Origin of the sequence: Spirosoma liriopis (assembly GCF_023196085.1) — a bacterium.
GTDB classification, from domain to species: domain Bacteria; phylum Bacteroidota; class Bacteroidia; order Cytophagales; family Spirosomataceae; genus Spirosoma; species Spirosoma oryzicola.
Window position 1 is genome coordinate 1 of the sequence record NZ_JALPRF010000009.1, and the last position, 115,343, is coordinate 115,343.

A 115,343-nucleotide genomic window follows, 5' to 3' on the forward strand; every position below is an offset into this window, starting at 1 on the left:
ATTTTCTGGCTGCAATCGGTCAGCATCTGGTCTAAGGTCATGTAAAACTGGCGATAGGTTGGCTCGGTTTCTGGGACCGCATTGATCCGTAAGCTCACCAGATACCTGTCTGTTTTAATGGGATCCAATTGCGCTCACACCAGGTTACTTCGTTGAAGCAAACAGGATAATTTGCAGATCCGTCAGCCTGAGGGGTTTTGCGAGCAGAAACGACTAAAGACTAAACTGAGGAATCAGGTCTTGCCGCTTGGCCGCCTGCTCAGTCGTTAAATACAGTACCGTACGGGCTAGACCTTGTACCAGATACGGTTTCTTACTCGCTTCGAGGATTTGACGGGCGGCTTGCTGCCGTTCTTTCGCCGTCAATTTTGGGGCATCTTTCATGCACTTTGGGAGGATAAGTATGCTTGATTTTTTACTGGCTTCTGAGCGAATTCAGCAAAATTCATCAGCTAACCAAGCTAATAAATCACAGGTACTGATACACGAGCGGGAAACACTCCCCGTCCAGGTAACGGAAGGGATAACAATTCGGATAGAAAAGAGAACGGCTATCGGTAAGAGTTTTTATGGGAAGCAGATATGGGGCAGAAGAGAAGCTTCTAAACCAATAGGCAACCAGGGAGTCAATCATGAGCAGGGCCTTTGACCGCCGGTTAGCACATACGCAACAACGTAGTAAGCTATAAACGCGCCAGCAACTAAAAAGATTACAATTTTGAATAATATTTCAACAAACCAAAAAAAGGACTACTGGTTATTGAAACTCATTAACAATCAACAAGATAACGTTCTCACCAAATGTAAGCCTATTAAACGTTGACAAACAGAAGAACACGACTAGGAACTGTTAACTTTTTAATGAACGTAAAGCATTTGAGTATATCAGTTCTGACTGACCAACCCAACATCTTCGTTCATGCAACCGTTTTGCTTGATCCGATTCAGTAAAATGATGAACTCAAGTTTGATGGGGTTGACGCTACGAAAGGCCGCAATGCGGTCGAACCGTACCGTTAGGTTCGACCAGCCCGGCTTGCCCATTTAGCTATTCGTTATCTCAGTTGAGTCCATGTACTGCCATAGACAAGCTCTATTTCGGCGGATTTAGGTGTGCCGCTTATAGGAGCCACTTTCCTGAGCGGTTACCACTTCGTCGCACTCGGTCAGGACTGCCGGTTTGAGCCGTAGCCAATGGAGTGATAACAACCGGGCCGATCGTACGGACAGCGGCTCTGATATATGAGCCAATTATGAGATTGGACTTGCTAGCTTTTATCTAGTAATAGTTCAATAATCTATTACTAGATAAAAGCTAGCAAGTTCATAAATGTTTACGTGTTTTCAATCAGGCCACGGCCAAGCCTCGTATGTAATATTCTTTGCCCTGACTACCCGTCCGTATATCTACCAGTAAATCCTTACCCTGCCAGCTAACCGGGTCAACACCATTGATAGTCCAGGTGCCTCTTTCTAAGCGTAATTCCGGACCACCCCGGATGATACTCATGATATTAATCAGGACTTTTGGTATGACAACGGCATCGGTCACCGTGAAGAGTTCATTGAAATTGATTCGCATGATTTTATGAATGTAAAGATGAATTGAAAGAGCGGGTTTTATCATGATTCGATAATCAGCAATAGGACCGTGGAAGGCAGCGGCAAAGCATTTGTCAGTAGCGTAAATTCAGCGTGAGAACATCAGATTACGGTGTCTACCTAATCTCTCATGAATAGAGATGGTACCGACTGAATAGGACAGTTCAACTCGAGCGATTAGTGCTCTTCACTGGATGAGCCGAATGAGCTGACTGATAGAATTGATTGCCTAAGCATCCTGGCTGATTGGGAAGTCGAGCATGATGCGCTCAGGAAGTACATTAAAATACGGAGTCAAAACGTGACTGAGCGGAGTAGCGTATTCGTGACGCTTGCTATGCTACGTCGACGAATGAATCAGTAAGGCAGGCTGGACTAATCCCGTAATGCCATCAACAGTTAAACACCTATATGCGGGCAATGTTCAGCCTTCAATGTACTAAAGGTCCCATTATGCCCATTCGATAACGAAGCTCTATCAGCCTACAGCCCTTCCCGCTTTACGGATGATCAATCCATGGGCAGGCTTAGGCTAACTCCGTAAGTAAAACAGGTGATTTCCGGCCTCCAGATAAGCGCGCATGGGATGCCGGTAGAAGTAAACTCGGTCCCGACCAAAAAAAAGCTCGTTCGTTTGGATGAGGACAGGCGAAGAATAAACCATTGGCAAAATGGCCCCAGCCAATTCCGTTGACCTGATTTAAAGCGGGCGTAATGAACGTTAAGTGCTGTTGAGCCGGTGAGAGCGGTCCTACGACATGGGCAGACTGCCGCGTTGCATCTAGCAGATCGGTGATGTCCCGGTGGTGATCCTGATGGCTCACCTCATCGGTGAAACAAATGCGCTTGCCAGCCAGGGCTGACTGTCGAACCATATCACTGACTCGTCTGATGAGCTCGATCCAGCAGAGCTAGCTCTGGAGCGTGAAGGGCATGGAAGGCAGGAAAATCTTGGATTAGAACAGGAAGGCTACCTGCTCCAGATGCTCCATTAATTGCGGCTTTGGCCAAACCTTGTCTGAGGAGTCAATCATATTCAGTGACGACATTTGACTGCCGGTAAGCACGCACGCAGCAACGCTGTTACGTTGTCAACAGCGCGATTCGACAAATGATTGCAAGTCGAGGGTGTTATTTAGAAGTAGCTCTATTCTTATTTGTCAAGACAAGCGGCCTATGAATAATTAGTTTGCCAGTGCTTCTGCTACGTTGATGACTAGCGATTGAAAATAAATAAAGCGATTTATTATCAATCGTGTTCTACCCTAAACTCGATCTCATGGCACATCAGGACAAGAAGAACAAAAACACTAAAAAAATGGCTACCAAGCCCGCTAAAGTAGCTGGTCAGCCTGTGCTGCCTAAATACGCTCGTAACGAAACGGTGATGACGACGCCAACTGTATCGCCCAAAGTGAAAAAGGGTTAACGAAGCCACTTTGATACGTTACCTATGGTCTGCTGGCAATCTTCGCGTTTGAATGGCTGCTCATAACTCCATCCAGGTCGCAGGTTGTTGTCTTCGCTTATACATGCTGAACAGCGTTTGTGAGTGGTTTTTGCAATCAAGAGTATACTCCTTTACCCAATCGTTTTTGTATGGTCACCAACACGCTGGTCATTATTATGGGCTATAGCTCGATCTCACCGAAGCCTGTTCCAAAGGTGTATCTAAACAATCAGTGAGGAAACGGCTAGGCTCCGATTCAGTCAGCAAAACCCAGGGGTTCGTTATGTTAGTGTGGTGCTCGTTTCCTTTGACGATGAATTTACCATCCGTCCTAACGGAGAGATACTGGGGTATTGACAGCTGAGGGCTAGTTCGCTTTTTTTTGTCACAAAAAGCCTGAATTTGATTGGACCATTTACTGAAATCCCTTTCCTGCTGTAAGAAGCACTTAAGGCTCTACTACGCTAATCAGCCATGACGATTATCTTCCAATACCTGTTTACGCAGACCAATAATGGGTTTATTTGCCGGGTTCCGCTTCGCATTTTAGAGGGGCCAGTGCTGGGTAAAGGCACCAGTCCAACTACGGCTGAAGCTGGGGAAGTCGATCTACAGGACTGGGTTGGAAAGAGTCTGCATGTGACCATTCAGTCGGGTATCCATATCATCTTGGGGGTGGCAGGCTGATACCGTATTGATTCTACTTGCTAATCGACGTAATCAGGAAACAGCCTCTGCATGCTGACGCCTGCGAGAAGCCTTGTTTAAAACATTCCCTGGTTTTCCCTTGTATGAAAAAATGGTTTAAGATAACGCTATATGTTCTTGGCAGTTTGGCGGTGTTGGGCTGAATTTGGCGAGTCGGCCAGGCCGATGATCTCGACAAGAATTTAGTTCGACAGTCTCAGCAAAAAGCAGTCGAGGATCTAGCTGCCAGGCCCAATGCCAAGCGCGATTTAGTGATCAATTCATTCAGGTGGCAAAAAAACGACGTGGGTACAGTCGCCTATCATTGGTTCACTGTTTTTAACACCTCCAAGCGGCATACCTATACAAAGTTACCCATACGATTTATCTATTATTCAGAGATCGGAAATGAGGTAGGCTGCATAAATAAGGTGATTGATAGGACCATACGAACTGGGGAATCCATTCGAATGGAAAACGTGGAAACAGAAATACGCTATCAATATGCGGATGGCGCAGATATGGAAATCACAGAGTAAAAACCTTGAGGATGACTCACCTATTTATTGGTTAAGCCGTTTTTCGCAAACCAATCTGGCATCGCCCTGCAAGCGTTATAATAAGCTGACCCAGTTGGCCGTGATAGAACTTTCGGCAACTACCGATTTAGCAAGGGTAGATGGCTTTGCCTTACAGCAGAAAATTTATGTCGATGCGCAACTTAAATTAAAATGTATACCCAATCTGTTTTTTTCCACCGGCGTCGATCAACGAATGGTCATTGATGCCTACAGTTTGTCAGTACAAAGCTTTTTTATCAAACCAGCTACCATCCCAGAACTGGAAAAAATGATCACCGTAATCATCGAGTATTGGTAGCGATGTGCCGCGCCGAATAATTTTTAAATACCGTTTTCCTGATCTATATGGAATAGATCATCAGGCTCCAGAGTCGCACCTGCCCATCAAATACCAACCCCTATGATTCGTTCTGTTATTACAGCTACTGGTAGTCATATTCCGGATACTATCATCCCTAATGAGGCTTTTTTAAGCACCCAATTCTTTACTCCGGAAAGCGTAGCTATACCTAAAGAGCAAGTGGCGCTGTTAACTCAGTTTAAAGCCATTACCGGCATTCAGCAACGGCGCTACGCCCACGCTGACCAGCTAGCCTCAGATCTGGGTTTGTTGGTCGCCAGCCAGGCCCTAACCAGCGCAGGCGTCGATCCGGAAACCTTGGATTACCTGATCGTGGCGCACAATTTTGGCGATGTGGCTCAGGGCAGTAACCGTGTCGACTTGGTTCCTTCCCTAGCCTCTCGAATTAAAGCCCGCTTAGCTATAAAAACCCCCAATTGTGTGGCCTATGATTTGGCCTTTGGGTGCCCAGGTTGGCTGGAAGGGCTTATCCAGGCCAACTACTATATTCGTTCAGGCGACGCCAGGCGCTGTCTGGTCATTGGTACCGAAACCTTGTCGCGGGTTATTGATCCAGCGGATCGGGATTCGTTACTGTTTAGTGATGGGAGTGGCGCGGTTATCTTAGAAGCTCAATCCAATGGGTCAATAGGTTTGTTAGCCCATCATACCCAGACCCATGCCCATCAGCACGTTGACTTTCTGAAGATGGGTAAATCCTATGGGCCTGTTGGTGCCGATAGTGCCGATCTGTTTCTGAAAATGAATGGACGTAAAGTGTATGAATTTGCCTTACAGCATGTACCCCTGGTGATCAAGCAGGCACTGGATAAAGCCGGGATGACGCTAGGGGATGTGAAGCAGGTTCTGATGCATCAAGCCAATGAAAAAATGAACATAGCTATTTTAGAGCGTCTTTTCCAGTTATACGGCCAAGCGGAGCCTCGGCTGAGCCTGATGCCCATGACCATTTCCTGGCTGGGCAATAGTTCGGTAGCCACCCTACCTACGTTGCTGGACTTACTCCAGCGGGGGCAGCTGGTAAATCACCGGCTGGCAGCCGGTGACACGATTGTATTGGCCTCGGTGGGAGCTGGCATGAACATTAACGCGGTGGTCTATCAGTACTAACTAAGCGATCAGCGTTTAGGTGTAGTATAGGGTTAATCTACAGCTATTCTCCTAGCCTAGGTTGCGCCTACCAAAGTGGGCCATCGTGGTGCGGCGAACTGTCAAATAGCCTGCCATAAGTTAATCGAAAAGGTTTACATCAAACTTAAATCGGAGCGCCGAAGCGATAGCCTTTTATACGAATCACGGAGAGTTACTAAGTACTTTATTTTATTGGGCAAGGTTGCGATTGACGCAATCTGTTAGAATACATCTTGTATGGCTCCTTATATAGCTGGAGTTTTTGAGAAGAAGTAAATAATAATTAATCCTTTTCGGTCTAGATCAGTTGTAGAAAGTGATGCCTGGATGCGCAAAGACGCTCGGCTGCCAACTTCCCCTATCAGGGTTAACTGCTCTCGAGCACTTCAAACCTAAACAGGATTGGTTTTACTGGTCCAGATTTTTGTAGTCTTCATGAGCCAACAGCCTGCCTTATGGCTGCTACACATTTAGTCCCGTTTTGTAGATCAGCCGTTTTTGACTTTTTCATAAATTCTGATCGTCTTGCTCCTTTACAGACTAGTTATGCGAATTAATTTTGATGCCCTTTTCCGGGTTATAGATCAGGTCATGATTCCCAAAGTACGGATTAACATCATGAGTGTTATCCGGGGTGGCCCTGAAATGCGGCTGGCGAAAGACAGCTTAACGATTAATGGTGTAGTTCCGGTTAGCTGGCAAGGGAAAGATCTGCTGGTGGATTTACGCTAATTCGGTGAAGTCCAGGAATATAATATTCGAGGTTTAGCAGTTGCCTAAATAGACTACCTACCTGCCTATTGCTGCTCACTATTAAACCCCCAAATAAATTATCAGCTATGGCTACTAATTGGTTAGTTATTATTACTGGTTACGCATCGATCAAACCAAAGCCTCATAAACGGGCTTATCTAAATACGAGTGTTGAGCAGGCTAATCAACGATTTAAACAGCAGTATCCACAAGCCAGAGACATTACGGCGGTAAGTGTTTCCTTTGAGGACGAATTCATCATCAGCGCCAGTGGCGATATTTCAGCCGACTACTAGTCATGCGATTCCTGAAAGGCCGACCTATCCAAGCTGATATGGTAGTTACACAGTTAACATCTTCTCGCCACTTTTCTTAATGGCTATTTGGGTCCAACTTACTCACCAGACGCTTTATCAGTATGAGCGAATGGTCTATCTATCAACTCAACTGATTCGTTTGAAGCCCACGGCTTATTGCCAGGCAGTTATCGAGGACTATTCCTTAACGATTCAACCAGCTAATCATGTGCTGCACTGGCAGCAAGACCCATTTGGTAATTTTATCGCCCGCGTTGATTTTTTGGAAAAAGTAACTCGCCTGTCGATTCAGGTTCAGTTGACAGCTAACCTTCAATCGATAAACTCCTTCGATTTCTTAATTGATGAATATGCTTTGTTTTTCCCATTCGAGTACACTGATTCACTCCAACATGATTTAGCGCCCTACCGAGGGGCTACTGAACATGGAGCTTATCTAACCCAATGGATTGGGCAAATTAGCCATCAATCTCGTCAAGAGACGGTTTCCTTTCTCATCAACCTTACTCAACAGGTTTGTCAGGCCATCATCTACCAGGTACGGCTACAACCTGGGGTACAGGCTGCTGACGAAACGCTCCGACGTTCTACAGGTAGTTGCCGGGATTGCGCCTGGTTATTGGTGCAACTCGTCCGTAAGTTAGGCCTGGCAGCCCGCTTTGTCTCAGGTTATTTAGTGGAGTTGTCCGATTCATTGAGCGACACCTCAACTGATGCTACTAGGGATTCGCTGGCCTTACACGCCTGGACAGAGGTATACCTACCAGGGGCGGGTTGGCTAGGGCTTGACCCCACTTCGGGAATGGTGGTTACCGAAGCCTATATTCCACTGGCGAGTTCGCCTGATCCAGTAGGTGCCGCTGTGATTAGCGGCACAACAGATAGCGCACAAGCTACCCTTTCCTATTCAAGTACTGTTGTTCATTTACCCTGACCTGACTGTCTACGTTGGATCAGGGATTATTTCATAGGGAGTAATAGCGTTCAGGAACTAGTAGCTCAGGAATTATTGTATACCCCGTCATACTTTTAAGACTAATTTCAATCGAGCGCGCGATGGTGGTGACCGGTGTATCAGTGGGTTGGTTCTCAAAGGGGTCTTGTAATTGAATCGCGCTTTTTTCGATTAAAATAAACGCAGCTGATATGAGCGTCACTAGTGGCACATCTAAATAATAATATTGATCATCAAAACAAAAAGGAAGTATACTCGCGAATAGGTAGATGAACACCTGCATATTGAAGGTATAGGTCCGAGGGAAAACTGTATTTTTAATCCGTTCACAGCGCCCCATAGAATCTGTCAAGTTAGTGAGCGTAGCGTTTAGCTGCACCAGCTGATAATCCGTAATTAATGCCTCATCATACAGCCGTCGAATTGCCAACGCATGCTTTACCAGCAGCATATTCGGTGGGTTGTGCGCATCAGCAACCTGCTTAGCTTCTTGTGAAGGAAGAAACTCCTCTAGTCGCTGAGACACTGGCTGTCTGCGTAAGGTATCCCCTAATACGTAACACCAAGCACATTGACGCTCAACAAATGGATGGAGATAGGTTTTGTGGTTAGTATCCACGGGCAGGAAGGTTTGCAATTGCCGAATAAAACTACGGCTATCATTGACAATAGCTCCCCAGGCTATTCTTGCCTCCCACCAACGATCATAAGCTTGATTGGTCCGAAAAGCTAGTAAGAGAGCGATACAGGTTCCCAGAATTGCCGCAATGGAGATAGGGATCTGGAAGGACCAAGGAATAAACCATTTACTGATAACAACCAGATTGGCAAACAAAAAAATCAAAAAGGCCTGTTTTAGTATATGCCGGATGTAGAAACGGATGGAAATCTTATTGTTTAGTAGCATTGAGCTTCTTTATGGTAGTAGCTATTGAGGAGGCACAAACAACCTTGAAGTGACTTTGCTATAGTATATACAAAGCTTCGTTGTTTCAGGTCAAATTGTTTTAGTCACGACTTTACCTAACAATTAACCTGTTAAATACGGATTAGTTCACAGTTTCTTTAAATGCCCAATTGTTGAAGCATATATATGAAAACTCCATCGTCTCATCTAGGAGCGTAATGGTGAGACTGTTAGCCATAACCAAACAAAGAGGTGGCTGGCCTCTATCGCCGGACCGACGCTCGGCAAATTTCCGAGCGCTTCTCCGACCCATCCGGGTACGCTCACCACGGCAGGCATCGCAACGGGCAAACGTGCCGGAGCGGGACCGTTACGAATTTCAATAAGAAAAATCAATATGCATACCTATTGATTTTCAGTTATTTCCAGAACAAACCGAGCCAGATGCTAGCTGACGATGAAGCGCCACTTAAGTGCCGTATAAATGCCGTCCGATCAGTTAATAGGAAACGCTTGATTTGACCTACATTGCCGAAAAAACTCGCTATGTCAACTGGACAAAAAATTAAAGAAATTAGGCTTAAACAGGGAATGACACAACAAGAACTGGCCCTGGAAGCAAACATTAACCTGAGAACTGTTCAACGAATCGAGAATGAAGAGGTAATTCCTCGTAGCTATACACTCAAAATAATTGCAAAAGCATTACATATTGAGGAGTCAGAGCTAATCGATTCGAACCCATCGGGAAATGATCAGCAAAATCCCCGTCAGGGTAAGGCTATGTTAGTATGGCTGCATTTAAGTGGCTTATTTTTATTGCCGGCTTTTCTGACCTGGTTTTTCGAAAAAGAGCATGATCGGGACATTAAGTACCATGGAGCCGATGTGATCAATTTTCAGCTAAGCATGTTGGCCCTTTTACTGCCCTGCTTATTTTTAGCCGGATTGCCTCAGCTAGTAGCTTTATTTACTGTGTTGGTCGTCTTAATCAATACAGTTAGGGTGATCAGGGGTAAATCCTACTACTATCCCTTAACGATCAGAATAATAAAGACCTCATTTGAACCTGTATAATAGGCCGATCCAACCCATTACTTTATGCCAAGTGATTGATATAGTTCGCTACCGTTGAAGAGGAAGTAGGCTAAAGAGGGGCAAATATGACTTATGCTGACAGAAACAGTTTCATCGTAGGGGCGACCCCGCCTGTTTTATAGAAACTCAGCCTAGTCTCATCGCCCTACGGTAGCAGCCAACGGCTATACTGGTGCCTACAGTAGCTTTGCTCCTCTAAACGGGGTTGCATACAGCTAATTTTTATACCTGTTTCATCTCAGACTGAGAGCGTTTTACGATACATAATAAACTCCTGGAACATCAACAATAGCGAATCGCAGCCCCCTTTTAGGCTACTAGTAACTGAATTTTACGGAGTGTGTTCAACCGCTTGAATAGGAAAATCACCCCTGCGACCGTAGGCCTCAAAGCGTAAATACTCACCCCATATTAGGGCTCGGCCTTTCGCCGATTTATGCCAGTCGGCCTGACTAACTCCATACCCCTCTACCTCAGATGGTAGCACCAATGGCCAACCCGTGATCTCGCCTTGTGCATGAAACAGATAGGACCGCATGGTAGCGTAGGAATGGGCTATGAATAACATTTGCTTGGATACTTGAAAATTATACGCTTTCCGGGCTTCTACTACATTTTCTAAGGTATTAGTCGATATGGTTTCTAAGATGAAGCGCAGATCGGTCCGATCTCTATACTTGATGGCGGCTAAGATACGTTCGGACTCGGCTACTGAATCAATTCGCAGATCGTTGTAGCGAGCCACACCACCGGTGATCAGAATGAGCTTGACCCCAGTCGTCTCAATTGCCTGGTTAATGAGTTGTGCTAACTGGTGCTGGAAGACGTTGGAACCAAAGACGAACAGGAAGTCCACGGGCTCTACTAGGTCTTGTCGATAAAAACAGAGACTGGTTAATTCATCAATCAGGGTCTGACTCATCGAAGGTGGCTGAGGAAGTCTTGGAACCTCTCGATTAGGATTCACGGGTTGGCAGGGGCTAGTTTTCGGAGGTAGACCGCTCAATTTTGGCAAAAGACTAAGGTAGGTAAACTATTGGCCTACTTTTTCTAAACACTAGCATTTTATAAAAATGTAGTCGCCGATCAGCGATTCTAGACAAGAATTATTGTCCCATAACGGAGCATTTTATGAGATGTCATTATTGAATACCTGGCAACGCCAGTTGGCCGTATGCAATCATTACTGCTCTAAAAATAATTGTCACCTGATTTATATAAAATAAATCAGGTGACAATAGTATCTGACTTAGAATCGCTAAACAAGGTTCAGCCGTGCCCATTCTTCCATCGTCAAACCAGGGCGACCTACGACCGTTAAAACGTCGTCTTTGACAATTGTCTGCGCTTCCATTTGTCCACTTTTTGCTAATTGCATCGTTATGTAAGCGCTTTCCATATACGCTTTTACCAATACAGATGGAATTTGCTCAATTATCGCTTTCTGGTCGTCTGGATTGAGAACATTGCAGGTAATTTCTTTTCCAGATGCTTTTGACAGGATAGCCGCTACTTGAGGTCCGGTCAATACTTCAGTACTTAAATAGTAGTTGGCTCCGCCGTGTTTTTTGGGGCCTTCACGCAACACTGTAGCGGCTACAGCGGCAATATCTGACGCAAAGACCCATCCTTGTGGCGCATCACCCCAATAGACTGTGAACGAACCTATTTCGGTGATAGGTGGATCTACCGCTAATGAAGTATCTGCAATCACGTTCGGATGAAGATGCGTCCAGGCCATTCCACTGGCTTCGATGTATGTTTCAACCATATCGTGCCACATGAAGTGAGGGATTAGGTCGTGACGGGAAGTAAATACGCCCAGATGAACGATATGACTCACGCCCGCTTTTGAGGCAGCATCGACTAGCAGTTTGCTTTGACGAAGCATGTCTACGGTATAACCAGTCAACAGAAATATTCTGTCAATACCATCCAGCGCATCGGCAAAAGTTTCCGGTTTGTCCAAGTCCAGAACTACTGAATCCCAACCTTGCTGCTGCCATTGATTGGCTTTTTTCTGATCAGTTGTAGAAAGACGGACGGTAATCGAATCACTATTCCTGTCGAGTTCTTCAACAACCTGTGACCCTACTCGCCCCGTAGCACCAATAATCAATACGTTGGCTTTTTCACTTCCGCTACCAGTTGAGGCAGGATTATTTTTCATAACAGTAAAGGTTGACTTATAGGACAAAACTAGCGAGCCAATACTATACATTTGCAACCTGTTACACAAAGGATAGTAGTTACATAAAGGATACTAGGGTGAGAGGGGCTTCAGAAAATCAGACGGAAACGCCGTACAAAAAGGCAAGATTATCCATACAGGATACCTTGGATGTAGTCGGAGGTAAATGGAAATTAGTCTTGATATTTGTTCTTATCGATGGGAAAAAGAGGTTCAATCAACTCTCGAGAGAGGTTGGTATTAGTCCTCGAATTTTGTCGAAAGAGCTACAAGAACTAGAAATGAATGGACTGATCAGCCGCACGGTTTGCCATACCAAACCTGTTACGGTTGATTATGCGCTTACTGACTATAGTAAGACCCTGTCGGATGTAGTTACAACCATGTGTAAGTGGGGGGAAAGACACCGGGAGAAAATTGTTGGTAGCGATTAACGTTCGGCGTAGCGCTGTTTAATTTCATGAGCGCTTTACACTCGGGCTGATGTTGCGATACGTAGCAAAGCAGTAATAAATGTAGGTTGCAGGCACTTCTTTCCCATTTCCAGATCAGTCACATGAACGCTTCGTTGCCTCTATCAGGAGCGTTTAAATGAGAATTGAGAACTTTGAAAGGAAAATGGACAGCCGCTTCTTACCACTGCCGTATAACTGATCAGCTCAAAGCCAGTATGGATTTCCTGACAACCCTTGTCCGCCAGAGCCAGTAAGCAGCCAACAATAGATTAACTAGACCAAACCAGTTCCCAGTCTTGGTATAGAAACTGCTTATTGGAGAAGCGGGTATGCTGCCGATCAAAACCGCTTTGTTACCGGCTGAGGTATTGGCTTCGTATAAAACATGACCTAACCCATCGCTAACCAACAGACGGCCTTGCCGGGCGGTTCTTACCAGGGAGAAGCCATTTTCAACTCCCCGTACTAACGCCATGCGGGAATGCAGCCAAGCGTCAACGACAAAATCATTGGCGGGTACAAATAAGCTAGTAATCGGCTCGTTGCCGTACCGGCGCATCGTGCCAGGAAAATCAAGGTCTTTACAAATAGCAACACCCGCTTTCTGACCAGCCAGCTTAAACAGGCCTACTTGGTCACCGGCGGTGAAGTGACCCTCAAAGCCTCTCACCAGATGGTTTTTAGTATAGTCAGCGACGATTTCCCCCTTCCCATTAATAACCAATGCCGAATTGCGGGCCTGGGGTTGACTGAAATCAGCGAGTCCATCCACCAGATCGACCTCATAACGGTGGGCAGTCCGCTTGAGGGAAGCTATGACTGGTTGATACGTGTCTAGGCTTAATCGGATAGCCGTTTCTGGAAGCACAACAACGGTTGCGCCTTGTGCGACAGCTGACGAAATAGCTTGTGAATAATCATCAAGAAGACGCTTAAGTTGGCCAGCAGTAGCCTGCTGGGCTTTGTGATGTCTACTCTCTTCCAAGGCCACTAATCCCACTTTGAAGCCCGATAAAGGCTTTTGGCCACTGATACGATACCAACTATAGAGAAACGACAGGCCATACACCAAGAAGGCACTACTCACTAAGTAGGAAATCCAGTGCCGGTTTCGTTGATAAGCCCAACAACCCAGGGCGACTAGGGCGGGGAAAAAGCTGACCAAAAACGTAATGCCCAAACTACCTGTTACCGATGCAATCTGAATCAGCGGTACCATATCCGCTTGGGTATAGGCTATGCTGGTCGCCGTTCCGTCGGGTGAAAACGTCCCGACCAAGTATTCGAAGCTAGTCATTAAGACCGGGTAGGTGAAAACAGTGTACCAGGAATCAAGATGGTGGGTGATGGTAGTTGACCAAACAATGATGCGGGCAAATACATAGGCCAGTGCCAGAGTAAGCAGCAGGGCCGGAATGATCGAAACGACGGTTTGTAAATAAGTTAGCCAACTCAGTCTTCCCAGTAAACAGGCTGCGAAAGCCAACCAAAAACTGGTTCTTGGGGAGCGGTAGTATGCCAGACCTAAAAGAGGAGTCGGCGCTAGCCAGACCAGATACCAATAGTTTCCGGTCAGGGCGTTACCAAAGTACCATGCCAAAGCAGAAGTTGCCAGAAGCAGAGCGGCACAAATAGTTTGTTTATTGAGCTTTATCCAAAGGTGTCCCAAGGCACGTTTATTATTCGTTTGTATAATTCACTGGGCATTTATGAGTTTACCTATACCTGGACCTGACGTAAATTAATTTTATAACGCGTCCAGGGGTAACTAGTCGGTTCAACGCTGAGTTAGCGCTACAAACGGGAACCAACTCAGCGCTGAACCGGTTGAGAATACATAAGCCAATGCGCATGTATTAAATCTTTGACCGATAATGGATACCAAATCCCTCGTTAAAATGGCTAAATCCCTCAGCGATCCGCACCGCCTGCAGCTCCTCAAGGAAATTGCCAAAGGGACAAACCGGGGGTGTGCCGATTTGTTTGAGGCCGTTCCGATCAGCCAACCGTCTATGTCCCAACATTTGAAAGCGCTTTCGGATGCCGGTTTGATCGAGTCGCATAAGGAAGGCCGTAATAAATTTATATCGATTAATCCAGCTAAGCTGCAGGAGTTGGAAAGTTTCCTACAGTCCTTAAAAATAACCTAGGCTATGCTGACCGGAAGACGATAATGGTTTTCTGTTACTAAATACATAAACACTTAATTATATGTGTATGTATTTATTGACTCATTCATTAAGCACACGTTAAGAAGGCCTTTTAGCGAATACAGTCCGTTGCGAGCCAATCCAAGCTTCTTTGTTCAATTACATAAGTGTATAATTATCTATTAATGTGTTTAATTTACTAACACCGTCACCGGTTCACCCCGGCAAATCCGGACAACCACATTTGCCAAGCCAACTGCGTGAGCCCTGGCTTATGAAACTAGGCACATTGCTGGCTGGCTGCTGTTTGCTAGCCAGTTGCGCCGAGCAGCCAACTTCCGAGCAGGCAGCGCCCCCGGCTTTACCCGTAGCCACCGTGCAAACCAGCACCCAAACTACCTATCAGGACTATCCTGTGGCCATTGAAGGGATCGTTAATGTCGAAATCAGGCCTCAGATCGCCGGAATACTCGACCGTATTCTGGTCGACGAAGGAGCCGCCGTGCGGCAGGGACAGCCCCTGTTCAAGATCAACGATGCCCCCTACCGAGAGCGGTTGAATACGGCGCTGGCCGCCCAATATGCAGCAGAAGGCGCTCTGGTTAGTGCCCAATTGGAGGTCGATAAATTTGCGCCCCTGGTGCAGAATAAAGTCGTCTCCGATATTCAGCTAAAAACGGCACAGGCGGCCCTGACGGTGGCAAAGGCCAACCTGCAGCGCGCCGAAGCCGAGGTCAGTAGCGCCCGCATCAACCTGGGTTATACACTCATTAAAGCCCCCGTTAGCGGCTACCTGGGGCGCTTGCTAATCAAGCAGGGCAGCCTGATAGGACCTACTGATGCCCAAGCCCTAACCCAGCTCTCTGACGTACACCAAATACACACCTACTTCTCGCTGGGAGAAGATGATTTTCTCTCCTTTCGCAAACAATACGCCGGGCAAACACTTCCCCAAAAGCTGGCCCACGTGCCCCCGGTGGCCCTGGTACTGGCTGACCAAAGCATGTTCCCGGTACGGGGGAAAGTAGATATGGTGGACGGGCAGTTTGATAAGACGACGGGGGCCGTGACGCTGCGCGCCACCTTCCCCAACGCCAATGGACTGCTGCGCTCGGGCAACACGGGCACCATTCGGCTGGCCCTGGCGCACCCCAACGTGCTGCTGGTACCCACTGCCGCCACCGTAGAGCTGCAGGACCGCGTATTTGTGTACGCGGTGGGCGACAGCAACCGCGTCAGCCGCCAAGCCATCACCATTCAGGGCAAGAGCGGGGCCAACTACCTGGTGAGCGAGGGCGTAAAAGACGGCGACCGCATCGTGCTGCAAGGCATTGACCACTTGCAGGAAGGTCAACTCATCCAACCGACTCAGGGGCCTAAACCCAATGCCGCCGTGGCGGGCAGGGTAGCCGTCCAATCTGTTCAGAATTAATCGTTTCCCCTCATGTTTACCGTATTCATTGAACGGCCCGTGCTGGCCACCGTCATCTCCATCTTGCTGGTGATTGTGGGAGCGCTGGCCTTGTGGAAGCTGCCGATTCAGCAGTTCCCCGACATTGCGCCCCCCACGGTGCAGGTCACGGCGCTCTACCCCGGCGCCAACGCCGAAACGCTGCTGCGCTCGGTGGCGCCCTCGCTGGAAGAAGCCATTAACGGCGTCGAGAACATGATGTACCTGAAGTCGACGGCCAGCAACGATGGCACGCTTGTCATTCAGGTGAGCTTCACCCTAGGTACCGATCCCGACCAGGCTGCCGTGAACGTGCAGAACCGGGTGGCCCAGGCCACCAGCCAGCTGCCCAGTGAGGTGGTGCAGCAGGGCGTAACGGTGGCCAAGCAGCAGAATAGCCTGGCGATGATTGTGGAGCTCTACTCGGATGACCCCAAGAAGTACGATCAGACCTTCCTGGACAACTACGCGCAAATCAACCTGATACCAGAGCTCAAACGCATTCCGGGCGTGGGCTCAGCCGCCGTATTCGGGGGCAACAAGGCCTACGCCATGCGCGTCTGGCTGAACCCGGCCCAGCTGGCTAGCTACGGTCTCACGCCGGCCGAGGTGATGGCCGCCATTCAGGACAAAAACCTGGAGGCCGCCCCCGGCCGCCTGGGCGAGAGCAGCCAAGAATCATTTGAGTACGTCATCAAATACAAGGGCAAGCGCAACAAGCCCACGGACTACGAAAACATGATTATTCGGGCCAACGCCGACGGCTCAATGCTGCGCCTTAAGGACGTGGCGCGGGTAGAATTTGGCTCGACGACCTACAACACCTCCGTGCGGATTTCGGGCAAGCCCGGTATGAACGTGGCCATCTTCCAGTCGGCGGGCTCCAACGCCAACGAGGTGCAAATTGCCGCGGGCAAGGTCATGAAGAAGCTGGAAAAGGACCTGCCGAAAGGGGTCAGGCAGCTAACCCTGCTCAGTACCAAGGAAGCGCTGGACTTGTCCATCGAGCAGGTTGAGCACACGCTCCTGGAGGCCTTTGTCCTGGTGTTTATCGTCGTGTTCCTCTTCTTACAGGATTTTCGCTCGACGCTCATTCCCGCCATTGCCGTGCCGGTGGCCATCGTGGGCACGTTCTTCTTCATGCAGCTGGTGGGCTTTACCATCAACCTGCTGACGCTCTTTGCCCTGGTGCTGGCCATCGGCATCGTGGTCGATGACGCCATTGTGGTGGTGGAGGCCGTGCACAGTAAGCTGGAGGAAGGCACCCACTCGGTAAAAACAGCTACCAGGAAGGCCATGCAGGAGATTACCGGGGCCATTATTTCTATTACCCTGGTCATGGCAGCCGTGTTTCTGCCGGTGGGCTTGCTGGATGGCCCGACGGGGGTATTCTACCGCCAGTTTGCCTTCACAATGGCCATTGCCATCCTTATTTCGGCCGTCAACGCCTTAACGTTGAGCCCCGCGCTGGCAGCCCTGTTCCTCAGGCACACCCCGCACGAGCACGCGGCACCGAGCACGGTTAAAACCCGCTTTTTTGCGGGCTTCAACCGTAGCTTCGAGCGGCTGACTGCCCGCTACGTGGGCAGCATTAAGTTTCTGGTGCGCCACAAGTGGGTGGGCCTCAGCGGCCTGGTGCTGGTTATAGCCCTCACCGGCTGGCTGGCCAAGCGCACGCCTTCCGGCTTTATTCCGAATGAAGACCAGAGCTTCGTGGCCGTGGCCGTGACCCTGCCGGCTGGTGCATCGCTGCACCGCACCGAGCAGATTGCCCAGCAAATCGAAGCGCAGTTAATCCCTCTGCCGGCTATTGAGGTCATCAACATGATGGCCGGCTTCAACATCCTGGCGTCGGCCAACAGCCCCTCGTCCATCACGCTATTTGCGCGCCTGCGGCCCATTAAAGACCGCGGGGCGGAAAAGGACATTGAGGGCATCATGGCCATTATACGCGAGAAAATGACCACCATTAAGGGGGCGGACATCTTTGTATTTACTACGCCTACCGTGCCGGGCTTCGGCAACGTAGAAGGCCTGGAAGTGGTGTTGCAGGACCGCACCGGCGGTGAGTTGCCCAAGCTGGGCCAGGTCGGGCAGGCCTTTATCGGCGAGCTGATGAAGCAGCCGGCTATTGGCGTGGCCTTTACCTCGTTCCGGGCTGACTACCCGCAACTGGAAGCAGAAGTAGACGAAGTAAAAGCCGCCCAGCTGGGCGTAGGCGTGAAAGATGCGCTGCAAACCATGCAGGCTTACTTCGGCAGCGCCCAGGCCACCGACTTCAACCGCTTTGGCAAGTACTACCGGGTGGTGGTGCAGGCCGACAAGGCCAGTCGCGCCGACCTGACGGCCCTCAACGGCGCGTTCGTGAAAAACAACCGGGGCGAGATGGTGCCCCTGGCTACGCTGGTGCGTTTCAAGCGGGTGTTCGGCCCAGAAACGGCCTCGCGCTACAACCTCTTCAACGCGCTGACCATCAACGCGACCCCAAAGCCGGGCTACAGCTCCGGCGATGCCATTAAGGCCGTGGAACGGGTGGCCGAGACGTACTTACCCGCGGGCTACACCTACGAGTTTTCGGGCCTGACCCGCGAGGAAATCTCCTCGGGCAACCAGTCAACCGTCGTCTTTTTGATGTGTATTGTGTTTGTGTACTTCCTGCTGGCGGCCCAGTACGAGAGCTACATTCTGCCCTTTGCGGTGCTACTCTCGCTGCCGACGGGCATTTTGGGGGTGTTCGCGGCCATTGGTCTTGCGGGCATTACCAACAACATCTACGTGCAGGTGGCCCTGATTATGCTCATTGGCCTGCTGGCCAAGAACGCCATCCTGATTGTGGAATTTGCCTTGCAGCGTCGCCACGCGGGCGAACCGTTGGTGCAGGCCGCGCTCAATGCCTCGGCCTCGCGCCTGCGGCCCATCCTGATGACCTCGCTGGCCTTCGTGGCGGGGATGCTGCCCATGATGAACGTACAAGGCCCATCGGCGCAGGGCAACCATTCGATCAGCATCGGCGCGGCCGGGGGCATGGTCACGGGCGTTTTGCTTGGCCTGTTTCTCATCCCGGTGCTATTCGTGATTTTTCAACGCCTGCATGAGCGAATTAGCGGTACTTCTCACCCGGTCACGGCTCACCCGACCCCGGTACCCGAACCCGAACCGATTAACTAATCCATGACGACTACCCAAAAAACGCGCTGGCACCGCCCCACCCTAGGGCTCCTAGGGCTGGCTTGCCTGCTACTGGTTTCGGCCTGCAAAGTGTCGAAAGACGTGCCGATGCCGACGCTGGGGCTACCCGCTACCTACCGCACGGCTCCCAACGCCGATACGAGTTCCGTGGCAGGCTTGCCGTGGCGGAGCTTCTTCACCGAGCCAGCCCTGCAACAACTGCTGGATAGCGCTACGGTGCGCAACAACGACCTACAGCTAGCCATCCAAAACATTACGTCTGCGCAGGTTGCTCTCCGGCAAGCGCGGTTGGGCAATGTGCCGGCCGTGACCCTGCAGGCTGGCGTGACCACCAACCGGCCCTCAGCCAACAGTCTGAACGGCATTTCTTACCGTCAGTTCCTGGGGGTCAATCACCTCGAAGACTACAATCTGGCCGCGGTCGTGAGCTGGGAAGCCGACATTTGGGGCAAAATACGCAGCCGCAAGGCAGAGGCCCTGGCGGCTTACCTGCAAAGCCAGGAGGCCCGCAAAGCGGTGCAAACCCAGGTAGTGGCCCAGGTAGCAGAAGGGTATTATAACCTGCTGATGCTGGACACCCAACTAGCCGTAGCCCGGCGTAATGCGGCGCTTACGGACAGTACATTAGCGATTACTCAACTTCAATTTACCGCCGGCCAGGTGACGTCCCTGGCCGTCCAGCAGATCGAGGCCCAGCGGCTGACCGCGGCTGGTTTGATTCCGGCTTATGAGCAGGCCATTACCGTGCAGGAACATGCCCTGAGCACACTGGTGGGACGGTTGCCGGGCGATGTCCGGCGCTCGGGTAACCTGCTGGCGATGGAGGTGCCGATGATAGCCGCGGCTGGGGTACCCTCGGCGCTCTTGAGCCAGCGGCCCGATGTACGCAGTGCCGAACTGGCGCTGGAACGAGCCAATGCAGCTGTGGGGTATACCAAAGCGCAGCTTTACCCGACGCTGGCCATCACGACCCAGGGGGGGCTTAACGCCTTCCAAGCCAGTAACTGGTTCAGCATCCCGGCCTCCCTGTTCGGGCTGGCGACCGGGGGGATCACCCAACCGCTGCTCCAGCGCCGGGCGCTGCGCACCCAGTATGAGCTCAGCCGGATTGACCGGGAGCGGACGGTCATTCAATTTCGTCAGCAGGTACTGGTTGCCGTGGGCGAAGTATCCAATGCGTTGAGTCAAATCACCAAAACGCAGACCCAGCAAGCTTTAGCGTCGGACCGTGTCCGCGCCCTGCGCCAGGCCACCAGCAATGCCAATCTCTTATTCCGTAGTGGCCTGGCTACCTACCTGGAAGTCTTGACGGCTCAAAGTAATGCGCTGCAAAGTGAACTGGAACTGGCTTCGCTGAAACGTACCCAGTTGGAAGCGAACGTGGAGCTGTACCGAGCCGTGGGTGGCGGCTGGCAGTAGCTAAACGGCCTCGCGTCAAGCAGACCGGAATATCCTTACACGAATGGGTTGTATGGCGTAGCCGACCTAAGCAGGGCCATCGGTAGTTGCCCGAAAAGTCAAATGCGCCTACCTTAAAACCAACGACAATGGAAACCCAGTCACTCGTCAAACTGGCCAAGTCCCTCAGTGACCCGCACCGCCTGCGTATTCTACAGGAAATGGCTCGGGTGCAGTGGTTGGCATGCGCCGATTTATACGCGTTTGTGCCCATCAGCCAGCCTACTATGTCGCAGCATGTGAAAGCGCTGGTGGATGCGGGCTTTGTTGATTCCCAAAGAGAAGGCCGCCATATATACCTATCCATTAATCCAGTCAAGCTACAAGAACTGAATGAGTTTCCACACTTGCTCAACGTCAGCCAACTACCCCGAATCAGTAACTAGTATGAAACATACGTACGTAATGGTTTATGAAAACGTGTCGTTGCACCCCATCGCGCAAACAACGTCTACAACCAGATAAATGAGTAACTACCATGGCTATACCTAAGCAGATGCACCTAATTGCACAGCTGGCCAGTGGCCAGGGCATCGAACAGGGTGGGTGGCGGTGGCCCACCGAAGCTGCCGGGGCCTTTATCAACGAGGACATCTACCTCAAAGCAGCCCAATTAGCCGAAAAGGCGAAGCTCGACGGTTTATTTATGACGGATGTACCCAGTGTCAACGTCGACCTGCGCAACCAGCCCCCACAAGCCAGCCTCGACCCGGTGGTGCTGATGGCTCTGATGGCCAAGGCCACCGAGCGCCTGGGCCTGGTAGCCACCATGTCCACCTCCCTTAGCGAGCCCTACACCATTGCCCGGGTCATGCGCTCGCTGGATCTGGTGAGCAAGGGCCGCGTAGGCTGGAACGTGGTGACTACGGGCACCCAGGAAGTGCTGCTTAACTACTTCCCCGGTGTTCTCGATCATAGTCACAAGCACGCCCGTGCCCTGGAGGTGTGGGAAGCCGTGCTACGCCTGTGGGGCAGTTGGCCGGAGGGGGCCCTGAAACTGGACAAGGCGGGTATTTTTGCCGATGCCGCCCAGATTCAACCCATCAACTTCGAAGGCAAGTATGTTACCACGCGAGGCCCGATTCTGCTACCGCCCTCGCCCCAGGGCCAGCCGGTGATATTCACGGCCGGCGGGGGGCAGTACGGCTATGCGTTTGCAGCCACCAAAGCCGATGCCATGTACAGCAACCCGCCCACGCTCGATTACGCCAAGGCCTTCTGGCGGGAGCTATCAGCCAGCATCCGCCAGGCCGGCCGCAACCCGAATCAGTTTACCATCTACAATGGCATCGGGGTATCGATTGCTTCCTCGGAACAGGAAGCGCTTCAACGCCGGGCCAGACTCGACGAGATGGGCGACCCGGCCTCCCGCCGGCAGTACCTGAGCCACATGTTGGGCATTCCGGTAGCCGAGCTGCCCCTGGACGCGCCCATTCCGGCCGCCTTGCTCCAGCGGGCTCGCCCTAATGCCCGCGACCAACGCTCGCCCTACGCCTACGACCTGGCCATGAAGGGTTTCACCATTCGGCAAGTGTTGGCCCACGGCCCCATCAACTACCACCCCATTTTTTTAGGCACGCCTGAGCAGGTGGCCGACAAGTTCCAACTCTGGTTTGAGGCTGGTGTGGGAAAAGGCTTCTGCGTAGTGCCCGATTCGGGTCTGGAATCGCTAACCGATTTTGTGGAGCAGGTCGTGCCGATTCTGCAAAAGCGTGGTCTGTTGCGTACGGAGTACAGCGGCACCACACTACGGCAGCATTTAGGCTTGCCCTACCAGAATGGCTTTCCTGATAAAGACTGAAACGTTTCACAATCAATTAACCAGTAAAGTAACGACTATGAAGATTGGAATCATTGGCACCGGCCCTGTTGGTGGCTCTCTCACCAAAAACCTGGCTGCTCTCGGCCACCAGGTGAAAGTGACCAACACCCGCCAGCCGGCCGAGTTGGCTCAAAAAGCAAAGGAGCTGGGCGCTAGCCCTGCCACCCTGCAAGACGTGGTACGAGACGTGGACCTGGTTTTTATCGCCGTGCCCTTCAAGGTACTTGACGAGTTTCCCAAGGACCTATTCCGGTCGTTGCCCCCCGAGGTAATTGTGGTAGACACCGGCAACTACTACCCCTTCCGGGACGAGAAGATCGACGCGCTGGAGCAGGGCACGCCCGAGAGTGTACTGGCGGCCGAGCAATTGGGTCGATCCATCATCAAAGCCTTCAACAACCTGCTGGCCGAAACAATTGCCAGTGGTGGTACCGCCCCCGGCACGCCCGGCCGCATCGCCCTTTCCATTGCGGGCGAGGACGAGCAGGCCAAGCAAGTCCTGGCCGACCTCTGCAACGATCTTGGCTTTGACGTAGTAGACGGGGGCACCCTGGCCGACTCCTGGCGGCAGCAGCCCGGCACCCCGGCCTACTGCACCGAGCTCACGGCCCCGGAGCTAACCCAGGCCCTGGCCAACGCCGTGCCCGGCAAGGCTCCGCAGATACGCGACGAAATTATCTCGGCGCTGATGCAACGCGAAGCCTGGCCTACCCGCCAGGAAGTGGTAGCTGGCAACCGCGCCAAGCAGCAGGGTAAAATGTAGGTGGTCCCAGTGCCCCGCGTAGTTACTTTGTGTTCACGCTGGGCAGTGCTACTGCCTTTACAATCAGACTATTATTCTGACATGTCAACCTATTAAAACGTATGAGCGAGCAACCGCTGCTGACCCCTTATCACTCCGATAAGCTCATCCTGAAAAACCGCGTGGTGCTGGCGCCCATGACCCGCGCCCGCGCCGACAACGAAGGCAACGTGCCTACCGACCTGATGGTGACCTACTACACACAGCGGGCCTCGGCGGGCCTGCTCATCTCGGAGGGCGCATTTGTGAGCCCCCAGGCCGTGGGCTACATCAACGTGCCGGGTATCTACTCGCAAGCGCAGGTGGCGGGCTGGAAAAAAATAACCGACGCGGTACACGCGCAGGGCAATCTGTTTTTTGCGCAGCTCTGGCACGTGGGTCGGCTGTCGCACCCCGACATGCTGAACGGCAACCTGCCGCTGGCCCCGTCGGCCATTAACGCCCACGACAACGTGTATACGCCTAGCGGCTTTCTACCCACGGTGACGCCGGCCGCCATGACGGTCGCGCAAATCAAGCAAACGGTGGCCGACTTCGCGCAGGCCGCGCAAAACGCGCTGGCCGCCGGCTTCGATGGGGTGGAGTTGCATGCCGCCAACGCCTACCTGTTTCACCAGTTTTTTGCGCAATGCGCCAACACCCGCGCCGACGAGTACGGCGGTTCGCGGGAAAACCGGGCCCGGTTTCTCTTCGAGGTGCTGGAGGCAATGCAGACAGCGGACGTGGACCTGAGCAAGGTAGGCGTGCGACTCAACCCCTCGCTCGACGGCTTGGGCGGTATCACGGTTGACGCTGAAACCCTGCCCACGTTTGATTACATCGTGCAGCGCCTTAATGACTACGGCTTGGCTTACCTGCACCTGCTGGAGCCGTTCACCGACGTGAGCCAGAATGCGCTTGCCGAATCCCACATTGCCCGGCGCTACCGCCCCCTCTACCAGGGCACGCTCATCATTAACAACGGCTTTGACCAGGAGAAAGGCAATACGATCCTGGCCGATGGGGAGGCTGACCTGGTGGCGTTTGGCAAACCCTTTATCGCTAACCCCGATCTGGTCGCGCGCTTTGCACAACACACGCCCCTGGCCAAACCAGACAAGGAGACCTTGTACACGCCCGGCCCTAAAGGTTACACGGACTACCCGGCCTTAGCTGAACCGGTACCTCATTAAGGCTGATTGTCAACTTTTACGCAAAACATCTTATTTCCAATAGAATGGCAACGAACATCATGCACTCGGCGCAGGCCAAATCGATCGGCGGGCGCGACGGCCGTATTGAATCAACTGACAACGTACTCAACCTGGAGCTGACCATGCCCCGCGCCCTGGGTGGCCGCGCCCGAGAAGGCGCGACGAATCCCGAGCAACTGTTTGCGGCTGGCTATGCGGCTTGTTTCGGCAATGCCGTCATTCATACGGCCCGACAGGCGAAAGTAAGCGTGGGCAACATTTCCGTCGACGCTCGGGTAGAACTCTTCATGAACGAGGATAATCTGCCAACGCTTGGCGTGGCTCTGCACGTGAACCTGCCCGACGTAGTCCAAGCCCAGGCCCAGGAAATCGTGGCCCAGGCTCACCAGACGTGCCCGTACTCGCGCGCCACGCGCGGCAACATCGACGTCAATCTCATCGTCACCACCGATGCCGTAGTAGCCGCCTAGGCCGCCACGTTTGCAGAGCGAGCCTTGCGCCCTGCTCGAGAGCGACCCTAGACCGGGCGTAAGGTTCTTAGTTCATCTGGGCCCGCCTGTTTAGCGAGCTGATGTTACCCATTTTTTTCACTCTTGCTCATTCTCTTTATGAATATTGGCATTATCGGTACCGGTTCAATCGGGGCTACCCTCGCGCAAAAGCTGATGGCTGCCGGCCACCAGGTGAAAGTGACCAACACCCGCCAGCCGGCCGAGTTGGCTCAAAAAGCAAAGGAGCTGGGCGCTAGCCCCGCCACCCTGCAAGACGTAGTACAGGACGTGGACCTGGTGTTCGTCAGCATCCCCTTGCATGTCATTCCAAAGCTGCCCGCTGGCCTGCTGCGCGACCTGCCCACGGAGGTAGTGGTGGCGGATACCAGCAACTACTACCCGCAACGGGACGGGAAAATCGACGCCTTAGAAAACGGGCAAGTCGAAAGCGTGTGGGTGGCCGAGCAGCTGGGTCGCCCCATCATCAAAGCTTACAACAATATTCTGTCCCAGACGCTGGTTGCGGGCAGCACTGCCCCCGGCACGTCCGGCCGCATCGCCATTTCGGTAGCTGGCGACGATGCGCAGGCCAAACAGCGCGTGGCCGAGCTCATCAGCGCTACAGGCTTTGACGTGGTAGACGCGGGCTCATTGGCCGATTCGTGGCGGCAGCAGCCCGGTACGCCGGCCTACTGCACCGAGCTCACGGCCCCGGAGCTGACCCAGGCGCTGGCCGCCGCCGTGCCGGGCAAGGGCCCACAGGTGCGCGATCAGATTATGGCCCAGCTCACGCAGCGCAACATGCCCCCCACGCGCGATGACCTCCTGGTCTTGAACCGCTCGCTGGGCATGGGCGTTTAGGGCCAGGAGCCGGCCGCCATGACGGGAGCGCAAACCAAGCAAACAGTGGCCGACTCGGCCCTAGCGCCTTAGTAGCCGCGCACGGCCCCACCGACCTATTATAAATTCATAGTGACCTGACATGTTATAAATTCATAGTAACCTCACATGGGAAATAACCAAAACCCAACCGTCTTAGTCTTGGGCGCCAGCGGCACTATCGGCCGTCGAGTTATTAAAGACCTGGAAGGTCAAGCGGTTAACGTGCGCATCACCTCGCGCAAACAGGTGGTAGTAGACCAGCTTACCCGCGAAGGCAAAGACTGCACCTACCTGGACCTGGACGACCCTAGAACCTTCGCCCTGGCGCTGGCCGGGGTGGACCGGGTGTTTCTGCTAACCGGCTACACGGTGGCCATGCTCACCCAGAGCAAAACACTGGTAGATGCGGCCAAGAAAGCAGGCGTCCAGCATATTGTGCACGTAGGCGTGTTTGCGGAGTGGGATACGACCGATGCGCACTTTGCGTGGCACCAGATGATCGAAAAATACATCGAGGCCAGTGGCATTGCCTGGACTCACCTCCACCCGAATATGTTTATGGAAGTATTTACGGGCCTGTACATCCCCAAAAACTTCACCTACACCGGCTATTGGGACGACCGTCGCATCGGCTACATTGCCTCTAGCGACATTGCGGCAATGGCCACCAAAGCGCTTGTCGAAGGGCCTCAGCGTCACGGTGGTCAACATTATTGGTTGAGCGTAGAAAGCTTTAACGGACAGGAAATTGCGGAGCTGTTGAGCGATGTTACCGGCCTCGACATCACGTATGAAAACAAAGGGCTCGAAGGCTTTAAAGGGGTAATTGAGCAGGTGGTGGCCAACGGCGGGGAGAGCTGGTACGCGAACGCCAACATTGAGTTTGTGACGCAGATGCTCGATGGCAGAATGTCGTATATGTCGATGGTGCAGAACGATATTCCGTACGTGCTGGGAAGACCGGCTAAAACACTTCGGGAATTTTTGGAGGAGCATAAGGCTGCCATAGTGGAGTCCGCCACCAAAAAATCGTAGTATTTTGTCCTGATATAAGTTATCCATTTTAAGCGAAAATTAGTGACCTATATCAGGACAAGTTATTCTTTTGGGGGCGCCCACTATTAATCGTAGAGTAACTGTTAGTATATCGTCTCTTATAACGCCCAATTTATGATGCTGACCCATTAAAGCTTATTCGTCTCACGGGGGAGCGTTTAAGGAGACGATTTTTTTTAATAACTGTAAACTCTAGTTAGTCGCATACGTACTACGATGGTACTATGCCTCCTTTACACCACTGACCTAATGATTTGCCAGCACGAAACGATTGAGTTGATACCAAATCGACAGTCGTTAAGAAGTTTACTTATAACTCAATTATTTCCCATTCGGGAATTGGGTAGAAAATTTGCTTAACGGACCTAAATAGAAGCGCTTTTTGCCGTATCAAATCGCTTTGCCTGTATTCGATCATACTCGTCCACATAATCCGGGTACTCCGTCTTCAATAGCCGATCCCAAAAACGAAAATACAAACCATAGTTACCCTTGAATTTACTGTGATGCAGATTGTGGTGTACCGACGTGTTGAGAATGTCAAAAAGGAATGAATGCCGAAACCAGCGTGGAGCTATCTCATAGCCTAGGTGACCATACACGTTGATCACAAATCCAACGACCGCAAACAACACGATTGTTAGAGCATGCATGGGTATCAGGCAAGCAATGACCACCAGGACCGCTCCTTCCGCCAAGGATTCAAGAAAGCTAAATGAATAGGAAGTCCAGGGCGACGGATTAGTTGATCGGTGATGCAACAGATGGGTCAACCGAAAGAGCTGTTTGTGGTGTAACAACCGGTGCAGCCAATAAAAATATGTATCGTGAATAACTAAACTGAGCACCAGACTCGTCACCACCCACCAGCCTGGATAGTCGGCTAAATGATCGTAGACCAGCGTGTAGCTCCTGAAGGGGGTACGCAGGACTAAATACGAAACCAGGGCGAAGACGGCTGTGGATTGCAGGGAATGCAGGATTTCACGAATAAAGTCCTTATTGATGGCATTTTTAGGCTGAATTTTCGACTTGGCAAAGTAGGGGGTAAAGACTAAATAGAAAATAAGAAATGGGATGCCGGCTAAAACGAAATATCGCAGGGTTAACAGGGTAAATGTACCCCCTATGATTTTCAATGAATGCTCCATGACAGACGGGTTCTAATGAGGCTATAAATCTACTGCCTCTGGCCTACCCGGCTCGTTAACTTAAGATAATTACCGCTCATGCCGGCTAGCCATTCGTCTTCTTAGCCGACTTAATGACACGGGCGTGATGCCCAGAAAGGTGGCAATATATTTATTGGGGACCCGATTGATAATATTGGGTTTTTGCTCAACCAGTTGGCGATAGCGCTCTTCGGGTGAAAGCAATACGAACGATTCGATCCGATCCATTGATTGAGCGAGCATAGTCATCAAAAAGTACTTGCGTGTGCTTTCTAACTTAGGCGTGCTTTCCAGCAGGGCTTGAAGGGCATCATATTCAATCTCCAGTAAGTCGGTATCCTCCATGGCCTGATAGGTAAACCGGGATGGTTTATCGAGGAAAATGGCATCTTGGGAAGCCACAAGCTGATCTTCCCAGTTTAACTCGGTTGTGATTTCATCCCCGTTCTGCTTGACCGTATACACGCGGATCAATCCCTTTAAGATAAGCGCGATTTTGCGATGGGTACTGTTTTGCTGCATATACACCTCTGAAGCCGCCAGGTGCCGGGGTTTGGCTAGCTGTAACAGAGTGGCTAACTCCTCATACGTCAGGTTTTTAAAGCGCTGCAAGTAAAACAGTATTCGTTCGGAGTGGGGATCAAAAGCTAGGGGTGGTGTTGGGTTTTCCATGTACACGAATGCCGATCGATTGAAGAGATGAAGCAAATATAAGTATCAGCACCGGGCCCGTTCGCTCTATCCACGGGTATAGTCTAGGGCACTGACTTAGATCTGCAACAACCGCCCGGTACTCATCTCACTTGGGAGCGTTTATGTGAGATTAGACTACCGATCTAGTGACTAGGGTGATAAACCGGGTTAGGACGGTACAACCAGTTTACCCGCGCCCTGGTCACTTCCCATAAAGTGATGCGCTACCACGATCTGCTCTAAGGTAAATGTTCCGCTGCCCCTAATCAGATTTGACCCGCTTCAACTTGCCGGATGTAGTGTTGAAACGCCATCGCCGGATTCGTAACCTGACCGCTATTGTAAGTGGTCAGCCGCCCCATAGCCGGAATAAAGTCCATTGGTACAAACTGAGGACTCGACCAGCTTTCGGCCAGCATCCCACTCATAGACCCGGTACTGCCGAGTTTGAGACAACGTAGCGAGGCCTGTAAGGTAGAGCTGCCAACCAATTCCACCACTTTATCGACGCCTTCCGGATAAATAGACCGCACGGCCTCCGTCAATTGACCGTTGTCGACCAATACGTGTGCCGCCCTTTAAGTTTGTAGTAACCCGTCCGTCAGCTTTAAACTATATACACCGGTTGCGGTTCATAGTACGTTGATTGGCGCAAACTTAAGATTGACTGACCATTACGTATGTCCCTGAACTATATCCGGCGGGGTGCCGGTAAACCACTGTTATTACTCCATGGCCTAGGTAGCTCTCTGAAGGCCTGGGATCTGGTTATCGATGAGTTGGCTACTCAGCGGGATGTGATTGCCGTGGACTTACCCGGTTTCGGTCAATCACCGGCCCTACTAGGCGAAGTATCTATTTCTACGCTGGCTGATGTGGTGACCGATTTTTTAAGCCAGCACCAGCTCCTGGGCATTGATGCTGTCGGCAACTCTATGGGGGGCCGATTGGTGCTCGAATTAGCCCGGCGGGGCCAGGTTGTCGGTTCGGTCGTATCCTTGGATCCGGGTGGTTTCTGGCAAGGCTGGCAGGTGGCCTATTTCTATCATTCGGTTCGGCTATCAGCTCAATTATCCAGCCTCATTCAACCGATTTTACCACCCCTGGTAAGCAATCCGGTGAGCCGAACACTGTTGTTCGCGCAATTTTCGGCTCATCCCTGGACGATCCCGGCTCCAGTGGCCCTGAATGAATTTCGGGAGTTTTTGCCCACCCCCAGCTTTACTAAACTTCTGGATAGTCTGGCCCATGGCCCCCCGCAGCAGGGAGCGCCCCTTGGCTCTATCCCCAACTTGGTCATTGGCTGGGGTCGCCAGGACCGGATTTGTCCGCCCAGTCAGGCGAAACGGGCCCTGGCGTTGTTTCCTGACGCGCAGCTTCATTGGTTTTCGAATTGTGGACATGTTCCGCAACTAGATGTGCCGGCTGAAACCGTGGCGCTGATTCTGGCCGTTACGGAGGGTCGCTACGAGCCTCAAACCCCAGTTTCTACGGAAACAAAGGAGTCTGAAGTTACCGAAAACGTCTTTATTGGTGTAGGTGTTGCGGTGCTGTTGGTAGGACTATTTCTCACGTTTGGCTTGAAACGATAAGGTCACATTGATCCGGAAGGCATCTACGATGTCTACTACGATTTAGGGGCTGTTTCTCTAGGTTAGTGGTGATAAACTAGCTAAAGTCATAGTCTAAATGTACTAGTTTTGGGTATTCAATTCTGAAGTACAAATTATTAGTTACTTCTCTAATAATTACAATTTATAGTTTAGGCGATCTCGTCCACGAAAAGGCTCCTATTCGAGATCGTCTAAAAGCCAGAAAAACTAATTTGAATACCTAAATATCCAATAAGCCCCGTTCATTATAGCCATTCTCTTCTTTTATCAACGCATCAACTTGCTTATCGAGTTTGGGCAAGTACATAGCCTGAATATAAACGAGATCCATCGAATTAAAGCAGACACCTCCGACTAGCTCGTAGCCACTGGACAATCGATCAACCACTTGCGACTCGAGCAATTCCAGGGTCTCGGCGGCTTCCACTACATATAACTTCATAGTAATACGAATTTGGTCAATGTACTGGCCAAGATACAAGCTGACCGCTATTTACTACTATCCGCTGGACTTATTAGTTTGCAATGATATCGTAGTTGCATCTTTTTAACCCGTTATTCCTCACTTATTAGCACCTGATCGTCTACTTCAAGATCTCAATTAAACGCTCCAAAGGCAATACAGTGCATGAGGTCTTTAACAGAGTTTCGTTAGCTGGTAAACAGAGTTACAAACGATGATCCTAAAGGCAATCTAAATCGGGCTTATAAATAGTATTTTACCGCTAAAATAGGGGTCAGCATAGCCTGTCCTGTCTTTTTCAAGCTTTGTATTTTTCCTGGCAGTCATTTAGGAAAAGCGGTCTTTCCATGAACAGTTTTGGCAGAAGATGGTATGAATCAAGTAATAACGATAAGTATAGGTCAGCGTCCAGTTGAGTAAGCGTTATATAGGACGATTATTTTTTGATACCTGTGAAGTGGCCACAGCGGCTGACCGTCGTCACCCCGGTTTAGTTCATAGCCTATGTTCCTTTGCAATTTATAACCATATAACTTAATCTTTATGAGACCATTACCTCATTTCGGCTGTCGTAGTGGTATACTAAACAGGTTTAAATTAGTTAGAATCGTTGGAAATATTTAACTATTTTAAGCTATGGCTGGCAAAGGATACTCAACTCAACAGCAGCTCCTGTCGAATAAACACCTCAAAGAGTGGAACGACACGACCACTGCCGAAACGGAAGCTTTCTACCAATTACAGTGTAAACACAAAATCGAGCGTGATCAGTTAGCCTTTGATAAAATCACGGATACCCATCAACGTAGTCTCTTAATCACTCAGCAATCAAAAGAAGTTGGTGAATTAAAACAACAGCATAGCCAGAAGCGGGACCTTATTCGAGAATGCCATCTTAAGGAGGAAAGCGCTCTTAAACGAAAATTGGTGGAGTTTACGACGCATAATTAATGATTGGGTTTCACGTCTCTATTTCACGAAACGCCCGTTTTAAGCGACCGTCGCTGAACTTCTACCAATGGGGTCAGTTCTAGCTATGTCCAGTCTCAAATTGTTATCTCAAGAATCAAATTCAAAATCTCACATTTTAGCTGAGTTTTTGAGACTGATTTACTCTCAAATGACCGCAGTCTGAATCATCCGCCGTTGAAGTAGCATCTCTTTCTGCGAAATCATTTAGTAACGAGCTACCCTATGTTACGGAAATTTTTGGCTTGATTTTTAAAGCAGCATTGATCGTAACAGAGTTCCATAATTATTTGTAAGAACTGCCAGCGGTCGCCAGCGCGATGGTAGCTACCAAGAGACCTTTTTTAAATGTGATCAAAACAGTTTCCCCCTTAAAAACAATACTGTCGTTAGGCTAACCCGAGAAGTCCAACCCCTTATCAAAAGTTAAAATAAACTCAGGATGCTCAGCAGCATGAAAGCCTAGCTCCTGATCAAGGAGTCGGAGTGCCTGCTCAAGAATTAGTCTTTGAGTAGCTGTAGGTACATAATTAGGCGTAGCCAGATCACGGGATAGTTGGTGTAAAGAGGCTATAGTAAATAAATAAGTCGATTCAGAAATTAACATAGTTCGCACTACGATTGTAGCTCCATTTTCAAGTTTTCCTGCCAGCACATGGCTACAAACGAACAGCAATTTTACAGACAAATAAATTTATCAATCGGCAATCGTGCCAACTCGGCTTAAATTCAGGACGAACAGTATATTCTACAGGACAAACCCTAATTGATCATTTAGATGGCATCTAAGATCGTCGGCCATGTGAAACCATTACTCTACTATTTGACTATATTTAATAGTAAATCATCTTTCATTCATTGTGACGTCAACCTATTTTGCACCTTCTGAACCAACAATGCTTTATCGCAACGCCGACTTAACACTACTCGTCTCGGCCCATGCCGATGAGCAGGCAATAGCGTTGCTCCAGCAAACAACTTATGGTACCGAAGGTATTCGTTATCAGCAAACGGGTCAGGAGGCTAAACTAAACCGGCTAAATAATCCCTTCTTTTTTCACCTTTACCAACATCAAACGTTGATTGGATTATATTGTCTGGATCAACGGGCCGTTGGTTTTCCTGACGCTTCCATCTCGGGCTACTACGGCCGCTACCTGGCCGTTCATCAAAACGTGCAGGGACGCGGGTACGGCCAACTATTGAAAACAACGGCTGTCAACTACGTTAATCAGCATGTGTCGACTCCCCACCTGTTCTATTCCTACATCGAATCTAGGAACACCCGCTCCATGGCCGCGTCGATCAAGGAAAACTTTACATCGATAGCCAGGCTGAAAACCTTTATGTTCAGACGCTTTTCGCCCCATAAAGATACCCGCTTTATCCAGGCCTCATTAACCGACTCAAGTCGAAACTTGCAGCTAGTTCAACGTCAGTATACCGACTATGGCTTTCAGAACTTCTTGAACATCAATTATAAAAACAACTACTTTGCCCTTGAAGAAGATGGTCATCTACTCGTAGGGGTTCAGGCCAATCTAATCATCTGGAAGTTAGTCCACATCCCAGGGAAGTTCGGCTCATTCATTCACTATGTAGCTCCCTTTTTACCTGGCTTGCGTCGTTTCTTCAATCCAGCAAGACAGTCGTTTGTCGCGCTTGAAGGCGTTTATATTGCGGAAGGCCAGACACAGCTGCTACCTGTTTTGCTGGAAAGTGTACTGGCTCACTTTGATGTTTATACCGCCATGTGGCAGATTGACGAGAAGGACCCTTTAATCAATTTATTAAATAGTCCAAAGATGGGTCGCTTTAGCCAGTTTCAGCCGGGTGTTACGACGCACCTCATGGTAAAAGATCTTGACCGACCTTCCCATATTCAATTAGGTAAGGAACCGGCCTATGTATCCTGCTTTGACTATTCCTAAATGACGCTATATCCTACTGCATCTCCTTTATCCAACAAGTTCTAAGATAGGTAGTCCGGTTTCCAATGAACCAAGCCGAAACGCAATTAAAACAGTTACTCGAACGATCCCGCCAGCAGCTGACACGGCCTTTTTCTAACGTTCAACGTCGATTATTGTACGTCATTAATATTACGTACCTGATTTTAACACCCCTCTTTTTAGCGAGCGAAAAGCTGGCCACCGGCACTTACGTACCTGACAATCGGCTTTGGTTCATATACGGGCTTGTTTGGTTAGCTAACCTTATTTCGGGGATTTATGCTTTCTTCACGTTGGCTGAAAATCAACTTACTTTTTTTGGTAGACCCTTGAATCTATCAACGCTGAAACACAGCAAACGCACCGAAAATGCTCTACGCTGGATCAGTGTGGTATCCGTCATGTTCATGAGTGTAGCCAATATGCTTGGCATTGGTAATCCATCCAATGATTCGTTGTTGACCGATTTTGCCCTTGCTCACTCACTCATTGTGTTAGCGGCCATGATATTAGGACGACCGGCGATGTTCACCTGGGCAGCTGTTGTGATCGGGCTATTGGTATGGGTAACGTTTGGGAAGTTAGAGGGCTACTCCTATCGTTATAACTACCTGACACCCGATGAATCCGTTCGTTATCAAACAGCATTAACTCAACGAAAAGCTTGGGCGCTGGACCGTCAGGCCATCCTGAAGGCTAACCACCTTAATCCGCCACAAGCTTCGCGATACTTTAATACATGGTTGATTTTCATCGTCGTCGCTACGGCCACTGCCTACTATTTCGCCGGTGTTGCGCTTGATTTGTTTAAAATTATACCAGAAGTAACCGAAGATATAAAGGATGCCATTGAGGCCACTAAAGTAGCCGAAGAACGGCGTCTATTGCAACAGCAGGAAACATTGACTACTGAATTGAAAGCACTTAAGGCGCAAGTCAATCCGCACTTCCTGTACAACACGCTAAATTATTTTTATATCAGATCTCAGGAGGTGGACCCTGAACTAGCTGACTCAATCATTAAACTGTCTGGAATTATGCGCTACAGCATGCGCGAAGACTTTAATACGGCCAGACTATCCGAGGAAATAAACTACATGCAACAGTTCATTAGTCTGCACCAGGTACGGTATCCTCTGCAAATACGATTTAACGTGACCGGTGATGTAGAGTCAAAGAACATACTTCCTTTTTTGCTCATTGGCCTGGTAGAAAATGCGTTTAAACACGGCAATATGACTGACCCTAACTATCCATTTGTGGTTGACATCAAGGCCACCGATGATCGAATTGAGTTCTTTACCTCAAATCTGAAAAATAAAAAGCAGCGGTTTGAGAGCAACCATATTGGTCTCACCAACACCCGGCAACGGCTCGAGCGTGCTTATGAGCAATACTCATTCGATATTAATGAGACGGATGATACCTTTTCCTGTAACCTACTTTTACTTAATCAACGGCTATGACCTGTATAATACTCGATGACGAAGAAATTTGCGTGAATCAGCTCCGGAAGTTCATTGAAAAAGTACCCACCTTGCACCTAAAAGCTTGTTTTACAAATCCGAGTGATGCTATTGTGTACCTTGAGCGGGAAAAGGTTGACCTTGTTTTTGTAGATATGGAGATGCCCAACTTATCACTTGACGGGCTGGACTTCGTTCGAATTCTAGGCGATTCTCAGAATTACATATTTACTACGGCACACCCAAAGTATGCGTCACCAAGTTATGAACATAAAGCCATTGACTTCCTTGAAAAACCATTTTCATTTGAGCGGTTTTCAATAGCTGTTCAGCGAGCAAAACAGCTACTAGAAGGAATTAAACGAGACGATTCTCCAGCTCCAGACAACTACACATTTGTCCGGGTAGATGGCAATTTACAACGGGTTGATTTTAGCGATTTATGCTGGGTTGAAAGTGAGCGGAATGGTATCTGGTTCTATACGGAAACAAACCGCTTTCATTCCGCCTTAACTATTAGTGATATTGGGATGCGTCTACCGCAACATCAATTCTTTCGCATTCACAAATCCTATATCATTCCTGTCAATAAGGCAGAGGTGATTAATAAGTATTCGATTTGCATTCTTAGGCAGGGGAAGCTTCAGGAGATACCGATTGGAGATACATACCGAAAAGAGTTTATTACATTTATTGAAAATAAGGTGATGAAAAAGTAGAACATAATCATTGACAATTCGAACACCGTCCCATACTATCCCAGTAAATGACACTGTAACCCGACAGATCACCTACCTCAGCACTAATTTCTGCTAATACATAATCAATGTCGTTCGTGACGCTCCTGTTACCAAGATCGAGATTAATGATTGCAATGATGTTTCATGTTTCCTTCAACGGTATACGTATAATCAGCCGAAAATGGCCTATTTGGGGTTTTACGATTCATTCCATGGCTATTTACAGTTGATACGAATGTCGAAGTAAGCGAGTTGGGTGCGGAACTGTTCACAGTTCATTTTTCGCTGACGCAGAATAGCTTGACGAAGATGTTGACGTGTGTAACGACTACCTAGCATCAGACCATTAGCCTCACAAAAAGCATCCAACTGCTGCTGAGTAAATCGACTGGATGAGCCAAGTTTGAGCGTTATTTCAACTTGTTCGACGTTTGTCCGAGCGGCCAGCTTTCCGCGCAAATCAGTTATGGCTGCATGAACCGTCACCCCAAATCCCAGCTCTCCCCGGAAGCTTACACAATAATCCCAAAATTCGTTTTTTAACGCACGTTGATACAGAATGGCTCCTCCGATGCGGTGCTTTATCTGTACGGTCAGATACCCATTCCTCTGTATGGATGCAATAACCTTATCGTCGGTTAATTGGTAATTAAGCCGAAAGAATCGACCGATGGTTCTGATTAACCAGTCTCCCGACCATTTTTCAATCGGTACGCTTCTGACTAATCTTCCCCACTCTCCTCTTCCTTCATAAAAATGAACAACAGCCTGTGCGCTATCCACCAAAATTCGGTAGTCCTCTACCACCGCAAAGGCATTGGCAGATTGGTTAGTCTGTAAGTTGTTTAAAGAAGTCTCCTGCTCCATAAATCGGTGATTCCAGCCAGGCATAATATAGGCTCGGCCTAAAGCGGCCTTGCCAAATATACGCCATTTGGTGAAAGAGACCGACGGATAACGGGCGTATGAACGGAGTAGGGATAGTCGTTTTCTGTTTTATCCGCCCTTGGATGTACCAATCATCGGTATCCGATCATGGTCAAAATGGGAAGCCAAAATAGAAAACAGGCAGTTGGTTTCATGCGAACTTAATTTGTCCAGCAACTTAGTAATCATTCTACGTGCCCGGTGTAACATGGCATCGGCCATCCGACCCGGAGCTGGACAGTTAAACAATCGGCGGTTTATTCCTGACACATTTGCAGTAATCCGATGAGCAGCAAAAATGCGATCACCAATCCGCCAATAACATAATTGGAGGCAAGCAAATAAGTTCTTTTTATGATCCGGCCATACAAGTCAGCAAGCTGATAATTGATTAAGAAGTAAGGACGACTAATGAACTCTGCTAGAATAATCTTCATCGGGTTTATTCAACTGGTTGCAGTACACTAACCACCATTTCATGTTTAAGCCAAGCTTCTCACACCAACCTGATCGGCAACGGCTCGTGCTTTAGCAAAAGCCTGATTAAAATAGCCGTCCCGAAAATCTTTCATGAGTCGACTTGGGCTACTGTAAGCATATGCAATGTCCACATGAGCCAACCACGTTAGACTTTCTGTCTGCTCTGCTTGATTGAAGCTGCCAATGTCATGCCCGTTTATCAATAAGATGCTGACTATTTCAGACGCAGGCACCCCGTTATCAGGATATGTTTCGTAAACAATACCTATACTGCCTGCGGGATTAGGGCCGAATGATTCAGTTGTCCGAACTATATCACCAACTTGGTTAGCCTGGACTGTTTTTTCGTCTGATTTCATGTTTTTCATATTGAGGATAACGACTAATTAATTTTCAAAAATATGTATTTCACATTAAACTTAACACCAAAATATAAAATACATATTACATAAGCCAAAATCTGTACCTGTCGGTTAGTCCTCATCAGGTTCCTCTAAAGGCAAGCTTTCATCATCAAGCATAGACCGATTAGTCTGCGCAGATGCAAGAGAAGTAAATCCTATAAATTCCACCTGGTCAGTTAATTCCGATTGGGTCCAGGCCGGTGCCTGCAGCCTCCCCTCCTGCGTTACCCGATGCCAGAGGGCACACCCATATATAATGTGGCCAGTCGTCCGTAGGCGAAAGGCAGGTGGTAGTGGTTCCGTGTAAAGCGCTTCATCATCGCAATAGGCAGCATCAGGACAATCGTCTATACTGATTGGTTGTTGTCCGGCAATGGTAAGCCGACGAGCCCCAATTTGTCGGCAAACATCGACCAGTGAATCGTTTATGTCAACGGGATATACCTTTTCTAGATAAGGGTCAATTTTCAACAGCTCAGTCATCGTTGATAAGGAGTTAAAATTGCGGCCGTCTTCTTGCAAAGACGGCCGTGTTCATTTACCATGAAAACACATAAATTGGCGCAGGCTTATAGGCTATTGGGCCTAGAAACTCAATTTCGCCAGTTACCTCCACGAGAGTTGCTTCGGGAGTTACTGTATCACCCTCCCCATTACTACCCGTCCATACGCCATTACCGTAAATAATCTGCCCAGTAGAACGCAGCCTGAACGCTACTAGGTAAGGATCATCAGGGAGAAGGTCATTGCAGAAAACTCCGTCGCCATCAGGTTGGCGGGCCATATAATCTATGGTGTCACAATCAATCCACTCATACAACTGCTCCAATGAGCCATCATGTAAAACCGAACGTACCTGCTTATTTGTAGCGTCGATCAGAAATACCGGTACAGATTGCTGAGGAGAGGGAACAGGTTTCGTTGCCATTAGTAGCGCCCGCAATAACATGACGGAGCCGCACAAAAAAATACAGAGTAAAGAGGAGCTGGACACAGTTGTCCAGCTCAAATCGCATTAGGCCAATATAGTCTGTTCATTTACCCCTTCCTGAAACTCTCCTGGCTCGGGTTCGGGAAGCATATCCACAAACGGGTTGAATACGTTTTTAGCTACCTGCGTTTTCCCCGTCTCGGTGAGCGTCTCACGACGGTACAGGTTGATTGTCTGCACGTAATTGGTCATTTCCAGGGTAATATCTTTATCAGCGGGTTTGTAGGTAAATGACGCTATGTAGTATATGCCTTTGGGCTGTATTTTGTTATTCTCCCGCTTATCCGCATTCACCGTCAGTACCACTTCATTGAGTTTGATACGGTTATAGACCAAGGGGGTTATAAGTCGCTTCAGGTTAGCCACACTGTAACCGTGAAACAAAATTTCCGAAACGCAATCGGCCTCGTCAATGAAGAATAATTCAGCCCATATTTTCAGCCCCTGACCCAAAATGTCATCCGAAAAGATACGCCAGGCGATGGGCTGAAACGACAGCGATGAACCCAACTTTTCAATATTGTTCTCATCATAATGAATGGAGAACTTGCCCTCTTTGGCATCGAAACGGTACTGTTTGGGGTTACCTGGAATGTACAGGTACTTGTCTACAACTTCACCCGTTTCAGTATCTACAATCTGAAAGGGACCGACCGGCGACCCGACAACAGAGAGATTCGCTAACGCTTGCATTGTCTTTGCCCGAAGTAACACGTCGGTGCCGCGCAATAGGAACATTATAAAGATACAGTTAAATAGGCATAAGACAAAGCTATCTACCTGTTAAACAGCAATATACATAAACCCTCCGCTCCCCTTCGTTCACCGTTCGTTTGAGGATTATTCATGCGATAAATCAACATTCTTTGCCAGCTCTGACCGTAAAAGCTTCAGGCCATAGCTAACGGTCAGTTTGTCAAGCTTAGATAGGCTCACTTCTTCCGAAGAAACGTTGATGCGCTTAATGAGGTCATTTACTAATCGCTCACACTGTTCGTGCTCAACGTATTTAATCTGTATGTCCATTTGTTGCTCAGCATCCATGTTTCATTTATTCTAGCATTGACATTGTGTTTGGCTGGTTCTCACGTAACTACATTAATTTTTGTGGCGTAGCTTTAGAAGGTGTGTTCCTCAAAGTGGGTTGAGGCCGCTCGACATTTGCTTTTTGCGTTTGAAGCTCTTCGTTCCAATCCTTTGCAAAGGGACGTTTGACAACCAGTTTGTCGGTTAGACCCCGCCATTTGATGGACAGTTTTTCAATTCGGGTCAGCATAGGGCGGTGGTTGGGCAAATGAATAGTCAGTAAGCTATGGTTTCCCTGATGCATAATAGCATCCGCCGTCGCTCGATTCATGTCCGGTGTGTACCCTTTGTTTAAGGTTGTCAACACTTTTTCTTGTAATGATTCAAGGTGCAACTTACGTTCTGCTTCTTCAACCGGTAACCCATATACGTCAATTGATAAAATGTTACTGTGTTTGTTGTGATTGATGCTCAACTGGTGATTCGCCTGCTCAATGGATTGGCCGGGAAGTTGGAGTCGACCTGACCAGCCAATATTGAAGCGAATACCGCTGTTATCATTATCGTGTCCGAGAATAACTTGCTCCGGCTTCACCCGGTCAATTAACCGTTGTACGGTAAGGGGCTGAAGTGAAGAAGGTTGCCCACCAGTAGACACATAGACCCGGTCGTAAGGTTCCTCCGGTGGGTGAAGCTGGTGATAGGACAAGGCGTCAATCGGACTCTCACAAATCAGCATTTCTTTGGGTTGATGGCCTTTGGGCAGATTCGACACCCAGATACTCTCCAGGCGTTCGCCCCAAGTATGTCCATTAACTAAACCCGTTGGACTGTCGTTTTTCAGTAAAATGGCCGTGATGCCCTGTTCACTCTCCATTGGGAATACTGTGTTGATAACCGTTTCCCCTGTCTTCTTACTAACAAACGTCTTGTTGAAAATTTTGCCAATAAACGCCCGGTGGCCAATTGTATCGATCGTTAATCCTCGCTTTTCCATGAGATAATCCGTGTTCGTTAACGGATCAAGCCTGAAGTAATGAGATATGGCCTTACTTCGGGTCGCTTCAGCGGGCGGCTGACTTTCAACCGTACCAGTGGAACGGCTATTAGCAAGGTGTGATAAATCACCCGTGTACCGGCCAATAAACTCGTGAAGCTGCTGCCAGCCCTCCCGTGTTGCCGTGTCGATGTGTAGTTTATCAATTACATAATCAACAATCGTCCCCCGATCACGGCGGTCCTCTGGGTTATAATAAAAGTATTCGTTTGTTTTTTGATTGTTGCCGATGATGAGCTTTCGACCTTCAGCGTTTTCAAGCACTGGCCAGCGCCGGGTCGATTTTCGCCGGTCCTTCGTGAAACCTTCTGTCTCCAGAAACTGCACCAGGTCAATCTTCTGCTTGTAGTCGGATAACTGCGGCTTTGTAGTCAGCATACGTGTATGTTAGTTGGTGATAACGTTGAGAGAAGTTGCTTAGGGATTTGCTTTAGGTGCCCGCTTTGTCCGAGGAGCGGTGGCCGTTTTGCCCTGATTTGTATCGTGGTTGCCTATGCTGTCAGATGCGGTAGCCGAACCGTTGTTCTCGGACGTACCGTTTGGGATGTGGTCGAAACGTAGGCCTCGGCTTGCCGCTGATACGCGCACATAAGCCGAAAAAGCTGTGCCGGCTTTACTGGTCATGTTATCGAGCCGAATGGCCTTTCCCTGAATCAGCCGCTGTTTTTGCAAACCATTAAGCGTTACTCCTTTCAAGTGGGACATCCGCTCAATTTTCGGTCGAATTACATCTGCACGAAGTACCGTAAGTGTCTTCGTGTCTTTGTCAACGCCAATGAAGCCGGTGAACTTTTGGCCACTCTGCTTGTCGATCAGTTCAGCTACCCGGCCCATGTCGCCGTACTTATGAAGATTAGCTTTATCCTTTTCAGAGAAGATATGCCCCAGGTAACTTTCTTTGAGAGTCAACTTCTGCTGAACGTCCTGAAGTACAAGTTGTGGGCCGTCGTCTGGTGTATTTAACACATACAGCTTACCAGTATTGCCATCACTCGTTGTGACGACATCCGTTTTTTGGCCATTGAGCAATCGCTTTGCGTTCTCCTCGGTTAGCTCGACCGCAAACTGACGGTTTGCCTCTTCGAGTAGTGAATCAGGGTATCGAGTTTCTACTACCACTGGTTGAAGTTGATCGTTTACTACAGGCTTTTCAGTTACAGGTGACCCACCCGAAACAAGCCTTGCCTGACGCAGATTGACAAACTGACCTGTACCCGGTAAAGTACCGGCGATAGACACAACCTTAGGTGACTCCCCCTGGTTGAAAACCGTCATATGAAATTGACGATTAGCATACCCGTAACCAATGAGTGGCATGCTCGGGTCATAGTGACTATAAAGTATGGTTTCAATGGTGCGTATCGCTTCCCGATAACCCAACCGGTAAAGATTCATTTCTGTAGGACAATCGGGATCACCAACTAAGAGCAAAGGCTGTTTCCAGCTTATGGCCCTGAGCACAGGGAAAAAAAGCGGTTCGTCTCGACGGTACTTCTCCTCAATCAATTCGACGGCCGATTGGTCATTAAAAATGTATACCTCTACCTCCCGTTCCTTTCGTATGTCAGAAGGTTTGTACTGATTTATCGTGTAGCGAATTGACGCGGATAAAGCACAATACACATTGATCTGCGGATCAATTGGTAAACGCTGATACAGATCCTGGATGTGAGATGTATTCTCAAATCTCAATTCGATTGAAGGTGGTTGACTAGTTGAATCAATTTCAGATACATACCGGATCGGCTCCTCCACAGGGTTGTCGCCGATTAGTAATTGGCGAATCTCATTAAGAATGGCCTTCCCTACCAGATCAAGCACCTGCTGTGCCATTGAAGCCCTCGCTTGCGCTGTGACTTTCGGTCCTACATGCATACAACTATATTGTTAGTTTACCCTATTTTTGGACTTTTCTGCTTTTTCACTTTCTTGGGTTTAGCCTCCTCCCCTAGTGGCTTCGGCGCGTCCTGTTTTTTCTGTTTGGCTGGCTTGGGTGCTTCGATCCGTTGCGCGGCTGCCTGCTTTAGTTCTTCCTTTGGCTGAATCGTTTTCTTCCCACCAGCCCCATCTCCTTTGAGTTGGTGTACGGGTTTGGTTAGGTCTTGGGCTGTCTTCTGATCGACCGTCTGTTTGACCAAGTTATCTGGAATTTTCGCGAATGTGAGCGAGCGTTTGGCCGCCGAAACCTGCACATAAGCGTTGAAGGTTTGATCATTATTACTAGTCATTCCTTCCAGCTTGATGGCCCTTCCCTGCTCTAAGTTTTTTTGCTGAGGTTTAGTCAGTGTTATCCCTTTGATCGTCTGCGGGATGTGTAGGCGCTCGGCTCGGAGGACCGTCAGGCTTTTGGTGTCTTTATCAACTCCAATGTATCCAACGAACGGCTTGCCAGTCATTTTATCGGTCAGGTCTACCCGCTTTCCCATCTCCCCGTTTTTTTCTAGATTTTGCTTGTCACGGGCTGTCAACTCATAGCCGAGAAATTCTTTCGGTAGCAGCAATTGCTTACGCTCGGGCTGTATACCGACAATTGGCCCATTATCTGGCGTATTGACGATGTACAGTTTCCCGGATATTTGAAAGGGTTTACCTTCCTCATCCGCCTGCGTCAGCTTCATCAACCCGGTCTTTCTACCATTGAGCAAATCATCAAGGTGGCCAGCTTTTTCTAAATCCTGTCGGGTCACCCCAACCTTTTCGAATTGAGTGGCAACTTCCGCCCACTGGTAGCGAGTTGGCCGACTCATTACGGGAACATCTACGCCCGGTGTGTTTGTCTCGTTCATGGATATAACTTGAGTTTGATTATTTACGATTGATTGAGTAGTCGATTGAAGCGATATACCGGCAGTTGTGGTCGCTCCATCGGTCGCGGGCTTACGTTCCATCGCCGTATTGACCGATTGGCTCTCAGCAGACAGATGCCTCTCGGTTATAGCTGGTGCCTCAGCAAATGAACTGATATGACCTTGGAAAGTCTGGGCGATTGTAGATTGGGGAACTTGTGCATCTGCCTGGTTGACAGTTCCCAACCGTTCCCCTACCTGAGACGGTTTTGTGGAAGAGTCCAGTTGGCGTACTATGTCATACGGTTCCCGATTGTCAGACGTCGCTTTTGCTGGCGCAATCCAGTCACTTATGGACTGCCGCAGACGTTGCCAGGCGGTTAAAGAGGGGCCAGATTCCTGGAGTAACTGAAATGATGGAGTCTCGACAGGCTTAACTTTTTCAGAACCTACTTCCTGGATTGGCTGAAGACGGTCATTGCTCTGGAGCTGGCCTTTCAGTTCTTTATGTTGACGTTCCAGATCGGTAATAAATCGGCTCATCTGCTCATGGTTAAGCTGAGCATTGTGCAGGAAGTTGGCTAGAAACCCACCATTAATGTCTAGGTGTAATGTCACAGGACTTACCTGAGTACGCATTAATGGCGTACCCAACTCCCCTACTTGTTCATTACGAGATTGGGTTTCAGCTATACGCCCGGGCGTATTGACTACATCAATGCGGTACGTCTCTTTTGGATCAATGAACGAAAGAGGCAAACCCTTTGCCGTTTCATGGATCTCCCACAGGTAATCAGTGAGTTTAGCACGGTCGGTTTCAGGTGCTGTTTGGGTACGTTCTTCAACGCGTTTAGCCAGGTCCGCTTTTTTTAGCGTCTCGTCATACAGGCATCGGGTGATCTCCTCGTCCGAAAGCAAGCCATCGTTAACCAAGTATCCCCTCAACTGTTCATACTGTGCGGGTAGCACCAGTTGGTATTGTTGCGTTTCTAATCGCTCAAATTCCTGTAGTTGCGCTGCTTCCAGGCGTGTGCGCTCAATGTGTTTAGGCTCTACCGTGCTTTCGGTAATAGGCATCGGCTCCATATATATTATGTGTTGCTTCAGGCAAAATTAATGTTTTTATATATTTTTCATATAATTTTATTATAAATAATTTATTATATATATTAAATATGAAAGTAAAGATCATGGCGGCAACCACCGCGCTTTTACTAATGTCTATAAATTCCGTTCACGCACAGGTCCTTTTCGCTGCTCCTGCTTTACCCCTGGATACATCAACAACCCGGCAGGGCCGGGCCAGCTTTCGAGTTAGCTGCTTCGAATCAACAATAAACTTTCAACATGAAGGTTCTCCCGAAAGGCTGCTAATCAATCCGGATATAGACTCACTGCTGGCCTGTTTCACAGATAGTATTTTTAAGGGGTTTAATGCGGTTAAACATTCCGTTGGAAATCCTACCCACCAGTTACAGTTTATACCAGCTATACCCCCCCTACGATTAGTATCCTGGCGGGAATACCGCGTTACGAGTAAGTTTGGCTGGCGGACTCATCCAATTGGCGGGAATACTAGCCATCACAACGGACTCGATATAGCTCAACCAAGCGGCACACCCGTTTATGCAACCGCCTTTGGCGTTGTAAAATGGGTAAAGCGGGAAATGGATGGATTGGGACTAGCCGTTTGTGTTGAGCACCCAACGGGTTATGAGTCCATCTATGGACATCTTTCCACTCATGCGGTCCGTGAGCGGGATGTCGTCCAACGAGGTGCGTTAGTTGGACAGGTAGGTAGTACGGGTCGCTCTACAGGACCGCACTTACACTATGCAATACTATTTCAGGGCAAGCCTGTTGACCCCGAACGGTATTGTTTTTTATGGATCAAGCTGGCCCGCGCCGAACTAACCCAAATACAACAGCATCGGTCGGACGGGCAAGGTTTCATTCCAAAGAGTACCAAAGGAACGATTAAACGAGATTGAGCAACCAATTTTTCATGGCTTTTGCTCGACCTTATTTATTTCTTCCATAAACTGATGGAGCAGGGCAAGTCGTTGGGCTTCGCGCTGATCATTAATACGCTGCCGCTTGACTACTTCATTAGTGAACATAGGTACGTTCGGCTCATCCTCCTGTTCGGGATTGAACAGCCACTCGTGACTCACCTTGTGGCGTTTTACGTAGTAGAGAGCAATAAGCGTGAACATTTCACGCGAGACTTTCAGCCCGTTCTCCAGACGATAGGTCAGATTCTGTGTGGTACCAAACTCATCGGCTAGCTCCTGCTGACTCATCTTCAGGAATTCACGTACTTTAGCCATACGCCGGGCTATAAGTGCTGCATAGGCTTCATTTTCCTTTTCTAATTGCTCCATTACTGGTGATATACGGTCATTACTCATCTTTAGGTTGCAGGTTTTCGACCAAGTGCTTCAATGCTGGATCATTGGTCAGCCGCTCAATTTCGGATTGAATTAACGCAGAAATTTCCTTTTTTACCCCGTTGTAATTTGTCTCCAACATATAACTTAGTTGATGGTCAGAGATTTGAGCAAATTCAGCACCAGGCGGAATGGGCTTTACCCGCTCTAATTCAGCAATCATCGCCGGTTCTACCAGTAGCCTGGCATGAAATATTTTCTGCTTAATAGCCTCATCGAAGTTGTCAGCAACCGCTCCGACAAAATGTCCCTGCGACAAATTTGAGATTTTTGATTCGGGTATCACCGAATCCAGATTCTCGGAAATAGACAAGTTAGTATCCCGTTCCGTGAACGAGAGTGAGTGTCTAACCTGTTTATTTTTCCCAAACCGACTGGACATGGTCTTAGCCGTTTCACCTAGTACCTGACCCGAAAACACATTTCCGATCGTATTGAAGATGGTAGTAGCCTCCTTGTCGCCGTAATCACGTTTTAACTGGCTCAGGTCCTGCAAGCCCAAACAGGTGGACACCTTGTTACTCCGTGCGGTCGCAATCAGGTTGTCTAACCCCCGGAAATAAATAGTGGGTAACTCGTCGATGATCAGTGACGATTTTAACCTGCCTTTCTTGTTGACGAGCTTGATCAGCCTGGCGTTGAAGAGACCCAGTGCAGCTCCATACACTTCCTGACGTTCCGGGTTATTGCCTACACATAGCACTTTGGGGTCGTCCGGATTGTTAATGTCCAGGCTAAAATCATTACCCGTCATAACCCAGTAAAGCGCCGGGCTGGAGAGTCGAGAAAGTGGTATCCGCGCAGAAGCAATCTGACCCTCTAATTGCTCATAAGCCTCATTTCTGAGGGCACTCGCGAAGGGCTTAAGTAGGTTTTCAATTTCGGGTTCCGATTGTAGGATTGGGAAGAGCTCGCGGTATTCAGCCCCGGCAAATTCAATGACATGGGGAAACGTGCAGTAGCGTTGACCGTCGTCTGTCAACCCCTGCTGAGCCAAACCTCGCAATCGACGCTCATCGTATTTTTTGAGGTACCAGATAACGGCCGTTAGAAAGTTCATTGGCGACTCCACGAAGAAGTCGCCTTGTTTCTGAATCCACGATTTATTGAGGTTCAAAAGAATGGTTCGAGCTGCTTCCTGTGCGTCAATAATATCAGACATCAGCTCTGGCAGCAATGGGTTACACCGGTTCGAGCGCCGAGGATCATCAAAGTTGATGACGTAAAATGTCGGCATCCGTTTGAACGCCCGACGATTTTTCTGTAAATAATGGTAGGCGATATTTGACAGATCGGGAAATTTGTAATCGTAGATGTACATGGTAAACCCCTTTTCAAGATGTTGCCGTATGAAGTTATTTACTACAGCAAACGACTTTCCTGACCCAGGCGTACCCATGACTAACGTTGCCCGAAACGGATTGACTACGTTTACCCACCCCTTCCGAAACTTCTTCTTCACATGGTATTCTGTTGGAATATTGACCGAGTATTCATTCTGTTTCAACTCTGCCTCCTGCTCGAACGACTCGTTTTCGTCATTGAACGCATCTTCTCCAATCTTCACACCTAGAATCTGATTTGCGTAACTGCCTGCCTTGATCAGCAGCAAATAGCCGATCAGCGTTGTTACTAAGTAAGCTCCGTTACGGGCCTCAGCTGACAGCCACGCCACCCGAAGAAGTTTTCCATTCAACAATAACAATGCCCCGCCAATAATACTGGCCCAGGTAACATGTGCCCAGGTTACGTTTAGCTGCTTACGCGTTTTGTTACCAAACGTCCATATTCCGAGTAGCAATAAGGCGGCTAGCTTGGAATAAATGGGGTGTGAAAAAAGGTGGGTTGCCCGGTCAATACTCAATATGAATCGGTCCAGTAGGGCAAAGCTGAACCCTATTGATTGTAGCGTGTCGTAGCAGAAGAAATACAGATGAAACCCAATCAGTGCTAGCGACATGAATAGGAGCATGTTAAGAATGCCCCTATACTCTTTGTCCTGCGTTCCCATTTGACGTTGACTTAGCGATTAATATTGAACAAACTTGTTTCTATCGCTAATATATGATTTATATTATTTTCATCAACACTATGTCTCCAAGTGCTAAATTTGGCTCATACAGGTACACAACAAGCCTCGCTCCATATAAATAATATATTATTTGTTCACATACGGCGAATCTTTTTTGTCAGATTTTTTTTCTGCTTTTTCTTCACTTTACCCTGAACTTGCTCCTCTCCCGCTGGTTTTTCTGGCAGCCCTGCAGTCTGATCCAATACTACTGAGATTTTCGTTTGCTTCTCGCTTTTCTCCTCAACCACCTTGTTCTTACTTTGGACGGTCGTTGATTCCGTGAACCTTGTAGCTTCTCGTTTATGTGCCCTTGTCTCACTCGTAGCAACTAGGTTTTGTTTTCGAACGATAGAATCTTGAGGACTTTGGCTTACTGGTTTCGACTTTTCAACAGGTTTGCGCTCTGTCTGCTCTGAAAAGTTTTTCACCAACACTTCTCTGCTGAATTGCTTTTCTAACTCAGTTTCGTGTATAACAGCTCTGGTCTGGTTGCGTATGTAGAGGTAAGCTCCATCCGTTTCTCGTATTTCGATGCTGAGTTGGCGTAACGTCTGTTTAAACTCGGTCTCTGTCAAGCTTCGGTAAAGGGCTAATCGCTTTTCAATCAGGCTTTCTACTACTCTACACTCTTTTTTGTGTTGATCTTCTCGATTTGAGAATAGCTCTGTTAACCTAGCATATGTTGGTCGACTTGGCAGATTGCTTGCTTTTATGGGTCGATTATCAGCACCCCCAGAGTTAACATGTTGGTAAGTGATTCCTGATTGGCTACGCCCAGCTTTCGTATTCATTACAATCCCTTCACAACTCAAGTATTGCTTGAAGCTGTTCACCGATCCGAATGAGTACGTCTCCAATGTCCTTTTTACCTTCTCGTCAACTGTCAGCCTGGTCGAATGTTGTTCAGCACCTAACTCCTCCCCAACCCTACCTGGCTCTCTAGTCACGAATGGGCGTTCGGCCTGCACCAAACCGTATTTCGTTTCGAGTCGACGACGTACTTTTTGCAAACGGTTTTTGATGAATGTATCCGTGATTTTACGCCCTTCTGCATCCACCGCAACGCTCACCACGTGAATATGCGGGTGTTTCGTATCATAATGCTGGTACATCAGATAAGGCTGTTTACCAAACCCTATTTCCCTCATTACCTCACCCCCTATGGCTTGCAGTTGATCGACTGCTACCACTTCTTTGGGATGAAAAGCAACGGCTAAATGCACCGATGGTTTTTGAATGCTAGGATTGAGACGTGCATACTGTTCGAGCAGTTGAAGCCTGAACCGCGCATATTTTTGGGCCTTCTCATTATCGGGGTAGTTGGCGATTTGAATACGCTCAGCCTCTCCCTGCTCCACTTTCTGCTCATTGTACCGGAACGCTCCTGCTACATCTTTTCCAGTCAAGATTCGTATAACCATGCTGTGATCTGTTCAATGGTTTCCTGAATCCTAAGAAGCTCTTCGCTTAGCTTATTGCCAACAATAGACTGGGCTTCCTCCTTCCGATCTTCTTCGATTATCTCAGAGATCAGCTGCAATTGGCGTCCCCTTTCCTGTAAATTGATGATGATTGTCAGTAGCAATTCATCTGGTTTCGGTCCCCTGCTTTGCTTGTCTGACAACAATATTTGCTTGAGAAATTGAGCAAACGCGAGCTTACTGCCTGCTTTCATTTGCACATATTTTGCCTGTATTTGACTATTCTCAATAGGAGTTACCCAGCAGTTAAGTTTGATAGTTGATCTCTCTGAGTCGATTTTAGGAGGTCTTCCCTCTCTACGTTGGCCTGTTTTTCTGTTTTCCACCTTTGCGTTGTACGCTGCGTACAGTTGATTTTCAACTTATTTTCCATTCTGTTCTGAGTGAGAATGAAAGCAGGGCAGTTTCGCGGGTAGCAAAACACATCTTGCAAATACGTCCTAGTGAGGTGTTATGTATTCAGATGGCCGGTACAAATATGCTTCTGTTCTATCTTTTATCAAAGTGACGTTGTTGTGCTTAATACAATATATCATTTAAGATAGAACTTACTAGCCTTGTCCTTTCTTATCTTTTCATGTTCGAAGAGATGTAACGTGTTTCAAGCGAAATAGACTGTAAGCATTTAATAACCAGCATTATAAACTAAAATCTTATAATAATATGGCATTGTCACAATATCATACACCAAATTCTCTACTCAACGATCTTATCTTATCATAAACTCACAATATAATATTATAAATTTGCTACAATATCATATTATTAATCAATAATAATATAACAGTACTATAATGTTTGTTTAATATTTTACCATTCTATTGCAAATTTACATTATAATAATATAATTTTACATAAATAAAATATTACTTTAAATAGTATATAAATTACCCTTTTATTGATTTATTATTTTTTGTACTTATTAATTATTAATTGCACTTAATAAAGAACTTAACTAATAATTACATAAGCATTTATATATTTCTCTTAAAATTGCACTAAATCATAAAAGCGCTTCCAAGATGGCAAAACTGATTTCCGTGTGTACCCAGAAGGGGGGTGTCGGTAAAACGACACTGACTATGCTGTTGGCCACCTACTACCATACCACCGTAGGGAAACCGGTAACGGTAATTGATGCTGACTTCCCTCAGCACTCTTTTGATGCAACGCGCCGATCTGAATTGGCAAGCATCCAGAACGACGAGGAGATTCAAAGTCTATATGTAACGCTGTACCCGGAGATGAACCGTGAGTTGTATAAGGTCTACAAGGGTTCACTCGAAGAGTTGGCTATGTTCCTGACCGACCTTAAGGGTAGGGGGGAAGATGAACTGGTCTTCATCGATATGCCTGGTACCATGAACGTCAAAGGTTTCGACCGGGTAGCATCGCAGTTGGATTACGTGATACTACCAATGGAAGCAGATAAAATGAGCTTCACAGCCGGACTGCAAACGTTGGACCTCTTCGACCGCTTCCGGGAAGCAAAGGGAGCCGACTACCAGTTGTTCATGCTCTGGAACAAATACAAGAAATCAGAAAATCCGAGCTTGATGCAGGGCATAGAAAACATTGTGCGGGAACGAGGGAATGTGCAGATACTTGAACAGCGGGTAAGTGACTCAGTTACCTGGAAACGGGAACGTTCCACGCTGTTTCCAAGCGAAAAGGTTAAAAACCTGGTGGGCGAATTAAATCTGTTACTCAACATCACTCAACCAGTAGGATAAGCCATGGCTAAAAATAAGAAAACCTTAGACGACGCATCCCTTCGGGCGATGGCTAACCTGGCAACGGCTTCATCTGACCTCAGCAAGCTACAGGAGAATTATGGGTGGAATGCGGATGAATCAGCGCAAGTCGAACAGCAACCGGAAGTGACCGCAACGGAGGTGTCTGCAGCACCAGTACAACCGTTGGTGAATGAACCAGTTATTAAATCACCGGTAGTCCCAACAGGGGAGGAGTCAATCCAATCACAAACTGAGGTTTTAAACAAAGTACCAAAGGAGCCAGCAACGTCAGGTAAAAAGGTTGATAAGTACACAAACACGTACCTGCAACCTATTAAAGGATTTGAGCGACCCACAAAGGTGGCATACATATCTAAACGCTCACATTCATATATCGCATTTCTACAGCGATATGCTGACCTGACTGGCAGCAAGGTATCCATGCAGGAAATCATGGAGAATATATTCCGACAGCACTTTAGCGACAATAAGGCTGAGATAGAGATGATGCGGACAACAGTACAACAAAAAGAAGCCGAACTACACGAATGATAACACTATGGATTAGTGCATCCCTGCTAGCTCTGACGGGCTGGCAGGGTTACCGGTTAGGAAAAGAATATGGATGGTGGGGGAGAAGCGTAATCGCATCTAAAAAGGGGGAGGTGAACGAGATGCCTTCATTAGAAAACACCAAATCAACTGAGAATGGCTTGGGCCTTTCAAGAACCAACTTTGGGAAGTTACTGGGTGGATTTACACCAGCAAGCCAACAAGCCTTTGAAACTGACGATAGCAGCATTGATGAAGAGACAGAGCGACCAATTATTGAGCCAGCCACAACCTTGATGCTGAAAGAGGGACCTATAGACGAAATTGAATATCCAGCTGAAACGGATCAGATACCCGAAACGTGCAACTGGATGGATGAGGAATCTATTTCATTAGTCGACTTTGAAAACGATGAGGAACTAGAAAATGACCAGTCATTTGTGACACTGAACGAGTATATAAAGCGAGTAAGTACAGTTCAACGAAAGATGACGCAGCTGAAAAAACGACGCAACGCAGATACAAGCTTTGTGAAACAAGAACTAGGACTATTAATCGATACGTATCAGCTTGAAAATGACCAGGCATTAGATTGGCTATTCCAACAGCATGAGCAAACGTCTAAAACTGATTACGGCTCGCTCTTCGATCGAATCGAAAGCTTAACAAGCTAAAAAATTTTGTCTCAATTAAAATACTATATATATTAGCATAAAATTTTTAATATGTATATTATTTAATGAAGGCAATTTTGTGCAGTTTGGGTATTGTAGGGCTGCTTCTACTGAGTCAACAGATTCTCGCCCAAGATGAATTAAAACAGGCAGTTGAGGGCGCGACGACGCAAATAACGAACGCTAAAGCGGGAGCTATCCGACTTGGACAAGCAGCTGCAGCGATAGTGGGAATTGTGGGAGCCATTGCGGTATACAGTAAATGGTCAAATGGAGAGAGTGACGTACGGAAGGCCAGTGCTTCCTGGTTGGGTGGCTTGCTGTTCATAGCCATTGCATTTATGATTTTAGAGTCCATTTAAAAATAAAAACAACTCAACAATGCAAAATCGCCTTAACCAATCGAAGGGTTCTAACGCGGCCCAACTCATCGCGTTAATCGTGGCAGGCATATTGGTAGCTCATATCGCACCGGGCCAAGGATTAAGTACACAAGGGTTAAGTACAGCAGCAACTCAAGTAAAAGGTGCCTTCACGGTAGTAACCAATTTGATGTACGCTGTATGTGCCATAATTGGGATTGTTGGTGCCATTTCTGTGTATAGCAAGTGGTCAAACGGAGATCCTGATACGCGGAAAGCAGCAGCATCCTGGTTTGGTGCGCTAATTTTTGCGGGTTTGGTCGTAGTGACGCTGTCGGCCGTTTTCGGAGCCTAGTATGTTTCGAGTCAACAAAGGAGTGGATAGGCCCCCTCAGGTGTTAGGTATCAGAGGAATGAATTTCCTGCTGGTCTTAGGAGGAGCAGCTGTTGGACTGCTGGCTGTAAGTACGTTCATTATGATTGTCACAGGATGGTCAGGAATGATCTGTTATGGGACATACCTGGTTGGACTAATTGTTCTCTATGGACAACTGGTACGGATTTCCAGAGTGCATGGGGAACGGGGAATGGCCCGTACACAAGGACGGGGCAGACAGCCTAAATTGATCATGGTTAGAAGTTCGGGGGTATATAAACAACTGAGGCATGAACCTAAAAAGTAAAGCTATTCATGATGTGTTTCCCATAAGAGCCATTGAGCAGGATTGCCTCATATCGGTTCACGGCGATTTGACCGTTTGTTTCGCCGTTAGCTTACCAGAAATATTTACCCTGAATGCAAGTTTCGATGGGGTAGGGGAGGGGCGCATTGAGCAGGGAGATTACATCACTCTGTGCAACGTATGGACAAAAGCGTTAGGTGTACTACCAAGCTATACGATCCTGCACAAACAGGATTGGTTCGTAGAAGAAAACTATCAAACTTCAGGCGAAGGAGCAGGCTCAACGCAACGCACATTCCTTGATCGGGCCAGTGATCGCCATTTCAATGAGCGTCCTTACCTCCATCACGAGTGCTACCTGTATTTAACCAAAACCCATCAAGAAAGACGGGACGTGAGTGCGGTTAAAACATCGCTGGCGCGTGGTCGACTGGTACCAAAGGAAGTAGGGGATAAGCACAAAGTTGAGGAGTTCTTTAACAGCGTTGAACAGTTCACTTCGATTCTGGAAAGTAGCCGGTTAATTGGCCTGCGTCGGCTCCGATCAGCCGAATTGGCCGGTACGAGCGAAAAAGCGGGCTTGTTAGAGCGATATATGAGTTTATCGCTCCGCGATGAGGTAGTAACGCTGGCGGATTTAGAGATGGATGAGGAGTTACGGGTTGGGGGGAAATATGCCAAATTCTACACAATCTCGGATATTGACGATCTGCCCGAGTGGGTGCACACCAATAACCGGGTTGAGGCACTCTCCACAGAACGGTCGAATGTGTCGGTAAGTTATGCAGCTCCGATTTCGCTGATGCTTCCGTGTAATCACATCTATAACCAGTACATCTTCATCGAAGATAAGCAGGCGGCATTCCCTAAATTAGAGCAACGGGCCACACAAATGCGATCGCTGGCCAACTTTGGTAAGGATAATGAAGTAAACGCCATGCTGCTGAACCAGTATCTCAGCTATGCAGTCGAGACAGGTTTTACGCCGGTACGTTCGCATTTCAACATTCAGGTCTGGACCGAAGACAGGAGCCGCTTACCCGTTCTGCGCAATCTGGTTTCCTCAGCTATCGCCAAGCTAGGCGTCCGGCCTCGTGAAAACACGAAAGACGCATTAGGGTTGTTCTGGGCAGGCATACCCGGTAACGCGGCCGATCTGCCCAGTGAAGACAAATACTGGTCATTTGTACCGCAATCAGTATGCCTCCTCAATCAGGAAACAAACTACTATGATTCTGTCTCGCACTACGGCGTGAAACTGGTTGAGCGGATGAGCGGAAAGCCGTTACTGGTCGACTTATCCGATCACCCGATGAACAAAGGGTGGGTGACTAACCGGAACAAGTTCATACTGGGTCCATCGGGCAGCGGCAAATCGTTCTTTACCAACCATGCACTGCGGAGTTTTCACGTTCAGGGTAGCCATGCCGTCATTGTTGATGTTGGCCACTCTTATCGCGGCCTATGCGACATGCTGGGTGGTCTGTATCTTACTTATTCAGAAGAAGAACCGATCAACTTTAATCCGTTCTTTATCGAAAACCGCCTGCTCCCCGACGTCGAGAAGAAAGAAGCCATCAAGGTACTGCTACAGACGCTCTGGAAACGAAGTGACGAGCGCCAAACGATGTCAGAATACACCGCGCTTTCGGATGCAGTAACGCAATATTTTGAAAGTTGCCTGCCCAATAATCCGGACACTTTCCCCTGTTTTAACTCGTTTTACGAGTTTATGCAGTCAGATTTCCCTCGGTACCTGGAGGAACACAAAGTACAAATCGGCTATTTCGATTATGATAACTTCATCTATGTACTGCGGCCCTTTTACAAGGGTGGCGAATACGAGGAGCTACTCAATAGCCGGGCTAATCTGGATCTGTTGAACATACCATTTATCGTCTTCGAGTTGGATAACATCAAGGATCACCCGATCCTGTTCCCAGTGGTGACCATAATCATCATGGACACCTTCATTTCGAAAATGAGAAAGCTGAATGGGGTTCGGAAGATCATTCTCATTGAAGAGGCTTGGAAAGCCATCATGAAAGATGGGATGGCCGAGTACATCAAATACCTCTACAAAACGGTACGTAAGTTTTTCGGGGAAGCCTGGATCGTAACGCAGGAAGTAGACGACATTATTGGTAATAAGATCGTTAAAGACTCGATCATCAACAATGCCGACACCAAAATACTGCTCGACCAGCGCAAGTACCGCAACAAGTTTTCCCACGTAAAGGATTTGCTGGCCCTAACAGATAAGGAGAAAGATCTTTGTCTGTCATTGAACCGGGACCTCGACCCAAAGCGGAAATATAAAGAGGTCTTTATCTCCTGGGGAGGACAAGAATCAAAAGTATATGGCGTCGAAGTATCGACCGAGGAGTACCTGGCCTATTCAACTGAGCAAACCGAAAAAATACGGCTCGAAGAAAAGGTGGCATCCTACGGCGGTAATTACGACTTAGCCCTGCGCGACTACGCCGACGAAGTGAAGACCGGCACCCTCGTTAGTCGCTAAATCTGCGAATCTATTTCTATACTGAAGTGAAGCAGTCTGTTAACAAACTGCTCTTGACCAGCCTTTGCCTTTTTGGGGGAATTTTCCCCATTCAGGCTGGTGCCAAGGGCGTACCAAATGACTTACACGTTAACCCGGCATTGGCTGAAGTGGACACCACAAATCCGGGGCAGCCTCCACAACAAGGACCACCGGGCCAGACGTTGCTTGGTGGTTTAGGCGATGATTTATCCGGAGAAATCGAGAGTATCATCGGCGAAACGGAGAATTCCATTATGAAGGGCATTCAGGATGAACTTACCGGATTGCTTGGTAATGCTCTGGGCCAACTATTTGACGTCTCGCCGATCTCGGCGGTTAAATCGCTCCAGTCGATGGTGAAGGACGGTTTATCCAAGCAGCAAAAGATCGAGTATCAAAACTACAAGGTAGACTACGCCTGGAAAAAAGCACACATGGAGCTCTCGCCTGCCTTTGCTACCTACTATCGAGAACTAAATCTGAACCAGCTTACCGGCGCCATTGGCGCCAGTAAGAAAGCGGCCGACAAATTTCTGAATACGTCAGCATTTACGGCTAAAGAAGCGGCAGCAATGCGACAGGTGTTACAGGGGGTTGCTGAGACGAGCGATTTGGAAGCTGAGGTTAAAACGATCATTAACCTCGGCGGTAAACCGGTGTGGATGTCAGAAGGGGAACGATTATCAGCCCTGAATGCGGTTCGAACTGACCTTTATGACCGCATCAAGCGAACCAATCAGACATTAGCCCTAATCAGAGCGACCTATCAATTCCGATCTCGAGAAATAGCTAAAAACGCTTACAGGCAGGGATTGTATAAACAAAATTCAACGCTCAACCGGATAGTAAGCACCCGCTCTACTACCTATCAAAGCAAATGAAAAAGCGAATACTCTACTGGGTTTGGCTCGGCTGCTTAGCTGGGACTGCCAACGCACAGATGCCCCCTGCCAATGCGATACCAACTGGAAACAGGGGTAGCAGCATCATTCAATCCGAGATAGACCAACTATTACGCGTATCAGAAAGCGATATAATGGCGGGTTTAAAAGATGCTGGACTCGACTATGGTGAGCTTATAAAAGAAAAGGTTATGGACGAGGTAATCAAAGGGATTGCTGATGCTACCGTATTAGCTCCTTTTGCTACCGAGATCATGGAGCAATACCAGAAACAGAAGAATAAGGACCTGGCCAAAGCCATCGAGAAGCTGAAGAGAACGTGGAAAGATGGCCAGGAACGGATCAACAAAGTTCGTTATCAGGACTTTAAAGTCAAATACGCCTATCAGCAGGCGATGAACAAAGCTCCGATGGACGTGATGCAAGGCACCCGTCGCCAGGCCATTGACGAGTCAGTAAAGGCATTGTGGACAGATGGGCTGCCCGTCGCCATAACAATCACAGATCCCACCAATGCTCGGCTCATGAAAGAGGACATTGATGCGCGCTATCCAAACGAGGACATTGGCTGGACAGTGTTAGCCTCAGCTCGCTCGTCGTTGCTAGCCGATGACAAAACATTGAAAGCAAAAATGGCTCTCGTTGAGAAGCAGGGTCAAACGGCGTACCTATCACCAGCGGACCGGCTTCGGCTACTGCGCGAAATTGATAAGGAAAGCAAAGCCCGTCGCACAACGCTACTAGCAATGGACAAAATCACGTCACAGGGGCTAGACTATTACAAGTACCAACGTAATCGGAAAGCGTATCAGACCAAATACCTACGTACCCAATCATACCGCTAACCCTCAACCGTATGCAGGCAATTCTGTTAGTTTCGCCCGTACTGGAAACATCGATTGACGAGGTGTTCACCCAGTTCTCAGATGGATTTGGGGCATTGGTAGCCTTTGGGCAGGCTATTGGCTTCATCGGCGCACTATGCTACGTCTTTTATCGGATCTGGGGGCACATGTCCCGTGCCGAACCCATCGACGTGTATCCGTTGCTCCGCCCCTTTGCGCTGGCCCTTTGCCTGCTCAGCTACCCGCTATTGGTCAAAGGTATGGTGGGCATCGGGCGATTGCTTGATAAAGGAACCGGCTCCATGGTGGCCAGTCAAAAAGCGGAAGTAGAGCGCTTAAATCAGGTCAAAAAAGCAAAGGTCAAAGAGAATTGGGATAAGATTCTGATTCCGCCGGGCGAAGATGGGGAAATTGGTACCTGGGATGTTGTCAAGACCGTATTCGGCCCCACAGGTAGCGGTAACAGTTTGGTAGGAAATGCTGTGAGCGGGGTCATGCAGTATTACTTTGACCAGTTTCTGAGTTGGCTTGGGGAGATCTTCTACGATCTGGCGGCTATTTACATCAAACTGATCAGCACGTTCTTTCTAATCGTACTCGCACTCACCGGCCCGATCACCTTTGGCCTGGCCACCTTCGAATGGTTTTACTCCGGTCTAGCGGCCTGGTTCTCGCGCCTGATCCATATACTGCTGTACATTCCGCTGGTCAATATTCTGGGTTCGATTCTGGAGACAATCCATATCTCCATGCTGAATCAGGATCTGGCCGTTTTCGATGAGCAGCTGCTATCGGGAAATACCGGCATGGGTTCGTCCGATTGGGGCTTAATCATTTTCTATTTCATTGGCGCTGGAGCGTACCTGTCAATACCCAAAGTAGCCTCTTACATCATTGAATCTACCGGGGTAGGCGATGCAATCAGTTCAGCCACCCAACCAACGGCAATGGTAGCCGGGGCCAGCACAGGCCAGGCAGCCGGGGCTGGAGCAGCCTCACTAAGTCGAACCGTTGCCAGTGCTTTCTCATCGTCAAAATCGCAGCCGACCTCAAACAGCATCTAACATGAACGGACAATTTCGTTACCTGACCAATTTAGAAACATCCTTCAAAATGGTGCGCTGGATGGCCATCATTGCAGTAGTTGGAAGCCTCTCGTTCGCGCTGGGTGTAGCCTACTGGGCTTTCGCCGAGGTGTCGGCCAGCCGCCAAAAAGTGTACGTACTCGACAATGGAAAGTCCGTTATGGTAGCCCTCGCTCAGGAGCAGAATATCAACCGGCCAGCTGAAGCAAAAGACCACATCAAGACATTTCATCGACTCTTTTTCACGCTTGAGCCCGACGAGAAACAGGTAGAAGGTAATATCCGAGAGGCTACGTACCTGGGCGATCGCTCAGTCGTCAGGTTATATCAGGACCTGCAGGAAGCGGGATATTATGGACAGTTGATTCAGGGTAACGTACACCAGAAGGTAGAGATTGATAAAGTCGAGGTCAATTTCAGTCAATCGCCCTATCGTGTAGTGACCAGCGGACGGCAGCTGCTGATCCGGGCGAACAATATCACCATCCGAAAATTAGTGACGGAGTGCTACCTCATTGATGTGGCCAGGACGGACAATAATCCGCATGGCTTCATGATTGAGCGGTTCAAGGTGGTCCAGAATCAGGACATTGAAACGGTTCAGCGATCCAACCAGACTACAAATCTATGAACAGGCCACATCACGCGTATTGGCGGTTAGGACGCAGAAACATTGTCCGAAGACTAAGAGGGTGGGAAAGTCGACCTGTATCTCAGCGAAAATGGCACGTGCTGGCCGCTTTTTTTACCCTTTTGCTACTGGGTGGGTGGTCAGTGAGTATGAATCTTTCGCAAGAGCCGCCTGTCCTGCCTTACTCTTTCTCCAAGGGTCAACCATCAAATCCGAATGTATCTAATCATTCAGAAACCCAACGTGAAACTCATGAACCTTACCGATCCGACTCAACCAGAAAATCACATCGATAATCCTTTACCTGAGGATACGCCTGATGCGACAGAAGCACCAACGGCTCGCAAATCGTTTCAGGACGTTTTAAAAGACAAACGGTTTTGGATGACAGCACCCGTGTTGTTACTCGCGTTGGGCTCAACCGGGTACTTCCTAATTGTAGGGTCCGAGGGGAAACAAAAGCCCTTAATTAATAATGTGAACGCAACGATTCCTAACGCCCAAACCGACAGCGTACCTAAGTCTAAGTTGGAGTTACAGGCAGCGGAACAGCGACAAGGCTTAAACAGTCAGGCTACCGTCAACGGTATGCAAACAGGTGTTGTAGCTGCACTGCCTGAAGCATTGCCCTCAACGGGTTTGCCGACTACCCTTGACCCCTACGTATACAAGCAAAAACGGATGCCCGATGCAATCGATCCGGAATTTGCCGCGATGGACTCGTTGTATAACCCTTCGCCCCCTTCACGGCAAAACAGGGTAGGAGGTAGGCCCCGTTCAACAAATCGGATTCGGCCGGTATCTACAGGCTACCCAGAAACAGGACTCCCAGAAGAATTTGACGAGGAGGCATTGCCCAGACGGGATATGCAGAAACAAGTAGAAGATAGACAGCGACTACTGGCATTATTGACAGAGTACAAGCGGGACAAAGAAGCCAAGGCGGCTATTGCCCGCGAAGGGGAGCGGCCGCGTAAGGCAGAATCAGGAGCTGTCGTCTCTACGTTGGGGGAAACCACCAATCGACGATTGAATGGTTTCTATGGGCTATACACACAGGACCAGAAAGGGGGTCAGGAATCAGCTTTAATGGAAGATCTGGGCACCATCCGGGCAGTCATTCATCAAGATCAGCAAATTACTGATGGAGGACGGGTACAGCTTCGCCTACTGGAGCCAGTGACTGTACGTGGTACTCTCATTCCGGCCAATACACTGGTTTTCGGTACTGGCAGTTTTGGAACGGAACGCGTGGGTATCACGCTGAGTAATCTTCAGTACGAAGGACACATATTTCCAATCAAACTCACAGTGCATGATATGGACGGTATGCCTGGCGTGTTCGTACCGAACGTACTGGCTGCCCAGGAAGGAAAGCAACTTCTGGGACAGACGATTAGCGGGGCTAACTACAATCTGAATGGTACCTCAGCCAGTAGTGCCAAAGCAGCCGCAACAATGGCCGGCATATCAGCTGCGCAGTCAGGCCTGTCTGGTGCTCGAAGCATTCTTCAACGAAAGATTGTCCAACAGAAGGCAACGCTGAAAGGAAACTATTATGTACTGCTCAAATGAGCTTAGCCAGTTAATTACTGAACAATATGAAACGACTTATTTTTTCTGTAAGCGCGCTCCTCATCCTATCGGGTCCGGGTATGGCGCAGCGTAAACCAACGTATAATAAGCGTACGTACGCAAAATTGATAAACAAACAGGACGTGCCAGCCCGGTCTCCCGTCCCTGATAACCTTGTGCTACTGGTTCAGCAAAAAACGGTTGGTAAGCCAGACAGCACGCTTCGAGCTGAACGTAAGTTTGCCGTGAACGTACCCGAGAATAAGCTGGTATCGGCATCAGGGGCTCAGCGCACTTCCCCAGAAGCCCTTATTCAACCCCAGCACATAATCCGCTCGTACTACGTCGATTTGGCGTACAACAAAACGGTATCAATCATTTTCCCAACGGCCGTGCGGTCGGTAGACCTGGGAAGCCGCAGCATCATGGCCGACAAAGCGGCTGATGTAGAAAACGTACTGAAAGTAAAAGCGTCGCAAATCGGCTTCAACGAAACTAACTTTTCGGTAATGACTACCGACGGCAAGTTCTACAGCTTCGTGGTCAACTACAATGAAACGCCAGCGGTCCTAGCTCTCAACCTGGCAGGGTCTGGAAATACAAAGCTGGGAAGCCAGGGCAGTCAGATTAACTTAAACGATCGCACCCAATCTGTAAATGGTCTCGATGGCCAGGAAGGAAACATTCAGTTCGCGGGCGTGAAAGCAACGCAGTCTGACATCGTTTATGCAAGTGATCGGATACTACACAATCGAAGTCGGGGTAAACGGGGAACCGAATCCAACAAGATGGAAGCACGTTTACGGGGCCTATATGTGAAAGATAACGTACTTTACTACCGGCTAGCCATCGAGAACGAATCGAATCTAAACTACGACATCGATTACGTGCGGTACTTCGTCGTTGATGGCAAAACGGCAAAACTGACCTCCCGGCAGGAAATTGAATTACGGCCAATCTATGTGCATAATGAAGCAATTACGACGGTGCGTGGGCATCAGAAGATAGAGCGCGTATATGCCTTTCAGCGGTTTACAATTCCGGGCAACAAGCAGTTACTGATTGTGATTGGTGAACAGAACGGTGGTCGTGAACTGGCGTTTCAGGTACAGAACAAGGACATCATGAAGGCCCGCCCATTATAAGCGCACTCTCTTTCAAACAGAAAAGCTCCGTCACAAGCGGAGCTTTCTGCATTTTCAGGATTCTTTACCGACGTTCTTGCTGGCGTAACCGACGGCTCATCTGATCAATATCATGTTGCAGCTTGTCAACACGCTGTCGTTGACGTTGCTGCACAAAGCCACGAATGAAGAAAAACAGGAAGAAAACTACGAATCCAATTACCATCGCTCACACTCCTTTCTACCCGTTGAACAGTTTTAAGTCTATTTAACCGAAAAGTATGATAAAATGTAATTGTTGTCAAGTGTTACCAGCGTCAGATTCTATTTAAAGAGTAGATCCTGCTCCCTGCTGTACGTGCTTTTACCTGATGTCTGGTATGTTCCGTTGATCGTAAGGGTTGGGTGAATTGGTTGTGATTTTATGAGTTGTGAATTTACGATAGACTTTTAAAATTATGTGGCCGGGCTTTCACCCGGCCACGTTCGTGTTAGGCCTCTACAGTATCCGGCTCGACTTCTTCAGTTACGTTATTTAACACATAATTGACCGCTTTCTGAGCCTGGCCCGATGCCCGGAAAATTAGCGTTTTGTCGCCTTTCAAAGCCAACAGCCAATTTTGCAGGTACGCGGCTGCATTGGTCAAAAGCCGGTGATCTGTCAGGTTAAGGCCGCAACTGCTGGCCAGATAACAGGCTCCAATTTCGGCTGTTAATTCTTCTTTGGCGTATAACTCCCCACCAAACCCGTCAGAATGAACCAACTCCTCCCGGTTCAAGCGGTCGCGGTGGCCAGTCGAGTGAATCAGTTCATGAAACAAAACGCAGTAATAAGCTTCCAGGCAATCGAAAGCAGTAGGGCGGGGCATATTGACAATATCGAGCAACGGGCTGTAATAGGCACGGGCGGGATCAACATGCACAATTTCGGGCGCATTTGAATAACCTGCATGTACGGCATCACAGGCATTGTAGCTATACACTTCGTCAAGGGCATCAGGTGTTTTCAACTCTGGCAAATCAATAGTTACCCCTTCGACGTCGGCTACATTGAAAACAAAATAGTGCTTAAGGAGCGGAACACCAACCTTTTTAGTTTTTGTCTCGCCTTTGCTGTTTGTTACCTCCTTTTCTTTCTCCAGCACACTCCAGAAAACGACAAGATTACCTCGCGCACCTTTGCGAATGTTACCTCCTAATTCTGTTGCCTGTTTGAATGTCAGAAAATACGGGCGTTCATAGCTAGCGCATCCCAAAAGGACACTATTGATACCCGTATAGGGGCGTTTGCTGATGTAATTTTGAGCCACCTCAACCTGCCCACCTTTCAGGATACCCCACCGTTTGCGCCATGGGATACGGCCTTTTTCAAGCTCGTCGACGATGAGATCAGTAACACGGGCGTATAGATCCACACTGCCCCGCTGTGCGGAAGCCTTTGCATTCTGCATTATAATCGCCCGAAGTAACACGTCGGTGCCGCGCAATAGGAACACTATAAAGATACGAAAACAGCGCCACCCCTACAAGATATATAGCTGCTATACAGAACTTTACACCTAACCCTTCGCCCCCTTTCGTCTTTAAGCTTTGTGTAAAAGAAGTGTATCTCCAGTGGCAAAAGTTGTGCGTGCTTTAGTGATAGCGTTCATCGTGAATGGAGGGCCACTCTTCAGTGGCTATCCGGGATGTAGAATTAGGTCATACGGCTCCGCAGTTGCAAGGAGTGGTATGACCCGTGAAACGCGTGTGCAGCCCGCAGAAAGTTAAAACGCCTGAGTCAGAGGCTTCCTGGCTCAGGCGTTTTTTGATGCCTATATTTTTTCGAGATACTCGACACTAACTTCTGCTTCGCGTTGCTCCTGGTCAATACTGACCGTAACATTGAAACGACTATAGCCGGTCACGATGCCGGTGGCTCCAGTACTGGTTAACCGCACTCGGTCACCAACGGCTGGTTTTGGTGGCAGTGGTTTGTAGAACCGTTTAAAATGTTTGCAGTAAGTCAAACCAAGTTGCCCGGCACGGTTGAACAAATAGCGCCAAGCTAGGCGGTACTCTTCACCGGCAAATTTCCAGTAGTACCCCTTAACGAGGTCTTTGCCCGCTACGGTCAGTTGGTTGTCTTCAGTCATACCAGTAACTCGAATCCTGAATTCTTCCAGCGTTCTGGCGGGTGGGGTAGGAGCGGAGTAGGCTGACCCCTGAGAGTTTTGTGTGTTGACCATTGCTTTAGTTGCCCGACTCCGAAACGGACGACCGGTCAGGAGTCGGGCATTAAATGGTTTTAGTGATTATTCATGGTTGCTGTGTCAAAATAGCCCTGAATCATGTGGGCCAGATATAGGTCGATTGTTTCACTATCTATACCCGTGTACTGATTAACCTGCTCAATCCATGCTTTTCCGATCTGCGCATCAATCCGACAAGCGGCCAAACGAATCAGCTTTTCATTCCCTGCTACCAGGCATATCAGGTCAGCCGGGGTAATAGCAAAAACTGGGGCTATTCGGACCATGTGAAAGGCCACGTAAGTAGGGTCTGCCGTTAGTCGATTCCATAAATTTGCTTGTGATGTTTCCATAGGCTTGAGCGTTACTCTTTAAGGGTGAAGTTCTCATCAACATCATGCACGAGATCGGTAGGTACGTATGATAGTTCTAAACCCGTTATGCGCTCAATTGTAGAAATCAATTCCTGTGCCTTTACCTGCTCAATGACTATTTCGGTAAACTGCTGATGGTTGATAATGAAAAAGCTAACCTGATATCCGACTCCATTCTGATGGCCTTCCACCCGAATTGATGTAAACCGGGTGCCTTTCATTTTCCATTGCAACGCATTCTTGCGGTTATCTGGCTTCAACGTTGTTGCCTTCATTCGAGCGAAAGCAACCTGACCAATTTGATTATAAATTGCATGGACACATGGTTTCATCACCTGTCTCGGTTGGCAAATAGAATAGTTGCCGTTCATAGCTGGGAGCATTGGCCGCCAACTCGACGGGTTTGTTGATAAAGGAAAAACAAGGTGGCTTCGATGGCTTTACCAAACAGCCAATCCGCTTCGTCTGGGTCACATTGGTGAGCCGGGTTTTCAATGTCGGCGGCTTCTAGTCCCCGCCACATATCAGCATCAGCAAAAGGGTCAGAGAACACAAATCCCTGCTCCCGCGCCTGGGTAATCAGGTCGCGATTTAGGCGGTTGTCAATACCCCGCCTTATCGGGCAGGTCGCTACTGAATACATCATGGATTCGCCCGAAGTAACACGTCGGTGCCGCGCAATGGGAACACTATAAAAATACCCCTTATTAGGCGGTATGGCAAGGTTTCAGGAAGATACAGTCGAAGCCTTTGCCCCCTTTCGTCAACTGCTATGCGTGTTATAATTACCTCCACTAGTGCTACCTAAGAGCGACCCATGAATTAAAGCATTATAGATGTCGGTTCTTTGTGTAAAATCAATGTAATGGTGTTAGCCTGCTAGCCCTAATTGGAGGACAAATCTTAGTCTTCAAGAAAATTGCTCTCAATCACCAAATTGGTTGGAGTACTCATTATCTCCATATTATGAGTACACAAAGTTGACTCATAAGTATCAAGAAAATCCTGAATATGTTGTGTTATATTGCTTATTTTTACTAAAATAATGCTTTTACAGCTAGTAAAGGGTGTTTTTAATTTATCAGCATCAAGTTCATAATGGATTAGTGCCATAAATAGAAAACAGCTGATTCGCCGACATTATCATCAATTTGAAGTTGGATAAGAAGACTTATCAGGGATTGGTACAGGCAAGTATGGCCCAGTAAAAATCGAGTATCTGTTTAAAAGCTTGTACCGTTAAAATCCTTCAAGATGCTTAAACCTACTTTTATCTTGCTTTTAGACTTATGCCGTACAATATCAATTAAATAAGTTTGATACTATTGAAAATCAGTTCTTTTGATAAAGCAAGACAAAAGTAGGTTTAAGTACTTTTGTCTTGCGAAACCCCGTTTTAATAACTGACCAGTGCTCGCTTTTAATCAGAGTCAGCTCGTTCAACTGCAAATTGTAGCCAATCTTTAATCATTTTATCAGATTCAGTACAGGATACAGTAACATAACACTGGCTGTGTATGAAAATCTACTTTTGTCTTGCTTTATGCTACAGACTACTTAAAAACTATGAAGTATCGGTAGTAATTGCTTGCTTTGCCACAGATTACCAAGGGGCTCTTCTGGCCGTGTTGTGTTATCTAAGTGGTCGTCATCTGTCACGACTATCTTGATATTACCTTGTTTGAAACGATGATAAAATCAGAATAGTGGTTAATGAAGCCATTGATCGATAAGCTACGGCCTTTTTCCAGATCATAGGTTCAGTAGACAACACGTTCCAGATTGGTGATGGCATCGACCACTTTCTTCTCGAACGAATTGATCTTCACCTTCCGATGCTGGCCTTGGTCATCTTAGGTAATTTAGATTATATAATTGAAATACTAATTCGAGTACCCATTTCAGAAATAAATGTTGCAATTAATGCAATTTTAGATTGGTTAAACTCAGATACAGTTAGTACTGACTTGTATTACAAGATGCAGTTGCCAATAACTGAAACTACTAAATAAAAACCTGCAAATTTTTTATACTATATTTAACAAAGGATCTACTTGGGATGGCGACCATCCAGCAAATGATAAAGCTCATTGAACAAATCTAATTGAGCTTTATCATTTGCTGGATTTAACAAGCCAAAGGCTTCCTGAATCTCCAACTCGGGTCGGGGCCGAGCGTAGAGCCATTTGGGCCCAGATGTACTCTTAAGTAAAAATCGGTTCAGATAATTTTCAATCTCTTTGTTTTGCTGTGGATGTACCCGGTTTATTTCCGCTACATTAACGAAAATAACGTTTTGTTTGGATTGGGTGATATTACCAACCCGATCTCGGATATGGTGAAGCAAATGCTCTGAGGCATTGTCATACTCACCGGTTGGTAACAGGTGTTTGTAGCTAATGTATAAGTAAGCATAACCCCGTTGGTAGGTTGAAACTGCCAATTCATATTGGGCTGATTGTTGTTGAACCTGTTGCCAGGCTTCTATTTCCTGTTGGGCATCATATATTTTCCGACGAGATTCAGCTTGGGCAAGTGGCAGTAAGTGATCTATTTTGTTCTGGAGTTGATTAATCGATAATGACAAGCCATTGATATAGTCATTAATGTGTCCGTGGCGTTCTTCTTCAGTAAGGTCATGAGGTTTTTTGAGCCAATATTTATGCTTACTGAAGAAACTCATGCGTACAGCTGGTCGCCCATAGTTTATCAGCTTCACAGTTTTACATCCAAAATCCCGCCAGGTAGCAAACTCGGCCATATATCTACTATCGACAAAATGAATATCACCACACTCCTGCCAGTTACCCTCTATATCCCATTCATCCCGATTGGGTCTTAGCTTTGGAACTTTAGTAATTTGCTCTGATAAGCCTGATAATAAGAACTGGTATTCCTTATTAGTAAATTTCGTCTTTTTCTTCATAGCGAGTGAATGGTCTTTTAGTGAAAAGATACTAGGCGTTTTATTTTACTCTGAGAGTAAAACCAATTTTTAGAAAAGTCTCTTTTACTTTTTGATTTAAAAATTTGATCCTCGAATCATGGGTAGACCTTATAACCTCAGCACCTTTTTTGATCAATTACAACTTGTCTCTTTTTTTTAATTGTTCTGAAATTGAAAACTTGATTATTTGATACTTGTAGGCCGTTTTCTGTACATATAGCTTCTTATTAGACAGTTAGTTATAATGATATTAATTAGCATAAAGCAAGACAGAGGTAGGTTTAGGCAATAATAAGGTAGGTTTAGACAAGATAAAAGTAGGTTTAAGCAAGATGGAAGTAGGTTTAGGCAAGATAAAAGTATCCACAATCGACCTTTAAAGCAAGATAGAAGTAGGTTTAAGCAAGATAAAAGTAGGTTTAAAGCAAGAAGAGTATACGGTTATGATGCTTGAAACATAAATATCAGTTATTTATATATTTTTCATTTTTAATGATCGATAGCAATATATTAAATATATTATTCGTTAGATTTTGATGAGTATGATGCTAAAATTTAATAGGCATAAAATCACTCATTTTCAGGGATATAACTATATAAAGCAATACAAAAGTAGGTTTATGTGGCACTGTAAAGCAAGATGCGAGCTTTCTATATTGCTTTGATACCGATTATTCATATTTTTGAGCTAGACTTGCTAAGGAATAACATGGGAGAACTCGTCCACATTCAAGAGCCACTCCGGCTATTATTGTCTCGAAACAATTTCGACCTGCTAGAAAGGCGAGTTTACTGGTTGATACTTAAACATATTAAGCAACTCCAGATTTTAAGGCCCGCTGAAGTCGAAACCCTTCCAAGTGAATTTCCGGCATTTAAGATTCCTATTACTGATTTACAGCTGCCTAACTCATCGTCCGAAGTAAATTATTCGACCTATAAACGGGTCGCCCAGCGACTTACTTCCCGGCAGTTGTACCTTGATTCGCCTGCTCAGCATGAGTTTACGTCGGTGGTCGTTTTTCCAATGGCTCGTTATAGCAGGGGTGTATTGACGGTTGAGGTTAATAAGCACTTGGTGCCTTATATGATCGACTTGAGCAAGGGGTATACCAAGCTCCAACTTCAGGCAGCATTGTCCCTTAATAGTCAATACGCACAGAATCTATATACCAGGCTTTGTAAGTTCCTCGATACAGGTATTTGGCGGGTTAGCGTTACGGATCTGAAAGACATTCTCGACGCCCAACAATACGTTCGCTGGTCCAACTTCAAGCAGACCGTACTGGCTCGGGCGATGGAAGAAATCAACCAGAAGACGGATATCGAAGTTTTCGTCACCGAAAAGAGAGAAGGCCGCTTTATCACCACGCTCATTTTTACAATAAAGAGGCAGTCCCGAAAAGACAACAAAGCGTTTGATGCTTTCAATGAGGAAATGGACATGGTGTATGCTCAACCAACTGAAGAACTTCAGAGTAAAGCCACTCAAATATTAATACAGAACTATCGATTCACGAGTGCCCAAATGCGAGAAATCGTTAGTAATGAAACCCTGCTGCAAGAATTTATTCGGCTTGATGTGTTAATTCAAAAAGGGTTTATTGATGTAAAGACGAACCCAACCAGATACATTGCCGGCATCTTATTCAAAAAACCGAAAGTTGCGGCCACCAAGTGAAGTAAGTGAATTTTTAGTACTCAACGATTATGATACGATTAACGGTACTAGGAGCCTGCAAGCTGCTGTGTTTGGTTCTGCTAGCTGGTTGTTCAAAAGAGGATGCTGGGCCAGCCATTAACGCGGCACAAGTAGTCGGAAGTTGGCAAATCACCAAGATTACAGCCGATCCTGCGGTTACCTCTCCCACCTATGGGACTACCACAGATGTTCTCCAGCTATATCAGCAAAATATTGGTAAAGATTGTGTCGGCCCAACCCGTTATGAATTCGCGGCCGACGGAGCCTTACACCTAACAACCTCGACTGATTGCCAGAATAAGTTAAACAGCCTTTTTGGATTTACCGCGGCCAATTGGCATACAACCGGTAGGCAACTTCGCGTAGAGGGTAATTATGATGCGTTGTCCTACACTGTGTCGGAACAAAGTCCGCAGACTATGGTGTGGCAACGAACAGAGTACAATTCTCCTTATGACGGGAAAACACATTTGTACACGATCACACTGTCGAAACGGTAAGTTAGGTGTCCAAGAATCCTTTGTACAGAGATCCTTTGTTTCACCGTCTTGTAAATACTAGTTTGCGAGAATTGGTGAAAGAAAAAAATATAGTACCTTGATGGCTCAATTGATTAAAATGGCAGGACTTCAACTGAGTACACCCAATAATACCCAAGAGATCGGACAAGCGCTAAATCGCTATTCGGTCAGCCAACTTATTGCTTACTTTGCAAAAGATTTGCCCCCAGCCAGTAATTACCCAAGGCACGCGAAAGCCTACGTTATATACTGTCTGAAAAATAGCTTCTCCATCGATGGCTTCAGCTATTCCCGCTATACAGCAGAGCTCCCGCCAAATCGAGTTTCGCCGATCCGCCGATTCCTGTTGTTTTACCAAAAGATGGGAAGCCCTCTGATCCTGCCTGACCCCAAACGAGTGTCGATCTCACCGGCAGCTAACGACTTAATTCTTCGCTTTATTCGGGATGCCAAAAATCTTCGGGGCGATCAGTCAAAGGATACCTATACAAAAGCCCTGAATGCCTTCTTTTTATTTATGGATAGCCAGGTGCAGGCAGGACAGTCTGCCTCCCTGAGTGGCCGAACAGTCAGCGATTTCGTCGACCAACTGAAAGCGAATGCTTACTCGGCCTTTACGATCAATCTGTACCTATCAGCCATCAAGCAACTCTCGGCTTGGTGCGTTCGTAAGCGGGCTGAATTGACCTTAGATGACACGCAGCTCAATGCCCTGCGTGATATTGATGCTGTTCGAGGCTTGGCGATTGAGCGAACTTTTTACAAAGACAGCCTGGATAGTGATGAGCGTGATCAGTTACTTACAGGCATTGAGTCAGCACGAGATGGCGCGATTCTAGCCTTACTGAGCCTGGAAGGGCTCCGCACAGTCGAAGTGACCCGGCTAAGGCTGGGCGATATTGATTTTGACCGACGCCAGTTGAAAGTCCTGGGTAAAGGGAGGTATACTAAAAAGGCCATTAAACTCTTCGGGTCTTGCAGCGTGTTTTTACAGGCATATCTGGAAGAAAAAGGGCAGTGGCCTATTGCCGCGAGCCAGCACGCCAGGTTTGTTTTTGAGGACTTAAAAACTTATCAGATTCGGTATATTGTTGATAAGTATTTACGGCAACTGGGCTTAAAACGGGAAGGCATGTCCGCCCACAGTTTACGCCATACGGTAGGCCAATTATTGCTGGAAAACGGGGTGAGCTTAGAACATGTTCAGCAGCATCTTCGCCATGAAACAATTGAAACCACTCAATTTTATACGAAGAAACAGACGATGAAGTCTTATTTACAGCAGATGCCTGACTGATCAGTTTAGTTGCCTATCGACTGCTAAGAAACCTAACACTCAATCAAAGAAGCGTTTACGTGAACGAAATCGTAAAATTCTAAAATTGCACTTATTGACTGCTAAACAAGTAGCAGCACTTCTAAAATTGAAATTAATAAAATAAAACGCTTCTAATAGGACATACTTGTCAAAGCACACCACGATAAACAGATAGGCAGAAAACGAATGCAGTAACTTGCCTGTTAAATCAATCGAACTAGGTAAGCTTTTATGACTAAGTCGCCTAGAGGCTTACGTTTCGTGTCCAATACGTGTCTGCGACGGCTTCACAACGGTGCCCCGCTCCGGGCTAAACTCAGTTCCTACGGCGAAAATGATACATGGCCCCGCTCCGGTGTACCGGCCGTGCGGTTGATTTGTTATGGGACCGCTCATGAAGATCACAATTTAACACTATTATCATTATCCGGGATTTTGAAAGAGGGATTTATTCCTGTCGTGCGAAGACGCGGGGCCGCCCGAGTGGGGGTTTTAAGAGACGCTGCCTTGTTAACACCTGTCCAATGACATAAATAGCATACGTAAAATGAAAATTAAGCCATTCCTATCAATCATATCGAACTGATTGAAAGATAAATTGCGCCTTTAGAAATGGCTGCCGATTAGCTCTTCAACTTCGACAGCGGAAACCCGAAATGGTCCTGAAATACTTTGCCTCAACCCCTAGTTCCAGCGCTATGTTGTCTGCAATGCGGCAAAGTATATGCCAAGGCCTCAGTTTTAACGAATGAAGATCGGATTGCTTGGGTCGTCTTGGCATAAAGCTACTAGTTGCCTATTCTGTGAGCGAACCTAGTTTAATACGCTATTAATTTCTTATGTAAACGCATTTATCGTTTGAAACTGATTTGATGATCTGATTCTGAATATACGTGAGCATCTATCAGCTGTTTAGCAATACTGTTAATTATGAACCAATCGCCAATCTAAATTTTCCCTAAAATGGCATTTTACCGTTATATTAGATTAGGAATTATCTACCCCCTATCCTATTCAAGAATTTGTACTTTTCATAGTAATCGTCCAAATAAGGCGACCTTTTCAAAGACGGATTATGGCCAGTAATAGATGTGGCATTCCGTCTTATTAAATTTGTGCTAGAGTCAAATTGACCAACGTTTTCGCGGACAGTTTACTGGCTTATGACGGCATACCTATTGACTGTATCCAGTGGCTTGGCTATCAAACAACTGTTTTTCCACTAAGGTATGCCCATCCTTGTTGTGCCCGCAAATTAACGCGAACGACGATTTGCCAGTGACATCTCTAAAGCCGGGCCAAGTATTTCAAATACTATTTCCAGTTTTTGCAGTAAATCTATACATATCACAAGGAAAACTCCTTGTCAACGAAAACATAGTAAATAAGAAACCAATTATCAATTCGTAATCTTGAGTCAATATAATACATTAAACAAACACTGGGGACTAATAACCTGACTACTAATAATTTAAATAGCAGTTCAAGCCTTACAGCCATATTATTCAGACAAATTTTTGAAATATTATTATATCTTTATTTTTTATAGTAATATTAACAATTCATTAGTAACTACGTTGTATTATAGGTAGTAAGTCAATACGTTCGTCTGACCTCTAAAGCAATTCATATGGGAAGATAAAAACTAGCGAGGAATAAGTGCAGGTTCATTCAACCAGGATACCTAAGTTGACCTAGACAAAGAGCTAGACAAGTATCTCTCATTGTCTAATCCAAATTAAATTCAACCCTTAAAATTTGCAGTTCTATGAAAAGCTCAAAACTAGCTAAGCTTAAACTTGATTCGTTTGAAGTAATATCAAAACAAGCACAAAAAAGTATAATAGGTGGAAACCCATATTCAGGAGGAGGTGGGGGAAGTGGTCCAGGTAACCCTCCCAGATCGCTACAATGCTCAACCACAACAACACCCAATGGAGGAACACCTTGGATTATAGGTCAAAGCGGCCGGGATTATTACACAGAAGACTACTGTTGCTCAGTAGTCTACGGCGGCAATTATAACGCCTGTATTAGTAACTGTGGGTGTTAACTAAGCCGATGACTGCTATAAGCTATTGCAGCCTGTAGCAGTCATCCTATTAGCTTAGTAGAAACTATACATCCGTTAGTCAGTATCAGTCCTAGTAGCAAATAGTTGGTTTACGAACCTCCTTGTAAAGGCAATTTCAATGAATTATTATGAAGTTGGTACAAACCTTTTGGAGTGATCATTCAGTAACAAACATTGACCTCATAAACGGTGGCTGGTTGAATAGCCGATTTCACTTGCTCAGTTGGGCGCTTAGCTCCCTACTATTGAAACGAAACCACCCCGATAAGCCTCTTGAATTAGCATGTGACGAAACAGGCAAGTATCTCCTCATTGATTTTTTAAAGCTTCCTTACGACAACTATAAACTATTGCCCTTCAACACAGCTGCCAATCATCCGAGTTACATCTGGATAACCAAATTGCTTCTTTCCTATGCTAGCCATGATGAACCGTTTCTGAATATAGATAGTGATTTTTATGCGTTTACCAAGTTTGATAGCCTATTTTTAGAAAAAGATATTATTGTTCAAAACAAAGAAGAGGGTAAAGCACTGTTTATGTACAAAACAGTACTCAACAATTTGGACCTATCGATTATTCCATCCTTTGCTCAAAGTGCTAGTTGTTCGGTTAACGCGGGTATCATAGGAGGAACTTGTTATAAATTATTTAAGGATTTTGCTGAAAGTATAAACTATTTTATTCAAAGTAATACAGATTATTTAGACCGTAGTGACTATAAAGACGGCCTTAATACCTTGCTAGAACAGTATTTCTTTTCTGGGTATTGTATAGAAAAAGGTTTACAAATAAGTGGTTTACTTCCCGCTCAACAGCACACAAATTACCATCACTTATCCCGGTTAGAAGACTTACCCAATAATATCACCTTCGTTCATGCGACATTGGGGGCAAAAAAGGACACCAATCTCTGTGAATTAATGGAATATAGATTGCGATTACATTTTCCAGATGAGTACTACTCTATACTGAGTAAATTAGATAGTCTAGGACTGAGTAAGAATTTTCAACGACCAACTGGCTTAGAGCATGAACAATTTATTTTAAAAGGTAAGCAATCGAGTAACAGTACTTCTGAGGAAACGTACCACTGGCCTAGGACATCATTTGTTGCGAACAAACTCAACATAAAAATTTGCTTAACCAATTCATTTAAACTCGATGATCAATCGAAGAAAGCAATCAACAGCAAAAGACTCCTTCAAAGTGTTTTCATCTACGAAAGAACACTGAATAAGTTTAGTCTACATTATCCACACAAGAGTGCTGCGTATTACTGGACATTGCGACTAATAAACATACAACTACTCGATGAATTAGTAACGTTGCCAAAAGAAATAGGCGAAAACTATACTGTAAAAAGAATTAATAATCACGTAGTTGCAGATTCGCTATGGCAATGGGCTCACATGGCCAGTATAGATTCTTGTAACAATACGTGTTACGAAGACATAAAGAATTACAAAGGTTTGTATCAAATAATCTTTGCAAAAGAAAGAGACAAAGTTGTAGAATACCTGATGGATAGTTTAGACTCAATAATATATAGCTTGATTAAGCATCAACTATCAATAAGAACCCTAACGAACTACGTATCAACATTTTATCCTGATAATACCTTTGATATTAATTTCGATTCAATTATATACTACACAGTACTAAATAAAATCAAAGCGTTTTGTTATTTAGGCATCATTCAGCTTTATAAATCGTAGGAAGTATGGAGCTGATTCAGACTACATGGTTATCGAATGATGGACAGCATATACGCAATGGTGGCTGGATAGATGAGCGTTACCACCTAATGAGTTGTGCACTCAGCTGTCTACAACTAAAAGCACATTATCCAGAACTATCCTTAAAACTTCATACCGACCACAAGGGCCAGCAAATTTTAATTGACACTCTTCAGCTTCCTTATGATCACATAGATAACAGTCTAGAAAACATACAATTACCATTTCCTGAGTTTATGTGGGTTTTGAAAAAAATAATTAGTTATACGTTGAGTACTACTGATTTTCTACATATTGATAGTGACATTTTTATATTTGATAAGCTACCCAGTAGAGTTTTTGAATCGAAGTTGATTGTACAAAATGAAGAAATGTTTCTCGAAAATAATACTGCATACGATGAAACATTAAGTACTATTAGAGATCAATTTATTTATAAGCCTACTTACCTAGATATAGCTTCGTACAAACCCGGTTATAAGATACGATCTATAAATGCAGGTTTGATAGGAGGTATCCATAGATTTTTTATCAATTATGCTCATGAAGTTTTTAACTTTCTTAGTCAAAATGAAACTACCTTAAAATATCTTAACAAAAGCTGCAATACTTTTATCGAGCAATATATTTTAAAAAAATTCGCTGAGGCAACTAATACACCAATAAGCGTACTAGATCAAGTCAGCATCACAGGTGACTATGACGGATATGCTGATTTTCATAAAGTAAACATTAAAAAAAAATATTTACACATTATGGGTGATTATAAAAAAAGATACTGGATCAACCAACAAGTAGATCAGTTCTTGGAGATGTATCACCCCCAAACACATGAACGAGTTGTAAAATACCTTACATCGCAAAACTATTTCATTTACAATAATTTAAATTTCATCAAACACGATGCACAATCAATAAATTTTAAAGAAACACAAACATCAGTCGTGCCTTCCTATTTTCCATATATGAACTTCTTTTATCGTTCTTTATATTTTGTAAACAAACACATACCTATTACAAATTTGAATTTGGAAAACTTTTCAATCTTAAGGTTATACCTAAAAAATAAAATAAGAAATAGTAAAGAAAAACCGTTGAAATCTAGACTTACAGACCTGTTTAGGTATGAGAATCAAATTTTTAGACATATTCATAATCTTTCTGTTTTGACTAACAACGACGTGAAGCAACCCGTGTCCAAAAAAGATTTTGAGTCTATTACAAAAAGTTCATGTCAGATTTCTTGGAATAAGTCTATACCGATAATTCAGTCAAAGTGGGACTGGTCTGATACTGCTGTCAATAATATGTTAGAAAAGCCATCAATGTTATCACTTGAAGATAACCTTATTCAACCCGAAACCACTATCTATGTCGCACTTTATTTAGATACTGTGAGTAAAAAGGTGTTCGAATATAAACTGGATGTAATTAGTTCTCATTTAGTTGAATTACTTAAATTCCCTATTTCAATTCAGTCTATAATTGACTACTTTATTGATCAATATAAACTAGTCAATGAACCAGAGAAATTGATTCTTAAAGATGTTGTCTTAACGAAAATAAGCTTTTTTTATTTATCCAATTTTTTGAGAATTAATACATGATTTTATTTTCTATTGGGTATATAAAATCATTTACTAGTTTGAGAAGCTACTTGGTCAGTACTTACTTTTTTATCTTTTAAGGTGGATAATAGTACATACAAACACAACAACATAACCAGGGTAGCTTGGGCTTTAATAAAAGCCTTACGCATACCTGTTACTCGGACAACGTTACGACGTGTCTTTGAATCAATGGGTTCGGAAATGAGTTTGGCTACTCTAACTGAAGTCCTGAAGCAATGGAAGATTGAAGTCGCCGCTGTGCGACTTAACAGCGATCAATTAGCTACCATTGATATGCCTGCCATTGTTCATCTCAAAACGAGTAATAATTTAGGGTATTTCGCTATGGTGAAAAAATATGAGAATGAAACGGTAACCTACTTTGATTCAAAAGAAGGGATCGTTTCAGAACCTTACTCTTTGTTTTCTCAAAAGTGGGACGGTGTTACTTTACTAGCTGCGGCTCACGATGATTCGGGCGAACCTAATTATGCCTCTACACGTCGCCACGAACTAATAAGTTATGGACAAACTTGGTTTCCTGCAGTGGGGACAATCTTTTGCCTGATTTGGGGTTTGTTTCTACCAATGACTTTTACCGAATTGATGTTCGTATTAGTAAAAGCAACGGGTTTGGCTGTTTCTATTTTCTTAATCCGAAAAGAGTATGGTTTGGCTAGTCCACTACTTGATAAGTTTTGTCAGATCAGTAGGCACACGGACTGTCAAGCTGTATTGGACTCGCAAGCAGCAAAACTATTTGGCTGGTTAGGTATGGCTGAAATTGGACTTCTTTATTTTGCGGGTAGTATATCTGCTTTACTGATAGCAGCCTACGCTAAAACCCTGGTGATCGTCTTACCAGCAGTCGCGTTTATTAATATACTAACACTACCTTATTCTTTGTTTTCAGTTTATTATCAGGCAAAAGTTGTTCGAAAATTTTGTCCTCTTTGTTTATGTGTTTTAGGCGTTCTGTGGCTAGAGCTAATTCTAGGCTATCCTTTCTTAGCGAATTTTGCTAAGAGCTATCAATCACTTAGCCTTATATTATTTTGTTTTGTATTTTCTCTAGCTATATGGTTAGCGGTAAAACCATCCATTACTTTACAAGATAGGGTATCCACATTAACTAAAGAGCTGGCTCGCTTTCGTAATAATACGGACTTGTTTTACACCTTGCTACAAGCAGGTCCCGCTTTCGAGATGAATTTTGACTCTAACGAGCTGCAGTTGGGCAATCCGAATGCCACAACAACGCTTACAATGGTAAGTGGCCCTTTTTGCGCTCCCTGTAGGCGTGCTCACCAGCTTGTTCATGAGTTGGTAGATAACTACGGCGATGATCTAAACATTATCGTTCGGTTTGCCGTCTCGGCCGAGAATTTGGAGGACACAGGTAATCGAGTGGTCACGCACCTATTGAGTCTAGCCGCTACAAACCCTAGGAAGGTAGCGAAAGCGCTAGATGAATGGTATGAAAACCAAAGTATTGAGCTGCTCCAGGCAAAATATGACACGCCAAGGGTCGCTTCAGCTAGTAATTTATTAGCAAAGCAGGTTTATTGGATGAATCAGGTCGGTATACAATTTACACCCACTTATTTTATCAATGATCGTCGCTTACCCAAAGAATTTAAGCTTGAAGACATGAAGTTTCATTTGCGTTATTTAATAAAGTAATACACGTTTTTTATAGTATTCCTAATGTACGGTTGTCTATAAATAGAGTACTAGCGTATGTATCCAATTACGAAAGATACGCCCAGTATACTCATTTGAACTCAGTGTTCTTGCTTAATCTCCTAACTTTATGTCTTCTTTTCCTCACTACACCCAACTTGACATTATGGATTGTGGCCCAACCTGTCTACGCATGATCGCGAAGCATTATGGGCGATTATTTACAGCCCAGTCACTTCGGGAGCGTGCTCAGATCGGCAAAGAAGGGGTATCTCTATTAGGCATCTCAGAGGCCGCAGAAGCGATTGGCTTTCGGACAATGGGCCTAAAAATTCCGTTTCAAAAGTTAGCCCTTGAGGCCCCTTTACCGTGTATTGTCCATTGGAGCCAAAATCATTTTGTTGTCGTTTATGACATTAAAGGAGCTAGACCTAACTGGATGAGCCGCATATGGGGTGGCCGGCGGACACCAGCACCCACGGTTGATCTTGGTTCGATTACCACAACCTTGTCGACGTTTGATGCTGAAGATAGTTCGGTCATTATCCCCCCCACCCCATTACCAACAGCCGACTCGTCAGTACGTACCTCAAATAGAGGTACGGTTTACGTGGCTGATCCGGGAAGCGGATTGCTGACGTACAGTGCGGATGAATTTTGTCAACACTGGCTATCAGCACAAACCGACGGGCGCGCAGAAGGGATTGTTCTGTTGCTGGAGCCGACGCCTGCTTTTTACGAGCAGGAAGACGAACGCCCGGCTCGTTTTGGCTTCGAATGGGTACTTGGCTACCTATGGCAGTATAAAGCATTATTAGGGCAGCTCCTGTTGGGACTTGCCGTAGGAAGCGTACTACAAGTGCTGTTTCCTTTATTAACTCAGTCGGTGGTAGACGTGGGTATTGATACAAACAATCTACCGTTCATCTATCTCGTGCTGGGCGCTCAATTAATGCTGATGGCCGGGCGACTATCTATCGAATTTATCCGTTCGTGGATATTGCTACACATCAGTACGCGGATTAATATCAGTATACTATCTGATTTTTTAATCAAGTTGATGCGCCTACCAGTTTCATTTTTTGACTCGAAACAGTTCGGTGATCTCATGCAACGCATCGGCGATCATCACCGCATTGAAAGTTTTCTAACTGGTCAGACACTAACGGTGCTGTTTTCGATAGTTAACTTGGTACTATTCAGCGTTATTCTCGCTTTTTACAATCTACCTATTTTCGGCGTGTTTATGACCTCGAGCCTACTGTATGTTGGCTGGGTTATTTTGTTTCTCCGGCAACGACGTAAATTAGATTTTAAGCGGTTTGATGTGTCGGCTAAAAATCAAAGTTCGCTCATTCAGCTCATTCAGGGCATGCAGGAAATAAAGCTGGCTGGCGCCGAGCGTCCTATGCGTTGGGCTTGGGAACGTCTCCAAGCCCGATTATTTCGTTTGCAAATGAATGGACTGGCACTAAATCAATACCAACAGGCCGGAGCATTCAGCATCAATGAAAGTAAGAACATTTTAATCACCTTTCTGGCAGCACAAGCGGTCATTAACGGTCAACTTTCCCTGGGTGCCATGCTGGCCATGCAACAGATCGTCGGCCAGCTAAATGGGCCTATTGAACAACTCGTCGGTTTTGTTCAGGGCTTGCAGGACGCCAAGATAAGCCTTGAACGACTCAATGAGATTCATTCATTGGCTGACGAAGAACCGGCCAATCAACCACGAATCGATCAATTATCTGATCAAAAAAATTTGGCCATAAAAGACGTGTCCTTTACCTACGCAGGGGCGGGCAATGAACCTGTATTGCAACAAATTAATTTAACCATTCCCGTAGGTAAAACAACGGCTATCGTTGGTACCAGCGGCAGCGGTAAAACGACGCTGTTAAAGTTACTACTTAAGTTTTACGAGCCAAGTAAGGGAGAAATACGGGTTGGTGATGCTGCACTGCGTAACTTAAGCCACTCGATGTGGCGTCAACAATGCGGAGTCGTTATGCAGGATGGTTTTATTTTCTCAGATACCATTGCTCGCAATATTGCCGTCGGCGACGAGCGGATTGATACCAATCGACTTGACCGAGCATTACACATCGCTAATTTAGGGGATTTCGTGGAGGCATTACCTGCTGGTTTACACACTAAAATTGGTTCGGAGGGGAGCGGTATTAGTCAAGGTCAGCGGCAACGGATTCTGATTGCCAGAGCAGTCTATAAAGATCCGCAGTTTATTCTCTTTGATGAAGCCACCAACGCCCTGGATGCTACCAACGAAGCCGTTGTCATGAAAAACTTGGCGGAGTTTTTCGAAGGCCGCACTGTTATTATCGTAGCACACCGACTAAGTACAGTCTGCAACGCGGATCAACTTGTTGTATTGCAGAAAGGTGTTTTGACGGAGATCGGTACCCACGCTGAACTCGTTGCCCGACGGGGTAGTTACTGGCAATTAGTGAAAAATCAGTTGGAGTTAGGCTTATAACAAAAGGTATCATGACTAAAGTTACTGGGGCGTCTTATGTTGAACTCCGGTCTGAGGAAGTCCAGGAACTATTGACCCGCCCGCCTAAATGGTTGCTGCGTTGGGGTATCACCGTTATTTTCTTGCTGCTGATCCTACTCCTGATTGGTTCTTGGGTGGTTCATTATCCCGATCTGGTTCGGGCCTCATTCAAGCTTACAACAGCAAACGCTCCCAAGGCCGTCTTAACACGTACGGAAGGTAAAGTCGTTCGGCTACTTGCTCAGGAAGGTCAGTCCGTATCCGCTGGCACGAGCCTGGCTTACTTGGAAAGTACAGCTCGCCATGAAGAGGTACTGCGTTTGTCGAAAGAACTCGCAAAAGCATGGACTGTTGCCAGTCGGGGAGACCTGGAAGCATTGGAACGGCTGCATCTATCGACTTATCATCAGTTGGGTGAATTGCAGAATGCTTACCAACTGTTTGAGCAGGTAGAGATTCAGTTGGGGGCCTATCTAGCCAACGGTTTTTACAGTAAGAAGAAGGTAATGCTTCAACAAGAGATTACCGATTTTCAAACCTTAGCCACTAATTTACACGAGCAACAAGTTCTTCAGCGCCGGGATATAAAACTGGCGGAGGAGGATTACGCTATTCAGCAACAATTAGCGGAGCAGAAGGTCATTGCCCCTTTAGATCTTAAACGAGAAGAAAGCAAACTGATTGCTCGGCATCTACCTTACCAGCAAACAGCTTCGGCTATAGTCAATAATCTAGCCGATCAGCGTACAAAACAGAAAGAAATTCTCGAACTAGAGCGCCAGGTAACGGAAGAACGAAATAAATTTCTGCAGGCACTCAATACCCTACAAAGCGCAGTCGACACGTGGAAAGCAAAGTATATTTTGACAGCACCCGTTAACGGCCGGGTGTATTTTACGGGTACGTTACAGGAAAACCAAGCAGTAGCCCTCAATCAAGAACTGTTTTACGTTGCTCCGCCAGCAACGAATTATTATGGTGAATTACACATTCCTCAACAAAACGCAGGCAAGGTATTGGTTGGCCAGGAGGTACTAATCAAATTTGCGGGCTTTCCCTACCATGAATTTGGTTTTGTACGGGGTCAGATCACGACTATTGCAGACATCTCCCTCAAAGACAGTGTATTTTTAGCTAAAGTTACGTTGCCCAATGGTCTGAGAACTAGTTATGGTAAATCACTCTCATTGAAAACAGGAATGGCTGCTACAGCAGACATTGTTACGGCGGATACACGTCTGCTGGAAAAACTATTTTATCAACTCCGCAAAGCCGTCAACGCGCGGTAACCCTCTTCGGCCTCCCCTTCAAAACTAAAAAAAATATTCGCTAACTAGCTGTATAAGAATTGAGCCCTGGCAACCTGATAATTCAGTAACTTCAAAGTCTACAACCTGCTCGCTGGATCGAAAATCAATTTTTCATTTCTCACGTTAAAGACGTGAGCTAGATACCCGTATACAATGAAGTTAGGTTATGCCCGAGTTTCTACGCAGGATCAAAATTTGGCGCTTCAACTCGATGCCCTTAAAGCGGCGGGTTGCTCGAAAATCTTTCAGGAGAAAGTCAGTGGTTCTAAAACGGAACGGCCCGAATTGAACAGGTTACTCGAAATTATCCGGGAGGGGGATACATTGATGATTTGGAAACTGGATCGACTGGGGCGTTCTCTGAATCACTTGATTGAGATCGTGACTCAGTTGGAGCAACAACATATTGGGTTAGTTAGTCTGAACGACCCCATCGACACCACCACCGCTCAAGGTCGGCTCGTTTTTCGCATTTTCGCCAGTCTAGCCGAGTTCGAACGGGAGGTGATTCGGGAGAGGACTCTGGCCGGTTTAGCTTCCGCCCGTCGACGCGGTCAACTTTTGGGCCGTCGCAAAGGGTTATCCAAAGCCGGTGAGCAGAAAGCCCGCATTGGGGAAAGTCTTTACAAAGAAGCCAAGTACTCGGTTGAACAGATCGCCCGCGAGTTACACATTTCTAAAACTACCCTGTATAAGTATCTCCGTTTACGCGGGGTTGAAATAGGTGCTTTAGTGAAGAACCAGACTACTACCACTTAAAAAAAATGCAGATGTACCAGATTTAACATTTATTAAAGGAAGGTCGATTAATCGTTAGGTCAACTTGATTTCACATTTATTAAACGACCGACTAATAATTGTGCAAGCCAGTGTCCAGTGCATTTAGCTGAAATACCTCTCAAAGAACCGTAATTCAAAAAGATTATATAAAATCTAATCTAATAAAACGACCAAAGTGGCCTGCGTTTTCTGTTAATGGAATCTTGAGATCATGAACCTAACACCACGAAATTAATTCATCAATTTCTCATCCCCTATATATGTACTGTATTTATGGGGTAAAGCGTAAGAGTGGTACAATTCTTTCATTTAAGATTATAACTAATTGTGATTAAGCCTTTTGCAAGCAATATTTTGGCGTTTCCATGGCTGAATTATTCGGAATGTATACTTCCTTTCAGGAAACTCGATAAATGAGCAGGTTCCGTGAAATATGATTTCGCAAACGGCATTGTGAAAAGATTTTAAGGGCTTCTGAGATGAAATTCTGTTGGACCTTTTCCTTTTCAAGCAATCGACCGTTAAAATGAAATTCTATCCGTAACTAGTTGATATTAAATAAATTGATACCCTTGTGCGAAAGTATTGTACCACTTATATGGGATGACCGATATCCCGCCCACTGTATGAAAATGGCTGTCTATCCCAAGTTTGAAGACTTTTTTCCAGAGGAAACCAAACCTCAAATATCGGATCTGCTGGTGACGGCATCATCCCGCGATTTATTAAAAGCAACTGCTTTTCTTAACGCTCAAGCCCATCTGAAACAGCGTAATTTAGCTGCACAGGAAGAAATTTTTTACAAATGGATTCGCGTTTTTGACGAATTTCCAAATTTGGATGCGCGATACACTTCGTTTAAACACCAAGTTCATGCCTCGAATGGGCAGGTCGTACTTTTCACCGCTCACCAACTCTTGCAACTTACCGAGCAGATTTTGTTACACTTTAATGATCTACCGGCGAAAGATAGCCACGATGTAGCCGATGAGTGGATTCAGTTTAAACTCTGGTTGCTAATTAATTCTGCCGGAGATGAAGCGGTTCAAGAAGCTTTGGGACAACAAGACGGTGACATAGCGGACATGATGCTGGTCAATGAAGCCGGTCATTACGAGTTTACGGGCCGAAAGGATTTTGCCTATCAAACAATGCTAGCCCATGCCTTTTTCGAGTACTTGTCAGAGAGTACCGATCTCCAGCCTTACTTGCTGGATTTTTTAACTAAAAAACACGTAGCTGATTATGCGGAGTATCTCCGTCACTTAGTCGGTACGTACGCAGGCATTTTTACGGCTGAATCGTTCGGCTTCAGCGTTCAGGAAGGCTCAGAGGCAGACATTGCTTTCTTTGATTCGTTTGCGTATGATTTGTCGACGGACCAGATTAAAGACTTAAGCGCTACATACTCGCCCGATCCTGACTTTAAACTTATACGCACAAAGCCTTTAATCAAAGAAGGGCCAAGGCAGTATTACCCCCTTTTTTATAATTTCTACGTTGACAAGATCTACCAGGGACTGCTTTTTGATTTCTACCAATTAACCTCTATCCGAGATCAGTTTAAACGATTCGATAACTTTCTCCAGCATTTAGGGCAGGAGTTTGCTGAGACAAATTTGTTTTACCAATTTTTAGAAGGGTGTTTTAGGTCTGAAAAACAGTTCATTGCTGTTCCAGGTAATCGCTATTCGGATGCGGAATATTCAGACTATTACGTCCGGGATGGTAATCGGCTTTTTCTGTTTGAATTTAAGAACAGCATCATAGCTGCCGGCGTTAAACATTCGGCCGATGCGGCCCAAATTAAAGAGGCTATATTCAAAAAATTAGTCGCAAGCACCAATGATGGTAAGCAGCAGAAGAAAGGAATAAGCCAGTTATTGTCTGTTATAAAGGCAGTGGCGGATGGAGGTTTTACCTTCGACCCAATATCTCCTAAACTGGCTAAATCGCTGCAGGTTTATCCAATCATTGTTCACACGGACGATTTTTTCTCCTTGAGTAGTGTTCAATTTTTTGTCAATGAAGAGTTTCGCAAAAAATTTAATGGTGATCCTATACCTATGCCTTACGTCCACGATGTTGTCCTAATGCATCTGAAAGACATTCTCAGTATTCAATTTTTAGCGCGTTCAGGCAGCCTGACTATTAAAGAAGTTATGCATCAATATAAGGTCCGTTACCGCATGATTAATCAGTTCGTTCCTCAAACGCATGAACAATATCAATGGCACGTGTTTAAAAAGTACGACGATTTCCGGTCGACGGTACAAGATTTAATAACTGAATATGCTGATCAGGGAGCCCTAATGATCCGGCTGACGGATGCCCTTGGTTTAGCTAGTTCGTAAATTAATCAACACGATATCATTCCAGCCTACGTCTCAGGTGAAGTAAACTTTCATTATTGGAATTAAAGCAGAAGTGTATCAACATGACAAGGGTTAGGCTTCCCTTCCTTTGATCTGATTTAGCAAATATTATAGAGTGTGGTCATCATCGATCGCTTCGGAATACATTCGCTCATTTAGAATATTCGTTCGATACTATTAACCATCACAATCATATCTACTTGCATATCTATGAAGATAAAGTTTGGGAATTAAAAAAATTTCGTTTGATGCCTAGAGTCAACGATTCATGTTTATTGCGCTACTTTCTTACCACTCTTTAGCGATTATTTAACTTAAACGCGATAGTTTACCATCGGATATGGGTACAAGCCTCTATTCTATATAGTAACCCACCGAGACCAGTAGCTTATCCAGCATTCAAATTGAATATAGTAAGGAACGGGATGCATTTAGCTATTTACTATTAAGCTAAATTAAGTTCGGCTTCAGTTAGTTGGGGGCACAACTGGATCGCCAAACTAAATAGGATCATTTCGAAATGATAAATTTCAGTTCCAGGGAATGACCCTTTTAGGGCATACAATAAGTTTAGATACGCAGTATAGGTTTCGTGCTTCTCCAATTCATGCCAATCATCGTTACTGACCAGTCTCCGCTTAGAAAATACATTCACGAAATTTTCACTTTTCGGCCATTGGCGGAAGTATTGGTTCTGACTAGGGATATAAGGAAAGAAAACTGGTTCATCGGGTTTCATCTGCAACTGAATGGCATTTAAACAGGCGGCCACCCTCGCATCATAAATCGCATATTGAGTACAGTCCTTCAGCGTCAGTATCTTTGAATAACTGGCTATACCCTCCACTGGCATCTTCTTTAGGTCGCCATGAATAAGATGCCAGTGCGCTTCCAGCCTCGCAGGTCGATTTGAGCGTACTCCGCCCCAGTCCGTGACGATCCACCGCGCTAATTTTTTCTTGTCAGCTTCATCACTGGTGTTCCAGGCCTGTGTTAAATATTTCTTAAGGGCGATGCATTCACTGGCACTACCTGATTGCATTGCCCATTCATGCCAGGGAAAACCAGGTAAGGCTTCCTTTGTTTTTAAACGAACGGGCCACTTATAGAGGCTTTCAAGTTTAACAAGCTGATCCGAAAAAAAGCGAATAAAGGAGTCGACGGGAATCGATGAATTCATTAATTACTCAGAAATTGGTACCTGATTCAAGTTCATTGCTTCGTATAAATATGGGCTGTAAAAAGGAATAAACAGCCCCGACGATTTCATATTTTTTTTGTGTCTTCTGGATGTGATTCCAGTTGAAAGTAATATTCGTTATGGCCCTGACGGGTTCTTTATAGAGTTCATTGGCTGGAAGTAAACTGTCCTTAACGTAGGTTAGACCGTGATGGGTTAGGAAATCCGTATTCTTTTTATAATTTCCTTGGTTGACATAATCCTTTTCATTGGTGACGCACAAAAAGCAACCTAAATCAATACCTCGGTTAGCTACCAGCCAAGTTAATCTCTTTATATCATTTATAATTTTGGGCCTTACCTGGGTTTGACCAGAATTGTTTTTCTTTTTGTTAGGATACTTGAACTCGATCCCTATCCGAACCAATTGGTCTCCTCGACGATAGAGAATGAACAAGTCTAAAAATTGCCCATCCGAAAAATCATGAAACAGATTTGTCTCAAAATCAATTAATTCAATACGGTTCTGACAGGTCTTTTGCAACTCCCAGGCAAAATTAAATACAACGGATTTTTCCGAGGATATCAGCTTATCCCCCGTATTCATCCAACGATCAATGGTTAGCCAGATCTGGCTGATTATATCCTCAACTTCCTGTATTACTAACTTTTGGTTCATTTTATTTACACAGTGACCGACCTAAAGTATTGCCCTGTGGATCGACAATGGTAACACATTGAACAAAGTCTTTCTTTGCCCGGCTACATAACGATTGTGCCAGGCCATCGCGGTTCTTGTTACTATCGGGTACATAAACCCATAAACAACCGCTTTCAGCTATTTCTACACGTGTATACTTTACGTGGTAAGCGTTCAGGTCTTGTTCCGTGTCGGTCAACAACTCCGCAAACCGTTTTTGGCGATGTTCGGACATTCGAGTTGCGACTCGTTCTTCTCGAAGTGATTCGTCGATTTCATTATTCATTTTCTCACTAGGTGTACGATTATCTCGACTGGAAAAGAACCAGATTAGAAATACAGCGCCAAGTATCAGCGCGAACATCCATTCTCCTTTACTAGCTTTTTTTCTTCTGGCTGATTTTTGCTGCATGTGGATGCGGGCTAAATAGTAGTCTTACAAATCTAACACCAATTGTCGGCTGGGTAGCGACTGGTTTGATTGAAAGCTAAACAGACTAATGCCCACCAGTCGTGCTCCTTTTGTTAAGTCCTGTATTCCCGATTGCAAGTCCATACTCAGTTGTTGAAGCTGAGAGAAATTAGTCACGCCCGTGAGCATTGTCCGACTTCGGGTAATCTGCTAAAAACCCGCTTATTTGGGGGAGTCGTCCACGTTCGTACGAATATTGGCTCCCCTTACTTCTGGTGATAAAATTTTTCTTGTCATTCCTGCACAGTCGACTCCCTCATTAACCGGCGAACGGTTTCGGCTCGAAACAACTTTCCATTTCGCGTTCGAAAACCGGTTTTGTTGAGTCGTTCCGCAATCGCTCTCATCGGTAGCTTATCCCGCTGGTAGAGTCGGATCAATTCGGCGGCTTGCTGATTAGCCGGGTGAATCCGGGCGGCTTCTTTGCCAACGGCCGTTCCTTTCTGCCGACCTTCATCACAAAAATTTTCGGGTTTGCCTAACGTAAAACCCCGGGCTTTCTTTTGGTGTAGCGCTGCGCGGGTCCGCTCGGAAATCTTGCGCAGTTCATCCTCAGCCAAGGCGGCTTTAATGTTAATGATCATGTCGGAGTCATTAAGACAATCCAAAGCGGTAAACAAGACTTTGTTCAATCGCAAGGCGACCAGTATTTCCAGATTCCGCAGTACCCGGTCCAGCCGGTAGGCAATCAACTTGGCATTTTCTTTCTGGCAAAGTTCAATGGCTTTAGCCAGTTCTTTCCGGCTGGTCTTTCCGCCCGATTCAATTTCGATGAATGTACCAATCAACTGCTGGCCACAAAACGCTTCGATCCCCGCTTTCTGGGCATCAAGTCCGAGCCCGCTTCTCCCCTGCTTCTGGGTGGACACCCGGTAGTAAGCTACGTAGTTCACCATAATTTATAAATGGTATATAAAATTCTTGTTTGACACAAGCCTACAACGTGGGCAAGCAGGATCGAGTAACCCAAATGGCTTATCGCTCTTTATACATCAATGGATATACATCCCATCAACTGAATCGATCAGTCAGCTTGTATCGGCTCCAGACCATACTGCTTCATGATGGACAATATCTGATGCCGATCAGGCGGGCCACCGACATTGATCACGGCTGCCAGTTGGCGAAAGTAGGCCGGGCCGATGCTGGCCGGAGACAATGCACAAAGAACGCGCACCGTTTGGGTATGCTCATTGGTAAATCCATGATTAAGTCCACGCTTAATAAATAACCTATCACCCGGATTTAGCTGGCGGGTTTCTGTATTGTACAGCATAGTCAACGTTCCTTCCAAGACGTAAAGCGTTTCATCGACTTCTACGTGAAAGTGCGGCGCTGGTACTTTAGCGTTGGGTGGTACAAGCATTTCAAACATAACCAGACTACCCTCGGTATCCTGGCCATCCACTAAGAAATTCAACTGTAAACCGCCAATGGTAATCTGTTCCTTAGAGGAGTGAAACATAGCACTAAAATTTTAATTGACCAGTTTGCTATTGGTTAAACACCGCTCACACCTCCGATTGATCGCCAACAAAAAAAGGGCTTAACACGGCTTTGCAAGTCTACAGGAAGAGCGCTAGAATCAGGTGGAGAATTGTTCCAAAAAGGTGGACTATTGTTTGGATTGAACCGAAAGACGGAATTTAGCGGGGTAAACGCCGTATTCTTAGGAAAAGAACCGACTAAAATACGTAGGGTCCTCGAAACCACGGCGTAGACGATTTGTCCTATTACGTTATAGTTGGGCCACCCACCGGCTAAGTCAGTGATCGCCCGCCAACGTAGACGAATTTAATCCGTCACGTAAGTAGCGAGTGGATTGTATTTAGCTACAATTCAGGGTTATGGCCAGTTAAACTATCCACAAGGATTTTTCCCAGGATCGATTACAAACCCAAGTATGCCATGAGCTACAAAAAGGAGTAAAAATAACGTGTCGTTTTTTTACTAAACACCTTTATTCCGTCGTGTCGAAAGCGCTTCATTAATCAGGCCGACACAAAAAAAGTAGTTGACCCGATGGCCGCTGAGGTAGGGCAATTAATTACTTTATCCCATAACCAGCAGTTCGACAAAAAGCGATTCGGTTGATTCCGTTACCTTTACCAAGTTATCAGTACCCGCTAGTTACTGGTAAACCTATTGTTGATTAAATCTGCTTACTAATTTATGTCGGCTTACAAGTACGTCCTGCTCGTCTGTTTAGTAACGCTGGCAAGCCTAAACGTAGGGTATGGTCAACAGGTCGTACCACACCTGGTGCGCCAGTTTAGTAATATAGCCGGCGTTAACCTGAACGTAAACGGGATGCAGGCGGATGGGCGGGGTGGGCTGTGGCTGGCTACTGAAGATGGCGTAGCCCGCTTCGATGGGCAGCAATTTCAATCGTTTCATGATCCTGTTCGTAAAGAGGGAGACTATTATTACCAAATTACGCCGGTTTCCAAGGGTCGAATGTGGCTCAAAATGGAATCAGGCACCTCCCTGTCTTACGTTGACGTGGCCCGGCAGTGCATCGTTCGGGTGCCCGACACGAGCAAACTGGTCCGGAATTATTTAGTCAAGTACGGCAGCCATTACCTGTTTGCCGACGATCAGGCCAATCTCTGGATTGGATTGAGACATCATGGGCTGCTGAAATATAACCCCCAAACGGGCGCCATTACCCACGTGGTTGATCAGCAGCTGGATGTGCGGGGAATCACCCAGGACAGGCAGGGCATCCTATATTTTACCACCACCGCATCCGGGTTGTTCATCTATAATCCGCTAACGGCACGGCTCCGCAACCTGCGATCAAACCCGCAGGATAAAAACTCGCTGAGCACCGATTCGACACACGGTGTATACGCCCAAAAAAATGGCCATATCCTGATAGGAATGACCAATGAGGTAAACCTGTTTAAGCCCACCACCAACACGGTTCAGCGACTGCGGTTGAGTGCCGTACGATCAACCAACCTGCTGAATCATGCGCATGCGCCTGAAATGATCCCCGATCAGCAGGATAATCTGTATTTTACGGTGGGAACCGGCACGTTTTGTTACACTACTACTGATTCTATTCGGCGGGTGGTGCTGGCCGAGCCTACTGAATATGTTGAAAGCGTGTACGTAAGTCCTGCCAACCGACTATGGGTCAGCGCGAACGGGAAGCTCTACGAGTATGATCTACGGAAGGCGCCGATAGACGCTTCGTTGATTATTCTGAGTGTGGACATCAACGGAATCCGGTTGGAAAATAATGCGTCAGCTACCCGCAACTTACGGTATGATTCCCTGGGCCGCCCTACCCTCACCCTGGCCGAAAACGACCGATTTAACATCATCTTCGCTCCATTAGCTACTCGCCAGCCGATTTACAACCGCTGGCGAATGGACGGCTACGAAAAATCGTGGCGAGTCACCGAGAATGCCGAAGGAGCTGCCAGCTATCAGTTACCGGCAGACCAGTATACATTGCTTGTCAACCGAACGCTAAGCAACGGTAGCTGGAGTTCAGATATCCTGACGCTGCCGGTAGTCGTGGTCCCGCCGTTCTGGAAAACTAATCCTTTTCGGTTACTCATCCTCTCCCTGGTCGGCGGGTTAAGTTACTACATAATCCGGACGCGGGTGCGTCGGCGGCAACTGCGGCAACAACTGGAACGTGAACAGCAAGACGCGGCTGCCCTGCGCCAGTTGGATGAACTTAAAACCCATTTTTTTGCCAATATCTCCCACGAATTTCGCACTCCGCTCACGGTTATCCTAGGCATGGCGACCGAACTGAAAAGCTATGATCAGATGGACCCGCAGTGGGTACAACAGGCCGGTAGTATGATCGAACGCAATGGGACACGGCTGCTCAAGCTCATCAATCAAATTCTGGATCTGGCCAAAATTGGAGCTGGCCAAATGAATCTGCATCCTGTCCGGGTTAATTTGGTTGCCTTTACCCGGTACGTATGTGAGTCATTCCATTCGCTGGCCAGCGCGAATCAGATTCAGCTGCATTTTCTTACGCAAGAAGAGAGCTGTGAAGTGGACGTTGATCAGGATAAACTTCAGGACATCCTGGTCAACCTGCTCGCGAATGCCCTAAAGTTTACACCAGCCGGGGGGCGTGTCCGGGTGCAGTTGACCAAGAGTGATGGCTGGCAATCGTTCGGGTCTCGGGGATACCATGAGGAGGTAGTGCCCCCGGCCGGACAAAACAAGCCTTGGGTGCATATTAGCATCAGTGATACCGGTCCCGGTGTTGATCCATCTAGCTTACCCCGCATTTTTGACCGCTTTTACCAGTTGGATAATCAGCCCGATGGCTACGGCAGTACCGGCATCGGCCTAGCGCTGGTTCGGGAGCTGGTGATGCTGATGCAGGGCGGACTTTCCGTTCTCAGTGAGCCGGGCCAGGGAACCGAGTTTCTTGTCAGCCTGCCCCTACTCAGACAGGCAACGCCGACCGAAGCAGCCCTCCCTTATTCACCGGCTGAGATGAACCAAGGCCAACTCATTAAGCCGATAGAGCCGGAGCAGGTGATCACCCCAGACCGACCGAGACTACTGCTGGTGGAAGACAGTGATGATGTAGTGAGCTACATTCGCCACTGCGTTGGTACTACTTACGACGTCATGCGGGCGGAGAACGGACAGACAGGTATTGACAGGGCCCTGTCCGAAACGCCGGATCTGATTCTAAGCGATGTAATGATGCCGCTGAAAGACGGGTTTACCCTGTGCCGCACCCTGAAGCAGGAAGAACGGACCAGCCACATCCCCATTGTGCTGCTCACGGCCCGGGCCGCTACGGGCGACCGCATTACGGGCCTGCAGTACGGAGCGGATGCCTATTTGGTGAAGCCGTTTCAGCGGCAGGAACTCTTGGTGGTACTGGCAAACCTGCTCCAATCCCGGCGTACCCTGCAGCACTACTACAAACAGCTGGCCCTTGGGATTTCCCCGAGCGGCTCACCAGGCGACTTAGCGAGTGAGCCGCTCGAAGACCAATTTCTTCAAAAACTGCGGGCGGGCATTGAGGAGCAACTGGAGAATCCTGACCTGTCCATCGACCAGATCTGTCAGTTGATGGGCATGAGCCGGACGACGCTCCACTTGAAATTGACCGCCCTGACGGGAATGCCCATTTCCCTGTATGTCCGACTGCTTCGGCTCACTAAGGCACAGGCATTGCTGACGACCAGTAGCCTGACCATTGCCGAGGTAGCTTACGCCGTTGGCTTCAATGACCCGAAGTACTTTAGCCGTGTTTTTCAGGAAAAGTACGGTCAGTCACCCACTACGTACCGCCAATCGGCCCGGGCTGAACAATAGTCCACCTTTTTAGAACGAAAATCCACCTCTTCAGAACGAGAATCCACCTCTTCGAAACAACAGTCTACCCCGGTCTGTCGGCTCGGCGGTACGTTTGTAAACGTATATGGGTCCGTATGCGGCTCCCGCAGAAACGTCGTACAGACGATATACTGCCCGCTTATTTCTCTCCTTTTTAAGTCTTATTTACTGATGCGTACTATGAATTTCACTACGCTTATTTGTCGCTTGTTGGTCTTTTCCCTGGCTGGCCTCACGCTACAAACCTGTACTGTTCAGGACCATCTGGCACCGACTACTACTCAGGCGAAACTACAACAACTCGCCGATAGCGTTTACCGGCAGATGAATGCGGAATGGGGCGTCGACAAGGGGGGTGTCTTAATCCGGGTGGCCAATCCCTTGGGGTCTTATCTGGTTTCCAGCAACATTGCCCCCGCCGTGCAGGAGAATTCCCATTTTCGCATCGCCAGTATTACCAAAACCTTCACGGCAGCCTCCATCATGCGCCTGTATCAGGAAGGGCTTATTTCACTTGATGTGCCGATCTCGACGTATCTGCCCGATTCGCCAGCCTTTGATGTCCCTTATAAAAACCAGATTACCATCCGGCAATTGCTCCAGCATCGGGGCGGGGTGTTTGACGTAACCAATCAGGATATTCCCACAACCGTCAATCAACCCTATGCCGGTAAGCGCTACTTCACGTACGTGATGGAAGACCTCAACCAGCCGACCCATACCTTTACCCTGGAGGAAATGATCGGGGTGGCTGCCCGCAACAAGCTGTCCAGTTCGGTGCCGGGTGCCGAGTTTCACTACTCCAACACCGGCTACCATCTAATGGCCAAAATTGTGGAGCAGATCGCGAAGATGTCCTATAGTGAGTACATCACCAAGACCTTCTTTCAACCCTTAGGCCTCACCAACACGTATAGTGTTTATCTGGGAACCGATACGCGCATGAAAGAGCCCTTTCTTAAATCGTATCTCTATGTACCTGGCCAACCGGTCCAGGAAACTTCCGACGATAACATGTCGGTCCTGGTCTCCGATGGCAATGTGGTTTCCACGCCAACCGACATCTCAACCTGGATCGAAAAGCTACTGACCGGTCAGGCGGGTATTTCGCTGGAGAATATAGCTAAAATGAAAGAAATGCACGTGGCGGATGCCGATCACGGGGTGTACGGATTAGGCCTTACGTATAACGAGGGTATTGGCTTTGGGCATGATGGAGCCCATCTCAGCTACATCTCTACGTTGCGCTACAACCCGGCCACCAAAACGACCGTACTGGCCGTGGCTACCATTTTCAAAGTTAACACCACGCCAGAATCATCCAGAGCGGATTTTTTGACGCTGGCTTTTGGTATGCAGAAAACGGCCCTGGCGGCCAGCCAGCTCATCAATCGGTAGAGCCGGAGCGCTGGTCCTCTGTGGCATGATTCCTTGTACATCCTATTTCAATTTTACTGTGAAAGCCTTTACTCATCAACTTAGTCGGATTACTCAGCCGTGGCCCTTCATCATCGCCAACCGTAGTCAGCTCCTAAAACGGTATTGCCTATTAGGACTGCTTACGCCAGGACTCATTAGCTGCTCATCGGTGCTCGATCATCGTCCCCTAACGGGCGCTCAACCAACCGTGCAGCAAGCCGTCGATGACGTCCGCTTGGCCCTGGAAGACAGCCTGCGTCACCCGGTGCCTTCACTGAATGTGCTGATTCAGACCCCCACCCGTAGGGTGTTTGCCTCGTCAGTCCCCGGCGGTCAGCCCCCCGTTCGCGAAACGGACAACTTCCGCTTTGCCAGCATCACCAAGCACTTTACGGCTACCGCCCTGCTGAATATGCACGAAGCCGGATGGATCGATTATAAAGCGAAAATCACCGACCTGATTCCGGGCACACAAACGCCTTACGTACCCAACACGCCGGAATGGGGCTTTCCCTACAAAAATCAGATCACCATCGAGCAACTGCTGCAACACCGGGCGGGCGTTTTTGATGTGGATAATGATTCGGTGCCAGGTTTTAACGGGCACTCCTACACCGAGTATATCCAACTGGCTGATCCGACCCATCAGTTCACCACCGAGGAAATGGTGCATCAACTCATCGTTCATAAACTTTTCTACGACCTCCCCGGCACTGCCTATCATTACAGTAACACGGGTTATTCTATACTAGGCAAGATTATCGCACGGGTGTATTCGGTCAGAAGCGGTAGCACTAAAACGTATCAGGATTACATGCGCGACTATATCGTGGGGGCGACGGCCACGGTGCCGCTCGCTAGCCTACATTTTCCTGACCGGGCCGATGATACGGTCTTGCCAATACCCCGGATCGAAGGGCTTGAATGGCTGCCGGGCAACGTTCAAAAGCGATACGCCGATTACAACATGAGTGCGCAGGTAGGCGAAGGGAATGGCTACGGGACCATGGCAGACTTGCATACCTACATCCGCACCCTGATGAAAGGCCAGAATGTGTTGACGCTCGAAACGGTGAAGCGCATGCAGCTGGATGATTTGGGCGGAACCTTCCGGCTCAATCTGGGATACGGAAAAAATGGGGCACGCATTGGTAACATCGCCGTGATTGCGTATGATCCGCTAACGGATGTATCGGTGGTCGCGTACCTACCCTTATGGGATTTAACTGAAGGAAAAGACGGTGAGATTTCATTTGGCAAATGCATCAATGCCCTTTACGACGCGACTTTTGCTGCCCGATCCGCCTTGGGGTACTCCGGTAAACCATAACCGATTCATTAGCAGAGCTTAATTAACAGAAACTCGTATCAACTCATTTTTTGTTTCCTACCCCATTTAAACCAAAAAATGCCATGCAATCCCAAAACACACTCAACCAATTAAGCCGGAGAAACTGGCTACGCAATGCCGCCATTGGGGCTACCGGTGCCGTTGTACTCCCTTGGTTCCTGACCGGCTGTGCCGATCACATGATTCCAGAACCAGGAGGCCTGGGAGCCACACCAGCACCAACAATGCCCATAGCAGATTTTGATCTGTATGGTCAGGCGGCCCAGAATTTACAAAATATGGAGGCCTGGATAACAGCATTGTATCCCTATTGCCTTGGCTATGAAACCGGCGTGTTTGAACTTTTACAATCAGGCGATAAAGGTCCCTCGGACTGGAAAGACTTTCTCAGCAACGCCTTTACCAAAATAGGAATCGGGCTTTTACAGGAGGTGGGAATAAAATTCCCATTGGCCGGGCCGGTGTTTGGCATTATAACGGATTTCATAAAGTTAATAGAATCATCGGCTCATAAACCGGATGGTTTAAGTGGAACAATTGCCACCTTTACACTTGGCCACAACGCCATGCAAATGGCCATTACGCAAAAGCTAATCGTGCTAGCGGACCCAACCGATAACTACAGCAATTTGCGGGAAGCGTTTAAAGAAGGGGATGTTGAGTTTAATGGCCAAAAATATAACCTCACCGATCTGGCCCATAAAACATTCCCGACCAAAGAAGGACATGGTACTGAATACGTAGCGATGCAGAAGGCTGCCTACGACCGCTTCAGGAAGTACTATTGGAATATGATCATGGTAAAATGTGGCAAGTTGAACCGGAATTGGGAAGAGATTACCTATGCGCTTTACGGCAATCCCGCTCCTAGTGAACTGGCCTTTAGGGATCTTTACCAGAAATACCGGGCAGCTTACGTACGGGGCAGGCAAATAAACGTGATTCATGCGGGGCCTTTTTTTGCGTTTCATTATTGGTATTTCACCTTTGATGGTCGTGAGTTACCGGAAGGGGCGGTCCATGAATTATTTAAGGACGACTATCCGCACCATGAAGTACGCTCTGATGCTTTGTTTTATCGCGACCACGTATTTAAACAGTTTCATCGAGAGAGGCCTGATTTTTCGCCCTACTACGAGTTGAGAGCAGATCTGGGTTTTGGGTCAAGTCCGGAGGATAGCCCTAGCTACGGGTTTGATCCAGACGCGGATAACTATGAGTTCACCGGGGGAGAATTTCCAATGTTAGTTAAAAAATGACAACAACCAGAGAAGCCGAAGCGCCGTTACGTTCACCGTACCGACGCTTCGAGTCCTTTCAAAAAAGTCTCAGGTTACAAGAGATTAAGTTTGATTTTAACAGAATGGATAAACTGGTGTGATTTATATCTCGATAGGCAGCCCTTTAGAGGAACAACGACAAACGAAGTGGAGACAACAGGCATGGATTTCTTACGGAAGCATTGGTTCGATGTAGGCGCTGGTGTTGGCCTAGTTGTTAGCCTTTGGGTCTACAAAGAGTTGGACCACCTAACGACATACCAACTCATTATGTGGGTTAGTTTGCTGAGTCTGTTTGCCCATCAAGTGGAGGAGTATCGGCTGGTGGGCACGTTTCCGGGCATGGTCAATAAAGTCATGTACCAGAGTGCAATGCCGGATCGCTATCCCTTGAATACAAATACTTCGCTGTATGTAAATGCGCTAGTCGGGTGGGTGTCGTACTTCTTAGCCGCTTGGTTGGCTGAGAGAGCGATCTGGTTAGGTATAGCCACCATCTTAGTATCATTAGGTAATACCGTAGCCCATGCCTTTGTCTTTAATGTAAAAGGCCGAACGTTTTACAATGCGGGTATGGCCACAAGTTGGTTGCTGTTTGGACCCATCAGTTATTACTTTTTCATGCTGATTAGCCAGCATCATTTGGTCACTTGTACCGATTACCTGATCGGCGTCCCGGCAGGCATCTTATTAAATGTGGTTGGAATCGTCAAACTCATTGATTGGCTTAAAGACCCAAACACAAACTATATTTTTCCTCAACGCTGCCTACTACCAGAAGATCGAAAACCGCTTTGATTGGATGCACTCACTAGCTTTCCGAACAATAGGTGCTTAGCCAGAAAGGCAAGTCGAACAAGGCTTGTACCTGGTAACCTAAACTCGTATCATAATTATGACCAGGCAAACGATTACACCCTTCATTCTTATCATCGTAACGCCCGTCTTTATCTGGTTAAGCCATTACCTAGCGGTGTTTCCCCACGAGTATGCTCATTCCATCACGGCCTGGTTATTGGGTGAAAAGGAAAACCCATTCGCCCTAGACTATGGCGGAACCAGTTGGAAAAACCTGTTGCTGCTCTGGAATATTGATGAAAATGTAGACTATAACCGGATGTTTGATCAAGGGCTTGACTTTCAGGCAGGCTTGTGTGCGTTTGCAGGTCCGGATCTTGGAACGGTATTGATGTTTTTGCTAGGAAGCTTTCTACTGGACAACTCAAGGGTAAAACGGCACCCTTATGGATACTACTTTATCTTCTGGTTCCAGCTGATGAACTTGGGTAATTTGTATGATTACGTTCCTATTCGCACGTTTTCCCCTGGAGGTGATATCGGAAACATAGTCCGGGGATGGCACATCTCTCCCTGGTGGGTGTTCGTGCTGGGAGGGTATTGGGTGGCATATTTAATAGGGCGATTCTTTACCCGAACCCTGCCGGAGCTGTATCGTACCCTACGGATTGAATGCAAAGCCCAGCAAGCCGGGATCATGGTCGTTAGTGTTGTCCTACTGATGGGCTGGTTTGGAGGCATCTTGGGAGTCTTCTATGTGGATGATCCATTGGCAAGCGGTGAAATAACTTGTTTTCTAAAGATTACCTCGTTTGTATCTATTCCTGGTCTGATCTGGCTACTTTGGCCAAGTTGTAGGTGGATGCAAGAAATGCAAGAAATGCAAGTGAGACTGCACAATGAGCCACAAGCTACACTCTCCTAAGTGCTTAATGCATAAAAGTACACAAGTTGGGTAGTCACTCATGAACATTTACTATAGTGGCGTAGGGTTATCTTGTCTTAAAATAGGTTTAGCATCACTCACTCCGAGCTGATGGAGGTTTGACTGAAGGGAGGTAGCTTATTTTATAAAACAGGCTACCTCCCTTCAGTTAAATCTCCGATTCCAATTAGGACAAGACATCCGATAGTGCAAGCACCATCGAGCGATTTTAGTGTAAGACAGTCACTGCGCTTCGCTGCTGGTCAATGGCTCGGATTAACTTGTTATAGGGCTCATTAAATTTCTGAATACCCTCCTCTTCTAATTGCTGGGCTATCGCACTCAAGTCGATTCCTACTTGTTGAACCTGCTCCAGCACCCGTTTGGCATCTTCGTCATGATCTGTCAACCGGAGGGTTGCCTGACCATGATCCCGAAACGCATTCAGGGTATCCATGGGCACGGTATTGACCGTTTTAGGACCAATCAGGGTTTCTACGTATTTTACATCGGAAAAGGCGGGATCTTTGGTACCTGTACTGGCCCAGAGCAACCGTTGCGGTACCGCCCCGGCATCGGCTAATTTTTTGAACCGTTCGCTGGCGAATACCTGAACGTAACTGGTATAGGCTTGTTTGGCTAGTGCGATGGCGACTTCCCCCTTCAATTCAGACAAATTCCGTTCCTTCAGCATGGGATCAACCAGGGTGTCAATGCGGCTGATGAAGAAACTGGCTACAGAGGCTAACTGATCAATGGGTTGACCCGCCTGTAAGCGATCTTCCAAACCAGCGATGTAGGCTTCCGCAACGTCCATATAGCGGTCCAGGCCAAACAGCAGCGTTACATTGATATTGATCCCTTCGCTTATCGCCTGCCGAATGGCGGGTAAGCAGGGTTGTGTTCCCGGTATTTTAATCATCACGTTGGGCCGGTCCACAGCTTTCCATAAAGACCGCGCCTGCTGGATGGTTTTTTCCGCATCAAGGGCAAAATGGGGCGATACTTCCAGACTCACGAAGCCATCGGCACCACTTATTTCGTCTTCGTAAACGGGGGCAAACAAGTCTGCAGCCCGCTGAATGTCGGTTACGGCGACTTCGTAAAAAATAGCTTCGTTCGAATGATCCGTCCCGGCCAGGCGTTTGATGTCCTTATCATAGTCCTGACTACTGCTGATCGCTTTCTCGAAAATGGCCGGATTAGAGGTTAAACCCCGAACCCCATCTTCATCAATCAGACTTTGCAGTGCGCCCGTGTTCATTAATTGACGGTCAATAAAATCGAGCCAAATGCTCTGGCCCAGTTCATGAATTTGTTTAACTCGGTTCATATAGTTGTTGAGTACTAACGCTTCGAAAACTCTATACGCTCTTCAATCCTGACCGATCAGGACGCAAGAATTTGGGTTCTGATCGGTCAGGATAGGAGCAGTTCCTGACAGGAAGCCCGAAAAAAGGCCAGGCGATGGCTCAGCCTTTTTTCTTATGCACAAAATCGCACTGGCTTACCAGTAAACCACTTTACACACCCCATACTGTGTTATCTAGCGAACTACTTCCCGAACGGAACGGTCGTACGTGTTGGAATCGTCTTTAGAATCGGTTCCCATTTTGGCTCCGTATCCTGATGCTACCACACCGATCAGTAATCCGATGAAGCCGAAGATGGCCGCTTTCGAACCGGCTGCAGCCGCGGCATCACCTGCCTGACGAGCCTTTACTTTGGCTTCCTGCTTCGTTTGTTCAAATTTGACGGCCGCCTGTTTATAGCTGCTAATCCAGTTATCAACCGTCTGTTCCGACTCAGCCCGGCTTTTACCCGTCCGCTTCATGACGACGTTCACGGCATCTTCCCGATCAACGCTGTTGACGGTTGACTGCCCCTGTTTAAACAACCGGCTAAACAAACTTCCAGCAATAGCATCGGACTCCTGTGGGTTAGAAGCCGCTCGGCTGGCTGCCGTTTGGGTCTGATCACCAGCCTGGTCAGTTTTCCGTTCAAGGGCATCTGGATTCAGATTCGGGTCGCTCGTCTGGCGAAGCAGGGTAGTGACCTCATTCTTCAAATTGCCTAAATCCAACTTATCCGTATCGACTCCATTGGCTTTGAGCTGATCCTGCACCATGTTGCCCAATCCTGGGCCCGCTGCACTAGCTGCCGATCCGGCTGTTTTCACGATGCCGCCGACCAATCGGCCTGCTCCGCCAATAAGGCTGCCTAATGTCGTTGTCAGAAAATAGATGGTCAAAAGGGTTACCAGGCACCAGGTTAGCACGCCATGAATGATTCCATCAAACAGCCGGGGGGCACTGGCCAGTCGACCGGCTACCCAGCCACCCAGAAATAAAGAAATCAGGCTGCTGATGATGTACCAGATGGCGCTGCCTATTCCTAATCCTGCCATTGGATTTTGTTCTTCCATCGGATCAATTGTCCCCAATCCTATACCTAATCCCAGTAAGGTCAGAAGCATTTGGGTGACAATAGCGACCAGGACACCGGCGAATACGGCACTCCAGGAGATCCGACTCAGAAAATTCATTCGTCCCAACCTGGGGAGATCCTCATAGGGGATTGTGTGTTCCATAACGTTTTATTAAAGTTGTCGAGTAAAATAAAGCCTTACGATCAACCTGATCGGACCTAATGATTTCGGCTCGGCCTGCAACGTATAATCTCAACCCTATGGGTAGATAGTCAGCCTATTGAACCTATAGGTAAAGCTCATTAATAGCAAAGGTATTTCTTTCGGGCAAGGCAATCTATGATGGTTATCATACACCCTTATGACGCTTATCTAAACAGGCGCTTTGGGGCCTTACTACACCAATGTGGTCTCAATTGAGGGATTCTCTACCCTTTTCATGTATTTGTTTCCAGGGAACGGTCCAGGCTCAGAAAGCAGCCTTGAACATTCCTCTAAACACTAGGTTACACTCGTTCGAAAGAGTTCAGACTGATCGTTAGCCTTCGCTTTCTTCTTCGCACAAATGCTTAAACAAACCGTTTCCGCCACCAAGCCCTATGTGGCCAGGCTGGTCTGCGTCCTGCTCTCGCTGGTCATTATTATTTATGGATGGATTGCCCTTTCGTAAAGCCTTGCAGCGAACTAGCCTCCTAACTGAGTGGTTAGTTCAGGACCAGCCAGATTTAGGTAAAATAAAAAATAGAATAAAAAGGAAATGGTACCGGAGCCACTGTACCCTCCTCAGGTAGCTGGAGACAACGGTAAACTAGTAGCCGAAAACTATGGATTTAACTTTTTTAGAAATCTATCCGTTTAATAGATGTTGAACGCTGTCAGTCCTATACGGTTTCGGTATATTCCTGAATAGAAGATCCCTTCGGATCGGGCACATGGATTAAGGACGGATTGTAATCCGCTATACCCGGCTATCACTAGTCGGGTTAACAACCTTTCCATCATGGCAAAACGCAACATTATTGTCATTGGCGCATCGACCGGTGGCGTTGAGGCATTTCAACAGCTTATTGACCGCTTACCCGACCATCTGGACGCAGCCATCTTTATCGTCTGGCATATGGCTCCCACGCTTCGTGGGGTGTTACCCCAGCTACTCAGTAAATTCACAACCATTCCCATTGCGCATGCCTACAACCATGAGCCACTTCAGACCAACCGCATTTATGTAGCGCCCCCCGACCATCATATGCTGGTTGAAAATGGTACCATCCGTATCACACACGGCCCCAAAGAAAACCGTTTCCGACCTGCCATTGACCCGCTCTTTCGCTCAGCCGCATGTGCGTATGGCAATCGGGTAATCGGCGTAGTCTTATCCGGCGCGCTCGACGACGGTAGTGCTGGCCTTTGGACCATCAAACATCACGGTGGCCTGGCCCTGGTACAAGACCCCCAGGAAGCCCACGTAGCGGCAATGCCCGAAAATGCCATTCGTATGGTAGCCGTCGATTACATTCTTCCCGTAGCCGAATTAGCGGCCAAGTTAGTCCAACTAGCTGGACAGGACGTTTCCGATTTCCCACAGATTTCTATGGAAGAAGATGAAAAAACGAAAACCGAGATTCGTATTGCGGCTGACGAGACAGCACAAGGCCTAACCATAATGGAGCACGGTCAATCCAGTCGCTATGCGTGCCCGGAGTGTCATGGCGTACTAACCCAAATCAGAGAAGGTTCGCTATCCCGCTTTCGTTGCCATACCGGACACGCTTACTCGTCTGATACACTGCTGGCAACTATAACGGAAAAAATTGAGGAAAACCTCTATGGTGCCCTTCGTGGAGTGGACGAAAGTATTGTTCTGCTTAACCAATTGGGCGATCAGCTGGCCGAAACAAATCAGCCCAGGCAGGCAGCTATTTATTTCCAGAAAGCACAAGAGGCCCACCTACGAGGAGAACACATTCGACAAGCTATTCGTACGCACGAGCCATTGAGCCTCGAAAAGCTGACGCATCCAGATACCGATGTAATCCTCAACAACTTACATTAGATGTTATTAACTTCCTAAAACCATTCTTAACCAGCCACACGATAACCAGTGAATAAAAAGAAACTAACCCCGGCAACACCCGGTAAGCCCAGCCCCGGCCAGACCCTGATCGTTGGCATTGGCTGCTCAGCAGGCGGAGTGGAAGCGCTAACTCAATTTTTTGAGCAGGTAACCCCTGACTCAGGCTTAGCCTACGTCGTTATTTTACATCTCTCCCCCGATTATGATAGTCAGCTTACCCAGATCCTGCAGAGCGTGACCAGCATCCCCGTCACAAAGGTGGAAGAGCGGGTAAGAGTCGTTGCTAATCACGTGTACGTCGTACCGCCTGAGAGGCACCTGCAAATGGCCGATGGCGATATACTTGTATTGCCGAATGCGCGCATAGAAGATCGGCGGGCACCCGTAGATATTTTCTTTCGCACCCTGGCCGAGTCCCAGGGCTCCCAGGCCATAGCAGTTATTCTCTCAGGAACTGGTGCCAATGGTTCGATGGGTATTAAGCGCATTAAGGAAGGGGGCGGGGCGGTTTTTGTACAAAATCCCCGCGAGGCTGCATTCAATGAAATGCCGCGCCATTCCATTGCTACGGGGCTGGTCGATGACATTCTGCCTGTGGCCCAGATTCCCGCTAAGTTACTGGCCTACCTACAAAACCGGGCTACTGTCGTCATAGACCTGGGCCCTAAACCAGAAGCAGAAAGCCAGCAGCAGGCCCTGGGCGAGGTATTTGCCCAACTACGCCAGCGTACTGGTCATGACTTTTCCAATTATAAGCGCCCAACCCTACTGCGTCGGCTGGAGCGCCGGATAAACGTTCGCAACCTGTCGGGACTGCCCGAGTACGTAACTTTTCTGCGCGAGCATCCCGAGGAAATTCAATCGCTGCTCAACGATCTGTTGATCTCCGTCACCAATTTTTTCCGGGATAGTCCTGTCTTCGCTACCCTGGAGAATCAGATTATCCCCCTATTGACCCACGAAAAAAGAGAAGACGATATCATTCGGATCTGGGTGGCCGGTTGTGCCACGGGCGAAGAAGCTTACTCGCTGGCTATACTGTGCGCTGAACGTACGCTGGATGTACTTGATGCGCCCCGCGTGCAGATCTTTGCCACCGATATTGATCAGGCCGCCATTGCTATCGCCCGCGAAGGGCTTTATACCATCAATGATGCCGCCGACGTATCGCCTGGGCGTCTGCGTCGATTTTTTACGCAGGAAGGTGAGCAGTACCGCATTCGTCGGGAGATTCGGGAGATGGTCCTGTTTGCCTACCACAATGTGCTCAAAGATCCCCCTTTTTCCCGGCTGAACCTGGTGAGCTGCCGCAACCTGCTCATCTATCTGAATCAGACGGCTCAGCAGCGGGTACTGGAGACATTCCATTTCGCGCTGAAACCCGGCAACTATCTGTTGCTGGGTTTGGCCGAAAGCATTGATGGAGTTAGCAATCTGTTTGCTACCGTGAATCGGGAACGGCACCTGTTTCAAAGTCGCTCTGTGCCGATGCGTTCCTTTCCCGTACCCGACATGAACCAGTGGCAGGCCTACCAGATCAAGCCTTTGCCTGAGCCATTGCCGAAGGGAGACAAACGCTCGAACGAGCGGGCCAGTTACGGCGAGTTGCACCAACGGTTACTGGAACAGTATGCGCCCCCATCCATTATCGTTAATGACGAATACGATATCCTGCACATATCGGAGCGGGCGGGGCGCTACCTGCAAATTGCCGGGGGCGAACCTTCCAAAAACCTGCTGAAGCTTATCCGACCCGAATTGCGCCTGGACCTGCGCACCGCCTTCTACCAGGCCAGCCAGCAGCGGACCAATGTGGCGGTGCGCCAGCTTAAACTTCGTTTAGACGATCAAATCCAAACCCTGACCCTCCACGTACGTCCGGTGCTGGGGGAATACGATTCGGCGCGCGGTTTTATGCTGGTCCTTTTTGAGCCTACGCCCGAGGAGGCAGGTGATGCCGAACGGACGCTGACTTCGGTTGGACCAGCCGCTCACCACCTGGAGGAAGAATTGATTCGAGCCAAGGCACAGTTACGGCTGGCCAATGAGCAGCACGAACTACAGGCCGAAGAACTCAAAGCGACTAACGAAGAGTTGCAGGCCATAAACGAAGAACTGCGCTCGTCGGCCGAAGAAGTTGAAACCAGTAAGGAAGAACTTCAGTCGATCAATGAAGAACTGACAACAGTCAATCAGGAGTTGAAACTAAAAGTGGAAGAGATTTCACTGGTCGGAAACAACCTGCAAAACCTGATTAACTCGACCGACATTGCCACTCTGTTTCTGGATCGTAGTTTGCGGATTAACCTGTTTACGCCAGCGGCACGAGATATTTTCAATTTGATCCCAACGGATTTCGGACGGCCCGTAACCGATATCACCAACCGATTAGACTATACCCACCTGCAGGCGGATGCCGAACGGGTACTGGCAACGCTCCAGCCGGTAGAGCAGGAAGTAAGAACTACCGACGGACGCGTGTATATGATGCGGATGCTCCCTTACCGAACGGCCGACGACCGCATCAATGGCCTGGTGGTGACGTTCGTCAACATTACCCAGCGCAAGGTTGCCGAAGAAGCCAACTATTTTCTGGCCTCGATTGTCGAATCATCGCAGGATTCGGTGATTACGGTCAATTTTGATGGGATCATCACCAGTTGGAATAAAGCTTCCGAAACACTCTATGGGTACTCGGCGGCAGAAGCCATGGGTCAGTCACTAGGGATGCTGACGCTGCCTCAGGATTTGAGCGAGGTGCTGAGACTAACCGAAAAAATCAAGCAATTCCAACGGGTTGAAACCTACGAGACCGTCCGGGTTACCAAAGATGGCAAATCCCTCATACTGGAAGTTGTACTTTCACCCGTAAAGGATACGGCTGGGCAGGTCATCGGAGTGTCGAGCGTGGCTCGCGATACTACCCAGCGTAAGAAGGCCGAGCAAGCCCTGCGCGAGTCAGAAAAAAGGTTCAGGCTTACCATCGAAGCCGCCCGTATGGGCACCTGGGATTGGAATTTAGTAACAGGGCAGGTGATTTGGAACGAGCAGCACTTCCGACTGTTTGGCATGAATCCTCAACCTGGCCCCCTCAGTTCGAGCGATTATTTTGCCCACGTGCATGCTAGTGACCGTGAGCGGATAAGTCGTCAGTTGCAAGAGGCTATTGACCACCGGACCGTTTTCGATGCCGAGTTCCGCGCCGTGCTGGAAGACGGTTCCCAGCGGTGGATGAGCGGTTACGGGCGCGTAGTAGAGGAAATTGACGGAAAGGCAACCCACATGAGTGGGGTAATGCTGGACATTGATACGCGCAAACGAGCCGAAGAAACCCTGCGCGAGTCGGACCAGCGGAAAGACGAGTTTCTGGCTATGCTGGCTCACGAGTTACGCAATCCGCTGGCCCCCGTTCGGACTACACTGCAGACGCTAGGATTAGGTGCGGATCAGACCGAGACGATGAGTGCCGCCCTGGCGTTGATGAATCGTCAGGTGGAACATTTAGTTCGACTGGTAGATGATTTACTGGATGTAAGCCGGATCAACCGTGGGAAGATTACCTTACACCTGGAACCGCTCGATCTGAACGCTCTGTTGCAGGAGGCCTCCGCTGTCATGCGTCACCGCTTCGAAGAGCGCCGGATTGAGTTGTCAGTGTCCGGGCCGAACGAACCCATCTACCTGTCGGGCGATGCCACCCGGCTGACGCAGGTAACGACTAATCTGCTGACAAACGCCGTTCGCTATACCCCCGAGGGAGGTCAAGTTTGGGTGAGTCTGGAATTAGTAAATCAGGAATCGAACCAGTCGATGGCCTGCCTGCGGGTAAGGGACAATGGTATCGGCCTGGCAGCCGACCAGTTAGAGCGAATTTTTGAGTTGTTTGCTCAGGTAGACAATTCACTGGCCCGCACCCAGGGTGGATTGGGGCTGGGCCTGACATTAGTCAAACGGCTGGTTGAGCGGCATGGAGGGCGCGTGCAAGCCCGGAGTGGTGGGTTGGGGCTAGGCAGTGAATTCGTGGTTTACTTACCCGTTCTATCTGTCTTACCCGAGCCTGTTCAAGCGCCTTCTACCCCGGTTTCCGCAGTTGCGGTTAAACAACGAATTCTAGTCGTGGATGATAATCAGGACGCAGCCAATTCCTTCGCCATGCTATTGGAATTAAGTGGCTATCCGGTTGATGTACGCTACAGCGGTGAGCAGGCTATTGAGGCCGTGCAGCAAGTGAAACCGGAGGTAGTATTGCTCGACATCGGTATGCCAGGGCTGGATGGCTTTGAAACAGCCCGAAAGATACGGCAACAGAAATGGGGCCGAAGTCTGATCCTAATTGCCATGACAGGGTATGGACAGGCTGAGGACAAACGGCGGAGCCAGGAGGCTGGTTTCGATGGACATCTGGTCAAACCAGTTGAACTGGAGTCATTGATTCAACTACTTGCTTCGCTACCACCTCCCGGAAACCCGGCCTAACCATTAGTATAACTCTCCGTAATCCGATCCTCTCATGGCCACACCAACCAATGACCGCAACACCCAACTTAGACAGTTAGCCGACTACTTAGTGTCCCGTCAGGAGACGATCATAAACCAGTGGTGGACCAGATGCTCACAAAATGAAGATCTTCAGGTATGTTCCAGCGTTTCAATGAAAGACTTTACCGATCAACTCCCGCCCCTGCTGACTCTATTTACACAGAGTGTCACGGGGGAGCCCCATGAAAGTGACCACCTTAAAAGAGCCAGCCAATACTGGGTTAAGCGCTGGCAACGTGGCTACCCGCTAGCTATCGTATTGACCGAATTAGATTACTTTTACGATAGCCTTGATCTGGAAATTCAGCAGTTTCTGGAACGCTATCCTCAAACGCAGCCGGGGGTAATTATTCCGTTTTATGCGCAACTGTTCCGACTATGGAAGGCAGTCAATAATGATATTACGATACAGTTTGATCAACTACAGCAGGCAACATCCAACGAACAGATACAAAAGCTGCAGACAGAGATTAATAGCCTTCACCAATCAACCCGTCAACGGGTTGGCCTCCTGCAGCATACCGTACATGATTTACGAAGTCAGTTTGGTATCATCTCCACGGCTACTACTTTACGACAAGGGCCGCTTGCCGACGATGAACGGGCAAAATTGAGGGATATGGTAACGCGAGCCTCGAAAACTGCCAATCTCCTATTTTCTAAATTGCTGGCAGACGGTGAGGAAGAGCAAGCCCGATTGGCACCCGATAGTGAGTAAACGGTCCGATTAAGGGCGAGTGGTATACGGATACTCAGAAATTAGATTAGCCAAGGGGTAGGGTAACTGTTTTCCACCAGTAGGCTCGCAACGACTCAATGTAGTGCAGCCACTGAGCATGATCGGTAGGCTTCACTATATAGGAATTGGCCCCAAGTTCGTAGCCCCGCAGAACATCCTGATGCTTAGCAGAATAAGAAAGTAGGGTAAGGAGAATTAAGCGATAAGGCGAATCCTTTCTTTTTATCTGCTCAACGAAGCGTAACCCATCCTCAGCGAGAGGTAAATACAGGTCTAACAAAATCAAACGGGGTAATTGCTGTTTAAGTGCCTGACAGTGGCGAAGCTGTCGAAGGGCTTCCTCGCCCGACAAAGCGACTTGCAACCCTATTTCAGGTATACATCCTTTCAGTACTGTCCGAATCAGATCACATTGATCTGGATTGTCGTCGATTAAAAGAATGCTGGCTCCCCGGAAATTTCGTCGGATGGTAGTTTCTGGTCCATACAAATTATGCATAGCTTTTGGGGTTAGTGACTAGTTTCGCTGACGGTTCGCCAAGTAGAAAGTGTTTTTACAAGAAACAAATTAAACGTTAACTATATTTATATATGATAATATTTAAAATGTACTAATAAACTTAACAGACAAAGCTGTAGTCGCTGTTTACTAGTTTAGTTAACAGCGACTAGATGCTAGCGGAAAGTGCAGAAAAACGTAAAACCAACTTATACGTCTGCTGCAATTTTTGAAAATCAAGTAGTCAACCAACAGGTACCAATACTCCAGTGTAGTAGGGTAGTTAATGATTATGACGGCTAATACGGGTTGCTCTCTTGTTAATTAGCCAACCTGCCTATTTGATTGGCTCCTTTTGTACGAGACGCCTAAAAGTCCGCTTTATTAAAATTAGCTGGCTTTGCCGTTTGATACCAGCTTTGATATAATTCAAAAACGGCCCGTCTGTATTGATGCAGTAAGAGAGAGAATTGCTGGGCTGAAAAGACCCGATCAGGCAATAAAACCTGCGTGTTGATAAATGTCTTCAAGCCATTAGATTCTGTCTGTAGATATTTCCAGAATAGCCAGTCCTGGCTTGACAGATGTTTTTTGAGGTAAGCGTTTTCAGATCGCTTACTAGCCGTTTGCGTGTTAGGGGACAATTGCCTGAAGCATTTGATTGCCTGAATTATGCGACCTAAGGCATTTAATTCATCAATAGTTGGACTCATGGGTAAATATTTGCCTTTATGAGGTGATTAAGGTCAGGTGAGGGAAGTAGCATTTTTAAATGTAACGCCAGGAAGGCCATTGAGAACCACGGATTCGCCTTATTGCCTATGAGCCAGATCAGAATCAATTTTCTCTCCTGATCTGGCTCTACCATCATGTATAGCCGGAACAATTGTTTGTTGATGGAGCGATCGTAAACCTGATAAAGGTGAATAAGTAGCTAAAGTGGGTAATGAGTATACAGGGGGAGCGCCTACCTGGTAAGCAAAACTAATAGCTGTTTACAAACTAATCTATGACCATTGTCGGTGTGTAACATGATGGTTATCATTATTTTTCAAAGGCAATACCTGTGTAGATTCTTTGAAAGTGGACTGGATTGCCCAACGCTTCAATATTGCCCAACAGCTAGACCAGCTAAGATTCAGCACACCAGCTCAGCCGTAGTTGGCGTTGTTATTCGCATCGTTCGGCGTTGTAACAATGCCATGGCTTCAGTATCGCTGGAGAAAGCCCCATTCAGGTTGACCATATGTCTGGCCAACGTGCTGTAGCGTTTACGCATCAGAAGAAAGAAAACCTGGCCGAAGTCCAGTCCATCAAAAATAATAGCCTGGTGACTGGCATACTGATCCAGTGTTTTAAGAAAAAACGTCGGGTGTTCAATCCAGTGCATGGCAGGTCTGAGGTGGTGGCTAATGTGATACCCCTCATTCCAGCACGCTTTATTATATCCCACATTAATGCAGGTAATACTGTTTTTTATTCGCATTACCAGGATCGTCAGCATCCACAAATGCATGTTGCGTCCAGTTACCAAGCATGGCCACCAGGCGATAAATAACCAGAGGCAACAAAAAGACCATCATTGTAGCCGGCCAGTTTACAAAACAGAGTAGCAAGCATAGGGCACCGAAAGCAATTTCGCCTGTTAACCTCCGTCTGGCCAGTTTAGATCGATTTTTTCGGTGCAGATACGACAGCAGGTTTCGGACGCCAATAGCAAAAAAACGACCGAAATAAGCCAGGAAACTTCGCCAGCTATCCCGCTGGAAGCCCATGGTACTGCTGTCATCATCTTCTAGATTATTTTCGGCATGATGCATACCGATGTGGTGACTATAATAAGTTTCGGGGGTGTGGACAAAAAAAGGGGCCAGAACCCAGGGAAGGTAGTAATTCATCCAGCCATACTCCGACTTAAATAGGTGCCGATGGCTCGTGCAGTGAAGCATAAGCCCCAAAGGGCCTTTAATCCCAAAATTGTTTACCCCGAAATGAAGAGTGGTCAGGCCCCACCAAGTCCAGCCCGTTATAAAGGGCATAAACAACATAATACTCAACGGGATCAGGCTACCACTGATGTAGATTATCAAATAAATAAAAGGCAGATCGCGATCATTCTTAATAAAGCGCAGAAAAAACTCATCGGTCCGCGTGTAATTCTTTCCCGTGAATACCGGATCATGAATAAGGCCTAATTACTTCATTTCAACTAAATCAATTGGGAAAGACCGGCCACCAGCGCCCGTTGCAAACGAATAGGTTTAGCCAAGTACACATCGTTGTAAACCTATAGCCAGGTGCATTACGCGGGTTCGGCAGCCATGCCTTTCCAACGGTTGTGCGACCATAACCAGAACACAGGCGCATGGGTTATAACCCGCTCAAGAGCCTGATAGTACTGTCGTGTGATAGCCAGGGGTACCGTTTTAGCCGCCTGTTCACTCAGTAATCGAAAGGTGAATTGATATTGAAATCGAGCCGTTTGCCTAGCCTCAATACTCAGAACAGCCGCATTAGATAGCATTGCCATGCGTTCTGCTCCAATCTGTACCGCCGTATCCTGATGCAAGAACGGCAGATGATGTTTGGTGCTTCCAGGGCCGGGACGCTGATCGGCAATCAGTAACAGCAAGGGAAGATCATGAGGGTCTCGCAGAACCATTAATGCCTGACGGTAGAAATTTTGCTTGGGAATCAGGCTCATGCCTAAACGCGACCGTAGGTAAATCAATAATCGATTGAGCCAGTGGTTTTTGATAGGGCTGTAGGCGGTATAAACCGGGTAGTCGGTAAGTTGAGGAAGTTTGACCAAATACTCCCAATTGCCGTAATGCGAAGCGAGTAAAACAACAGGGCGGTGCGCCTGGTGTAAAGTAGACAGCAGATCAGGGTTCGTAAAACGAGCTAGTTGCTCCCGATGCGCGTCCGAAGCACAGAAAAATAAGAACGGCTCTACGCATAAATCGCTAATGTGTCGGTAATAGCCATTTAACAGTTCTCGGTATTCCAGAGTTGATCGGCCAGGAAAAGCCCTGGTCAGGTTCGTAATGATCATCCTGTAGCGATACCGGAGCCCATAACGCAGGATCACAAATAAGACAAAAGACAAACCTTTCGCGATGAAGAGAAGCAAATTCCAAGTAATAGCAAGGGATTTAGTGGTCGTTGACGTTGAGCTGATCATATTCCAAAGTTCGACCATTCAACTTCCCTCACCTATGATTGAAAACCTGATAGCCATGATGGGCATCAGCTAACGTACTGACCGATGTCAGCTCATAAGCTGATAGGAATCAGTATGTCAGTGTTTCAGCCGGGTAAGCCGATCAATATCCAGTAATGTAATCTGACTGCCTGAAAGCTCCAGCATCTCTTCGGCCCGTAAATCACTCAATACCCGGATCACGGTTTCGGAAGAAGCCCCTACTAATTGAGACCAGTTCTCACGCGATAACGTCATGGATAAGGAGCGATTACCACTCGACGGTTCGTTGGGGGGCAGCTTTGTGGGCATACGCTTCGATTCATGGGCCACGGAATAAAAGGTACGATGAACTAGCAGCAAAGCCTCCGCAACCCGTTTCCGAACGGGTTGGTAAGCCAGTTTAAGTAAGCGTTCGTCGCGTTGATTCAATTCAATCGCTAGCAGACGCATGAAGTAAGCGCCTATATCGAGGTGATTAGCTACGAATGCCAGAAATTCAGCTTTGGGAAGGGTACAGATTTCCGCATCCAGTAGCACTTCGGCCGATTCGCCATGAGGGTTGCTTAGTATCAAACCCGGCAAGCCGACAAAATCACCCTCACCTGATAAAGTGGTGATGAAGGCATTGCCGGAAGCATCGGTTTTAAAATGCTTTACCTGGCCACTCCGAATATAAAAAAGATTTATCGGCGCATCCCCCTCTGTGAACAGAACTTGTTTCTTCGTGTAGCGAAGGGAAGAATAAGGTATTCCATCCGCATGCCGAAACGCGTCCAGAAAATCGGATAGCCCTGGCTGATCGACACCCTGTCCTGTTTGCTCAGCTTTTTTCAGTCGAAGTTCGACAGCCGCTAGCAGGTCAATGTCGTCGATTGGCTTGGTCAGATAGTCATCGGCACCCAGGTTCATGCCATTACGGACGTGGGCAGGGTCAACTTTTGCCGTCAGAAAAATAAAAGGTATCCGGGCGGTAGCTGGATCTTTGGTCAGAATATGTAAGACGCCATAACCATCCAGCCCGGGCATCAGGATATCGCATAAAATCAAATCAGGTCTGGCCGATCGGGCAAACTCAACGCCTTGCCTGCCATCAATAGCCTGAACAACATGGTACCGGGCCATTTGCAACATCTCGGCAATATTTTCACGGACTTCCTGTTTGTCTTCGATGACCAAAATGGTTTTCATGCTAGCTAGTTTGTTAAAGGCAGTTGAACCGTGAAGGTAGTTCCCTGGCCTACCTGGCTCGTAAAGGTTATTGATCCCCCCATCAATTCCGCATAGCGTTTAGCCAAGTATAGTCCCAGGCCTGTACCCTGAATGGGCACGGCGTTACGAGCACGAAAAAAATGACTAAATAGCTTGTCTTTATCCGCATCAGGAATACCAATACCCTGATCGGAGACCGTAAAGATAGCGTGGTTGTGTTGAGTAGCGCTAACCAACTGAATATCTGTATCCTCAGCAGAATATCTGCTCGCATTGATTAGTAGATTAATCAGGATATTTTTGAGAAGCTGACCATCCAGATTAAGCCATAAAGGCCCTGTTTGCGGAAGGTAATGAAACAGCTGCCTGGGTTTTGCCATGGTCTCCACACTGGTGATCGCTTCCTGACAAAGAGCGGTAATCTCCATCGGCAGGGCATTAGACCCTACGGCATTCTGATCGATCTGACTGATGCTCAGAAAATCATTGAGCATACTGGTTAAACTATTTACTGCGGCTTTAATGCGTTGTATATGGCGCTCCCGATTAGCGCCCTCCTCAGGAGCGCTATACCGGCTAATAAGCGAAGCTGAAGACAAAATGGTCATCATCGGGGTGCGAAACTCATGGGAGGCCAGTGTAATAAAGTTTGATTTCAATTCATTCAGCTCGCGCTCCCGAACGAGCAGCTTGCTTTGTTCTGCTTCGACATGACGATGCCTCGCAACCACATCCTGCGCTTGCTGCAGGGCGGATTGGACAAGATCCAGTTCCTGCCTGCAGTCGGCTACCTGCTGAAGCAGTTGCTGATAAGTCTGTTCGAGTTGAGATATGTGCCGATTCTCTTCGTTATCACCCCCGATTTGTTCTGTGTTTAGGTCGTTCATCGTTGCTATTAATATAGGAAGCTTTTCAGGCGAAGCGAATCCAATCGACTGTGACACGAATGGTAAACGGAGAGAAGGGGTACGTATGTTTAAGGCAAACCGACATTACTTAATCCACGCAGGTAAGCATAAAGCGATCAACGTATCTAAATTTAACGATATACAAGTTAAATAAAAAGGCTACATAATCGGTAACCACTAGTTGGCATCAGTTAACCTCAAGTGTGATACACTTAACACATTTGGCTTAGGATTGATCCTTATTGTGTCTGCCCATTCATCAACGTGATGAGCTTTGCACAAATAGCCTCTCGGGTCAACACTTTTCAGGACGGGTCATTGTAAAAATCGTTCACGAAAACCTCCGAATTAATGATACACAAATTGCACATCGTCTCACTTAGGAGCGATTTATGAGAATTCGCTTTTTAGGGGGTAGTCAACATTTTTAATATCTGTCCAATTCAATCCGTAGCATACGGTACATAACGTACGAATTTAAGTTACCCCCCATCATTGATTCGACTAACCCAGCGGCTTAATCGAGAACCCACACCGGCCAAGCACGGTCTGTTCAAAAAGCGCTACGGCGAATGAACGATATCATAACGGAGGCACAGATCAGCGCCTGAACATTGCCTTTACCCGAGAGGTTACAAGAAGTACCCTCTGGTTTATGTACTTTT

General features: G+C 47.2%; 103 protein-coding genes. 59 read left to right on the forward strand and 44 right to left on the reverse strand.

Translation table 11 applies throughout. The features are described from left to right. Positions 1–213: 213 nt before the first annotated feature. From M0L20_RS26780 to M0L20_RS26795, 4 genes are all read right to left on the reverse strand, one after another. A complete protein-coding gene (locus M0L20_RS26780; RefSeq protein ID WP_232563672.1) occupies positions 214–384 on the reverse strand; it encodes a hypothetical protein in 171 nt (56 codons plus the stop codon). 501 nt (positions 385–885) lie between these two features. After that, complete coding sequence (locus M0L20_RS26785; RefSeq protein WP_232563673.1) at positions 886–1,044, reverse strand: hypothetical protein; 159 nt, start codon at positions 1,042–1,044, stop codon at positions 886–888. A gap of 304 nt (positions 1,045–1,348) precedes the next feature. Then, positions 1,349–1,582, reverse strand: coding sequence for a hypothetical protein (locus tag M0L20_RS26790; protein ID WP_232563674.1), 234 nt, complete (start codon positions 1,580–1,582; stop codon positions 1,349–1,351). 547 nt (positions 1,583–2,129) lie between these two features. Beyond that, entirely contained in the window at positions 2,130–2,477 is a 348-nt protein-coding gene (locus tag M0L20_RS26795) for a hypothetical protein (protein ID WP_232563675.1), read from the reverse strand. 404 nt (positions 2,478–2,881) lie between these two features. Between M0L20_RS26795 and M0L20_RS26800 the strand changes: the two genes are divergently transcribed. The 7 genes from M0L20_RS26800 to M0L20_RS26830 all read left to right on the forward strand — a co-directional run bounded on the left by M0L20_RS26800 (position 2,882) and on the right by M0L20_RS26830 (position 7,816). Then, positions 2,882–3,031 carry a hypothetical protein gene (locus tag M0L20_RS26800; RefSeq protein WP_232563676.1) on the forward strand — a complete coding sequence of 50 codons (150 nt, stop codon included), beginning with the start codon at positions 2,882–2,884 and terminating at the stop codon, positions 3,029–3,031. Positions 3,032–3,526: 495 nt separating this feature from the next. Beyond that, positions 3,527–3,739: a hypothetical protein gene (locus M0L20_RS26805; protein ID WP_232563677.1), complete on the forward strand. Its 213-nt coding sequence runs from the start codon at positions 3,527–3,529 to the stop codon at positions 3,737–3,739. Positions 3,740–4,243: 504 nt separating this feature from the next. Beyond that, complete coding sequence (locus M0L20_RS26810) at positions 4,244–4,618, forward strand: response regulator (RefSeq protein ID WP_232563679.1); 375 nt, start codon at positions 4,244–4,246, stop codon at positions 4,616–4,618. A 102-nt stretch (positions 4,619–4,720) separates the two neighbouring features. Beyond that, positions 4,721–5,791 (forward strand): 3-oxoacyl-ACP synthase III family protein, encoded by a 1,071-nt coding sequence (locus M0L20_RS26815; RefSeq protein ID WP_232563680.1) that lies wholly within the window; start codon positions 4,721–4,723, stop codon positions 5,789–5,791. 567 nt (positions 5,792–6,358) lie between these two features. Next, positions 6,359–6,544, forward strand: a complete 186-nt coding sequence (locus tag M0L20_RS26820) for a hypothetical protein (RefSeq protein WP_232563681.1) — start codon at positions 6,359–6,361, stop codon at positions 6,542–6,544. A 107-nt stretch (positions 6,545–6,651) separates the two neighbouring features. Next, a complete protein-coding gene (locus M0L20_RS26825; RefSeq protein ID WP_232563682.1) occupies positions 6,652–6,861 on the forward strand; it encodes a hypothetical protein in 210 nt (69 codons plus the stop codon). A gap of 79 nt (positions 6,862–6,940) precedes the next feature. Beyond that, positions 6,941–7,816, forward strand: coding sequence for a transglutaminase family protein (locus tag M0L20_RS26830; RefSeq protein WP_232563683.1), 876 nt, complete (start codon positions 6,941–6,943; stop codon positions 7,814–7,816). A gap of 31 nt (positions 7,817–7,847) precedes the next feature. Here the strand turns inward: M0L20_RS26830 and M0L20_RS26835 are convergent, their stop codons facing one another. Beyond that, positions 7,848–8,744, reverse strand: a complete 897-nt coding sequence (locus tag M0L20_RS26835) for a bestrophin family protein (protein WP_232563684.1) — start codon at positions 8,742–8,744, stop codon at positions 7,848–7,850. Positions 8,745–9,290: 546 nt separating this feature from the next. Here M0L20_RS26835 and M0L20_RS26840 point away from each other — a divergent pair. After that, the gene (locus M0L20_RS26840; RefSeq protein WP_248480295.1) at positions 9,291–9,821 is read left to right on the forward strand and encodes a helix-turn-helix domain-containing protein; all 531 of its coding nucleotides are present in this window, start codon (positions 9,291–9,293) and stop codon (positions 9,819–9,821) included. 352 nt (positions 9,822–10,173) lie between these two features. On the opposite strand, the gene M0L20_RS26845 is transcribed toward M0L20_RS26840, so the two are convergent. After that, positions 10,174–10,698 (reverse strand): ElyC/SanA/YdcF family protein, encoded by a 525-nt coding sequence (locus M0L20_RS26845; protein ID WP_248480297.1) that lies wholly within the window; start codon positions 10,696–10,698, stop codon positions 10,174–10,176. Positions 10,699–11,100: 402 nt separating this feature from the next. Beyond that, entirely contained in the window at positions 11,101–12,012 is a 912-nt protein-coding gene (locus M0L20_RS26850) for an NmrA family NAD(P)-binding protein (protein WP_248480299.1), read from the reverse strand. Between the two features lie 98 nt (positions 12,013–12,110). Between M0L20_RS26850 and M0L20_RS26855 the strand changes: the two genes are divergently transcribed. Then, a complete protein-coding gene (locus M0L20_RS26855) occupies positions 12,111–12,467 on the forward strand; it encodes a winged helix-turn-helix transcriptional regulator (protein ID WP_232563688.1) in 357 nt (118 codons plus the stop codon). Between the two features lie 220 nt (positions 12,468–12,687). On the opposite strand, the gene M0L20_RS26860 is transcribed toward M0L20_RS26855, so the two are convergent. Next, positions 12,688–14,088: a nitrilase-related carbon-nitrogen hydrolase gene (locus tag M0L20_RS26860; protein ID WP_248480301.1), complete on the reverse strand. Its 1,401-nt coding sequence runs from the start codon at positions 14,086–14,088 to the stop codon at positions 12,688–12,690. Positions 14,089–14,362: 274 nt separating this feature from the next. Here M0L20_RS26860 and M0L20_RS26865 point away from each other — a divergent pair, with 274 nt between their 5' ends. The 11 genes from M0L20_RS26865 (at position 14,363) to M0L20_RS26915 (ending at position 26,960) form a co-directional block, all read left to right on the forward strand. Beyond that, the gene (locus M0L20_RS26865) at positions 14,363–14,638 is read left to right on the forward strand and encodes an ArsR/SmtB family transcription factor (protein ID WP_232563690.1); all 276 of its coding nucleotides are present in this window, start codon (positions 14,363–14,365) and stop codon (positions 14,636–14,638) included. A 274-nt stretch (positions 14,639–14,912) separates the two neighbouring features. After that, complete coding sequence (locus M0L20_RS26870) at positions 14,913–16,070, forward strand: efflux RND transporter periplasmic adaptor subunit (protein WP_232563691.1); 1,158 nt, start codon at positions 14,913–14,915, stop codon at positions 16,068–16,070. Positions 16,071–16,082: 12 nt separating this feature from the next. Then, positions 16,083–19,256 carry an efflux RND transporter permease subunit gene (locus M0L20_RS26875; RefSeq protein ID WP_248480303.1) on the forward strand — a complete coding sequence of 1,058 codons (3,174 nt, stop codon included), beginning with the start codon at positions 16,083–16,085 and terminating at the stop codon, positions 19,254–19,256. Positions 19,257–19,259: 3 nt separating this feature from the next. Beyond that, entirely contained in the window at positions 19,260–20,696 is a 1,437-nt protein-coding gene (locus tag M0L20_RS26880; protein ID WP_232563693.1) for a TolC family protein, read from the forward strand. Between the two features lie 128 nt (positions 20,697–20,824). Beyond that, positions 20,825–21,121 carry an ArsR/SmtB family transcription factor gene (locus M0L20_RS26885; protein ID WP_232563694.1) on the forward strand — a complete coding sequence of 99 codons (297 nt, stop codon included), beginning with the start codon at positions 20,825–20,827 and terminating at the stop codon, positions 21,119–21,121. A 110-nt stretch (positions 21,122–21,231) separates the two neighbouring features. Then, positions 21,232–22,536 carry an NtaA/DmoA family FMN-dependent monooxygenase gene (locus M0L20_RS26890; RefSeq protein ID WP_248480305.1) on the forward strand — a complete coding sequence of 435 codons (1,305 nt, stop codon included), beginning with the start codon at positions 21,232–21,234 and terminating at the stop codon, positions 22,534–22,536. Beyond that, a complete protein-coding gene (locus M0L20_RS26895) occupies positions 22,514–23,320 on the forward strand; it encodes an NADPH-dependent F420 reductase (RefSeq protein WP_232563696.1) in 807 nt (268 codons plus the stop codon). The genes M0L20_RS26890 and M0L20_RS26895 overlap by 23 nt, the downstream gene beginning before the upstream one ends. A gap of 101 nt (positions 23,321–23,421) precedes the next feature. Next, entirely contained in the window at positions 23,422–24,531 is a 1,110-nt protein-coding gene (locus M0L20_RS26900) for an alkene reductase (RefSeq protein ID WP_232563697.1), read from the forward strand. A 44-nt stretch (positions 24,532–24,575) separates the two neighbouring features. Beyond that, positions 24,576–25,022 carry an organic hydroperoxide resistance protein gene (locus M0L20_RS26905; protein WP_232563698.1) on the forward strand — a complete coding sequence of 149 codons (447 nt, stop codon included), beginning with the start codon at positions 24,576–24,578 and terminating at the stop codon, positions 25,020–25,022. 123 nt (positions 25,023–25,145) lie between these two features. Continuing rightward, complete coding sequence (locus tag M0L20_RS26910) at positions 25,146–25,904, forward strand: NADPH-dependent F420 reductase (RefSeq protein WP_248480307.1); 759 nt, start codon at positions 25,146–25,148, stop codon at positions 25,902–25,904. Positions 25,905–26,051: 147 nt separating this feature from the next. Continuing rightward, a complete protein-coding gene (locus tag M0L20_RS26915; RefSeq protein WP_232563700.1) occupies positions 26,052–26,960 on the forward strand; it encodes an NmrA family NAD(P)-binding protein in 909 nt (302 codons plus the stop codon). Positions 26,961–27,346: 386 nt separating this feature from the next. On the opposite strand, the gene M0L20_RS26920 is transcribed toward M0L20_RS26915, so the two are convergent. The 3 genes from M0L20_RS26920 to M0L20_RS26930 form a co-directional block, all read right to left on the reverse strand. After that, positions 27,347–28,132, reverse strand: a complete 786-nt coding sequence (locus tag M0L20_RS26920) for a sterol desaturase family protein (protein ID WP_248480309.1) — start codon at positions 28,130–28,132, stop codon at positions 27,347–27,349. A 69-nt stretch (positions 28,133–28,201) separates the two neighbouring features. Next, complete coding sequence (locus M0L20_RS26925; RefSeq protein WP_232563708.1) at positions 28,202–28,825, reverse strand: Crp/Fnr family transcriptional regulator; 624 nt, start codon at positions 28,823–28,825, stop codon at positions 28,202–28,204. A gap of 287 nt (positions 28,826–29,112) precedes the next feature. Then, positions 29,113–29,379, reverse strand: a complete 267-nt coding sequence (locus M0L20_RS26930; RefSeq protein ID WP_232563703.1) for an MDR/zinc-dependent alcohol dehydrogenase-like family protein — start codon at positions 29,377–29,379, stop codon at positions 29,113–29,115. A 147-nt stretch (positions 29,380–29,526) separates the two neighbouring features. On the opposite strand from M0L20_RS26930, the gene M0L20_RS26935 reads away from it, so the two are divergent. After that, positions 29,527–30,438 (forward strand): alpha/beta fold hydrolase, encoded by a 912-nt coding sequence (locus M0L20_RS26935; protein ID WP_232563704.1) that lies wholly within the window; start codon positions 29,527–29,529, stop codon positions 30,436–30,438. 241 nt (positions 30,439–30,679) lie between these two features. On the opposite strand, the gene M0L20_RS26940 is transcribed toward M0L20_RS26935, so the two are convergent. After that, positions 30,680–30,901 (reverse strand): hypothetical protein, encoded by a 222-nt coding sequence (locus M0L20_RS26940; RefSeq protein ID WP_232563705.1) that lies wholly within the window; start codon positions 30,899–30,901, stop codon positions 30,680–30,682. Between the two features lie 657 nt (positions 30,902–31,558). On the opposite strand from M0L20_RS26940, the gene M0L20_RS26945 reads away from it, so the two are divergent. From M0L20_RS26945 to M0L20_RS26960, 4 genes are all read left to right on the forward strand, one after another. Next, a complete protein-coding gene (locus M0L20_RS26945) occupies positions 31,559–31,873 on the forward strand; it encodes a hypothetical protein (protein WP_232563706.1) in 315 nt (104 codons plus the stop codon). Between the two features lie 914 nt (positions 31,874–32,787). Continuing rightward, complete coding sequence (locus tag M0L20_RS26950; protein ID WP_232563714.1) at positions 32,788–33,822, forward strand: GNAT family N-acetyltransferase; 1,035 nt, start codon at positions 32,788–32,790, stop codon at positions 33,820–33,822. 65 nt (positions 33,823–33,887) lie between these two features. Continuing rightward, the gene (locus tag M0L20_RS26955) at positions 33,888–35,309 is read left to right on the forward strand and encodes a sensor histidine kinase (protein ID WP_232563715.1); all 1,422 of its coding nucleotides are present in this window, start codon (positions 33,888–33,890) and stop codon (positions 35,307–35,309) included. Continuing rightward, the gene (locus M0L20_RS26960) at positions 35,306–36,028 is read left to right on the forward strand and encodes a LytR/AlgR family response regulator transcription factor (protein WP_232563716.1); all 723 of its coding nucleotides are present in this window, start codon (positions 35,306–35,308) and stop codon (positions 36,026–36,028) included. Before M0L20_RS26955 ends, M0L20_RS26960 begins: the two co-directional genes overlap by 4 nt. A gap of 237 nt (positions 36,029–36,265) precedes the next feature. On the opposite strand, the gene M0L20_RS26965 is transcribed toward M0L20_RS26960, so the two are convergent. From M0L20_RS26965 to M0L20_RS27005, 9 genes are all read right to left on the reverse strand, one after another. Further along, positions 36,266–36,940 (reverse strand): hypothetical protein, encoded by a 675-nt coding sequence (locus M0L20_RS26965; RefSeq protein WP_232563717.1) that lies wholly within the window; start codon positions 36,938–36,940, stop codon positions 36,266–36,268. Between the two features lie 518 nt (positions 36,941–37,458). Beyond that, positions 37,459–37,824 (reverse strand): hypothetical protein, encoded by a 366-nt coding sequence (locus M0L20_RS26970; RefSeq protein ID WP_248480311.1) that lies wholly within the window; start codon positions 37,822–37,824, stop codon positions 37,459–37,461. Positions 37,825–37,929: 105 nt separating this feature from the next. Beyond that, a complete protein-coding gene (locus tag M0L20_RS26975; RefSeq protein ID WP_248480313.1) occupies positions 37,930–38,343 on the reverse strand; it encodes a hypothetical protein in 414 nt (137 codons plus the stop codon). Between the two features lie 55 nt (positions 38,344–38,398). Then, positions 38,399–38,788, reverse strand: a complete 390-nt coding sequence (locus tag M0L20_RS26980) for a hypothetical protein (protein ID WP_232563720.1) — start codon at positions 38,786–38,788, stop codon at positions 38,399–38,401. An 87-nt stretch (positions 38,789–38,875) separates the two neighbouring features. Further along, on the reverse strand, positions 38,876–39,544 hold the full coding sequence (locus tag M0L20_RS26985) for a hypothetical protein (protein ID WP_248480315.1): 669 nt from the start codon (positions 39,542–39,544) through the stop codon (positions 38,876–38,878). 147 nt (positions 39,545–39,691) lie between these two features. Next, positions 39,692–39,895: a hypothetical protein gene (locus M0L20_RS26990; protein WP_248480317.1), complete on the reverse strand. Its 204-nt coding sequence runs from the start codon at positions 39,893–39,895 to the stop codon at positions 39,692–39,694. Between the two features lie 49 nt (positions 39,896–39,944). Further along, positions 39,945–41,312 carry a toprim domain-containing protein gene (locus M0L20_RS26995; RefSeq protein WP_248480318.1) on the reverse strand — a complete coding sequence of 456 codons (1,368 nt, stop codon included), beginning with the start codon at positions 41,310–41,312 and terminating at the stop codon, positions 39,945–39,947. A gap of 39 nt (positions 41,313–41,351) precedes the next feature. Next, a complete protein-coding gene (locus M0L20_RS27000) occupies positions 41,352–42,809 on the reverse strand; it encodes a DUF3945 domain-containing protein (protein ID WP_248480319.1) in 1,458 nt (485 codons plus the stop codon). A 17-nt stretch (positions 42,810–42,826) separates the two neighbouring features. After that, positions 42,827–44,806, reverse strand: coding sequence for a DUF3945 domain-containing protein (locus M0L20_RS27005; RefSeq protein ID WP_248480320.1), 1,980 nt, complete (start codon positions 44,804–44,806; stop codon positions 42,827–42,829). Positions 44,807–44,937: 131 nt separating this feature from the next. Between M0L20_RS27005 and M0L20_RS27010 the strand changes: the two genes are divergently transcribed. Further along, positions 44,938–45,711 (forward strand): M23 family metallopeptidase, encoded by a 774-nt coding sequence (locus M0L20_RS27010; protein WP_232563726.1) that lies wholly within the window; start codon positions 44,938–44,940, stop codon positions 45,709–45,711. A 12-nt stretch (positions 45,712–45,723) separates the two neighbouring features. Here M0L20_RS27010 and M0L20_RS27015 read toward each other — a convergent pair whose 3' ends face one another. From M0L20_RS27015 to M0L20_RS27030, 4 genes are all read right to left on the reverse strand, one after another. Continuing rightward, entirely contained in the window at positions 45,724–46,104 is a 381-nt protein-coding gene (locus M0L20_RS27015) for a helix-turn-helix domain-containing protein (protein WP_232563727.1), read from the reverse strand. 19 nt (positions 46,105–46,123) lie between these two features. Next, positions 46,124–48,181: a conjugal transfer protein MobC gene (gene mobC, locus M0L20_RS27020; RefSeq protein WP_232563728.1), complete on the reverse strand. Its 2,058-nt coding sequence runs from the start codon at positions 48,179–48,181 to the stop codon at positions 46,124–46,126. A gap of 155 nt (positions 48,182–48,336) precedes the next feature. Continuing rightward, positions 48,337–49,665: a relaxase/mobilization nuclease domain-containing protein gene (locus M0L20_RS27025; RefSeq protein WP_232563729.1), complete on the reverse strand. Its 1,329-nt coding sequence runs from the start codon at positions 49,663–49,665 to the stop codon at positions 48,337–48,339. Beyond that, entirely contained in the window at positions 49,647–50,051 is a 405-nt protein-coding gene (locus tag M0L20_RS27030) for a hypothetical protein (RefSeq protein ID WP_248480321.1), read from the reverse strand. The genes M0L20_RS27025 and M0L20_RS27030 overlap by 19 nt, the downstream gene beginning before the upstream one ends. A gap of 696 nt (positions 50,052–50,747) precedes the next feature. Here M0L20_RS27030 and M0L20_RS27035 point away from each other — a divergent pair. From M0L20_RS27035 to M0L20_RS30240, 14 genes are all read left to right on the forward strand, one after another. Next, positions 50,748–51,458 (forward strand): ParA family protein, encoded by a 711-nt coding sequence (locus M0L20_RS27035; RefSeq protein WP_232563731.1) that lies wholly within the window; start codon positions 50,748–50,750, stop codon positions 51,456–51,458. A 3-nt stretch (positions 51,459–51,461) separates the two neighbouring features. Then, positions 51,462–52,013 carry a DUF3408 domain-containing protein gene (locus tag M0L20_RS27040; protein WP_232563732.1) on the forward strand — a complete coding sequence of 184 codons (552 nt, stop codon included), beginning with the start codon at positions 51,462–51,464 and terminating at the stop codon, positions 52,011–52,013. Beyond that, positions 52,010–52,687, forward strand: coding sequence for a hypothetical protein (locus tag M0L20_RS27045; protein ID WP_232563733.1), 678 nt, complete (start codon positions 52,010–52,012; stop codon positions 52,685–52,687). Before M0L20_RS27040 ends, M0L20_RS27045 begins: the two co-directional genes overlap by 4 nt. 65 nt (positions 52,688–52,752) lie before the next feature. Continuing rightward, positions 52,753–53,049 carry a DUF4134 family protein gene (locus M0L20_RS27050; protein WP_232563734.1) on the forward strand — a complete coding sequence of 99 codons (297 nt, stop codon included), beginning with the start codon at positions 52,753–52,755 and terminating at the stop codon, positions 53,047–53,049. A 19-nt stretch (positions 53,050–53,068) separates the two neighbouring features. After that, complete coding sequence (locus M0L20_RS27055; RefSeq protein ID WP_232563735.1) at positions 53,069–53,404, forward strand: DUF4134 domain-containing protein; 336 nt, start codon at positions 53,069–53,071, stop codon at positions 53,402–53,404. Between the two features lies 1 nt (position 53,405). Continuing rightward, a complete protein-coding gene (locus M0L20_RS27060) occupies positions 53,406–53,732 on the forward strand; it encodes a DUF4133 domain-containing protein (protein WP_255720944.1) in 327 nt (108 codons plus the stop codon). Beyond that, positions 53,716–56,253 (forward strand): TraG family conjugative transposon ATPase, encoded by a 2,538-nt coding sequence (locus tag M0L20_RS27065; protein WP_232563736.1) that lies wholly within the window; start codon positions 53,716–53,718, stop codon positions 56,251–56,253. The genes M0L20_RS27060 and M0L20_RS27065 overlap by 17 nt, the downstream gene beginning before the upstream one ends. 26 nt (positions 56,254–56,279) lie before the next feature. Continuing rightward, positions 56,280–57,155, forward strand: coding sequence for a hypothetical protein (locus tag M0L20_RS27070; RefSeq protein WP_232563737.1), 876 nt, complete (start codon positions 56,280–56,282; stop codon positions 57,153–57,155). Next, positions 57,152–58,021: a hypothetical protein gene (locus M0L20_RS27075; protein WP_232563738.1), complete on the forward strand. Its 870-nt coding sequence runs from the start codon at positions 57,152–57,154 to the stop codon at positions 58,019–58,021. The genes M0L20_RS27070 and M0L20_RS27075 overlap by 4 nt, the downstream gene beginning before the upstream one ends. Before the next feature lie 11 nt (positions 58,022–58,032). Continuing rightward, complete coding sequence (locus tag M0L20_RS27080) at positions 58,033–59,085, forward strand: TraJ family protein (RefSeq protein ID WP_232563739.1); 1,053 nt, start codon at positions 58,033–58,035, stop codon at positions 59,083–59,085. Position 59,086: 1 nt separating this feature from the next. Beyond that, positions 59,087–59,737 carry a conjugative transposon protein TraK gene (gene traK, locus M0L20_RS27085; protein WP_232563740.1) on the forward strand — a complete coding sequence of 217 codons (651 nt, stop codon included), beginning with the start codon at positions 59,087–59,089 and terminating at the stop codon, positions 59,735–59,737. Positions 59,738–59,953: 216 nt separating this feature from the next. Beyond that, complete coding sequence (traM, locus tag M0L20_RS27090) at positions 59,954–61,312, forward strand: conjugative transposon protein TraM (RefSeq protein ID WP_248480322.1); 1,359 nt, start codon at positions 59,954–59,956, stop codon at positions 61,310–61,312. A 26-nt stretch (positions 61,313–61,338) separates the two neighbouring features. Next, positions 61,339–62,457 (forward strand): conjugative transposon protein TraN, encoded by a 1,119-nt coding sequence (gene traN, locus M0L20_RS27095; protein ID WP_232563742.1) that lies wholly within the window; start codon positions 61,339–61,341, stop codon positions 62,455–62,457. A 112-nt stretch (positions 62,458–62,569) separates the two neighbouring features. Further along, the gene (locus tag M0L20_RS30240) at positions 62,570–62,698 is read left to right on the forward strand and encodes a hypothetical protein (protein WP_255720948.1); all 129 of its coding nucleotides are present in this window, start codon (positions 62,570–62,572) and stop codon (positions 62,696–62,698) included. 229 nt (positions 62,699–62,927) lie between these two features. On the opposite strand, the gene M0L20_RS27100 is transcribed toward M0L20_RS30240, so the two are convergent. The 6 genes from M0L20_RS27100 to M0L20_RS27125 form a co-directional block, all read right to left on the reverse strand. Beyond that, positions 62,928–63,887 carry an ArdC family protein gene (locus tag M0L20_RS27100; RefSeq protein ID WP_232563743.1) on the reverse strand — a complete coding sequence of 320 codons (960 nt, stop codon included), beginning with the start codon at positions 63,885–63,887 and terminating at the stop codon, positions 62,928–62,930. 363 nt (positions 63,888–64,250) lie between these two features. Further along, positions 64,251–64,664, reverse strand: coding sequence for a KOW domain-containing RNA-binding protein (locus M0L20_RS27105; RefSeq protein ID WP_232563744.1), 414 nt, complete (start codon positions 64,662–64,664; stop codon positions 64,251–64,253). A gap of 59 nt (positions 64,665–64,723) precedes the next feature. Next, complete coding sequence (locus M0L20_RS27110; protein ID WP_232563745.1) at positions 64,724–65,020, reverse strand: hypothetical protein; 297 nt, start codon at positions 65,018–65,020, stop codon at positions 64,724–64,726. A gap of 11 nt (positions 65,021–65,031) precedes the next feature. Continuing rightward, on the reverse strand, positions 65,032–65,316 hold the full coding sequence (locus tag M0L20_RS27115) for a hypothetical protein (RefSeq protein WP_232563746.1): 285 nt from the start codon (positions 65,314–65,316) through the stop codon (positions 65,032–65,034). A gap of 92 nt (positions 65,317–65,408) precedes the next feature. Then, a complete protein-coding gene (locus tag M0L20_RS27120; protein ID WP_232563747.1) occupies positions 65,409–65,687 on the reverse strand; it encodes a hypothetical protein in 279 nt (92 codons plus the stop codon). A gap of 1,404 nt (positions 65,688–67,091) precedes the next feature. Then, positions 67,092–67,967, reverse strand: coding sequence for a hypothetical protein (locus M0L20_RS27125; protein WP_232563748.1), 876 nt, complete (start codon positions 67,965–67,967; stop codon positions 67,092–67,094). Between the two features lie 730 nt (positions 67,968–68,697). On the opposite strand from M0L20_RS27125, the gene M0L20_RS27130 reads away from it, so the two are divergent. The 10 genes from M0L20_RS27130 (at position 68,698) to M0L20_RS27175 (ending at position 85,594) form a co-directional block, all read left to right on the forward strand. Further along, positions 68,698–69,669, forward strand: coding sequence for a replication initiation protein (locus M0L20_RS27130; protein ID WP_262924038.1), 972 nt, complete (start codon positions 68,698–68,700; stop codon positions 69,667–69,669). Between the two features lie 29 nt (positions 69,670–69,698). Further along, a complete protein-coding gene (locus M0L20_RS27135) occupies positions 69,699–70,190 on the forward strand; it encodes a lipocalin family protein (RefSeq protein WP_232563750.1) in 492 nt (163 codons plus the stop codon). A 100-nt stretch (positions 70,191–70,290) separates the two neighbouring features. Then, complete coding sequence (locus M0L20_RS27140; protein WP_232563751.1) at positions 70,291–71,508, forward strand: tyrosine-type recombinase/integrase; 1,218 nt, start codon at positions 70,291–70,293, stop codon at positions 71,506–71,508. 2,223 nt (positions 71,509–73,731) lie between these two features. Next, positions 73,732–75,321 carry a DUF6734 family protein gene (locus M0L20_RS27145; protein WP_248480326.1) on the forward strand — a complete coding sequence of 530 codons (1,590 nt, stop codon included), beginning with the start codon at positions 73,732–73,734 and terminating at the stop codon, positions 75,319–75,321. 5 nt (positions 75,322–75,326) lie between these two features. Further along, entirely contained in the window at positions 75,327–76,949 is a 1,623-nt protein-coding gene (locus M0L20_RS27150) for a DUF6734 family protein (RefSeq protein ID WP_248480328.1), read from the forward strand. An 81-nt stretch (positions 76,950–77,030) separates the two neighbouring features. After that, entirely contained in the window at positions 77,031–78,635 is a 1,605-nt protein-coding gene (locus tag M0L20_RS30435) for a cysteine peptidase family C39 domain-containing protein (protein WP_354004297.1), read from the forward strand. A gap of 130 nt (positions 78,636–78,765) precedes the next feature. Then, a complete protein-coding gene (locus M0L20_RS27160; RefSeq protein ID WP_248480333.1) occupies positions 78,766–81,129 on the forward strand; it encodes a peptidase domain-containing ABC transporter in 2,364 nt (787 codons plus the stop codon). A gap of 11 nt (positions 81,130–81,140) precedes the next feature. Further along, the gene (locus M0L20_RS27165; protein WP_248480335.1) at positions 81,141–82,439 is read left to right on the forward strand and encodes a beta-barrel domain-containing protein; all 1,299 of its coding nucleotides are present in this window, start codon (positions 81,141–81,143) and stop codon (positions 82,437–82,439) included. 174 nt (positions 82,440–82,613) lie between these two features. Further along, positions 82,614–83,219 (forward strand): recombinase family protein, encoded by a 606-nt coding sequence (locus tag M0L20_RS27170; protein ID WP_248480337.1) that lies wholly within the window; start codon positions 82,614–82,616, stop codon positions 83,217–83,219. A 647-nt stretch (positions 83,220–83,866) separates the two neighbouring features. Then, positions 83,867–85,594: a hypothetical protein gene (locus M0L20_RS27175; RefSeq protein ID WP_248480339.1), complete on the forward strand. Its 1,728-nt coding sequence runs from the start codon at positions 83,867–83,869 to the stop codon at positions 85,592–85,594. Between the two features lie 466 nt (positions 85,595–86,060). Here the strand turns inward: M0L20_RS27175 and M0L20_RS27180 are convergent, their stop codons facing one another. The 5 genes from M0L20_RS27180 to M0L20_RS27200 all read right to left on the reverse strand — a co-directional run bounded on the left by M0L20_RS27180 (position 86,061) and on the right by M0L20_RS27200 (position 89,432). Continuing rightward, complete coding sequence (locus M0L20_RS27180; RefSeq protein ID WP_248480341.1) at positions 86,061–86,795, reverse strand: hypothetical protein; 735 nt, start codon at positions 86,793–86,795, stop codon at positions 86,061–86,063. A gap of 7 nt (positions 86,796–86,802) precedes the next feature. Then, the gene (locus M0L20_RS27185; RefSeq protein WP_248480343.1) at positions 86,803–87,474 is read right to left on the reverse strand and encodes a hypothetical protein; all 672 of its coding nucleotides are present in this window, start codon (positions 87,472–87,474) and stop codon (positions 86,803–86,805) included. Between the two features lies 1 nt (position 87,475). Continuing rightward, positions 87,476–87,907: a hypothetical protein gene (locus M0L20_RS27190; protein ID WP_248480345.1), complete on the reverse strand. Its 432-nt coding sequence runs from the start codon at positions 87,905–87,907 to the stop codon at positions 87,476–87,478. Between the two features lie 293 nt (positions 87,908–88,200). Then, positions 88,201–88,863 carry a recombinase family protein gene (locus M0L20_RS27195; protein ID WP_248480347.1) on the reverse strand — a complete coding sequence of 221 codons (663 nt, stop codon included), beginning with the start codon at positions 88,861–88,863 and terminating at the stop codon, positions 88,201–88,203. A gap of 128 nt (positions 88,864–88,991) precedes the next feature. Next, on the reverse strand, positions 88,992–89,432 hold the full coding sequence (locus tag M0L20_RS27200) for a cupin domain-containing protein (RefSeq protein WP_248480349.1): 441 nt from the start codon (positions 89,430–89,432) through the stop codon (positions 88,992–88,994). Positions 89,433–90,139: 707 nt separating this feature from the next. Here M0L20_RS27200 and M0L20_RS27205 point away from each other — a divergent pair. From M0L20_RS27205 to M0L20_RS27230, 6 genes are all read left to right on the forward strand, one after another. Continuing rightward, positions 90,140–93,283: a hybrid sensor histidine kinase/response regulator transcription factor gene (locus M0L20_RS27205; protein WP_232563774.1), complete on the forward strand. Its 3,144-nt coding sequence runs from the start codon at positions 90,140–90,142 to the stop codon at positions 93,281–93,283. A gap of 201 nt (positions 93,284–93,484) precedes the next feature. Then, positions 93,485–94,702, forward strand: a complete 1,218-nt coding sequence (locus M0L20_RS27210; protein ID WP_232563775.1) for a serine hydrolase domain-containing protein — start codon at positions 93,485–93,487, stop codon at positions 94,700–94,702. A gap of 58 nt (positions 94,703–94,760) precedes the next feature. Further along, entirely contained in the window at positions 94,761–96,053 is a 1,293-nt protein-coding gene (locus M0L20_RS27215; RefSeq protein ID WP_232563776.1) for a serine hydrolase domain-containing protein, read from the forward strand. Positions 96,054–96,136: 83 nt separating this feature from the next. Beyond that, entirely contained in the window at positions 96,137–97,333 is a 1,197-nt protein-coding gene (locus M0L20_RS27220) for a hypothetical protein (protein ID WP_232563777.1), read from the forward strand. Between the two features lie 183 nt (positions 97,334–97,516). Beyond that, positions 97,517–98,152 carry an HXXEE domain-containing protein gene (locus tag M0L20_RS27225; RefSeq protein ID WP_232563778.1) on the forward strand — a complete coding sequence of 212 codons (636 nt, stop codon included), beginning with the start codon at positions 97,517–97,519 and terminating at the stop codon, positions 98,150–98,152. Between the two features lie 97 nt (positions 98,153–98,249). After that, complete coding sequence (locus M0L20_RS27230; protein ID WP_248480351.1) at positions 98,250–99,077, forward strand: hypothetical protein; 828 nt, start codon at positions 98,250–98,252, stop codon at positions 99,075–99,077. Positions 99,078–99,306: 229 nt separating this feature from the next. Here M0L20_RS27230 and tal read toward each other — a convergent pair whose 3' ends face one another. Continuing rightward, the gene (gene tal / locus M0L20_RS27235) at positions 99,307–100,410 is read right to left on the reverse strand and encodes a transaldolase (RefSeq protein WP_232563780.1); all 1,104 of its coding nucleotides are present in this window, start codon (positions 100,408–100,410) and stop codon (positions 99,307–99,309) included. A gap of 213 nt (positions 100,411–100,623) precedes the next feature. Further along, entirely contained in the window at positions 100,624–101,667 is a 1,044-nt protein-coding gene (locus M0L20_RS27240; protein ID WP_232563781.1) for a YrzE family protein, read from the reverse strand. Positions 101,668–102,505: 838 nt separating this feature from the next. Here M0L20_RS27240 and M0L20_RS27245 point away from each other — a divergent pair. The 3 genes from M0L20_RS27245 to M0L20_RS27255 are packed head-to-tail and all read left to right on the forward strand — an operon-like array spanning position 102,506 to position 108,836. Beyond that, the gene (locus M0L20_RS27245) at positions 102,506–103,558 is read left to right on the forward strand and encodes a chemotaxis protein CheB (RefSeq protein WP_248480353.1); all 1,053 of its coding nucleotides are present in this window, start codon (positions 102,506–102,508) and stop codon (positions 103,556–103,558) included. Between the two features lie 48 nt (positions 103,559–103,606). After that, positions 103,607–108,055 (forward strand): CheR family methyltransferase, encoded by a 4,449-nt coding sequence (locus M0L20_RS27250; RefSeq protein ID WP_248480354.1) that lies wholly within the window; start codon positions 103,607–103,609, stop codon positions 108,053–108,055. Between the two features lie 34 nt (positions 108,056–108,089). After that, entirely contained in the window at positions 108,090–108,836 is a 747-nt protein-coding gene (locus M0L20_RS27255; RefSeq protein ID WP_248480355.1) for a histidine kinase, read from the forward strand. Between the two features lie 46 nt (positions 108,837–108,882). Here the strand turns inward: M0L20_RS27255 and M0L20_RS27260 are convergent, their stop codons facing one another. From M0L20_RS27260 to M0L20_RS27285, 6 genes are all read right to left on the reverse strand, one after another. Continuing rightward, complete coding sequence (locus M0L20_RS27260) at positions 108,883–109,356, reverse strand: response regulator (RefSeq protein ID WP_232563785.1); 474 nt, start codon at positions 109,354–109,356, stop codon at positions 108,883–108,885. Between the two features lie 1,138 nt (positions 109,357–110,494). Then, entirely contained in the window at positions 110,495–110,746 is a 252-nt protein-coding gene (locus M0L20_RS27265) for a hypothetical protein (RefSeq protein ID WP_248480356.1), read from the reverse strand. Positions 110,747–110,810: 64 nt separating this feature from the next. Beyond that, a complete protein-coding gene (locus M0L20_RS27270; protein WP_248480357.1) occupies positions 110,811–111,395 on the reverse strand; it encodes a fatty acid desaturase family protein in 585 nt (194 codons plus the stop codon). Between the two features lie 263 nt (positions 111,396–111,658). Then, positions 111,659–112,411, reverse strand: coding sequence for a lysophospholipid acyltransferase family protein (locus M0L20_RS27275; RefSeq protein WP_232563787.1), 753 nt, complete (start codon positions 112,409–112,411; stop codon positions 111,659–111,661). A 246-nt stretch (positions 112,412–112,657) separates the two neighbouring features. Further along, positions 112,658–113,749, reverse strand: coding sequence for a response regulator (locus tag M0L20_RS27280; protein ID WP_232563788.1), 1,092 nt, complete (start codon positions 113,747–113,749; stop codon positions 112,658–112,660). Positions 113,750–113,754: 5 nt separating this feature from the next. Beyond that, positions 113,755–114,657 (reverse strand): sensor histidine kinase, encoded by a 903-nt coding sequence (locus tag M0L20_RS27285; protein WP_232563789.1) that lies wholly within the window; start codon positions 114,655–114,657, stop codon positions 113,755–113,757. Positions 114,658–115,343 lie beyond the last annotated feature (686 nt).

Excerpts from the sequence above, each read along its gene's own strand:
- M0L20_RS26780 (WP_232563672.1), bottom strand. The coding sequence starts at position 384 with ATGAAAGATGCCCCAAAATTGACGGCGAAAGAACGGCAGCAAGCCGCC.
- M0L20_RS26785 (WP_232563673.1), bottom strand. The coding sequence starts at position 1,044 with ATGGGCAAGCCGGGCTGGTCGAACCTAACGGTACGGTTCGACCGCATT.
- M0L20_RS26790 (WP_232563674.1), bottom strand. The coding sequence starts at position 1,582 with ATGCGAATCAATTTCAATGAACTCTTCACGGTGACCGATGCCGTTGTC.
- M0L20_RS26795 (WP_232563675.1), bottom strand. The coding sequence starts at position 2,477 with ATGGTTCGACAGTCAGCCCTGGCTGGCAAGCGCATTTGTTTCACCGAT.
- M0L20_RS26800 (WP_232563676.1), top strand. The coding sequence starts at position 2,882 with ATGGCACATCAGGACAAGAAGAACAAAAACACTAAAAAAATGGCTACC.
- M0L20_RS26805 (WP_232563677.1), top strand. The coding sequence starts at position 3,527 with ATGACGATTATCTTCCAATACCTGTTTACGCAGACCAATAATGGGTTT.
- M0L20_RS26810 (WP_232563679.1), top strand. The coding sequence starts at position 4,244 with ATGCGGATGGCGCAGATATGGAAATCACAGAGTAAAAACCTTGAGGAT.
- M0L20_RS26815 (WP_232563680.1), top strand. The coding sequence starts at position 4,721 with ATGATTCGTTCTGTTATTACAGCTACTGGTAGTCATATTCCGGATACT.
- M0L20_RS26820 (WP_232563681.1), top strand. The coding sequence starts at position 6,359 with ATGCGAATTAATTTTGATGCCCTTTTCCGGGTTATAGATCAGGTCATG.
- M0L20_RS26825 (WP_232563682.1), top strand. The coding sequence starts at position 6,652 with ATGGCTACTAATTGGTTAGTTATTATTACTGGTTACGCATCGATCAAA.
- M0L20_RS26830 (WP_232563683.1), top strand. The coding sequence starts at position 6,941 with ATGGCTATTTGGGTCCAACTTACTCACCAGACGCTTTATCAGTATGAG.
- M0L20_RS26835 (WP_232563684.1), bottom strand. The coding sequence starts at position 8,744 with ATGCTACTAAACAATAAGATTTCCATCCGTTTCTACATCCGGCATATA.
- M0L20_RS26840 (WP_248480295.1), top strand. The coding sequence starts at position 9,291 with ATGTCAACTGGACAAAAAATTAAAGAAATTAGGCTTAAACAGGGAATG.
- M0L20_RS26850 (WP_248480299.1), bottom strand. The coding sequence starts at position 12,012 with ATGAAAAATAATCCTGCCTCAACTGGTAGCGGAAGTGAAAAAGCCAAC.
- M0L20_RS26865 (WP_232563690.1), top strand. The coding sequence starts at position 14,363 with ATGGATACCAAATCCCTCGTTAAAATGGCTAAATCCCTCAGCGATCCG.
- M0L20_RS26870 (WP_232563691.1), top strand. The coding sequence starts at position 14,913 with ATGAAACTAGGCACATTGCTGGCTGGCTGCTGTTTGCTAGCCAGTTGC.
- M0L20_RS26875 (WP_248480303.1), top strand. The coding sequence starts at position 16,083 with ATGTTTACCGTATTCATTGAACGGCCCGTGCTGGCCACCGTCATCTCC.
- M0L20_RS26880 (WP_232563693.1), top strand. The coding sequence starts at position 19,260 with ATGACGACTACCCAAAAAACGCGCTGGCACCGCCCCACCCTAGGGCTC.
- M0L20_RS26885 (WP_232563694.1), top strand. The coding sequence starts at position 20,825 with ATGGAAACCCAGTCACTCGTCAAACTGGCCAAGTCCCTCAGTGACCCG.
- M0L20_RS26890 (WP_248480305.1), top strand. The coding sequence starts at position 21,232 with ATGCACCTAATTGCACAGCTGGCCAGTGGCCAGGGCATCGAACAGGGT.
- M0L20_RS26895 (WP_232563696.1), top strand. The coding sequence starts at position 22,514 with ATGGCTTTCCTGATAAAGACTGAAACGTTTCACAATCAATTAACCAGT.
- M0L20_RS26900 (WP_232563697.1), top strand. The coding sequence starts at position 23,422 with ATGAGCGAGCAACCGCTGCTGACCCCTTATCACTCCGATAAGCTCATC.
- M0L20_RS26905 (WP_232563698.1), top strand. The coding sequence starts at position 24,576 with ATGGCAACGAACATCATGCACTCGGCGCAGGCCAAATCGATCGGCGGG.
- M0L20_RS26915 (WP_232563700.1), top strand. The coding sequence starts at position 26,052 with ATGGGAAATAACCAAAACCCAACCGTCTTAGTCTTGGGCGCCAGCGGC.
- M0L20_RS26920 (WP_248480309.1), bottom strand. The coding sequence starts at position 28,132 with ATGGAGCATTCATTGAAAATCATAGGGGGTACATTTACCCTGTTAACC.
- M0L20_RS26925 (WP_232563708.1), bottom strand. The coding sequence starts at position 28,825 with ATGGAAAACCCAACACCACCCCTAGCTTTTGATCCCCACTCCGAACGA.
- M0L20_RS26935 (WP_232563704.1), top strand. The coding sequence starts at position 29,527 with ATGTCCCTGAACTATATCCGGCGGGGTGCCGGTAAACCACTGTTATTA.
- M0L20_RS26940 (WP_232563705.1), bottom strand. The coding sequence starts at position 30,901 with ATGAAGTTATATGTAGTGGAAGCCGCCGAGACCCTGGAATTGCTCGAG.
- M0L20_RS26945 (WP_232563706.1), top strand. The coding sequence starts at position 31,559 with ATGGCTGGCAAAGGATACTCAACTCAACAGCAGCTCCTGTCGAATAAA.
- M0L20_RS26950 (WP_232563714.1), top strand. The coding sequence starts at position 32,788 with ATGCTTTATCGCAACGCCGACTTAACACTACTCGTCTCGGCCCATGCC.
- M0L20_RS26955 (WP_232563715.1), top strand. The coding sequence starts at position 33,888 with ATGAACCAAGCCGAAACGCAATTAAAACAGTTACTCGAACGATCCCGC.
- M0L20_RS26960 (WP_232563716.1), top strand. The coding sequence starts at position 35,306 with ATGACCTGTATAATACTCGATGACGAAGAAATTTGCGTGAATCAGCTC.
- M0L20_RS26965 (WP_232563717.1), bottom strand. The coding sequence starts at position 36,940 with ATGCCTGGCTGGAATCACCGATTTATGGAGCAGGAGACTTCTTTAAAC.
- M0L20_RS26970 (WP_248480311.1), bottom strand. The coding sequence starts at position 37,824 with ATGAAAAACATGAAATCAGACGAAAAAACAGTCCAGGCTAACCAAGTT.
- M0L20_RS26975 (WP_248480313.1), bottom strand. The coding sequence starts at position 38,343 with ATGACTGAGCTGTTGAAAATTGACCCTTATCTAGAAAAGGTATATCCC.
- M0L20_RS26980 (WP_232563720.1), bottom strand. The coding sequence starts at position 38,788 with ATGGCAACGAAACCTGTTCCCTCTCCTCAGCAATCTGTACCGGTATTT.
- M0L20_RS26985 (WP_248480315.1), bottom strand. The coding sequence starts at position 39,544 with ATGCAAGCGTTAGCGAATCTCTCTGTTGTCGGGTCGCCGGTCGGTCCC.
- M0L20_RS26990 (WP_248480317.1), bottom strand. The coding sequence starts at position 39,895 with ATGGATGCTGAGCAACAAATGGACATACAGATTAAATACGTTGAGCAC.
- M0L20_RS26995 (WP_248480318.1), bottom strand. The coding sequence starts at position 41,312 with ATGCTGACTACAAAGCCGCAGTTATCCGACTACAAGCAGAAGATTGAC.
- M0L20_RS27000 (WP_248480319.1), bottom strand. The coding sequence starts at position 42,809 with ATGCATGTAGGACCGAAAGTCACAGCGCAAGCGAGGGCTTCAATGGCA.
- M0L20_RS27005 (WP_248480320.1), bottom strand. The coding sequence starts at position 44,806 with ATGGAGCCGATGCCTATTACCGAAAGCACGGTAGAGCCTAAACACATT.
- M0L20_RS27010 (WP_232563726.1), top strand. The coding sequence starts at position 44,938 with ATGTCTATAAATTCCGTTCACGCACAGGTCCTTTTCGCTGCTCCTGCT.
- M0L20_RS27015 (WP_232563727.1), bottom strand. The coding sequence starts at position 46,104 with ATGGAGCAATTAGAAAAGGAAAATGAAGCCTATGCAGCACTTATAGCC.
- mobC (WP_232563728.1), bottom strand. The coding sequence starts at position 48,181 with ATGGGAACGCAGGACAAAGAGTATAGGGGCATTCTTAACATGCTCCTA.
- M0L20_RS27025 (WP_232563729.1), bottom strand. The coding sequence starts at position 49,665 with ATGGTTATACGAATCTTGACTGGAAAAGATGTAGCAGGAGCGTTCCGG.
- M0L20_RS27035 (WP_232563731.1), top strand. The coding sequence starts at position 50,748 with ATGGCAAAACTGATTTCCGTGTGTACCCAGAAGGGGGGTGTCGGTAAA.
- M0L20_RS27040 (WP_232563732.1), top strand. The coding sequence starts at position 51,462 with ATGGCTAAAAATAAGAAAACCTTAGACGACGCATCCCTTCGGGCGATG.
- M0L20_RS27045 (WP_232563733.1), top strand. The coding sequence starts at position 52,010 with ATGATAACACTATGGATTAGTGCATCCCTGCTAGCTCTGACGGGCTGG.
- M0L20_RS27050 (WP_232563734.1), top strand. The coding sequence starts at position 52,753 with ATGAAGGCAATTTTGTGCAGTTTGGGTATTGTAGGGCTGCTTCTACTG.
- M0L20_RS27055 (WP_232563735.1), top strand. The coding sequence starts at position 53,069 with ATGCAAAATCGCCTTAACCAATCGAAGGGTTCTAACGCGGCCCAACTC.
- M0L20_RS27060 (WP_255720944.1), top strand. The coding sequence starts at position 53,406 with ATGTTTCGAGTCAACAAAGGAGTGGATAGGCCCCCTCAGGTGTTAGGT.
- M0L20_RS27065 (WP_232563736.1), top strand. The coding sequence starts at position 53,716 with ATGAACCTAAAAAGTAAAGCTATTCATGATGTGTTTCCCATAAGAGCC.
- M0L20_RS27075 (WP_232563738.1), top strand. The coding sequence starts at position 57,152 with ATGAAAAAGCGAATACTCTACTGGGTTTGGCTCGGCTGCTTAGCTGGG.
- M0L20_RS27080 (WP_232563739.1), top strand. The coding sequence starts at position 58,033 with ATGCAGGCAATTCTGTTAGTTTCGCCCGTACTGGAAACATCGATTGAC.
- traK (WP_232563740.1), top strand. The coding sequence starts at position 59,087 with ATGAACGGACAATTTCGTTACCTGACCAATTTAGAAACATCCTTCAAA.
- traM (WP_248480322.1), top strand. The coding sequence starts at position 59,954 with ATGTATCTAATCATTCAGAAACCCAACGTGAAACTCATGAACCTTACC.
- traN (WP_232563742.1), top strand. The coding sequence starts at position 61,339 with ATGAAACGACTTATTTTTTCTGTAAGCGCGCTCCTCATCCTATCGGGT.
- M0L20_RS30240 (WP_255720948.1), top strand. The coding sequence starts at position 62,570 with ATGTTGCAGCTTGTCAACACGCTGTCGTTGACGTTGCTGCACAAAGCC.
- M0L20_RS27100 (WP_232563743.1), bottom strand. The coding sequence starts at position 63,887 with ATGCAGAATGCAAAGGCTTCCGCACAGCGGGGCAGTGTGGATCTATAC.
- M0L20_RS27105 (WP_232563744.1), bottom strand. The coding sequence starts at position 64,664 with ATGGTCAACACACAAAACTCTCAGGGGTCAGCCTACTCCGCTCCTACC.
- M0L20_RS27110 (WP_232563745.1), bottom strand. The coding sequence starts at position 65,020 with ATGGAAACATCACAAGCAAATTTATGGAATCGACTAACGGCAGACCCT.
- M0L20_RS27115 (WP_232563746.1), bottom strand. The coding sequence starts at position 65,316 with ATGAAGGCAACAACGTTGAAGCCAGATAACCGCAAGAATGCGTTGCAA.
- M0L20_RS27120 (WP_232563747.1), bottom strand. The coding sequence starts at position 65,687 with ATGATGTATTCAGTAGCGACCTGCCCGATAAGGCGGGGTATTGACAAC.
- M0L20_RS27125 (WP_232563748.1), bottom strand. The coding sequence starts at position 67,967 with ATGAAGAAAAAGACGAAATTTACTAATAAGGAATACCAGTTCTTATTA.
- M0L20_RS27130 (WP_262924038.1), top strand. The coding sequence starts at position 68,698 with ATGGGAGAACTCGTCCACATTCAAGAGCCACTCCGGCTATTATTGTCT.
- M0L20_RS27135 (WP_232563750.1), top strand. The coding sequence starts at position 69,699 with ATGATACGATTAACGGTACTAGGAGCCTGCAAGCTGCTGTGTTTGGTT.
- M0L20_RS27140 (WP_232563751.1), top strand. The coding sequence starts at position 70,291 with ATGGCTCAATTGATTAAAATGGCAGGACTTCAACTGAGTACACCCAAT.
- M0L20_RS27145 (WP_248480326.1), top strand. The coding sequence starts at position 73,732 with ATGAAGTTGGTACAAACCTTTTGGAGTGATCATTCAGTAACAAACATT.
- M0L20_RS27150 (WP_248480328.1), top strand. The coding sequence starts at position 75,327 with ATGGAGCTGATTCAGACTACATGGTTATCGAATGATGGACAGCATATA.
- M0L20_RS27160 (WP_248480333.1), top strand. The coding sequence starts at position 78,766 with ATGTCTTCTTTTCCTCACTACACCCAACTTGACATTATGGATTGTGGC.
- M0L20_RS27165 (WP_248480335.1), top strand. The coding sequence starts at position 81,141 with ATGACTAAAGTTACTGGGGCGTCTTATGTTGAACTCCGGTCTGAGGAA.
- M0L20_RS27170 (WP_248480337.1), top strand. The coding sequence starts at position 82,614 with ATGAAGTTAGGTTATGCCCGAGTTTCTACGCAGGATCAAAATTTGGCG.
- M0L20_RS27175 (WP_248480339.1), top strand. The coding sequence starts at position 83,867 with ATGAAAATGGCTGTCTATCCCAAGTTTGAAGACTTTTTTCCAGAGGAA.
- M0L20_RS27180 (WP_248480341.1), bottom strand. The coding sequence starts at position 86,795 with ATGAATTCATCGATTCCCGTCGACTCCTTTATTCGCTTTTTTTCGGAT.
- M0L20_RS27185 (WP_248480343.1), bottom strand. The coding sequence starts at position 87,474 with ATGAACCAAAAGTTAGTAATACAGGAAGTTGAGGATATAATCAGCCAG.
- M0L20_RS27190 (WP_248480345.1), bottom strand. The coding sequence starts at position 87,907 with ATGCAGCAAAAATCAGCCAGAAGAAAAAAAGCTAGTAAAGGAGAATGG.
- M0L20_RS27195 (WP_248480347.1), bottom strand. The coding sequence starts at position 88,863 with ATGGTGAACTACGTAGCTTACTACCGGGTGTCCACCCAGAAGCAGGGG.
- M0L20_RS27200 (WP_248480349.1), bottom strand. The coding sequence starts at position 89,432 with ATGTTTCACTCCTCTAAGGAACAGATTACCATTGGCGGTTTACAGTTG.
- M0L20_RS27205 (WP_232563774.1), top strand. The coding sequence starts at position 90,140 with ATGTCGGCTTACAAGTACGTCCTGCTCGTCTGTTTAGTAACGCTGGCA.
- M0L20_RS27210 (WP_232563775.1), top strand. The coding sequence starts at position 93,485 with ATGAATTTCACTACGCTTATTTGTCGCTTGTTGGTCTTTTCCCTGGCT.
- M0L20_RS27220 (WP_232563777.1), top strand. The coding sequence starts at position 96,137 with ATGCAATCCCAAAACACACTCAACCAATTAAGCCGGAGAAACTGGCTA.
- M0L20_RS27225 (WP_232563778.1), top strand. The coding sequence starts at position 97,517 with ATGGATTTCTTACGGAAGCATTGGTTCGATGTAGGCGCTGGTGTTGGC.
- M0L20_RS27230 (WP_248480351.1), top strand. The coding sequence starts at position 98,250 with ATGACCAGGCAAACGATTACACCCTTCATTCTTATCATCGTAACGCCC.
- tal (WP_232563780.1), bottom strand. The coding sequence starts at position 100,410 with ATGAACCGAGTTAAACAAATTCATGAACTGGGCCAGAGCATTTGGCTC.
- M0L20_RS27240 (WP_232563781.1), bottom strand. The coding sequence starts at position 101,667 with ATGGAACACACAATCCCCTATGAGGATCTCCCCAGGTTGGGACGAATG.
- M0L20_RS27245 (WP_248480353.1), top strand. The coding sequence starts at position 102,506 with ATGGCAAAACGCAACATTATTGTCATTGGCGCATCGACCGGTGGCGTT.
- M0L20_RS27255 (WP_248480355.1), top strand. The coding sequence starts at position 108,090 with ATGGCCACACCAACCAATGACCGCAACACCCAACTTAGACAGTTAGCC.
- M0L20_RS27260 (WP_232563785.1), bottom strand. The coding sequence starts at position 109,356 with ATGCATAATTTGTATGGACCAGAAACTACCATCCGACGAAATTTCCGG.
- M0L20_RS27265 (WP_248480356.1), bottom strand. The coding sequence starts at position 110,746 with ATGCACTGGATTGAACACCCGACGTTTTTTCTTAAAACACTGGATCAG.
- M0L20_RS27270 (WP_248480357.1), bottom strand. The coding sequence starts at position 111,395 with ATGCCCTTTATAACGGGCTGGACTTGGTGGGGCCTGACCACTCTTCAT.
- M0L20_RS27275 (WP_232563787.1), bottom strand. The coding sequence starts at position 112,411 with ATGATCATTACGAACCTGACCAGGGCTTTTCCTGGCCGATCAACTCTG.
- M0L20_RS27280 (WP_232563788.1), bottom strand. The coding sequence starts at position 113,749 with ATGAAAACCATTTTGGTCATCGAAGACAAACAGGAAGTCCGTGAAAAT.
- M0L20_RS27285 (WP_232563789.1), bottom strand. The coding sequence starts at position 114,657 with ATGAACGACCTAAACACAGAACAAATCGGGGGTGATAACGAAGAGAAT.